88 protein-coding genes and 2 tRNA genes (1 of these 90 only partly in view) are annotated in these 85,557 nt (G+C 67.5%); 43 read left to right on the plus strand and 47 right to left on the minus strand.

The annotated features are described in order from the left end of the window. Positions 1-1,168: the 5' portion of an L-serine ammonia-lyase gene (locus ACZLZQ_RS18510; RefSeq protein WP_472950608.1), read on the minus strand. The gene continues 203 nt to the left of window position 1, outside the view; the window shows 1,168 of its 1,371 coding nt (coding positions 1-1,168); the start codon lies at positions 1,166-1,168; the stop codon falls past the left edge of the window. A gap of 207 nt (positions 1,169-1,375) precedes the next feature. On the opposite strand from ACZLZQ_RS18510, the gene ppa reads away from it, so the two are divergent. Beyond that, on the plus strand, positions 1,376-1,927 hold the full coding sequence (ppa, locus tag ACZLZQ_RS18515) for an inorganic diphosphatase (RefSeq protein ID WP_472950609.1): 552 nt from the start codon (positions 1,376-1,378) through the stop codon (positions 1,925-1,927). A 356-nt stretch (positions 1,928-2,283) separates the two neighbouring features. Here ppa and ACZLZQ_RS18520 read toward each other — a convergent pair whose 3' ends face one another. Both ACZLZQ_RS18520 and ACZLZQ_RS18525 read right to left on the minus strand, forming a co-directional pair. Then, positions 2,284-2,616 carry a DUF167 family protein gene (locus ACZLZQ_RS18520; RefSeq protein ID WP_472950684.1) on the minus strand — a complete coding sequence of 111 codons (333 nt, stop codon included), beginning with the start codon at positions 2,614-2,616 and terminating at the stop codon, positions 2,284-2,286. Continuing rightward, positions 2,613-2,915, minus strand: coding sequence for a YggT family protein (locus ACZLZQ_RS18525; protein ID WP_472935601.1), 303 nt, complete (start codon positions 2,913-2,915; stop codon positions 2,613-2,615). Before ACZLZQ_RS18525 ends, ACZLZQ_RS18520 begins: the two co-directional genes overlap by 4 nt. A 266-nt stretch (positions 2,916-3,181) precedes the next feature. On the opposite strand from ACZLZQ_RS18525, the gene ACZLZQ_RS18530 reads away from it, so the two are divergent. Next, positions 3,182-3,257, plus strand: a tRNA-Ala gene (locus tag ACZLZQ_RS18530). 222 nt (positions 3,258-3,479) lie between these two features. Beyond that, positions 3,480-4,451, plus strand: coding sequence for a substrate-binding domain-containing protein (locus ACZLZQ_RS18535; protein ID WP_472950610.1), 972 nt, complete (start codon positions 3,480-3,482; stop codon positions 4,449-4,451). 56 nt (positions 4,452-4,507) lie between these two features. On the opposite strand, the gene ACZLZQ_RS18540 is transcribed toward ACZLZQ_RS18535, so the two are convergent. From ACZLZQ_RS18540 to clpS, 8 genes are all read right to left on the minus strand, one after another. Next, complete coding sequence (locus ACZLZQ_RS18540) at positions 4,508-5,773, minus strand: ABC transporter substrate-binding protein (RefSeq protein WP_472950611.1); 1,266 nt, start codon at positions 5,771-5,773, stop codon at positions 4,508-4,510. Between the two features lie 36 nt (positions 5,774-5,809). Beyond that, the gene (locus ACZLZQ_RS18545; RefSeq protein WP_472950612.1) at positions 5,810-6,646 is read right to left on the minus strand and encodes a carbohydrate ABC transporter permease; all 837 of its coding nucleotides are present in this window, start codon (positions 6,644-6,646) and stop codon (positions 5,810-5,812) included. Beyond that, positions 6,643-7,566 (minus strand): carbohydrate ABC transporter permease, encoded by a 924-nt coding sequence (locus ACZLZQ_RS18550; RefSeq protein WP_472950613.1) that lies wholly within the window; start codon positions 7,564-7,566, stop codon positions 6,643-6,645. Before ACZLZQ_RS18550 ends, ACZLZQ_RS18545 begins: the two co-directional genes overlap by 4 nt. Then, complete coding sequence (locus tag ACZLZQ_RS18555) at positions 7,559-8,719, minus strand: ABC transporter ATP-binding protein (protein WP_472950614.1); 1,161 nt, start codon at positions 8,717-8,719, stop codon at positions 7,559-7,561. Before ACZLZQ_RS18555 ends, ACZLZQ_RS18550 begins: the two co-directional genes overlap by 8 nt. After that, a complete protein-coding gene (locus tag ACZLZQ_RS18560; RefSeq protein ID WP_472950615.1) occupies positions 8,716-9,552 on the minus strand; it encodes a metallophosphoesterase family protein in 837 nt (278 codons plus the stop codon). The genes ACZLZQ_RS18555 and ACZLZQ_RS18560 overlap by 4 nt, the downstream gene beginning before the upstream one ends. 211 nt (positions 9,553-9,763) lie before the next feature. Beyond that, entirely contained in the window at positions 9,764-9,952 is a 189-nt protein-coding gene (locus ACZLZQ_RS18565; RefSeq protein ID WP_472935454.1) for an Rmf/CrpP family protein, read from the minus strand. 205 nt (positions 9,953-10,157) lie between these two features. Then, positions 10,158-10,598: a DUF2383 domain-containing protein gene (locus ACZLZQ_RS18570; RefSeq protein ID WP_472950616.1), complete on the minus strand. Its 441-nt coding sequence runs from the start codon at positions 10,596-10,598 to the stop codon at positions 10,158-10,160. A gap of 234 nt (positions 10,599-10,832) precedes the next feature. After that, entirely contained in the window at positions 10,833-11,138 is a 306-nt protein-coding gene (clpS, locus tag ACZLZQ_RS18575; RefSeq protein ID WP_472935452.1) for an ATP-dependent Clp protease adapter ClpS, read from the minus strand. A gap of 263 nt (positions 11,139-11,401) precedes the next feature. On the opposite strand from clpS, the gene ACZLZQ_RS18580 reads away from it, so the two are divergent. Beyond that, complete coding sequence (locus ACZLZQ_RS18580; RefSeq protein ID WP_472950685.1) at positions 11,402-12,658, plus strand: MFS transporter; 1,257 nt, start codon at positions 11,402-11,404, stop codon at positions 12,656-12,658. A gap of 56 nt (positions 12,659-12,714) precedes the next feature. Here the strand turns inward: ACZLZQ_RS18580 and ACZLZQ_RS18585 are convergent, their stop codons facing one another. The 6 genes from ACZLZQ_RS18585 to hemC form a co-directional block, all read right to left on the minus strand. After that, complete coding sequence (locus tag ACZLZQ_RS18585; RefSeq protein ID WP_472950617.1) at positions 12,715-13,506, minus strand: glutamine amidotransferase; 792 nt, start codon at positions 13,504-13,506, stop codon at positions 12,715-12,717. Between the two features lie 4 nt (positions 13,507-13,510). Next, positions 13,511-13,978, minus strand: a complete 468-nt coding sequence (locus tag ACZLZQ_RS18590) for a tellurite resistance TerB family protein (RefSeq protein WP_472950618.1) — start codon at positions 13,976-13,978, stop codon at positions 13,511-13,513. A gap of 100 nt (positions 13,979-14,078) precedes the next feature. Next, complete coding sequence (locus ACZLZQ_RS18595; RefSeq protein ID WP_472950619.1) at positions 14,079-15,671, minus strand: heme biosynthesis protein HemY; 1,593 nt, start codon at positions 15,669-15,671, stop codon at positions 14,079-14,081. 9 nt (positions 15,672-15,680) lie between these two features. Then, a complete protein-coding gene (locus ACZLZQ_RS18600; protein WP_472950620.1) occupies positions 15,681-17,303 on the minus strand; it encodes a COG4223 family protein in 1,623 nt (540 codons plus the stop codon). Between the two features lie 117 nt (positions 17,304-17,420). Next, the gene (locus tag ACZLZQ_RS18605; RefSeq protein ID WP_472950621.1) at positions 17,421-18,119 is read right to left on the minus strand and encodes a uroporphyrinogen-III synthase; all 699 of its coding nucleotides are present in this window, start codon (positions 18,117-18,119) and stop codon (positions 17,421-17,423) included. 3 nt (positions 18,120-18,122) lie between these two features. After that, entirely contained in the window at positions 18,123-19,055 is a 933-nt protein-coding gene (hemC, locus tag ACZLZQ_RS18610) for a hydroxymethylbilane synthase (RefSeq protein WP_472950622.1), read from the minus strand. Between the two features lie 200 nt (positions 19,056-19,255). Here hemC and tsaD point away from each other — a divergent pair, with 200 nt between their 5' ends. From tsaD to ACZLZQ_RS18640, 6 genes are read left to right on the plus strand one after another with little or no spacing between them, the layout of a single operon-like run. Continuing rightward, complete coding sequence (gene tsaD, locus ACZLZQ_RS18615) at positions 19,256-20,347, plus strand: tRNA (adenosine(37)-N6)-threonylcarbamoyltransferase complex transferase subunit TsaD (RefSeq protein ID WP_472950686.1); 1,092 nt, start codon at positions 19,256-19,258, stop codon at positions 20,345-20,347. After that, positions 20,344-21,327, plus strand: coding sequence for an NAD(P)H-dependent glycerol-3-phosphate dehydrogenase (locus ACZLZQ_RS18620; RefSeq protein WP_472950623.1), 984 nt, complete (start codon positions 20,344-20,346; stop codon positions 21,325-21,327). The genes tsaD and ACZLZQ_RS18620 overlap by 4 nt, the downstream gene beginning before the upstream one ends. Before the next feature lie 54 nt (positions 21,328-21,381). Then, positions 21,382-21,669, plus strand: a complete 288-nt coding sequence (locus ACZLZQ_RS18625; RefSeq protein ID WP_472950624.1) for a YciI family protein — start codon at positions 21,382-21,384, stop codon at positions 21,667-21,669. A gap of 3 nt (positions 21,670-21,672) precedes the next feature. Continuing rightward, positions 21,673-22,107, plus strand: coding sequence for an EVE domain-containing protein (locus tag ACZLZQ_RS18630; protein ID WP_472950625.1), 435 nt, complete (start codon positions 21,673-21,675; stop codon positions 22,105-22,107). A gap of 60 nt (positions 22,108-22,167) precedes the next feature. Beyond that, positions 22,168-22,386, plus strand: coding sequence for a DUF3072 domain-containing protein (locus tag ACZLZQ_RS18635; RefSeq protein ID WP_472935442.1), 219 nt, complete (start codon positions 22,168-22,170; stop codon positions 22,384-22,386). A 40-nt stretch (positions 22,387-22,426) separates the two neighbouring features. Next, positions 22,427-23,095: a class I SAM-dependent methyltransferase gene (locus tag ACZLZQ_RS18640; protein WP_472950687.1), complete on the plus strand. Its 669-nt coding sequence runs from the start codon at positions 22,427-22,429 to the stop codon at positions 23,093-23,095. 55 nt (positions 23,096-23,150) lie between these two features. Here ACZLZQ_RS18640 and ACZLZQ_RS18645 read toward each other — a convergent pair whose 3' ends face one another. Together ACZLZQ_RS18645 and ACZLZQ_RS18650 are read right to left on the minus strand one after the other, a co-directional pair. Continuing rightward, positions 23,151-25,478, minus strand: a complete 2,328-nt coding sequence (locus ACZLZQ_RS18645; RefSeq protein ID WP_472950626.1) for an FdhF/YdeP family oxidoreductase — start codon at positions 25,476-25,478, stop codon at positions 23,151-23,153. 80 nt (positions 25,479-25,558) lie between these two features. Next, a complete protein-coding gene (locus ACZLZQ_RS18650) occupies positions 25,559-26,095 on the minus strand; it encodes a L,D-transpeptidase family protein (RefSeq protein WP_472950627.1) in 537 nt (178 codons plus the stop codon). 100 nt (positions 26,096-26,195) lie between these two features. Here ACZLZQ_RS18650 and ACZLZQ_RS18655 point away from each other — a divergent pair, with 100 nt between their 5' ends. Then, complete coding sequence (locus ACZLZQ_RS18655; RefSeq protein ID WP_472935439.1) at positions 26,196-26,879, plus strand: response regulator transcription factor; 684 nt, start codon at positions 26,196-26,198, stop codon at positions 26,877-26,879. A gap of 171 nt (positions 26,880-27,050) precedes the next feature. Next, entirely contained in the window at positions 27,051-27,506 is a 456-nt protein-coding gene (locus ACZLZQ_RS18660) for a Crp/Fnr family transcriptional regulator (protein WP_472950628.1), read from the plus strand. A 120-nt stretch (positions 27,507-27,626) separates the two neighbouring features. Here the strand turns inward: ACZLZQ_RS18660 and ACZLZQ_RS18665 are convergent, their stop codons facing one another. After that, entirely contained in the window at positions 27,627-28,427 is an 801-nt protein-coding gene (locus ACZLZQ_RS18665; RefSeq protein WP_472935437.1) for an exodeoxyribonuclease III, read from the minus strand. 148 nt (positions 28,428-28,575) lie between these two features. On the opposite strand from ACZLZQ_RS18665, the gene ACZLZQ_RS18670 reads away from it, so the two are divergent. After that, positions 28,576-29,034 carry a hypothetical protein gene (locus ACZLZQ_RS18670; RefSeq protein ID WP_472950629.1) on the plus strand — a complete coding sequence of 153 codons (459 nt, stop codon included), beginning with the start codon at positions 28,576-28,578 and terminating at the stop codon, positions 29,032-29,034. Between the two features lie 171 nt (positions 29,035-29,205). Continuing rightward, a complete protein-coding gene (locus tag ACZLZQ_RS18675; protein WP_472950630.1) occupies positions 29,206-30,087 on the plus strand; it encodes an alpha/beta fold hydrolase in 882 nt (293 codons plus the stop codon). 162 nt (positions 30,088-30,249) lie between these two features. On the opposite strand, the gene ACZLZQ_RS18680 is transcribed toward ACZLZQ_RS18675, so the two are convergent. From ACZLZQ_RS18680 to tesB, 5 genes are all read right to left on the minus strand, one after another. Then, complete coding sequence (locus ACZLZQ_RS18680) at positions 30,250-30,903, minus strand: outer-membrane lipoprotein carrier protein LolA (RefSeq protein ID WP_472935434.1); 654 nt, start codon at positions 30,901-30,903, stop codon at positions 30,250-30,252. 164 nt (positions 30,904-31,067) lie between these two features. Next, the gene (locus ACZLZQ_RS18685; RefSeq protein WP_472950631.1) at positions 31,068-34,094 is read right to left on the minus strand and encodes a DNA translocase FtsK; all 3,027 of its coding nucleotides are present in this window, start codon (positions 34,092-34,094) and stop codon (positions 31,068-31,070) included. 234 nt (positions 34,095-34,328) lie between these two features. After that, a complete protein-coding gene (locus ACZLZQ_RS18690; protein WP_472950632.1) occupies positions 34,329-35,693 on the minus strand; it encodes an ammonium transporter in 1,365 nt (454 codons plus the stop codon). Positions 35,694-35,710: 17 nt separating this feature from the next. Beyond that, complete coding sequence (locus ACZLZQ_RS18695) at positions 35,711-36,049, minus strand: P-II family nitrogen regulator (protein ID WP_472935431.1); 339 nt, start codon at positions 36,047-36,049, stop codon at positions 35,711-35,713. 243 nt (positions 36,050-36,292) lie between these two features. Beyond that, positions 36,293-37,171 (minus strand): acyl-CoA thioesterase II, encoded by an 879-nt coding sequence (gene tesB / locus ACZLZQ_RS18700; RefSeq protein ID WP_472950633.1) that lies wholly within the window; start codon positions 37,169-37,171, stop codon positions 36,293-36,295. A 135-nt stretch (positions 37,172-37,306) separates the two neighbouring features. Between tesB and ACZLZQ_RS18705 the strand changes: the two genes are divergently transcribed. The 7 genes from ACZLZQ_RS18705 (at position 37,307) to cysN (ending at position 44,948) form a co-directional block, all read left to right on the plus strand. Then, complete coding sequence (locus ACZLZQ_RS18705; RefSeq protein ID WP_472950634.1) at positions 37,307-38,563, plus strand: ubiquinone biosynthesis hydroxylase; 1,257 nt, start codon at positions 37,307-37,309, stop codon at positions 38,561-38,563. 173 nt (positions 38,564-38,736) lie between these two features. Beyond that, positions 38,737-39,105, plus strand: a complete 369-nt coding sequence (locus tag ACZLZQ_RS18710; RefSeq protein ID WP_472950635.1) for a DUF2849 domain-containing protein — start codon at positions 38,737-38,739, stop codon at positions 39,103-39,105. Between the two features lie 73 nt (positions 39,106-39,178). Further along, the gene (locus tag ACZLZQ_RS18715; protein ID WP_472950636.1) at positions 39,179-40,873 is read left to right on the plus strand and encodes a nitrite/sulfite reductase; all 1,695 of its coding nucleotides are present in this window, start codon (positions 39,179-39,181) and stop codon (positions 40,871-40,873) included. Beyond that, the gene (locus ACZLZQ_RS18720; protein WP_472950637.1) at positions 40,870-41,385 is read left to right on the plus strand and encodes a DUF934 domain-containing protein; all 516 of its coding nucleotides are present in this window, start codon (positions 40,870-40,872) and stop codon (positions 41,383-41,385) included. Before ACZLZQ_RS18715 ends, ACZLZQ_RS18720 begins: the two co-directional genes overlap by 4 nt. Before the next feature lie 184 nt (positions 41,386-41,569). Next, positions 41,570-42,397 (plus strand): phosphoadenylyl-sulfate reductase, encoded by an 828-nt coding sequence (locus ACZLZQ_RS18725; protein WP_472950638.1) that lies wholly within the window; start codon positions 41,570-41,572, stop codon positions 42,395-42,397. Between the two features lie 14 nt (positions 42,398-42,411). After that, positions 42,412-43,305: a sulfate adenylyltransferase subunit CysD gene (gene cysD, locus ACZLZQ_RS18730; RefSeq protein ID WP_472950688.1), complete on the plus strand. Its 894-nt coding sequence runs from the start codon at positions 42,412-42,414 to the stop codon at positions 43,303-43,305. Further along, a complete protein-coding gene (gene cysN / locus ACZLZQ_RS18735; RefSeq protein WP_472950639.1) occupies positions 43,305-44,948 on the plus strand; it encodes a sulfate adenylyltransferase subunit CysN in 1,644 nt (547 codons plus the stop codon). Before cysD ends, cysN begins: the two co-directional genes overlap by 1 nt. Positions 44,949-45,345: 397 nt before the next feature. Here cysN and ACZLZQ_RS18740 read toward each other — a convergent pair whose 3' ends face one another. After that, the gene (locus tag ACZLZQ_RS18740) at positions 45,346-46,008 is read right to left on the minus strand and encodes a YiaD family glycine zipper/OmpA-like lipoprotein (protein WP_472935421.1); all 663 of its coding nucleotides are present in this window, start codon (positions 46,006-46,008) and stop codon (positions 45,346-45,348) included. Between the two features lie 205 nt (positions 46,009-46,213). Continuing rightward, positions 46,214-46,618 carry a tautomerase family protein gene (locus ACZLZQ_RS18745; protein ID WP_472950640.1) on the minus strand — a complete coding sequence of 135 codons (405 nt, stop codon included), beginning with the start codon at positions 46,616-46,618 and terminating at the stop codon, positions 46,214-46,216. Positions 46,619-46,712: 94 nt separating this feature from the next. Here ACZLZQ_RS18745 and ACZLZQ_RS18750 point away from each other — a divergent pair, with 94 nt between their 5' ends. Beyond that, positions 46,713-47,555 (plus strand): LysR family transcriptional regulator, encoded by an 843-nt coding sequence (locus tag ACZLZQ_RS18750; RefSeq protein WP_472950641.1) that lies wholly within the window; start codon positions 46,713-46,715, stop codon positions 47,553-47,555. Positions 47,556-47,632: 77 nt separating this feature from the next. Here ACZLZQ_RS18750 and ACZLZQ_RS18755 read toward each other — a convergent pair whose 3' ends face one another. Continuing rightward, complete coding sequence (locus ACZLZQ_RS18755; RefSeq protein ID WP_472935420.1) at positions 47,633-48,664, minus strand: aspartate-semialdehyde dehydrogenase; 1,032 nt, start codon at positions 48,662-48,664, stop codon at positions 47,633-47,635. A 725-nt stretch (positions 48,665-49,389) separates the two neighbouring features. Here ACZLZQ_RS18755 and ACZLZQ_RS18760 point away from each other — a divergent pair. Then, positions 49,390-51,105, plus strand: coding sequence for an MFS transporter (locus ACZLZQ_RS18760; RefSeq protein WP_472950642.1), 1,716 nt, complete (start codon positions 49,390-49,392; stop codon positions 51,103-51,105). Positions 51,106-51,301: 196 nt separating this feature from the next. Here ACZLZQ_RS18760 and ACZLZQ_RS18765 read toward each other — a convergent pair whose 3' ends face one another. Beyond that, positions 51,302-51,688: a hypothetical protein gene (locus ACZLZQ_RS18765; RefSeq protein ID WP_472950643.1), complete on the minus strand. Its 387-nt coding sequence runs from the start codon at positions 51,686-51,688 to the stop codon at positions 51,302-51,304. A gap of 59 nt (positions 51,689-51,747) precedes the next feature. Next, positions 51,748-52,863, minus strand: coding sequence for a 3-isopropylmalate dehydrogenase (leuB, locus tag ACZLZQ_RS18770; RefSeq protein WP_472950644.1), 1,116 nt, complete (start codon positions 52,861-52,863; stop codon positions 51,748-51,750). A 291-nt stretch (positions 52,864-53,154) separates the two neighbouring features. Between leuB and ACZLZQ_RS18775 the strand changes: the two genes are divergently transcribed. From ACZLZQ_RS18775 to ACZLZQ_RS18785, 3 genes are all read left to right on the plus strand, one after another. Beyond that, positions 53,155-54,054: a mechanosensitive ion channel family protein gene (locus ACZLZQ_RS18775; protein ID WP_472935416.1), complete on the plus strand. Its 900-nt coding sequence runs from the start codon at positions 53,155-53,157 to the stop codon at positions 54,052-54,054. A gap of 65 nt (positions 54,055-54,119) precedes the next feature. Next, on the plus strand, positions 54,120-54,272 hold the full coding sequence (locus ACZLZQ_RS18780) for a hypothetical protein (RefSeq protein WP_472950645.1): 153 nt from the start codon (positions 54,120-54,122) through the stop codon (positions 54,270-54,272). Between the two features lie 208 nt (positions 54,273-54,480). Next, on the plus strand, positions 54,481-55,128 hold the full coding sequence (locus tag ACZLZQ_RS18785; protein WP_472950646.1) for a DsbA family oxidoreductase: 648 nt from the start codon (positions 54,481-54,483) through the stop codon (positions 55,126-55,128). A 55-nt stretch (positions 55,129-55,183) separates the two neighbouring features. On the opposite strand, the gene ACZLZQ_RS18790 is transcribed toward ACZLZQ_RS18785, so the two are convergent. The 5 genes from ACZLZQ_RS18790 to ACZLZQ_RS18810 all read right to left on the minus strand — a co-directional run bounded on the left by ACZLZQ_RS18790 (position 55,184) and on the right by ACZLZQ_RS18810 (position 59,702). Continuing rightward, positions 55,184-56,755 carry a GMC family oxidoreductase gene (locus ACZLZQ_RS18790; protein ID WP_472950647.1) on the minus strand — a complete coding sequence of 524 codons (1,572 nt, stop codon included), beginning with the start codon at positions 56,753-56,755 and terminating at the stop codon, positions 55,184-55,186. 140 nt (positions 56,756-56,895) lie between these two features. Further along, on the minus strand, positions 56,896-57,423 hold the full coding sequence (locus ACZLZQ_RS18795) for a gluconate 2-dehydrogenase subunit 3 family protein (protein ID WP_472950648.1): 528 nt from the start codon (positions 57,421-57,423) through the stop codon (positions 56,896-56,898). Positions 57,424-57,506: 83 nt separating this feature from the next. After that, entirely contained in the window at positions 57,507-57,902 is a 396-nt protein-coding gene (locus tag ACZLZQ_RS18800) for a VOC family protein (RefSeq protein ID WP_472950649.1), read from the minus strand. A gap of 302 nt (positions 57,903-58,204) precedes the next feature. Then, complete coding sequence (locus ACZLZQ_RS18805) at positions 58,205-58,525, minus strand: ribbon-helix-helix domain-containing protein (RefSeq protein WP_472935410.1); 321 nt, start codon at positions 58,523-58,525, stop codon at positions 58,205-58,207. A 151-nt stretch (positions 58,526-58,676) separates the two neighbouring features. After that, complete coding sequence (locus ACZLZQ_RS18810) at positions 58,677-59,702, minus strand: zinc-binding alcohol dehydrogenase family protein (RefSeq protein WP_472950650.1); 1,026 nt, start codon at positions 59,700-59,702, stop codon at positions 58,677-58,679. Between the two features lie 97 nt (positions 59,703-59,799). On the opposite strand from ACZLZQ_RS18810, the gene ACZLZQ_RS18815 reads away from it, so the two are divergent. Next, positions 59,800-60,162: a winged helix-turn-helix transcriptional regulator gene (locus ACZLZQ_RS18815; protein ID WP_472950651.1), complete on the plus strand. Its 363-nt coding sequence runs from the start codon at positions 59,800-59,802 to the stop codon at positions 60,160-60,162. A gap of 49 nt (positions 60,163-60,211) precedes the next feature. On the opposite strand, the gene leuD is transcribed toward ACZLZQ_RS18815, so the two are convergent. Beyond that, the gene (gene leuD / locus ACZLZQ_RS18820) at positions 60,212-60,817 is read right to left on the minus strand and encodes a 3-isopropylmalate dehydratase small subunit (RefSeq protein ID WP_472950652.1); all 606 of its coding nucleotides are present in this window, start codon (positions 60,815-60,817) and stop codon (positions 60,212-60,214) included. Positions 60,818-60,886: 69 nt separating this feature from the next. On the opposite strand from leuD, the gene ACZLZQ_RS18825 reads away from it, so the two are divergent. The 4 genes from ACZLZQ_RS18825 (at position 60,887) to ACZLZQ_RS18840 (ending at position 63,165) form a co-directional block, all read left to right on the plus strand. Continuing rightward, positions 60,887-61,783: an HpcH/HpaI aldolase/citrate lyase family protein gene (locus ACZLZQ_RS18825; RefSeq protein ID WP_472950653.1), complete on the plus strand. Its 897-nt coding sequence runs from the start codon at positions 60,887-60,889 to the stop codon at positions 61,781-61,783. Continuing rightward, on the plus strand, positions 61,780-61,986 hold the full coding sequence (locus ACZLZQ_RS18830; protein WP_472935405.1) for a DUF1737 domain-containing protein: 207 nt from the start codon (positions 61,780-61,782) through the stop codon (positions 61,984-61,986). Before ACZLZQ_RS18825 ends, ACZLZQ_RS18830 begins: the two co-directional genes overlap by 4 nt. Then, entirely contained in the window at positions 61,973-62,719 is a 747-nt protein-coding gene (locus ACZLZQ_RS18835) for a TIGR02117 family protein (protein ID WP_472950654.1), read from the plus strand. The genes ACZLZQ_RS18830 and ACZLZQ_RS18835 overlap by 14 nt, the downstream gene beginning before the upstream one ends. Positions 62,720-62,865: 146 nt before the next feature. After that, complete coding sequence (locus ACZLZQ_RS18840; protein WP_472950655.1) at positions 62,866-63,165, plus strand: addiction module antidote protein; 300 nt, start codon at positions 62,866-62,868, stop codon at positions 63,163-63,165. Between the two features lie 9 nt (positions 63,166-63,174). Here ACZLZQ_RS18840 and ACZLZQ_RS18845 read toward each other — a convergent pair whose 3' ends face one another. After that, positions 63,175-63,597, minus strand: a complete 423-nt coding sequence (locus ACZLZQ_RS18845; RefSeq protein ID WP_472935402.1) for a metallopeptidase family protein — start codon at positions 63,595-63,597, stop codon at positions 63,175-63,177. 376 nt (positions 63,598-63,973) lie between these two features. On the opposite strand from ACZLZQ_RS18845, the gene ACZLZQ_RS18850 reads away from it, so the two are divergent. Genes ACZLZQ_RS18850 through ACZLZQ_RS18860 form a run of 3 tightly spaced genes read left to right on the plus strand, consistent with a single transcriptional unit; the run spans position 63,974 to position 70,276 of the window. Continuing rightward, positions 63,974-64,948, plus strand: coding sequence for an ImuA family protein (locus tag ACZLZQ_RS18850; protein ID WP_472950656.1), 975 nt, complete (start codon positions 63,974-63,976; stop codon positions 64,946-64,948). Beyond that, a complete protein-coding gene (locus ACZLZQ_RS18855) occupies positions 64,884-66,764 on the plus strand; it encodes a Y-family DNA polymerase (RefSeq protein ID WP_472950689.1) in 1,881 nt (626 codons plus the stop codon). Before ACZLZQ_RS18850 ends, ACZLZQ_RS18855 begins: the two co-directional genes overlap by 65 nt. Next, positions 66,764-70,276 (plus strand): error-prone DNA polymerase, encoded by a 3,513-nt coding sequence (locus ACZLZQ_RS18860; protein WP_472950657.1) that lies wholly within the window; start codon positions 66,764-66,766, stop codon positions 70,274-70,276. Before ACZLZQ_RS18855 ends, ACZLZQ_RS18860 begins: the two co-directional genes overlap by 1 nt. A 118-nt stretch (positions 70,277-70,394) precedes the next feature. On the opposite strand, the gene ACZLZQ_RS18865 is transcribed toward ACZLZQ_RS18860, so the two are convergent. The 4 genes from ACZLZQ_RS18865 to ACZLZQ_RS18880 all read right to left on the minus strand — a co-directional run bounded on the left by ACZLZQ_RS18865 (position 70,395) and on the right by ACZLZQ_RS18880 (position 73,332). After that, the gene (locus tag ACZLZQ_RS18865; RefSeq protein WP_472950658.1) at positions 70,395-70,679 is read right to left on the minus strand and encodes a GNAT family N-acetyltransferase; all 285 of its coding nucleotides are present in this window, start codon (positions 70,677-70,679) and stop codon (positions 70,395-70,397) included. After that, on the minus strand, positions 70,676-71,314 hold the full coding sequence (locus tag ACZLZQ_RS18870; RefSeq protein WP_472950659.1) for an alpha/beta hydrolase: 639 nt from the start codon (positions 71,312-71,314) through the stop codon (positions 70,676-70,678). Before ACZLZQ_RS18870 ends, ACZLZQ_RS18865 begins: the two co-directional genes overlap by 4 nt. Positions 71,315-71,411: 97 nt before the next feature. Further along, complete coding sequence (locus tag ACZLZQ_RS18875; RefSeq protein ID WP_472950660.1) at positions 71,412-72,344, minus strand: ring-cleaving dioxygenase; 933 nt, start codon at positions 72,342-72,344, stop codon at positions 71,412-71,414. Between the two features lie 208 nt (positions 72,345-72,552). Next, complete coding sequence (locus ACZLZQ_RS18880; protein ID WP_472950661.1) at positions 72,553-73,332, minus strand: SH3 domain-containing protein; 780 nt, start codon at positions 73,330-73,332, stop codon at positions 72,553-72,555. Between the two features lie 250 nt (positions 73,333-73,582). On the opposite strand from ACZLZQ_RS18880, the gene ACZLZQ_RS18885 reads away from it, so the two are divergent. Then, a complete protein-coding gene (locus ACZLZQ_RS18885) occupies positions 73,583-74,368 on the plus strand; it encodes a polyphosphate kinase 2 family protein (RefSeq protein ID WP_472950662.1) in 786 nt (261 codons plus the stop codon). Positions 74,369-74,525: 157 nt separating this feature from the next. Beyond that, complete coding sequence (locus ACZLZQ_RS18890; protein WP_472935394.1) at positions 74,526-75,842, plus strand: dicarboxylate/amino acid:cation symporter; 1,317 nt, start codon at positions 74,526-74,528, stop codon at positions 75,840-75,842. A gap of 175 nt (positions 75,843-76,017) precedes the next feature. On the opposite strand, the gene ACZLZQ_RS18895 is transcribed toward ACZLZQ_RS18890, so the two are convergent. The 3 genes from ACZLZQ_RS18895 to ACZLZQ_RS18905 form a co-directional block, all read right to left on the minus strand. After that, positions 76,018-76,230 carry a hypothetical protein gene (locus tag ACZLZQ_RS18895; protein ID WP_472950663.1) on the minus strand — a complete coding sequence of 71 codons (213 nt, stop codon included), beginning with the start codon at positions 76,228-76,230 and terminating at the stop codon, positions 76,018-76,020. A 145-nt stretch (positions 76,231-76,375) separates the two neighbouring features. Further along, positions 76,376-76,936 carry a hypothetical protein gene (locus ACZLZQ_RS18900; RefSeq protein ID WP_472950664.1) on the minus strand — a complete coding sequence of 187 codons (561 nt, stop codon included), beginning with the start codon at positions 76,934-76,936 and terminating at the stop codon, positions 76,376-76,378. A 330-nt stretch (positions 76,937-77,266) separates the two neighbouring features. Next, positions 77,267-77,410, minus strand: a complete 144-nt coding sequence (locus ACZLZQ_RS18905; protein WP_472935391.1) for a hypothetical protein — start codon at positions 77,408-77,410, stop codon at positions 77,267-77,269. 679 nt (positions 77,411-78,089) lie between these two features. Here ACZLZQ_RS18905 and ACZLZQ_RS18910 point away from each other — a divergent pair. Beyond that, on the plus strand, positions 78,090-78,668 hold the full coding sequence (locus ACZLZQ_RS18910) for a hypothetical protein (RefSeq protein WP_472950665.1): 579 nt from the start codon (positions 78,090-78,092) through the stop codon (positions 78,666-78,668). Between the two features lie 94 nt (positions 78,669-78,762). Then, complete coding sequence (locus ACZLZQ_RS18915) at positions 78,763-80,121, plus strand: putative bifunctional diguanylate cyclase/phosphodiesterase (protein WP_472950666.1); 1,359 nt, start codon at positions 78,763-78,765, stop codon at positions 80,119-80,121. 741 nt (positions 80,122-80,862) lie between these two features. On the opposite strand, the gene ACZLZQ_RS18920 is transcribed toward ACZLZQ_RS18915, so the two are convergent. From ACZLZQ_RS18920 to ACZLZQ_RS18930, 3 genes are all read right to left on the minus strand, one after another. Continuing rightward, complete coding sequence (locus ACZLZQ_RS18920) at positions 80,863-81,006, minus strand: hypothetical protein (protein WP_472935386.1); 144 nt, start codon at positions 81,004-81,006, stop codon at positions 80,863-80,865. Next, a complete protein-coding gene (locus ACZLZQ_RS18925; RefSeq protein WP_472950667.1) occupies positions 81,003-81,719 on the minus strand; it encodes an SOS response-associated peptidase in 717 nt (238 codons plus the stop codon). Before ACZLZQ_RS18925 ends, ACZLZQ_RS18920 begins: the two co-directional genes overlap by 4 nt. A gap of 137 nt (positions 81,720-81,856) precedes the next feature. Continuing rightward, positions 81,857-81,931: transfer RNA gene (locus ACZLZQ_RS18930), tRNA-Gly, on the minus strand. A gap of 226 nt (positions 81,932-82,157) precedes the next feature. Here ACZLZQ_RS18930 and ACZLZQ_RS18935 point away from each other — a divergent pair. The 5 genes from ACZLZQ_RS18935 to ACZLZQ_RS18955 all read left to right on the plus strand — a co-directional run bounded on the left by ACZLZQ_RS18935 (position 82,158) and on the right by ACZLZQ_RS18955 (position 85,464). Next, a complete protein-coding gene (locus tag ACZLZQ_RS18935) occupies positions 82,158-82,694 on the plus strand; it encodes a prolyl-tRNA synthetase associated domain-containing protein (RefSeq protein WP_472950668.1) in 537 nt (178 codons plus the stop codon). 1 nt (position 82,695) lies between these two features. After that, positions 82,696-83,688, plus strand: coding sequence for a tetratricopeptide repeat protein (locus tag ACZLZQ_RS18940; protein ID WP_472950669.1), 993 nt, complete (start codon positions 82,696-82,698; stop codon positions 83,686-83,688). A 165-nt stretch (positions 83,689-83,853) separates the two neighbouring features. Next, the gene (locus tag ACZLZQ_RS18945; RefSeq protein ID WP_472950670.1) at positions 83,854-84,534 is read left to right on the plus strand and encodes an LON peptidase substrate-binding domain-containing protein; all 681 of its coding nucleotides are present in this window, start codon (positions 83,854-83,856) and stop codon (positions 84,532-84,534) included. 188 nt (positions 84,535-84,722) lie between these two features. After that, on the plus strand, positions 84,723-84,908 hold the full coding sequence (locus tag ACZLZQ_RS18950; protein WP_472935381.1) for a Trm112 family protein: 186 nt from the start codon (positions 84,723-84,725) through the stop codon (positions 84,906-84,908). Between the two features lie 232 nt (positions 84,909-85,140). Beyond that, positions 85,141-85,464, plus strand: coding sequence for a hypothetical protein (locus ACZLZQ_RS18955; protein WP_472950671.1), 324 nt, complete (start codon positions 85,141-85,143; stop codon positions 85,462-85,464). Positions 85,465-85,557 lie beyond the last annotated feature (93 nt).

An 85,557-nucleotide genomic window follows, 5' to 3' on the forward strand; every position in this document is an offset into this window, starting at 1 on the left:
CGAGGCCGCCGATCGGGTCGCAGGTGAGGCCAAGATGGTGCTCCATGCCGATCTCGGCGGCATTCTCGATCTGCGCGATCGTGCCGCCGAGCGCTGCGGCGAGCCCCGCCGCCGCCATCGAGCAGGCGACGCCGACCTCACCCTGGCAGCCGACCTCGGCGCCGGAGATCGAGGCGTTCATCTTGAACAAGCCGCCGACCGCGGTGGCGGTGAGAAGGAAGTCGCGCGCCCCCGCCATCGCCGCGCCCGGGCAGTGCTCGCGGAAATAGCGCAGCACCGCCGGCATGATGCCCGCCGCGCCGTTGGTCGGCGCGGTGACGACGCGCCCGCCCGCGGCATTCTCCTCGTTGACGGCGATGGCGTAGAGGCTGACCCAGTCCATGATCTGATGCGGCGGCCGGTCGTTGGCGGTGCGCTCGGCCTCCAGCTTCTCGCGCAGCGCCGCGGCGCGGCGGCGGACCTGCAGCCCGCCCGGCAGCTCGCCTTTGCGGGTCAGGCCGCGGTCGATGCAGTCCATCATCGCGCGGTGAACCAGCGCGATGTGCGCCTCGACCTCCTCGGCCGGCCGCAGCGCGCACTCGCTGCGGAACACCATCTCGGCGATCGACAGGCCGTGCTCCTCGCCGAGTGCCATCAGCGCGCGGCCGCTGCGAAAGGCGAAGGGCACCGGGCGCTCGTCGGCGGAGAGCTGGCCGACCTCCGACTCCTCGACGATGAAGCCGCCGCCGACCGAGCACCAACGCTGGGCCAAGAGGACGGCGCCGTCCGCATCGAGCGCTGCGAAGGCGAGCGTATTGGGGTGCTGCGGGGTCTCCGAAATGCCGTCGAAGACGATGTCGAGGGCGGGGTCGAAGTCGATCGGGGCCCCGCCGCCGAAAGCGAGTCGCTTCTCCTTCGACAAAGCCGCGACGGTCGCGTCGGCGGCATCGGCATCCACCGTCTCCGGCCGCATGCCGGCAAGGCCGAGGATCACCGCCTTGTCGGTGCCGTGGCCCTTGCCGGTCCAGGCGAGCGAGCCGAAGAGGTCGACCCGCAGCCTGACCGTGCGCCCGACCAGGCCTTGCTGCCGTGCCGCCTCGGCGAACATGAAGGCGGCCTTCATCGGCCCGACCGTGTGCGACGAGGACGGGCCGATGCCGATCTTGAAGAGCTCGAAAATGCTGATCATGCCCGTCTCCAGAATGCGTCCCGGCTGCGGATCCGGGACAGAGCGAGGATAGGCAGGCCGCGTGTCGCCACCGTGTCCATCCGCGACATCGGCGGGGTCGCCGTACGGGTCGCGGTAACCTTGCGCAGCGCCCGAACACGCCGCCGTGTTGCACGGCCGCTCGCTTCCCGGTAAGCAGCGCGCATTATCCGAAGGAAGGTTATTTCCATGCGCATCGACGCCATCCCGCGGGGCAACAACCCGCCCGAAGACATCAACGTCATCATCGAGTGCCCGGTCGGCGGCCACCCCATCAAGTACGAGATGGACAAGGAAGCCGGCGCGCTGTTCGTCGACCGCTTCCTCTATACGCCGATGACCTATCCCGGCAATTACGGCTTCGTGCCGCACACCCTGTCCGACGATGGCGACCCGATCGACGTGCTGGTGTGCAACACCCGTCCGCTGTTCCCAGGCTGCGTCATCAACTGCCGGCCGATCGGCGTGCTGATCATGGAAGACAACAGCGGCCAGGACGAAAAAATCCTCGCCGTGCCGTCGCCAAAACTCACCCGCCGCTACGAGAACGTCACCGAATACAACCAGCTGCCGGAAATCTCGCTGCAGCAGATCGCCCACTTCTTCGAGCACTACAAGGATCTCGAGCCCGGCAAATGGGTGAAGATCGGCGATTGGGGCGACAGCGCCATGGCCAAGAAGCTGATCCTCGAGGCCGTCGACCGCGACGCCGCCTACAAGACCGGCACGCTGCAGAAGTAGGCGCGACCAATTAGCGCCTGACAACGACCGCGTCGGCCCGGCCGGCGCGGTCGTTGTCGTTTTCGGGGCCGGCTATTCCGCACGGGAGGCGCCAGCCGCTTGAAGTTCCGTCATCCTCGCGCGCAGCGCGGGGACCCATGCCGAAGCGGGGAAATCGACACTACGGTGGAGGTAATCTGCCAACTCCTGGGCCGGACAGCGATGCCATAGCAGAGGCATGGGTCCCCGCGCTGCGCGCGAGGATGACGACCGTTGAGGTCAGCTCCCTTAACGCATGATCGTCGAGGTCAGCTCCCTAAGCGCGCGACCGTTGAGGTCAGCTCCCTTCACGCGGGATCGGTGAGGTCGCGCCCTTCCTAATGGCCGCCGGCGAGCAGGCTCTTGAGCCGCGCCAGAGCGTCCGACAGCGCCGCGGAATCACCGTTGGCGACCACCGTCTTAACGCGCCCCTTGCCGCCGCTGGCGAGCGACAGGCTGGATTTCGGCAGCTTCAGGGATTTGGCCAGCAGCGCGATGAGGGCGGCATTGGCCGCCCCGTCCTCGGGCAAGGCCCGCACCCTGGCGATCAGCACGGCGCGGCCGTCCGGCGCGACGCCGATGCCATCGATCCGGTCGGCGGAGGCTTTCGGCGTCAGCCGGATGCGGAGCGAGAGCCCCTCCGGCAGGCGCTCGAAGAAGGCCTCGCTCAGATGCCGGCCCGCACCACGGCCGGCGCGATGTAGAGGACGATCAGCTGCTGCAGGAAGAAGATCGCGAGCAACACCACCAGCGGCGAGAGATCGATGCCGCCGAGATCCGGCAGCACCCGGCGGATCGGCCGGTACAGCGGTTCGGTGGCGCGGTAGAGGAAGCGCCCGACCTGGTCGACGAACTGGTTGCCGGGATTGACGATGTTGAAAGCGTAAAGCCAGGAGACGATCGCCGACAGGATGATCAGCCACCACAGCATATCGAGAACGAGGAGGACGACTTGCAGGACAGCGAGCATGGCAAAGCCTTCGTGGAGATCGGCCTTCATCTAACGACGCTGCCCCTGCCGCGCAAGGCGTTGGCCCCGAGCGATCGCCGGCATCGTTACCGCTCCGGCAAGACGATCAACGGCCGCATCCGGCTGCACTGTCGCCGCAGGCCTTTCGCCTCCCGGCCCGGGTTCGGTGCCGGGCCGCGCCGTCCCGTCGGGCCGTATCGCCGGCACATCATCCCGGCGCTTGACACTCCCCGCCCCCACGCTCTAGATGCAGCCGTCTGGTGGATGGGGCTGTAGCTCAGTTGGGAGAGCGCGTCGTTCGCAATGACGAGGTCAGCGGTTCGATCCCGCTCAGCTCCACCAGGACACTTTCTCCCGTATAACTGCCTTCCACATCTCTGCCACCCGGATGACGGTGCATTGCCGCCATTCGTTTTCGCGGCTTGTCCATGCCATTGGTGCGCCGCATCATGCGCCCGTGCTGCCGTCCCCGTGCCGTGAGCCGTTCCGTCTGCGGAAGCCGGATGATGGATGGTGGCCGGCGAGCCTTGATTTCAGCACGCACCATCGGCAGCAAAGAAGCACATGGCGACCTATGAGGAGATCGCGCGTCGGGCGGCATGTTCCGTCTCGACCGTCGGCCGGGTGCTGAACCGGTCCGGGCCGGTCGGCGCGGAGATGATCCGGCGCGTCCGGCAAGCGGAAAGCGAGCTCGAGGCGAGCCTCTATGTCCGGCGCCATGAGCGGCGCATGATCGGTGTCCTCGTGCCGAGCGTGACCAATCCGGTGTTCGCGCAGTCGCTGTCGAGCATCCAGGAGCGGATGCGCGGGGCCGGCCACGGCGTCCTCATCGCGCAGTCGAACTACGATCCCGAGCAGGAAGTGGAAGCGGTCGCAGCGCTGCTGGCCGAGCGGCCGCGCGGGCTGATCCTGACGGTGTGCTCGGCCGCCGACAGTGCAGCCTTGCGGGGCGCCTTGCCGCCAACCGTGCTGCTGCACAATGCGGCGACGCCGGATCATCCGGCGGCGGTGACGGTCGACAACCACCGGGCGGCAGAGCGGCTGACGGCGCATCTCGTTCACCTCGGGCACCGCCGCATCCTCTTCGTCTCCGGCGAGTTCACCGCCTCCGACCGGGCGGCGCGGCGTCACCAGGGGTACCGTGCGGCGATGATGGCGGCGGGGCTCGCCCCGCTGCAGCCGGTCGAGGTGTCGTTCATCGACGACTACGCCATGCTCGATCTCACCGGCGCGCTCGCCGAACACCGGCCGAGTGCGATCATCGCCTCGAACGACCTCTTGGCGCTCGGCGTCCTCCACGCGCTGCGCAGCCATGGCGTCGCCGTGCCCGCGGACGTCTCGGTCGCCGGCTTCGACGGCATGGCGATCGGCCGGATGATCGCGCCGACCCTCTCGACAGTCGACATTCCGAACGCGGCGATGGGCGCCGTCGCCGCCTCGCTCCTCCTCGACATGCTCGACAACGCCGCGCCGGCCCGGAGCATGATGATGGATGTCCAGCTCTATCCCGGCGGCACCGTCCGCGACCTCCGGTAACGCCGAAAGGGCGGACCGTTGCCGGCCCGCCCTTTCCGTCCGTCCCGAGGGTCGGTTTACTTCCGCGGCAGCAGCTTCTGCACCTCGCCGGCGGCATCCGCGAGTGCCTCCTCGGGCGTTGCCGACTGCTCGACGATGCGCGACAGGTTGTCGACGATGGTCTGCGTCACCCGTACGCCGTTCGAGCCGGGGAAGGCGTACCAGGGCACCATCTTCGGCATCTGGTTCAGGCCGGGACGGAACAGCGGATTCTTCTCGTAGAAATCGGCGAGGTATTCCTTGGAGGTCGCGGCGAGTTCGTTGTTCGGGACGTAGCCGGTGCCCGGCACGACGACCGAGGCGCCGTAAGGGCCGGCGGCGAAGGTGGCGAAGCGCCAGGCGGCGTCGAGCTTGGCTTCGTCGCGGGTGAGGATGACGACGGCATTGCCGCCGGTCGGCAGATGGCCCTTGGCGGGGTCGATCATCGGGATCGGGCCGGTGCGCAGGTCGAACTTCTCGCCGACATTGTTGATGGTGTTGCGAAGCGCGCCCGTGGTCTGGAAGGCGAAGCCGACCTTGCCGGCGACGAAGGCCTGCTCGCCGGCCTGCTTGGTGAGGACGGGCAGACCGCCCTCCTTGACCATGCGACCCAGCACGGTCATCGCCGCGAGGCCCTCGGGGCCGCCGAAGGCGACCTTCTTCATGTCAGCATCGAGCATGTGGCCGCCGGCGCCGAAGAGCAGCGCCGAGAACATCCAGTCGTCGCCCTGCCAGCGGAAATCGATGCCCTCATTGCCGTCGCCGAGCGCCTTGATCTTGCCGCCAAGCGCGATGACCTCGTCCCAGGTGGTGGGCGGAACGTCGGGGTTGCCGCCGGCCGCGCGGACGAGATCGGCATTGTAGTACATGATCGGGTTCGACGTCGCGAAGGCGAGGCCGACCTGCTTGCCGTCGACCTGGGCGAGCTTCAGGATGTTGTCCGAAAAGCCCTTAGTGGACATGTCGCCCTCCTTGGCCATCAGCGGCGCGAGGTCGAGCGGAATGTCGCGCTCGTTGACCATGCGCAGCCGGTTCAGGCCGATGAAGGTGATGTCCGGCGCCTCGGCGGTGCCGAACTGGCGCAGGATCGTCTGGACGCCCTCCTCATAGGTCGCCGAGGGGCTGGCGAAGCTGATTTTGACGTCGGGATTTTCCTCCATGAACTTCTTGGAGATCTTGTCCATCACGTCCTTGAAGAAGCCGGGCATCGGATAGTGCACGGTCAGCGTCGTGTCGGCGAAGGCAGGCGCGCAGAGGCTCGAGGCAATCGCAGCGGCTGCGAGCGCCCGTTTGATGATGTTCATGCTGGTTCTCCTGGGGAGGTGCCTGGGGGTGGCCGGTCAGCCCTTCAGACCGGTCATGGTGATGCCTTCGACGAAGCGCTTCTGCGCGAGCAGGAAAGCGACCACGAGCGGAAGCGTGATGATGAGCGTGGCGGCCATCAGCGCGCCGTAGTCGTCGCCGGCCTCGGCCGAGCGGAAGAACAGGAGGCCGAGCGGCGGGGTCGCGTAGCGGCCGTCGGTGACGACGATCAGCGGCCAGAACAGGTCGTTCCAGTGCGCGACGACCGAGAAGATCGCAAAGGCGGTCACCGCCGGCCAGGCATTGGGCACGACGACGCGCAGGAGGATCGAGATCTCCGACATGCCGTCAAGGCGCGCAGCGTCGATCAAATCGTCGGGCAGCGCCCGGAAGAACTGCAGGAACAGGAAGATCGCAAACACCGAGATGGTGAAGGGCGCGACCAGCGCCGTGTAGCTGTTCAGCATCGAGAGCTCGCCGAAAGCGAGGTAGATCGGCAGCGCGGTGGCATGGATCGGCACGAGGAGGCCGAGCATCACCAGCGCCATCATCGGCTTCAGCCCGCGAAAGCGGAGCTTCGCCATGGCGTAGGCGCAGGGCAGCGCCACCACGACCTGGAAGAACAGGATGAGGCCGCAGACGAGGACGCCGTTGAACAGCAGCGTTCCCATCGGCACCCGGCCAAGCGCCTTGGCGATGTTGGCGCCGTAGGACCAGGTCTCCGGGATGAGGTTCAGCGAGGAGGAGAAGATCTCCGCCCGCGACTTGCCGGCGACGGAGACCATCCAGATGTAGGGCGCGAGCATGACGATCGCGCCGAGCGACAGCAGCGACAGGCGCAAGGCCCGGCCGGCGGAGAGCGAGCGGGCGATCATGTGTAGTGCACCCGGCGGTCGAGGACGCGGTACTGGATCATCATCAGGACGACCAGGATGGCGAGGAAGATCACCGTCATCGCCGAGGCGTAGCCGACGCGGAGATAGACGAAGCCCTCCTGGTAGATGGTGAAGAGCAGCACCTCGGAGGCCTTGTTCGGCCCGCCCTCGGTCAGTGTCTTCACCGTCTCGAACACCTTGACCGAGTTGATGACGCTGATGGTCGCGACGAACAGCGTCGTCGGCCCGAGCATCGGCCAAGTGACAAGCCGGAACCGCTCCCAGGCGGTGCGGGCGCCGTCGACTTCGGCCGCGGCATAGAGGTCGCGCGGGATGGCGGTGAGACCGGCGAGGAACAGCACCATGTTGAAGCCGATGGTCTGCCAGATGCCGATGAGAGCAAGGCTCACCAGCACCGTGCTGCTCGACCCCAGCCAGTTCGGCCCGGCGATCCCGATGGTCGCGAGCATCGCGTTGACCGGGCCGATGGTCGGATGCAGCAGGTACTGCCAGACCGTCGCCATGGCGACGAGCAGCGAGGCGACGGGGAGGAAGTAGACGGTGCGGAAGAAGGCCTTGCCGCGGGTCTCCGCCTCGATCAGCAAGGCGACGCCGAGGCCGAGCGCGATCGAGACCGGGGTGACGATGAGCGAATAGACCACGGTGTTCGAGAGCGAAGTGCGGAAGGTGCGGTCGCCCCAGAGCTCGGCATAGTTCTCGAAGCCGACGAAGCGGAAGCTGCCATAGCCGAGCTCGAAATCGGTGAGGCTGAGAACCACCACCGCGATCGTCGGCAGGATGACGAAGAGGCCGAGGAGGATCAGCGCGGGCGAGGCCAGGAGCAGCGCCTTGCGCTCGTCGCTGGCGGCCTTGCGGACTGGCCGGACGGCGGCGGGGTTGAAGACCAGCGCCTCAGACATGCGCCGCCTCCGGGCGGCGCGCGGCCGCGGTCTGGCGGATGCGCTGGCCGTCGGGGGCGAAGATCAGCACGTTGGCGGGCTCAAAGCCAAGCGCGACGCGCTGGCCGGGCGCGATGCCCGCAGCCTCCAGCGGGCTCAGCTTGGCGACGCAGGCTTCCGATGCGCCATCCGGGCGGGCGAAGACGAGAACCTCCGAGCCCAAGAACTCCAGCCGCTCGACCACGGCGTCGAGGGTGTTCGTGCCCGGCGTTCCGAGCCGCAGAAATTCCGGGCGGATGCCGAGGGTGATGGCGGTGCCCGGCAGCATGCCGCGCACGCCGATCAGCGCGACGTCGCCGCTGCGGGCGAAGCCGCCGGTATCGACGGTGGCGGGAATGAGGTTGATGCGCGGCGAGCCGACGAAGCGGGCGACGTCGAGATGCGCCGGATCCTCGTAGATCGCCTGCGGTGAGGCGAGCTGCAACAGGTGGCCGCCGATCATTACCGCGACGCGGTCGGCCATCGACAGCGCCTCGGCCTGATCGTGGGTGACGTAGATGGTCGGCACCCCGGCGCGGCGGTGGAGATCGACGATCTCGCCGCGGGCGTGGACGCGAAGGTTGGCGTCGAGGTTGGACAGCGGCTCGTCCATCAGGAACACCGCCGGTCGCCGAACCAGAGCGCGGGCAAGCGCCACGCGCTGGCGCTGGCCGCCGGACATCTGGCCGGGCTTGCGGTCGAGGAGATGCTCGATCTGCAGCGTCACCGCCGTCTCGCGCACGCGGCTTAGGATGTCGGCCGCAATTTTCCGCGTGCCGGGCAGCAGGCGGCCAAGCACCGGCAGGCGCTGGCGGGTGTTGAGGTCGCGCATTGCCAGCGGCACGGCGATGTTCTCGCCGGCGGTGAGGTGCGGATAGAGCGCGTAGGACTGGAACACCATGGCGACGTTGCGGTCGGCAGGTCCCGCCTCGGTAACGTCGCGGCCGCCAATCGAGATCTGCCCGGTATCGGCCTGGTCGAGCCCGGCGATGATGCGCAACAAGGTCGACTTGCCACAGCCGGACGGGCCGACGAGGGCGATGAACTCGCCGGGCTCGGCGGTGATGGAAATGTCCTTCAGGATGGCGTTGCCGCCGAAGGACTTGCAGATATTGCGGATGGCGAAGGCGGTCATTGCGCCGCCTCGGGAACGTCTTTCGGCTGCGCCCAGGGATAGACCTCGTGGATGACGTCGTCGATCGCGTAGCGGGTGAGGCCGGGCACCGCAACGACCTCGCTGACGAGATTTTCCCCCAGCGTGTGGACGACGGCACCGAGCATGCGCTCGCCCGGCATCTCGCGCTCCAGCCCGTCGACGACGAAGGCCGAGGACGGCGCCCAGACCAGCGCCATGTCGCCGAGCGTGCCAGCCCAGCTCCAGTGGATGTGGCCGCTGGCGAAGAGCGCGACGTCGTGTCCCGCAAACAGATCGAGCAGTCGCTGGCGGCTGGCGGGATCGATGCCCCAATAGCCGGTATCGCCTTCGCCCGGCCGGTCGATGAACAGCGGCTTGTGCGAGAACACCGCGACGCGGCGGCCGGCACGGCTGGCCAGCGTCTCGGCCAGCCAGTCGAAATGCGCGGCTTCCTCCCGGCTGCCATGGCCGAACAGGAGGGCGTCGAGACCGATGAGGCGCCAATCGCCATGGTCCTCGGCGAAATGATCGGGGCCGACGCACTCCTTCCAGCGGGCGAGGCGCTCGGCATCGACAGGCTGGCGCGAACCGGCGAGATGGCCGACGTCATGGTTGCCCGGCAGGACCAGAACCGGCGCGGAGAGCTGGCGCATCAGGTTCATCGAGAAGGTGAGGTCGGCCGCGTGGTCCGCGCCGTCGACCGAGAGATCCCCCGTGTGGATGACGAGATCGGGCTGGACGGACTGGATCCACTCCGCCAGCGGCGCCCAGTTCCGGTTGAAATGCGGCTTGGACGGGCTGAGATGGGTGTCGGTGATCTGGACGATTTTCATGATGGCCGGGCGCTTTCAGTCGGTCGGACGGACCGGCCTGCCCAATGGCAAGAGAAGTCGCCGATCCCTGCGGCCTGTTAGCAAAACGCGATGTCACTTTGACAACGGACCCACTCAGCCGGCGCTCAGTTTCGTCATGGAAGTTTCATGTGGCGCAGCGCTTTGTCCGGCCTTGGCCGGAAGGGCAGCCCGAGGCACTGCGGCAGCGGGCCTAGCCGGCTCGGGCGAACCTCACCGCGCTGCGCTCGTATTCCAGCCGCAGCTGGAACTCCGCCTTCTGCTGCTTCCAGCCTTCGACCCAGCTGCGAAAGGCAGGGGTCCCCGGCGCATGCGGACACTGGTCGCGCTCCATGCCGCGGTTGAAGGCCCTCGCCCCTTCCCGTCTGCGATTGTCGTCCATCACCACCTCCCGCAACGTCAGGCCCACATGCTGGGCCTGCCAACCTGCGCGAAGCTTTCCTGACGATTCCGGACGACACCGACCACCCGACGCGGCGTCACGTATGGTCAAGGGCGATCGACGTCCCCTTCCGCTATCTCAGTAGCCAACCAGACACACGAATGCCTCGCGAGCAGGGCTCGCGGGGCTTATCGAATGCAAGCGGTCAGGCGTTGGCGTCCATCCAGTCCTTGTGGCGGGACTCGTCGGCAAAAGCCTTGCGAAAATAGGTCTGCGCCTCGATCGAGGCGACAGCGTTTTTCGACGCGTGATCATAGGCCATCTTGGTCTCGATCTCGTTCGTCGACATGGCCTTCAGGATGGCCCCATCGCCGATAATGGCGGCGAGCGCCACCTTGCCGGTCGTCAGGTATCCTTTCAGGTCGCCTTCCGTTGGCGCGGCCACGCCAAGGCTCGCGGCCATCCTCGTGAGCTCGGCGACATGCTCGTCATGATCGCGCTTGAACTCGGCGATCTTGGTCTTGGCGACCTCGCTGTCGAGCCGTGAAAGCGTGCTCTCATAGGCTGCGATCGCGTCATGCTCGAGGATCAGGAGGTTCTGCACGAGCTTCTCGAAGCTGTCTTCGGTACCGACTGTGGTGACCATCTCATTCTCCCTTCCGGTTAGGCAGAAGGAAGATCGCCACAGATGATCGGTTTCACCTCAGGTTGTTGGCCGGCTCCGGAATTCCCGCGTCAATACCAATATGGCGATGGAACGCCGCGCATACTTCAGGAACGCCGTGCCAGAAAGGCATCACGGCAGGGGCTTCAGAGACAATCAGTCTTAAGGACATTACGCTTTGCACGGCATCGTACAAATGCTGCACTCTCGTTGCCGCTACTCCTCCGGCTCGGCGAGGAACATCAGCGGAAAGCCAGCGGCCTTTCCGGCCTCGCTGGCCTGCGAGGCCTTCGTCTCGGCGACGTCCTGCGGATAGACCGAGACGACGCAGCTGCCCTTCTGGTGGGCGGTGATCATCACCTTGCTCGCTTCGTCGTCGCTGAGCCGGAACTCGCCCTTGAGGACGCGGACGACGAACTCGCGCGGCGTGTAGTCGTCGTTGAGGAGAATGACCTTGTAGAGGCGCGGGCGCTCGACCTTTTCCTTGGTGACGGTACGAGGTTTCAGGTCGTTGTCGGGCATTTCGGGACTCCGGATCTTTCGCGGCCCATGACGGCTGACGCTATCGGGCGAGGATGCTCCGATGCAGGGCGAAGGTCGCAGGCAGGTATTTAGGGAAAGCCGGCGGAACAGCCAGTGCACCGCCGCTGCCTGCGGTCTGCCCCGACACGGCAAGGCTGCAGCATTACCAGACGCAAACGCACAGTGGCAGAGCTGCACTGGTATCCCAGTGCGAACCCGGCTAGGGCTCGGCGTCCGCAATAAATGGCATCAGCACAGTGATCATCGAAGACGAGACGCCCCTGGCCGAAACCGTTCGGGTGGCGGAGGACAGGTTCGGCGCTTTCCGCAACGGGCAATATCTGCGCTACTGGCTGTCCCGGCTCGCCGCATCCTTCGCGGTGCAGATCGTCGCCGTCTCGGTCGGCTGGCAGATCTACGATCTCACCCGCAACCCGCTGGATCTCGGCCTCGTCGGGCTCTGTCAGTTCCTGCCGGCGCTGCTTCTCGTGCTCGTCACCGGCGCGGTGGCCGATCGCTACAGCCGGCGGATGATCATGGGCCTTGCGATCGGCGTCGAGGCGCTCGGCGCGCTCGCCCTGCTTGCGATGACCTATGAGGGCCTTTCCTCGCCACTGCCGGTGTTCGCGGTGCTCGTCGTCTTCGGCATCGCCCGGGCGTTCTTCGGGCCGTCCAGCCAGGCGCTGGTGGTCAACATCGTCTCGCGCGCCGAACTGCCGAGCGCCATCGCCTGGAATTCCTCGGCCTGGCAGATCGCCTCGATCGTCGGGCCCGTCGCCGGCGGCCTGCTCTACGGCTTCTCGCCGCATGTGGCCTACAGCGTGGCGCTGGTACTGTTTCTCCTCGCCAGCGGGCTCGTCCTGTCGATGCGGCGCCTGGCGGCACGCCCCGCGAGCGAACCGGCGACGCTCTCGACCATCGTCGCCGGCTTTCGCTACATCTGGCACGAGAAGGTGGTGCTCGGCGCGATCTCCCTCGATCTCTTCGCCGTGCTGCTCGGCGGCGCGGTGGCGCTGATGCCGATCTATGCCCGCGACGTGCTCGAGGTCGGCCCCTGGGGCCTCGGCATGCTGCGCGCCGCGCCCGGTATCGGTGCGATCCTCACCGTGCTCTACCTCACGCGCCATCCCGTCCGGGACAATGCGGGCGTCGTGATGTTCGTCTTCGTCGCGCTTTTCGGCGTCTTCACCATGCTGTTCGGCCTGTCGACCGCCCCTTGGCTGTCGATCCTGGCGCTGGCGCTGATGGGCTCGGCCGACATGATCAGCGTCTACATCCGCGAGACCTTGCTGCAGCTCTGGACGCCGGACGAGGTGCGCGGGCGGGTGAGCGCCGTCAACATGGTGTTCGTCGGTGCCTCGAACGAACTCGGCGAATTCCGCGCCGGCCTGATGGCCTTCTGGATCGGCGCGGTGCCGGCGGTGGTGCTGGGCGGCGCGGCGACGGTCGGCGTGGCGGCCGTCTGGGCGGCACTGTTTCCCGGCCTGCGCAAGGCGAAAGATTTGCAGGAACGCGTCTGAACGATACCCGCGGGCAAAGCGGAACGCATGCATCGCCGGTGCCCAGGCAGCGCCCGTCAGTCCTTCGCCGGCACTCCAAAAATGCAACCGAGGAACTGTTCGAGCCAGCGCTTCACCGGCGCATCGTAGATCGCCCGCCCGTCGAAATGCGCGCGCCGCAGCTGCGCGCCGGGCAGAAGCGTGCGCTCGTGCCCGTGCGTCGTCCAGCGGTAGAGCATGGCGAGCGTCAGCTCGGCGTGGAACTGGACGCCATAGGCATGGTCGCCATAGCGGAAGGCCTGGTTGCGGAAGCGCTCGCCGGTGGCGAGCAGCGTCGCCGAACGTGGCAGGTCGAACCCCTCGCGGTGCCACTGGTAGACCATGTCCGGCCAGTGCGGCAGCAGCATGCGGCCTTCGGTGGTCGACTGGAGGGGGTAGTAGCCGACCTCGACCAGGCCGTCGGGATGCGGCGCGACGGTGCCGCCGAGATGCTTCGACAGCATCTGTGCGCCGAGGCAGATGCCGAGGAAGGGCCGGTTCTCGCGCAGCGGCACGTCGATCCAGTCGATCTCCTGGCGCAAATGCGGCTCGGCGTCGTTGGCGCTCGGCGGCCCGCCGAACACGATGGCGCCGCGGTGGTCGTCGAGGCTCTCCGGTAGACGGTCGCCGATCACCGGGCGGCGGATGTCGAGGCGGATGCCGTGCGCGGTCAAAACCTGCCCGACACGGCCGGGCGTCGACGTCTCCTGATGCAGCACCACCAGCACCGGCCGCTCGTCCGCGGCGCCGTCCAGGCGGTAGCGGCGGGGCTCCCTCGCCGCATCGCTGCCGCCCGAGGTCTCGGTATCGCGCATCAAAAACTCGGCCATGCCGTCAGTCCGCAACCCCGCTGTGCGCCGCCGCCTGGCGCTTCATCAGCATGCGGTCGCGGGTCGAGACGCCGAGGAGCTCCGCCACACGCCAGATCGTATTGTCCTCGAGCTCATGCACCTCGCCGTCGGCATAGGTGATCTCCCAGAGCAGCTCGATGAAGTGAACCCGCCGCGCCTCGTCCAAGGTCTTCATCAGGACATTGGTGAAACGGAAGAGATCGACGGCATCCTGGTCCGCCTCGCGGCCGGCTTCCAGCACACGCAGCGTCTCGTTCTCATCGAGGCCAAACTCAGCGGCAAGCAACTCCTTCAGCCGCGACAGCTCTGCCTCCGTGATGGTGCCGTCGGATTCGCCGACGTGAAAGAGAAGCGCTGCCGCCGCGACCCGCGGATCATCGCCGGCCATGCCGCCGACGCCACCGTGGTCGCTTCCGATCGACTTCAGAAAGTCGCGAAACGCCTCGAACATTCCCGTATCCTCATCACCGGCCGGAGGCCGCCTGTCGCAAGGCCATCCCTCACCTGTCTACAGCGGCGCGGCGCTTCTACCAGCGCCAAGTTTGCATGGCTCAGAACAGCTTGAACTTCTGCTCGGCCGGCGTCTCGTCGGGCGCACGGTTGGCGTTGGCAGCGTCCGAGGCCGGCAAGGCCTCGTCCACCCCATGTTCCGACGACGCACCTGGCACCGTCGTGCCGACGGGCGTGATGCCGGTGCTTGGCTGGGTGCTGCTCATCGGCGGCATCTCGGTCGCCGCGGTCCGGTCGGCGAGCATCGACGATGCCGGACCTTGCGCCGGCGCCTCGTCGAGCAGCATGGGCTCTGCGTCGGTCTCGATTACCGCGCCGTCCTGGCCGATGCGCTGGGCCGGCACCTTCCAGCGGAAGGCATCGAGCCGCCCGGTGACTGGCGAGACCGGTGCCCAGTGTTCGGAGACGAAGCCATCGGCCGTCCAGGCAGGATCACGCGGCGCGCGGATCGCGCGGCCGAGCCATTCCCGCACGCGGCCTTCCGATCCGGTCTCGGCCTCCTCGATATCGGCGAGAAGGAGATAGACGCCTTCGCGCTGAACCATGCGGCTGGCCGCCATCGCCTCTTCGCGCGCCAGCGTGAAGTCGCGGCAGTCGAGCGCCGCCTGGGCGACGACGAGCGAGGACTCGACGTGGTTGGGGCGCAACTGCTGCAGCGTCTTCGCCCGCTTCAGACGGTCGGTGACGCTGTCGCCGGGACGGGCCTGGACGTAGGCGACGGCGATGTCGGGATGCGGCTCCTCGGTCCACGCCTTTTCCAGGACCTTGCTGCCGCGCTTGACGTCGCCGAGGCGGAACAGCGCCCGCGCCGCGGTGATCGCCGCCGGCGTCAGGTCGGGCGCGAGCTTCTGCGCCTCGAGCGCCGCAAGCTTCGAGCCGGCGGGGTCGCGGTCGGCGATCGCCATCGCCTGGGCGGTGAGCAGGACAGCGCGCAGACGCGTCGATTCCTTGCGCTCGATCAGTCGGGCGTTCTTCTGCGCCTCGAGGATCGCCAGCGCGCCCTCGAAATCGCCCTCGATGGATTTCGCCTCGAGCACGGCGCCGCCGGCCCAAGGGACGTGCGGCGCGATGCGCACGGCGCGTTCGGCATAGCCGCGCGCCGCGGCGTCGTCGCCGAGGCGCTCGGCCTCGAGGAACAGGCCGCGCAAGGCCAGCAGCCGGGTCTCCGGCTCTTTCTCCATGGTCTCGAAGGCCGAACGGGCACGGGCGTGGTCGCCTTCGATCATCGCCGTCTGCGCATCGAGGAAGCGCACCAGCGGCTCGCGGCGGTTGGCCAGGAACTTCTCGCTGCGCTTGGTCATCCGCCGTGCCAGCACGGCGTCGCCGGCACCGGCGGCGACGATGCCGGCCGACAGGGCGCTGTAGCCCTTGTCGCGGCGCCGCGTGCCGAAGAACCGCCCGAGACGCTTCGGTGCCTTGAGGAAGCCGGTCAGGAGCCAAAGCACCAGGCAGACCAGCGCGATCAGCACCAGCTCGATGACGATGAAGGTGGTGACACCGAGCGAGACGTTGTCGCGTCCGGCCGGCAGCACGCCCGGCCAGATCAGCGAGATTTCGCCGGGATGGTCCTGCAGCCAGCCGAAGCCGAGTGCCAGCGCGAGAACGAGAAGGAGAAAGGCGAGAATGCGCAGCATGTCAGTTCCTCACCCGGCCGTTCCAGCGGGCGTAGCCGCCTTGACTGCATTTCCCAAGGTCTCGCCGACGATCGCTTCCGTCTGCGCCCGCGCCAAGACGCGCGTCTGATAATCCCGGCTGACGTCCTTGGCCGCCTGCGGCAGCGTTTCCCAAGCGTCGATCCAGGTCTGGAACTTGCCGTTGGCGACGGCGTCCGCCATCCGCGCGACGGTCGCCTCCGGGCCGGTCGCGCCCGCCGACGGCGCACCGCTCGGCCGTGCCGTGATCAGACCGCCAAGGCCGGACAGCAGCTGGTCGCTGACGGAGGCATCGGGATCTGCCGGGTTGAGGGCGTCCATCAGCTGGGACTCGACGTCCGGCCAGGCGACGGCCAGCGACTGCGCCGACGGCACGCCCTCGGCCGCGAAGCCGCGCAGCGTCTCGATGGCCGGCTGCGCGCCGGCAGCACCGGCGAAGGCCTCGAGCTCACTCATGAAAGGCCCGCCGCGGTCGATCGCGGCCTTCAGGCTGGCGGCTGCGATGGCGACGGCGGCTTGCTTGTTGCCCGACTCGATCGCCGCGAGGCGCTTATCGAAGGCGTTGATGCTCTCGGTGCCGGTATTGGCGCTGCTCTGGGCAGCGCTGGCGGCCTGCTGAGCGGTCGCTGCCGCCTGCTGAGCCGTCTGGGCGGCCAGCTGCGCGGTCTCGGCGATCTGGCGGGCGCCTTCCGCGGTGGTCTTCGACTCGCCGGCGACCTCGCTCGCCTGCTGGGCAGCCTGGCGCACCGCTTCCGCGGCCGCCTTGGCGGCTTCCGCCGCTTCCCTTGCGCCATCGGCGGTCTGCTGGGCTGCCGAAGCGGCCTCGCCGTTGACGGTGGAGGTGGCCGCACGGGCCTCGCCACGCTGTTCGATCGCGGTCACCCTGTCGGTCAGCGCGACGAGGTCGGACTGCGACGCACCGGCGCCGGTGCCGCCGGCGGCCTGCGCTGAGCGAAGCTGCTCGACCTCGGCCTTGATGGCGGTGACGTCGGTCGTCACCTGCTGCACGTCGCCGGTACGGGCGTACTGGCCGGTATTGGGATCGACCGGCGTCTGGCCGACGCTCGGCAGCACGCCGGCATATTGCAGGAGGCCCGCACCGGCGAGCGCCAGCGCGGCGCCGAGCAGCGCGGAACCGAAGGACGAGCCAACGCTGCCCTTGGACTCCGGCAGCGACGAGGTCTTGGTATAATCATGCGACGGCGGCGGCGGGCCGACCGGCGGCTCCGTACCGTCGGCATGGTTGACGAAGTCGGGCTCGGCCGCAGCGAGAATGGTCTCGTCGAACTCCGTCCGGTGCGGCGTGCCGCGAAGGCTTTCCTCCTCGGCAAAGCTTTCGGCCGCAGACTTTTCCGACACGGCCGGGGTGGTGCCATCGGCGGTTTCGCCGCCATCGCCGAGAACGGCAAGGTTCTCAGTCATCGCGTCGCCGTCGGTGGGCGCCGCAGCGGACGCTTCGGGCGCCACGCCCCCGTCGTCATAGGTCGTAGCGCCGTCAGGGGCGGTGTCCGCCGAGACCGGGCCGGGATAGCCGACCGCCGGCAGGACCCTCGCCTCGAGATCGATCGTCTGGGCCGGCTTCTTCGGCCGCGCACGGCGCGGAGGATTGCTCATCGAAAGAGACTCCGTTTTCCAATCTAGGCAGGCAACTGGCGGACGAGCGGAGCAAAAGCTCCAGGTTCATTCGTTGGCCAGTTCCCGCCCCGGCGCAAGCACCGATGGCAAGTTAGGTTAGAGATCACGTTCGAACAGCGCCGGAAGGCTCGACGTGGCAGAAATCTCCGCGGTGCCTTGCAGTTCCACCGGCAGCGCACGCGCGATCCGGGCGGAAAGGCAGAGCAGCCGCGGCGGCGGCCGAAAGCACTCCGGCTGGTCGCGGACGAGCCCAGCATAGCCCTCCGCCTGACCGACCGACAGCACGAGGACGATGTCCGGCGCTTTTCCCGCAAGGACCGTTGCGATCTCATTAAGGTCCGGATGCAGCGGCTTTGTGTCATAGGTCTCGACCACCAGAAAGGACATGCCGAGCGCGGTCAAGCGGTCTTCGAGGCCGGACGTGCGAACCCTTCCGGCAGCATAGAGCAGCGGCAGGCCGGCGCGCGCCGCCAGCGGCCGGGCGGCATCGGCCAGCGCCGCGCCGTCGCCATCGCCGACGGTGACATCGGCAAAGCCCGCTCCGCTCAGCGCCGCGCCGGTCCGCGCCCCTACCGCCAGCACCGGCAGCGCTTTCAGCTGCGGCTGGCGCTGAAGCGCCGGCACCGCATTGGCGCTGGTCACCAGCAGCGCGGCAAAGCGGCCGTCCGGCAGCGGCGTCTCCAGCGTCTCGATCGCCTGCAGCGGCAGCAGCAGCGGCACGTGACCGCGCGCGGCGAGCGCCGCGCTGGTCGACGCAGCTTCCGCGGCGGCCCGCAGCACCAGCACCCGCGCCATGGCCTAGACGCCCGCGCCCCAGCCGTCGAAGAAGCCGGGGCCTGCGGCGTCGAGGAGCCGGCGGGCCAGCGCCTTTCCGAGCGCCGCCGCCTCGCCAGGCATGCCGTCGGTCTTGCCCTCGTGCATCTGCCCGCCATCCGGCGTGAGGATCATGCCGTGCAAGGCCAGCCGTCCCGCGGACACCGTCGCATGGGCGGCGATCGGCGTGCGGCAGGAACCGTCGAGCTCGGCGAGGAAAGCGCGCTCGGCGGTCAGCGCGAGGGTGGTGTCGGGGTCGCCGATTGCCTGGACCAGCCGGTCGACCTCGCTATCGCCGATCCGGCTCTCGATGCAGATCGCGCCTTGACCGGGCGCGGGTGGAAAGGCGGTGGCGTCGAGCAGTTCGGTGACGGCCCCGCCCATGCCCATGCGGTTGAGGCCGGCGAGCGCCAGCAGCGTTGCGTCGACCTCGCCGGCCTCGAGCTTGCGCAGCCGGGTCTGCACGTTGCCGCGCAGGATGACCACCGAGAGATCCGGCCGCAGCCGCTTCAGGAGTGCCTGCCGGCGGAGCGAGGCCGAGCCGACGACGGCGCCCTCGGGCAGTTCCGCGATGGTCGGCGCGGTGCGGCCGATGAAGGCGTCGCGCACATCCTCGCGCGGCAGAAAGGCGGAAATGTAGAGGCCGGCGGGGATGGCGGTGGCCATGTCCTTGGAGGAATGCACCGCGAGATCGATCCGGCCGTCCAGCAGCGCCTCCTCGATCTCCTTGGTGAACAAGCCCTTGCCGCCGACCTCCGACAGCGGCCGGTCGAGGATGCGGTCGCCGGAGGTCGAGATCACCGAGATTTCGAAATCCTCCTCGGCGAGCCCGTGCGCCACCATCAGCCGCGCCCGCACTTCGCTTGCCTGGGCCAACGCCAGCTGGCTGCCGCGCGTGCCGATCCGGACTTTGCTCATCTCGTTCCCCTGTCTCGTCCGATCTGACCGTCCAACTGTCATAAGGGATCGCCGGCCCCGGGGGCAACGCGCCGTGGTTTTTCTGCCGCCACCTTTGACATTTCGATGCGGTCGGGGCGATGGAAGGCGCGAGCCGCCGCCTTCGTGAACAAAGGGATGGCGCACCCCGCTCTGGCGGGAGGACCGGAGACGACGTGCCCTTGCGACCGACATCCCTCATCCTCGGCATCGAGACCAGCTGCGACGAGACCGCCGCGAGCGTCGTCGGCCGCGATGCGGCGGGCGCGCCCGTCATCCTGTCGAACGTCGTCTTGAGCCAGGTCGAGGAGCACGCGGCCTTCGGCGGCGTGGTGCCGGAGATCGCCGCCCGCGCCCATGTCGAGGCGATCGACGGCATCGTCGCAGCTGCCCTTGCCGACGCCGATGTCGCGCTGGCGGACATTTCCGCCGTCGCCGCGACGCTCGGCCCCGGCCTGATCGGCGGGCTGATCGTCGGCGCGATGACCGGCAAGGCGCTCGCCGCCGCCAGCGGCCACGCCTTCATCGGCGTCAACCACCTCGAAGGCCACGCGCTGACGCCGCGGCTGACCGACGGCGTCGCCTATCCCTATCTGATGCTGCTGGTCTCCGGCGGCCACACGCAGATCCTCCTGGTGCGCGGCCTCGGCGACTACGCGCGCTGGGGCACGACGATCGACGATGCGCTGGGCGAGGCCTTCGACAAGACGGCGAAACTGCTCGGCTTGCCCAATCCTGGCGGCCCGCATGTCGAGACGATGGCCGCACGAGGCGACCCGAAGCGCTTCGCCTTGCCGCGGCCGATGCGCGGCGAGAAGCGGCTCGACTTTTCCTTCTCCGGCCTGAAGACCGCCGTCCGCCAGGCCGCTCAAGCCGCGATGCCGCTCGCCGAACAGGATGTCGCCGACCTCTGTGCCGGTTTCCAGCGCGCCGCCGCCGAGAGCGTCGCCGACCGCGTCGGCCGTGCCCTTGCCCGCTTCCGCGATGAGTTTCCGGCGCTCGCCGATCCGGTCCTTGCCGTCGCCGGCGGTGTCGCGGCCAACGCCGAAATCCGCGCGACGCTGGAGCGCACTGCCGAGAAGGCGGGCGTGCGCCTCGTCGCGCCGCCGCTGAAGCTCTGCGGCGACAATGCCGCAATGATCGCCTATGCCGGGCTCGAGCGCTTCGAGGCCGGCCTTCTCGACGACATGGCGGCCCCCGTGCGCTCGCGCTGGCCGCTCGACGGCGAGGCGGTGCCGCTGATCGGCTTCGGCCGCCGCGGAGCCAAGGCGTGAGCCCGCGGATCGCCGTCCTCGGCGGTGGCGCTTGGGGCACGGCGCTCGCCGCCCTCGAGGCCCGCGCCGGCCGGCCGACCGTGCTCTACGCCCGCGACCTCGCCACCGTCGCGGAGATCCGCAAGACCCGGCGCAACGAGGCCTACCTCCCCGGCATCGCGCTGCCCGAAACCCTTGCCGTCACCGCCGATCTCGGCGAGGCGCTGGGAAGCGCCGACCTCGTGCTCGTCGTCGTCCCCGCCCAGAACCTCGGCGCAATCGGGCCGGACCTTGCGCGCCATGTCGTCCCCGGCACGCCGGTGGTGCTCTGCGCGAAGGGTATCGAGCGGGCGACCGGCGCGTTCGCCTCCTCCGTCCTCGCGCGTCACCTGCCGGCCGAGACCCTCGGCGTCCTGTCAGGGCCGAGCTTTGCCGCCGACGTCGCCCGCGGCCTGCCGACCGCCGTCACCATCGCCGCCACCGACCCGGCGCTCGCCGACGACCTCGCGCGCCGCCTCTCGACCGAGACGTTCCGCGGCTATGCCGCGACCGACGTGCTCGGTGTCGAGGCCGGCGGCGCCTTGAAGAACATCCTCGCCATCGCCGCCGGCATGGTGGCCGGCAACGGGCTCGGCGCCTCGGCGGGTGCGGCCATCGTCACCCGCGGCTTCGTCGAGCTGCGCCGGCTCGGCGAGGCGCTCGGCGCCCGGCCGGAGACGCTGATGGGCCTTTCCGGCCTCGGCGACCTCGTCCTCACCTGCTCTGGCAGCCAGTCCAGAAACTTCGCCTATGGCGCGGCGCTCGGCCGCGGCGACGACCTCACGGGCCTGAAGCTCGCCGAGGGCGTCCACTCCGCCGGGATCGCCGCCCGCCTCGCCGAGGAGCGCGGCATCGACGCGCCGATCATCTTTACCGTCGCCGCCATCCTCAATGGGTCGATGACGGTGGAGGATGCCGTGCGCGATCTCCTCGCCCGGCCGCTGAAGCGCGAAGTGGGTTGATTCCGCCCGGCCGCCGGCTAGTTTGCCGCCACCATCCGCCCTGAAAGGATTTCCATGCTGTTCGCCATCTTCTGCGAGGACAAGCCCGGCGCGCTGCCGCTGCGCCTCGAAAACCGCCCCGCGCATCTCGAATTCCTCACCGGCCTTGGCGACACGCTGAAGCTCGCCGGTCCCTTCCTCGGCGAGGACGACAAGCCGGTCGGCTCGATGCTGGTGGTCGATGCCGAGAATGCCGAGGGCGCCCGGACGATCGCCGCAGGCGACCCCTATGCCAAGGCCGGCGTCTTCGCGTCGACCACGGTCCGCCGCTGGAACTGGACCGTCAAGAACCCGGAAGCCTGAGCCGTGGCATTCTGGCTGTTCAAGTCCGAGCCGGTGAAATGGTCCTGGGACATGCAGAAGAAGGCCGGCGCCAAAGGCCAGGAATGGGACGGCGTGCGCAACTACCAGGCGCGCAACTTCATGCGGACGATGAAGAAAGGCGAGCGCGGCTTCTTCTACCATTCCAATGACGGGAAGGAGATCGTCGGCATCGTCGCGGTGCTCAACGAGATCCATGTCGATTCCACCGCCGACAACCCGACCTGGGAATGCGTCGACCTCGTCGCCGTGACCGATGTGCCGAAGCCGGTCGGGCTCGACGTGATCAAGGCCGATCCGCGGCTGAAGGACATGGTGCTCGCCACCAACTCCCGCCTCTCGGTGCAGCCAGTGACGGAGGAGGAGTTCAGGACCCTCTGCGAGATGGGCGGCGTCGATCTTGAAAAGGCGCTTCGCTGAGCATGGAACCCACGGGTCGGTCGGAACATTGCAAGAACACACAACCCATGGAGTGTTCCTATGAGCGATGCCAAGACCGATACCGGCCAGTCCAATACCGAGAAGGACCCGGACGACTGGACCACCGGCGACGAGCCGATGACCGGCGCCCAAGGCTCCTACCTCAAGACCCTCTGCGAAGAGACCGGCGAGACCTTCAACGACAAGCTCACCAAGGGCGACGCGTCGAAAATGATCGACGAGCTGCAGGGACGCAGCAAGCGCCTCAAGGAAGGCTGACCCCGGCAGGGCCGGCGTGACGCCGCCCGCCGCCAGGCCGATGCCCGGGCGCCTGACGCCCGGGCGGGCCCGCGCCTTCATCCTCGATAATACCGACATCGTCCGTCCGCCGCACGTGCCCGAAATCGCCCTTCTCCTTGCAACGGAGGCGCACGATCTTTGGCTGCGGACGGAGAGTGAACTGGAAGCAATCGGCTTGCCGCCGCCCTATTGGGCCTTTGCGTGGGCGGGCGGCCAGGCCCTCGCCCGCTACGTGCTCGATCATCCCGAAGAGATCCGCGGCCGGACCGTGCTGGATTTCGCGTCCGGCTCGGGCCTCGTCGCCATCGCCGCCGCGAAGGCGGGTGCTGCCCATGTGACGGCCGCCGACATCGACCCGTTCTGCCGCGAGGCCATCCTGCTCAATGCCAACCTGAACAAGGTGGATCTCGCCGTCGTCATCGACGATCTCGTCGACACCGTCGTGGAAGCGGACGTGCTGCTCGCCGGCGACGTCTTCTTCGACAGGGCGATGGCGGACGCGATCATTCCCTGGTTCGACGCGCTCGCGGCCGCCGGCAAGACCGTCCTCGTCGGCGATCCTGGGAGAGCTTACCTCCCAGTCGAGAAATTGACCCGATTGGCGACCTACGAGGTCCCGGTCACCAGGGCGCTCGAAGACGCCGAGGTAAAGCGCAGCACCGTCTGGCGGTGGCAGCCGAAAGGCTGACCTTCCGCCAACGCGGCACCGCGCGCTGCATCGGCCTTACGAATCCCTCGCTGCCTCACGCCGCCGCAACAAAACTGCCGCGCTTGATGATCTCGACCGGAATCGATTTCGCCGCCGGCACATGGGCTTCTTCCGCATGGTGCCAGAGCGGCAGCAGCGGGTTGAGCTCGGGGTAATAGCCGGCGATCGCGCCCTTCGGCACGGCGAAGGCATGCACGCGCAGATCCAGAACGCGGCGGTCGACGCCGTCGTCGGCATGCGTCGCGCAGTCGACGCGGTCGTCGTCCTTCAATCCCAGCCGCTGCATGTCCTCGGCGTTCATCAACAGGACCATGCGGGTGCCGCTGATGCCGCGCAGCCGGTCGTCATAGCCGTAGACCGTGGTGTTGAACTGGTCGTTGGAGCGGACGGTCATCAGGCTGAGGATGGTCTTGCCGTCGACATGGATGTCCGGGTTCACATCGAGGCCGTTCGGGACGAGGAAGTTCGCCTTCTTGGTCTCGGTTTTCCACACCCGGTTGCAGGCCTCGATGTCGCGGTGGAACCCGCCGGGCTGCAGGAAGCGGGCGTTGAAGCCGGTGAAATCCTTCGGATAGGTCTTCTCGATGGCGTCGCGGATCTTGGAATAGTCGCCGACCCACTCGTCCCACGGCACGCTGGAGCGGCCGCCGACGGTCGCCTTGGCGATCTCGGCGACGATCTTCGGTTCCGACAGGAGCTCGGGCGAGGCCGGCGCGCTCCAGCCGATGGATCCGTGGATGCAGGCGGTGGAATCCTCGACCGAGACGTGCTGCTCGCCGGATGCCTGCACGTCCTTCTCCAGCCGCCCGAGGCACGGCAGGATGTAGGTCACCTCGCCAGGCAGAAGATGGTTGCGGTTGAGCTTGGTCGAGATTTGCACCGACAGCCGCAGCTTGCGCCAGCCGTCCTCGAGCAGCACCGTCTCCGGCGCCGCGCGGGAGAAATTGCCGCCGAGCGCGACGAAGCCGCGCACGCTGCCGTCGAGAATTCCCTTGCATGAGGCGACGGTATCCAGCCCCTTCGTGCGCGGCGGCTCGAAATGGTAGAGCTCGGCGAGCTTGTCGAGCGGCACCAGCTCCGGCTTCTCAGAGATGCCGACGGTGCGCTGTCCCTGCACGTTGGAATGGCCGCGGATCGGCGAGATGCCGGCGCCGGGCTTGCCGATATTGCCACGCATCAAGAGGAGGTTGCAGAGCATCTGCACGTTCTCGGTGCCGTGCCGGTGCTGGGTCAGCCCCATGCCGTAATTGGCGATGACAGCCTTTGCCGTAGAGTACTGGCGCGCGACGTGCTCCAGCTCTTCCTGCGGGATGCCGGAGCAGCGGACGATCTCGTCCCACCCGGTGGCGCGGACAAAAGCCTCGAACTCAGCAAAGCCGTGGCCGTGCTCCTCGATGAACTCGACGTCGAGGACGCGCGGCTTGCCCGCGCTCTGCGCCGCGTCGTCGAGCGCCAGGACGCCCTTGGCGATGCCGGTCATCGCCGCCATGTCGCCGCCCGGCCGCACCTGGTAGTAGTCGCTCGACATCTTCACGCCCTCGCCGCCCGACAGCATTTCCGTCGGCGACTGCGGATCCTTGAAGCGCATCAGGCCGCGCTCGTGCAGCGGGTTAAAGGTCACCACCGGCACGCCGCGCTGGCGGGCGTCGTGCACCTGGTGGAGAAGCCGCGGCGCGTTAGTGCCGGTGTTGTGGCCGAAGAAGAACATCATGTCGCAGAGCTCGAAGTCCTCGAGCTGCACCGTACCGACCGGAGAGCCGATCGACTTCGGCAGGCCGACCGACGTCGATTCATGGCACATGTTGGAGGAGTCCGGCAGGTTGGAAGTGCCGTAAATGCGGGCCATCAGCTGCCACATGTACGATGTCTCGAGCGAGGCCCGACCCGAGGCGTAGAAGACGACGCTGTCCGGCTCCATCTGCTGCAGCTCGGCGCCGATCTCGCGGAAGGCGTCGGCCCACTTCACCGGGATGTACTGGTCGAGCGAGGCGTCGTATCGCATCGGCGTCGTCAGGCGGCCTTGCTTCTCGAGGTCATGGTCGGTCCAGTTGCGCAGCTCGCTGACGCGGTGCTTGGCGAAGAAGGCGCGGTCGCAGCGCTTCGACGTCACCTCCCAGACCGTCGCCTTGGCGCCGTTCTCGCAGAACTCGGCCAAATGCGGCTTCTCGGGCTTGGCCCAGGAACAGGAGACGCAGGCGAACCCGTCCGCCTTGTTCTGCTTTCGCAGCATCTCCGTCATCGTGCCGATCGACAGCCCCTCGGCATGGGTCTTTTCGAGCACCGACTTCAGCGAGCCCCAGCCGCCCGAGGGCTTGTCGTAGGCGGAAATGACCGGATTGTTGGTGATTTCGGCGCGTTCCATCAAAACATCTCCGCAAGGGCGGGCATGGCCGCCGGCATTGGCAAACCAACGGGCTCTGTTTGGAGCCGTTCCATTGGCGGTCAGCGCAAAACCGTCAGCCGGACCCCGCGGCGCAGGAACGGCGCCAGGCGCCGCATGTCGGCCGGAGACACAGCGACGCACCCTTCCGTCGGCGCGTAGCCCGCGCGGGCGATGTGCAGGAAGATCGCGCTGCCCTTGCCGCGCTGGCGCCGGGTGATGTTCCAGTCCAGCACGACGACGAGATCGTAGAGCCTGTCGGCGCGCTGGAGCGTCTCGGTGCTCGCGGGAAACGGCAAGCGAACCGGCCGGTTATAGGCCGTATGCGTCGGAGCGTCGCACCAGCCGCTGTCGGGGCGGCTGCGGAGCGTCGGCAGAGCCGGGCGGACGCCGGAGAGCCGGCCGGAGCGGACATAGCAGTTGAGCAGCGCCATCGCCGCGACGGGGGTCGCACCATCGCCCTCGCGCTTGAACACCGTCGTTCCCGAGCGGCCAAGTGCACAGGGGAGCCGCAACGGCCCGGCCGCGAGGATGCCCCGGCGTGGGTCGAGCGGCGAGCGGCGGACGCGGATATCGGTGCAACCGGTGTTTTTTTGCATGACGTCGCCGAGTTGAACCCTATCTGATGTCACGAATTGTTACCGTCACGATGCGGTCACCCGCAACAGGACGGAAACCGAAACCGAGCGAAGGCCATTCATGACCGCACGCAGCATCCTGATCGTCGACGACGACGACGACCTGAGGCAGACCCTCGCCGAGCAGCTGTCGCTGCACGAGGAGTTCACCGTCCTGCAGGAACCGACCGCCGCCAAGGGGATCGCCGCCGCCCGCGCGGGGTTGATCGACCTCGTCTGCATGGATGTCGGCCTGCCCGACATGGACGGCCGCGAGGCGGTGAAGGTGCTGCGCAAGTCCGGCTTCAAGGCGCCGATCATCATCCTCACCGGCCAGGATACCGATTCCGATACCATCCTTGGCCTTGAGGCGGGCGCCAACGACTACGTCACCAAGCCCTTCCGCTTTGCAGTGCTGCTCGCCCGCATCCGCGCCCAGCTGCGCCAGCACGAGCAGAGCGAGGATGCGACCTTCCAGGTCGGCCCCTACATCTTCAAGCCGAGCCAGAAAGTGCTGCTCGATGATCGCGGCGGCAAGATTCGGCTGACCGAGAAGGAGACGGCGATCATCCGCTATCTCTACCGCGCCGACCGCAAGGTCATCACCCGCGACATCCTGCTCGAGGAAGTCTGGGGCTATAATTCCGGCGTCACTACCCACACGCTGGAGACGCATGTCTACCGGCTGCGGCAGAAGATCGAGCCGGATCCGTCGAACGCCCGTCTGATCGTCACGGAATCGGGCGGCTACAAGCTGATGCCGTAAACCGGCTGCTCGGTAGTTTCGGTGTTTCGTCGCCGCGCCGCCTTGCGCCCGCATGTTGTGTTGATGAGCTGGGAACGCAGTTTTCCTAAGCAATTTGCATCGTTATAGAGTGAGGTTGTCAGAGGCCGCGCCGGGCGTGGTGGCAGGTGGGACGGGAGTGATCAGCGCCGGATGAGCCTTGAAAGCGACATCGCGGTGCTGAGGCAAGTCCCGCTGTTTGCCGATCTGACGGCAGATCAGCTGCGGCTGCTGGCCTTCGGGGCGGAACATCGGCGGCTGAAGTCCGGCGAGACGCTTTTCCGCGTGGCCGCGCGGGCCGACGAAGGTTTCGTGATAGTCAGCGGCGAAATCACGCTGAAGGCCGGACCGCCGGGCGCGGAAGTGCCGGTGGCTGGCTTCGGTCCCGGCGCTCTACTCGGCGAACTCGCTCTGATCACTGAGACCCGCCGCGCCGCCACGGCCTTTGCGGATGGCACCTGCGACCTCATCCGCATCCCGCGCACGCTGTTCCGGCGGATGCTCGAAGAATATCCTGACCTCGCTCTGGTCCTGCACGAGCGGATCGCCGACCAGCTCGCGCGAATGATGCACGACATTACCGCGCTGGAGCACCGCTTCACCGACTGACCGGCGCGCTCGGCACCGCATCGCGCGCCTGCGTTCCGGAGACGTTCGCGTCCTAACGCACTCGGCCTTCTGCAAACCTTTACGGCGTTTCGGACCAGTGCCCGGACGGCACTCGGTGCCTCAGAGGTCGAGGCTGACGACCACCGGCACATGGTCCGACGGCCTATCCCAGCCGCGGGCATCCTTGAGGATCTCGAGGCCTTTCAGGAGCGGCGCGAGGTCGGCCGAGCCCCAGACGTGGTCGAGGCGCCGGCCGCGGTCGGCCGCCAGCCAGTCCTTCGCGCGGTAGCTCCACCAGGTGTAGAGCTTCTCCTCGATCGGCACCTGCGCCCGCATCAGGTCGACCCAATGGCCATCGGTCATCACCCGCAGCAGGCCTTCCGTTTCGACCGGCGTGTGCGAGACGATCTTCAACAGCTGCTTGTGCGACCAGACGTCGGTCTCGAACGGCGCGATGTTGAGATCGCCGACGAGGATCGACGAGACGCCCGGCTCGGCCATGGCGCTGGTGCGGCGCATTTCGTCGATGAAGTCGAGCTTGTGGCCGAACTTCGGGTTGACCGTCCGGTCAGGCTCGTCGCCGCCGGCCGGGACGTAAAAATTGTGCACCCTGAGCTGCCGACCGCCAACGTCCATGCGCACCGACAGGTGCCGGGCGTCGCCGATGGCGCAGAAATCCTGGCGGGTCACGTCGACCAGCGGCCGCAGCGAGAGCGTCGCCACGCCGTGATAGCCCTTCTGGCCGTGCATCGCGATGTGCTCATAGCCGAGCGCCTGCAGCGCCGTCAGCGGGAACTGGTCCTCCTGGCACTTGATCTCCTGCAGGCAGAGCACGTCGGGCCGGTGCGAGCCGAGGAAGCGCTCGACCAGCGGCAGCCGCAGGCGAACGGAATTGATGTTCCAGGTGGCGATCGAAAACATGCGGGGCTTCCAGCGGCAGGAGGGTCGCGCCCTTATGCGAGCGGGCAGCGGGGCGTGCAAGCCTCGATGGCGGTGCCGGAGGACAGGTTCCGGGCAGCCTCGCGGGTTAAGGAAGTCTGAATCGCCATGGATGAGATCGGAGGATCCGATGGAAAAGACCTACCTGCGTGCCGTCGAAGTGGACCAGTGGCAGACCCGGCAAGACATCACCGTCACCATTCCCGACAGCTTCGACCGGGAGGTCATGGCCTCTCTGCCCAGCCTGCCGGACGAGCCTGAAAAGGCGGTGGAATGGTCGGGCATGCTGGAGATGATCGGCAATGCGAGCGGCGTGCTCTGGCAGAAGGATGCCGAGGTCGAATCCCTGAAGACCCAGATCGAGATCCAGAAGAAGGCGATGCTCGACGAATGCCAGGGGCTGCAGGCCGAGCTGAAGGAAGCCCGCGACGAGACGCATCGCGCCAATGCCGCGGCGGCCCTCGCCACCAACCGGGCGATCAAGGCGGAGGCCTGGCTCCAGCAGGTGAAGGAAGCCCTGGCCTCGGGCTTTGCCCCGCATCTCGGCCGCGCGCCGGTCGAGCGGCCTTCGGCCCTCCTCGCCCGCTAACGCAAGGCGCCCGCGGAATTTCAATCGACGCAAGGAAGGTCCGGCGCCGGAATGCGGAGCCGGGCCTTTGGCTGTCTTTGCAACGGCCTGCCCGCTGCCCTAGATCTCGGCTCTCATTCCGTTCAACAGGGATCGCCATCCGACGCGGACGGCCTTCCGGAGGGAAAGCCGATGTTCGACCGCTTCGAGACCCGCCTCGTCCCCGGTGCCGGCGCCGACATCTGCGTGCACATCCGGGGGACCGGCGCGCCGCTGCTGCTGCTGCACGGCTACCCGCAGACCTCGGCGATGTGGGCCGGCATCGCGGAGGAACTCGCGGAGCACTTCACGGTCGTCGCCGCGGACCTGCGCGGCTACGGGCAATCCTCGGTGCCGGAAAGCCAGGGCGGCAAGGCCTATGCCAAGCGGGTGATGGCGGCCGACATGGCGGCGGTGATGACGGCCCTTGGCCACACGCAATTTCACGTCGCCGGGCATGATCGCGGCGGGCGCGTCGCCTACCGGCTGGCGCTCGACCACCCGGACAGGGTGGTGCGGCTTGCCGTCATCGACATCGTCCCGACCATCGAGGTCTGGGAGGCGATGGACGCCGGCGCCGCGATGAAGACCTATCACTGGCCCTTCCTCGCACAGCCCTACCCGATGCCGGAAACCCTGATCGCCGCAGATCCCAATGCCTATCTCGGCCACACCATGGCGAGCTGGACGGCCTCGGGGACGCTGGAGGCGTTCACGCCCGCAGCGCTCGACTTGTACCGCGCCTCGTTCCGCCAGCCGGCCCGCACCCACGCCGCCTGCGAGGACTGTCGGGCAGGCTGGGCGATCGACCGGCTGCACGACGCCGAGGACCGCGCCGCGGGGCAGCGGATCCTGGCGCCGACGCTCGCCCTTTGGGGCAGCCATGGCATTCCCGCCGCCGGCGAGACGCCGCTCGGCGTCTGGAAGCGCTGGTGCGCCAGTGTCGAAGGCCGGCCGATCGACGGCGGCCATTTCCTCGTCGAGGAGGCCCCCGCCGAGACGCTTGCCGCGCTGCTCGGCTTCTTCAGGCGATAGCGCGGCCGCCAGCTGCCGAGGTTTTCCGGGCCGGAACGAGCTGACCTGGCACCGACCTATCCACCGGGCATCAAAATGAGAAACGCCGCGCGCCCCATCGGACGCACGGCGCTCACACAGTCGGACGACCGCAACTACTGGCGGTCTAGCCGGTCAGAGTGGCTACTTGTTGCCGGTCTGGCCGGTCGAGATCGCGGTGTAGGGGATCTTGAACATGGTCTGGTCGAGCTTCACACCGCTGCGGACGTTGTAGACCATCACGGTGGTGTCCTTGCCCTGGTTGTCGCGGATGGTCCACTGGCGAAGGTCGAAATTGGCGGGGTCGAACATCATGGTGATCCGGCTGCTGCCGAACACCGACTTGTCGCCCATCACGATGGTGGTGAGGTCCGGCTCTTCCTTGACGGCCTGGATGTTGGCCGCCGACAGGTCGATGCGCTGGTTGAGCAGGAGCTTCAGCGGCGTCTTCGACAGGGGGTAGAGGTCCCAGGTGTTGAGCTTGCGGTTGTTGATCGCCACCTGCTCGCCATCGGCGATCACCCGCAGCGGCGTGCCGCTGTAGTCGAAGCGCAGCTTGCCCGGCCGCTCGATGTAGAACTTGCCCTCGCTCTGCTTGCCGTTCGGATCGAACTGCATGAAGTCGCCGGTCATCGCGCCGACGCTGGAGAAGTGATCCGCGACGGCTTGCGCGGCAGCGCTCGCCTGCGCCTTGGCGGGCATCGCCGACAGACCGAGCGGCAGGACCAGCGCCACGCCCATCAGCGCACGGCGCAGCAGCCGGGAGAAGGCGCCGCGGGTATTGCCTCGATCGAACATCGTCATCCTTTTTGTGTCTTCTGGCTGCGCCGCCGGTGGGCGGCACGCCGTCTTTTCCGCCATGCCGGCGGAAGCATTCTCATGTTGGCATCTGATGCCACGGCGCTGCGGCTTCAATAGGGCGGAGGCGCCGGCACCGGCGGTCTTCCGGCAAATGTGATGCCCTACCGCTCCTCGTCCGTCGGCACCAAAATCTCGCGCTTGCCGGCATGGTTGGCGGGGCCGACAATGCCCTCGCGTTCCATCCGCTCGATGATCGACGCCGCCCGGTTGTAGCCGATCTGCAGCCGCCGTTGGACGTAGGAGGTCGAGGCTTTGCCGTCGCGCAGCACCACGGCCACCGCCTGGTCGTAGAGGTCGGCGGATTCGTCCGTGCTGCCTTCTTCGCCGCCGCCCTTGCCGCCCTTGGCGGGCTCGTCGGCGCCATCGTCCTCTTCTTCGAGGATGGCGTCGAGATAGTCGGGCGTGCCTTGCGCCTTCAGATGCTTGACGATGTCCTCGACCTCGGCGTCATCGACGAACGGTCCGTGGACGCGCTGGATGCGGCCGCCGCCAGCCATGAACAGCATGTCACCCATGCCCAGCAGCTGCTCGGCGCCTTGCTCCTGCAGAATGGTGCGGCTGTCGATCTTCGAGGTCACCTGGAAGGAGATGCGGGTCGGGAAGTTCGCCTTGATCGTGCCGGTGATGACGTCGACCGAGGGCCGCTGCGTCGCCATGATGACGTGAATGCCGGCAGCGCGCGCCATCTGCGCCAGCCGCTGGACAGTGCCTTCGATGTCCTTGCCGGCGACCATCATCAGGTCGGCCATCTCGTCGATGATGACGACGATGTAGGGCAGCGGCTGGAGGTCGAATTCCTCGGACTCGAAGATCGGCTCGCCGGTCTCGCGGTCGAAGCCGGTCTGCACGGTGCGCGAGATCGACTCGCCCTTCTCGATCGCCGAGGCGACGCGGGCGTTAAAGCCGTCGATGTTGCGCACGCCGACCTTCGACATCTTGCGGTAGCGATCCTCCATCTCGCGGACCGTCCACTTCAAGGCGACGACCGCCTTCTTCGGATCGGTCACGACCGGGGAGAGGAGATGCGGGATGCCGTCGTAGATCGACAGTTCCAGCATCTTCGGGTCGATCATGATCATCCGGCACTCCGCTGGGGTCATCCGGAACAGGAGCGACAGGATCATGGTGTTGATCGACACCGACTTGCCCGAGCCGGTGGTACCGGCGACGAGGAGATGCGGCATCTTGGCGAGATCGGCGATCACCGGCTCGCCGCCGATGGTCTTGCCGAGCGCCAGCGCAAGCTTGCTCTTGCTCTGCAGGAAGGTTTCCGACGCGATCATCTCGCGGAAGTAGACGGTCTCGCGGCGCTGGTTCGGCAGCTCGATGCCGATGGCGTTCTTGCCGGGAATGACCGCGACGCGGGCGGCGATCGCCGACATCGAGCGGGCGATGTCGTCGGCAAGGCCGATGACGCGGGAGGACTTGATGCCGGGCGCCGGCTCCAGCTCGTAGAGCGTCACGACCGGGCCGGGCCGCACCTCGATGATCTCGCCCTTCACGCCGAAATCGTCGAGCACGCCTTCGAGCAGCCGAGCGTTCTCCTGGAGAATCTCCGGCGACAACATGGAGTCGCGGCTCCGCGGCTTCGGCGGCGACAGGAGCTCGATCGGCGGCAGCTCGAACGGCAGCGCGATCGCGTTGCGCTGGACGGCGAGCGCCCCGCCGCGCTGCGGACGGCCGCGGGCCGGCACGGGCGCCGGGGCTGCGGCGACGACACGGGCGGCAGGGGCTTCCGGCGCGCGGGGCGCAGCGATGCCACGCGGCTCGGGGCGCGCGGCCGGCGGGTCGCGGCGCTCGCTCTCATTGGCAGCGTCGGGCTTGCGGCGCTTGCCGGGGAAGGCGACGATGTTGGCGGCGATGCCGCGCCAGCCGCTCGGCTCCTCGGCGACGACCGGGCGCTCGATCAGCGGCTCGGCCGGGGCGATGCGGACATCGTCTTCCAGCGGCGGCTCCCAGCCGCCTTCCTCGTCGAGATCGACCGGGGCGAACTCGCGGTGGTGGCCGTCGTGATCGCCATATCCAGCCTCGTCCTCGTACGCGTCCTCGTCGACGTCCGCCTCGGCGACGACCGGTGCGTTCCGGCGCCGTGCCTCGGCAGCGGCGTCGACGTCGAACTGGAAGGGCTCGGGATTGTCCTTGCGCGGCACGCCGACGTCCTCATCGTCCATCGGGTCGATGTAGCCGCCGCTCTCATAGGGCGCGGTGACGCGGATCTGCCGCGGCGCGACCTCGCGCGGGGCGGCTTCGCGGGGCGCCGGCTCCACATAGTCGCCGTCCTCGGTCTCCCAGGTATCGAAACGGTCGGCGAACTCGCCGGGCTCCTGGCGGGCCTCCTGGCGTTCGCTGCGGCGGCGGTCGAAGGCTGCTTTGGCGGAGTAGGCGGTGTGGGCGATGGCGCCGAACAGGAGGGCGAAGCGGCCCTCGCTCTCCTCTTCGTCCTCGTCGCGCTCCTCGGCCTTGACCGGGCGGCCGCGCGCATCCTGGCGAAGGGCGGCGGCGACCGGGCGGCGGGTGTCCATCGGGTCGGGCGTCGCGCGGTCGATCACGGCGGCGCCGTTGAGGAACAGCCAGCCGGCCGGCAGCGCGATCATCGCCGCCAGCACCATGGCGAGCGTGCCCTCGGGATAGGCGCCGGTGGCGAGCGCCGGGAACTTGAGAACGAGGTCGCCGGCGACGCCGCCAAGGCCGATCGGCAGCGGCCAGCCGGCGGGCGCCGACAGGCAGCCGAGCGCGGCGGAGGCGAGCACGATGCCGGCGAGCGCGAACCAGGCGCGGCGCCAGATCCGGTCGACCGGCTTGCCCGCGGCGAGGATGACGCCCCAGATCGCCGGCAGCACGGCCAGCAGCACCGCGCCGAGGCCGAAGATCTGCATGGCGATGTCGGACACGACGGCGCCCGTCGCGCCGGCATAGTTGACGACGGCATTGTGGTTGGACTGGCTGAACGAGGGATCGGTGACGGTCCAGCTGGCAAGCGCCAGGCTGAGGAAGCCCGCCAGCCCGATCAGGCCGATGCCGCCGGCAATCTCCGCCTGACGCTTGAAGAAGCTCACCGGCTCGGCCGGTGCCGCTGCTGTCGCCCGCGCCCGCGCGTCGGGCCGGGTTCCCACTGTCGTCGATGCCATGTCTGCCGCCCGTCTGTCTGGTCGTACCCGGGCGCGATCGAGCCCGGGTATCGTTGCCGCGAGAGTAGGACGGTCTGGTTAATGCCTCTTTAACCCTAAGAGAGTGTTTGCAATTTTCCCGAGACGCCTTGGTTCCAGGGCGGCCGGCGGCACGAAAAAGGGGCCCGCCTTGCGGCGCGCCCCTTCGGTTCTGGCAGGTGTTCGAAAGGGGCCGGCCGAGCGCCGGCGCCGTTCTCAGGAGTGGTAGGCCGCCTCGCCGTGATAGCTGAGGTCGAGGCCTTCGCGCTCGGCCTCGACGGTCGGCCGGAGGCCAACGATCAGGTCGACGATCTTGTAGAGGATCGCCGAGCCGATGCCGGACCAGACGAGCGTGACGAGGACCGCGTAGATCTGCGTCATCGTCTGGCCGCCCATGGTGACGCCGGCGGCATAGCCGGTGCCGCCGAGCGAGGTCGAGGTAAAGATGCCGGTGCCGACGGCGCCGATGATGCCGCCGACGCCGTGCACGCCGAAGACGTCCAGGCTGTCGTCATAGCCGAACTTGTTCTTCACCACCGAGACGAAGAAGTAACAGACGACCGACGCGAAGGCGCCGAGCGCGATGGCGCCGACCGGGCCGATGGTGCCGCAGGCCGGGGTGATGGCGACGAGACCGGCGACCATGCCGGACGCGGCACCCAGCATCGAGGCCTTGCCGCGGGCGAAGGTCTCGACCAGCGACCAGGCGACGATGGCGCCGGCGGTGGCGACGAAGGTGTTCATCATGGCGAGCGCCGCGCCGCCATTGGCCTCGAGGTTGGAGCCGGCGTTGAAGCCGAACCAGCCGACCCAGAGCATCGATGCGCCGACCATGGTCAGCGTCATCGAGTGCGGGGCCATCATGTCCCGGCCGAGACCCGTCCGCTTGCCGACGAAGATGCAGCCGACGAGGGCGGCGATGCCGGCATTGATGTGAACGACCGTGCCGCCGGCAAAATCGATCGCGCCCCAGCCGAAGATCATGCCGTTGGCGTCCCACACCATGTGCGCGATGGGGAAGTAGATGAAGGTGACCCAGAGCACGGTGAACAGGATCACCGCCGAGAACTTGATGCGCTCGGCGAAGGCGCCGACGATTAGCGCCGGGGTGATGGCGGCAAAGGTCATCTGGAAGCAGATGAACACGTATTCCGGCAGGACCACGCCCTTGGTGAAGGTTGTCGCCGTGGTTTCCTTGCTGACGCCGGCGAGGAAGACCTTGGCGAGGCCACCCCAATACGGGCTGGTCGAGCCGCCGAAGGCGAAGGAGTAGCCGTAGACGACCCAGATGATCATCACCACGGCGACGATCATGGTGCACTGCATGAGGACCGAGAGCATGTTCTTGGCGCGAACGAGGCCGCCGTAGAACAGCGCGAGACCCGGAACGGCCATGAACAGCACCAGGAGCGACGAGGTCATCATCCAGGCGGTGTCGCCCTTGTCCATGACGTCGGCGACGGGAGGGGTGACGGCGGCGGCGGCGTCCACCGCAGGCGCGGCCGCGTCCTGGGCGAAGGCCGCGGTCGCGGCCAAGCCGGCGAGGACCGCGGCGGAAAGGAGGGTTCTACCGAAACGCATATGAAGGAGTTCCTTTCTCAGAGCGCGTTGGAATCGACTTCGCCGGTGCGGATGCGCACGGCGGAATCGATGCCGAAGACGAAAATCTTGCCGTCGCCGATCTGGCCGGTCTTGGCGGCGGTGGTGATCGCCTCGACCGCGCGCTCGACCATGTCGGACGCCACGGCGACCTCGATCTTGAGCTTGGGGAGGAAGCTCACGGCGTATTCGGTGCCGCGGTAGATTTCCGTATGGCCCTTCTGCCGGCCGTAGCCCTTCACTTCCGTGACGGTGAGACCCTGGATACCGACAGCTGTCAGCGCTTCGCGCACCTCGTCCAGCTTGAACGGCTTGATGATGGCCATCACGATCTTCATGTGCACCTCGAAAACTGGAGCGGCGGCGAAACGGAAATCGTCCGCGAAAGCCGAGCCACTGCCCTCCGGACCGCATGTCCGCGAGGGTGACTGGTCTCCGTTATTCAAGCCGCGTGCCAATTGCCGGACATGCCGCGATTTAGCCGCATTTTCCCACCGCAGCCGCACACGCCGACGCTGCAATGCATCATTTGGATGCGCTCAAAACTCGCGCATTTGCCTGAATGGTAAGCATGTGATGCTTTAGGAGGCGACGGGCGCGCCCCTGCGAGGTCGGATGAGCCCCTCTTGCGCTACCGAGGCGATCAGGGTTCCGTCCTGGCCAAACAGCGCGCCCCGCGTCAGTCCGCGGCCGCCGGACGAGTTGGGGCTGTCCTGCGAATAGAGCATCCAGTCGGACACCCGGACGGGGCGATGAAACCACATGGAATGGTCGAGGCTCGCCGCCTGGATGCCGGGATCGAACACCGAGCTGCCATGCGCGAACAGCGAGGTGTCGAGGAGGGTCATGTCGGAGAGATAGGCGAGCACCGCCGCGTTCAGCGCCGGGTCGTCGCCGACGTCGGAGATCGCCCGGACCCAGATCTGCTGCACCGGCTCAAGCTTCTCGGTCGTCAGGTAGTGGTCGAAAGAGACCGGCCGGAACTCGATCGGGCGCGGCCGGCGCCAGTAGCGCTGCACCGGCTCGGGCGCCTTCTCCAAGAGCATCGCTTTCAACTCGTCGCCGTGCGGCAGTTCGTCCGGCCCCGGCACGAGTGGCATGGTCGCCTGGTGTTCCAGCCCCGCCTCGTGGCGCTGGAACGAGGCGGCGAGCGTGAAGATCGCCTGGCCGTGCTGGATCGCCGAGACCAGCCGCGTAGCGAACGAGCCGCCGTCGCGGATCCGGTTGACGTCGTAGACGATCGGCACCTTCGGATCGCCCGGCCGCATGAAATAGCCGTGCAGCGAGTGCACCGGCCGGTCGGCGGGGACGGTGCGCTGTGCCGCGACCAGCGCCTGCGCGATCACCTGGCCGCCGAAGACCCGCTGCCAGCCGCCTTCCGGCGAGACCCCACGGTAGAGATTTTCCTCGATCCGCTCGAGATCCAGCGTCTCCAGCAGCTTGCGCACACCCTCGTCCATCCTGGTCCCCCTGCTCTTGTCTTCCCGGTATGGCGCAACCCTTGGCGAGACAAAAGGCTGCGGCACCACGGCATCGGTTGTCCGATCCCGGTGAACCCACTAGATCAAGGAGAACAGCCTATCCGAGGAGCCGTGATGTCTGAGACCCCCGAGCGCTATGACATCGTCGTGGCCGGTGCCGGCTATGTCGGCCTCGCCACCGCCGTCGCCATCGCCGACGCTGCCCCTGGCCTCCGGCTGCTGGTGGTGGACGCGGCGCCCGACGGTGCCTGGCGCCGCGATGGCCGCGCCTCGGCAATCGCGGCCGCCGCGATCCGCATGCTGGACCGCCTCGGAGTCTGGGACGGCATCGCCCATGAGGCCCAGCCGATCACCGAGATGATCGTCACCGACTCCAAGACCGCGGACGTGGTGCGGCCGGTGTTCCTGACCTTCGGCGGCGAGGCGACGCCGGGCGAGCCCTTCGCCCACATGATGCCGAACGTCGCGCTGAACGGCGCCTTGCGGGCCCGCGCCGAGGCGTTCGGCGTCGCGATCCGCGGCGGCACGACCGTCACCGGCTACGACGAGGGCCCCGCCTCGATCGAGATTCATCTCGCCGGCAGCGGCGTCGGGCATCTGGCGAACGGCGAAAGCGTGGAGGCCCGCCTCCTCATCGCGTGCGACGGCGTGCGCTCGAAGATCCGCGACATGGCCGGCATCCGCACCGTGCACACCGATTACGGCCAGTCCGGCATCGTCTGCACGGTCGCACACGAGCGGCCGCACAACGGCCGCGCCGAGGAACACTTCCTGCCGTCCGGCCCGTTCGCTATCCTGCCGCTGAAGGGCAACCGCTCGTCGCTGGTCTGGACCGAACCGACGCGCGAGGCCGAGCGCCTGGTCTCCGGCGACGATCTGGTGTTCGAGCTCGAGCTCGAGCAGCGTTTCGGCCACAAGCTCGGAAAATTGACCGTCGAGGGCGGCAAGCGCGCCTTCCCGCTCGGCCTCACCATCGCCCGCGACTTCGTCAAGCCGCGCGTGGCGCTGGCGGGCGACGCCGCGCACGGCATTCACCCGATCGCCGGCCAGGGCCTGAACCTCGGCTTCAAGGATGCGGCAGCGCTCGCCGAGGTCGTGGTCGACGCGAGCCGTCTCGGCCTCGACATCGGCGCGCTCGACGTGCTCGAGACCTATCAGCGCTGGCGCCGTTTCGACACGGTGCAGATGGGCGTCACTACCGACGTGCTCAACCGGCTGTTCTCGAACGATAATCCGCTCCTGCGCGCCGCCCGCAGTTTCGGCCTGTCGTTGGTCGACCGCGCGCCGGCCGTGAAGCGTGCCTTCATCGCCCAAGCGGCGGGCACCGGCAGTCGCGCCAGCCCGAAACTCCTGCAAGGCGAGGCGATCTAGGCCCGCCTGAACCATCCCGCCTCATTCTCGGCGCCCAGCAGCAAATTCTTCCCCTTCCTGCACCGTTTAGGGAATTGCCGCCGCCGCAGTTTCGGCGGAGAACGCGTAGTTAGAACCATGACAAGCGCCGCCTGCCGGCGATGATGGCATGGCGGCGAACGAAAGGCATCTCGATGGCGAATGAAGCGAAGGCCGGACCCAAAGCCTCCCCGAAGTCGAAGGGGCCGCAGCTTCCCGTCGTCCTCAGCGCCAATAATCTCCTGGAAGGCGACGTCGTCTTCCTCGTCCCCGGCGGCTGGACGCGCAATCCGGCCGAGGCCGAGGTGGCGAACGACACGGCCGCTGCCGAAGACATGCAGGCCCGTGCCGCCGCCGCGGTGAAGGCCAACCTCGTCGTCGATCCCTATCTGGTGCCGGTGGTGATCGACGCCGGCGGCATGCCGGTCGCCCGCCACTTTCGCGAGCTGATCCGCCAGAAAGGGCCGTCGACGCATCCCGATTTCGGCAAGGAAGCCGCCTTCCGCAACACCTACGCCGGCTGACGCTCAGCCCCGCCGCGGAAACTTCTCCCGGTGGAAATTGCTCCGTCACCGTCCCGTCCGAAAGGAAGCCGCGATGTACCGTTACGACGAATTCGACGAGCGCTTCGTGCGCGACCGCGTCGCCCAGTTCCGCGACCAGGTCGCCCGCCGTCTCGACGGCTCCCTGTCGGACGACGAGTTCAAGCCGCTGCGGCTGAAGAACGGCCTCTATCTCCAGCTGCACGCCTACATGCTGCGCGTTGCCGTGCCCTACGGCACGATCAGCTCGAAGCAGCTGCGCCAGCTCGCCCACATCGCCGAAAAATTCGACAAGGGCTACGGCCACTTCACCACGCGCCAGAACATCCAGTTCAACTGGCCTGCGCTGAAGGACGTGCCGGAGATCATGGACCTTCTTGCCGACGTCGAGATGCACTGCATCCAGACCTCCGGCAACTGCATCCGCAACGTCACCGCCGACCAGTTCGCCGGCATCGGCAAGGACGAGGTCGAGGATCCCCGCCCGACCGGCGAGCTGATCCGGCAGTGGTCGAGCCTCCACCCGGAATTCGCCTGGCTGCCGCGCAAGTTCAAGATCGCCGTCACCGGCGCCGAGCACGACCGCGCGGCCATCAAGGTGCACGACATCGGCCTGCGCATCCTGCGCCATCCCGAGACCAACGAGGTCGGCTACCAGGTCATCGTTGGCGGCGGCCTCGGCCGCACCCCGATGATCGGCAAGGTGATCCGCGAATTCCTGCCGAAGGGCGAGCTCCTCGCCTATCTCGAGGCGGTGATGCGCGTCTATAATTCCGAAGGCCGCCGCGACAACAAGTACAAGGCGCGGGTCAAGATCCTGGTGCACGAGACCGGCCCGGAGGAGTTCATCCGCCAGGTCGAGGCCGAATATGCTCAGCTCAATGGCCCGACGATCAATGCCCCGGCCGAGGAAGTCGAGCGGATCGCCGCCTACTTCGCCAATCCGGAGTTCGAAAGGCTGCCCGAGACCTCGGCGCTGCTCGCCGCCGCGCGCCAGATCGATCCCGGCCTCGACCGTTTCGTCGCCCAGAACGGTTTTCCGCACCGCGCGCCCGGCTATATCGCCCTCACCGTCTCGCTGAAGCCGATCGGCGGCGTGCCGGGCGACATGTCGCACGAGCAGATGCGCGCCTTCGCCGATATCGCCGAGCGCTACTCCTTCGACGAGCTGCGCGTCACCCACTCGCAGAACCTTGTCCTACCGAGCGTGCGCCAGGACGACGTGCCGGAGGTCTACGCCGCGCTGAAGGCGGCGGGGCTCGCCACCGCCAATGCCGGCCTCGTCACTGACATCATCGCCTGCCCCGGCCTCGACTACTGCGCGCTCGCCACCGCGCGCTCTATCCCGATCGCGCAGGACATCGCCGAGGTCTTCCGCGACGACATCCGCGCCCAGAACATCGGGCCGCTACAGATCAAGATCTCCGGCTGCATCAATGCCTGCGGCCATCACCATGTCGGCCATATCGGCATTCTCGGGCTGGAGAAGTCCGGCAAGGAGAACTACCAGATCACCCTCGGCGGCGATGCTTCCGAGCATGCCGCGCTCGGCGAGCGGCTCGGCCCCGGCATCGACGGCGACCATGTGCCCGGCGCCATCGAGGCGATCGTCGCGGTCTACCTGAAGGAGCGCGCGGCCGGCGAGGAGTTCATTGCCACCGTCCGCCGCTCCGGTCTCGATCCGTTCAAGGCCGGCTTCACCGCCTATGTCGCCGAGAAGACCGGCGCGACCGTCGAGGAACTCGCATGACCTTGCTTGTCGGCAATGAGGGCGAGCGCGCCGAAGAGTTCACCGAGGTGAACGAGGTCGCCGAGCTGTCGCTGGTCCAGGGCCCGATCCTGGTGCCGCTGGAGGTCATCGACACCGCGATCGAGGACCGGCGCAACCAGCGCCTTGGCCTCGTGATAGCCAATGACGCCGAGATCTCGGCGGTCGAGCCCTATCTCGGCGCGCTCGATCTCATCAGCGTCGTCTTCCCGTCCTTCTCGGACGGTCGCGGCCTGTCGCTCGCCAAGAAGCTCCGCCGCGCCGGCTTCACCGGGACGCTTCGCGCCTCGGGCCCGCTGATCGCCGACCAGTTCGCCGAGGCGCTGGCCTGCGGCTTCGACGAGGTGAAGCTGCCCGACGCGATGGCCGCCCGCCAGCCGCTGCAGCAGTGGATGCACGCCAAGGGCATCGTCGTGAACCACTACCAGAGCGGCTATGGCGAAGGCGAAAGCATCCTGCAGAAGCGCCTCGCCGCCCGCCGCACGGCCGACTGAACGAACCACGGCAGGCACTGCGCGCACAGCGTGCGACGCTCCGGTCTGCCAGCCATCTCCCCGGCCTCGCGGGAGATCAGACACACCGTCAGCCGCCGGCCGGTCTTCCTTCCCGGGAGATGCCGGCAGACGGGCGCCGACGATGCCGTGCGCCAATGCCGGCCCCAACCTTCGAGGCTCATCCATGAGCAATGATTCACGTGAGACACTGGCGGCCGAGCTGAACGCGGCCTTCCCCGCGCTGAGCCCGCTGAAGCGTCTGCAGCTGCTCGTCGAGCGGGTGCCGGGCCGTCCCGTCTTCACCACCAGCCTCGGGATCGAAGACCAGATGCTGACGCATCTGATCTTCCAGAACGCGCTGAAGATCGACGTGAAGACGCTGGATACCGGCCGGCTCTTCCCCGAGAGCTACACCCTCTGGCGCACGACCGAGGAAAAATACGGCCGCCGCATCAAGGCAATGTACCCACAGGCCGAGCCGCTGGAGGAACTCGTCAACGACCAGGGCATCGACGGCTTCTACTACGCACCGGAGTTCCGCAAGGCCTGCTGCGGCGTGCGCAAGGTCGAGCCGCTCGGCCGGGCACTGGCGGGGGCTGCCGGCTGGATCACCGGCCTACGCCGCGACCAGTCGCTGAACCGCGAGAGCATGGAGTTCGTCGGCTATGACGGCGCCCGCGACCTGATCAAGGCCAACCCGCTGTTCGACTGGACGCGCGAGCGCATCCGGCTCTTCACCGAAGAGCAAGGCGTGCCGGTCAACCCGCTGCACGCCCAAAACTTCCTCTCCATCGGCTGCGCGCCTTGCACCCGGGCGCTGAAGCCCGGCGAACCCGAGCGCGCCGGGCGCTGGTGGTGGGAGGAGGAGACGATGCGCGAGTGCGGCCTGCACATCGAGGCCGACGGCCGGGTGGTGCGGACCAAGGATCTCGTCCCCGGCCACCAGCATGGCGACGCCGCCTTCGAGCGGCTCGGCGCCGACGACACGATTGCAAAAGGACCTGCCGCTTGACCCAGACGACGCGCATGACCCACCTCCAGCGGCTCGAAGCCGAGTCGATCTTCATCATCCGCGAGGTCGCCGCCACCGCGGAAAACCCGGTGATGCTCTATTCCATCGGCAAGGATTCGGCTGTCATGCTGCATCTGGCGCTGAAGGCCTTTGCGCCGGGCAAGCTGCCGTTCCCGCTGATGCATGTCGACACCAAGTGGAAGTTCCGCGAGATGATCGAGTTTCGCGATCGTCTCGCCGAGCGGCTGGGGCTGAACCTCATCGTCTACACCAACCAGGCGGGCGTCGAGGCCGGCATCAACCCCTTCGCCTCCGGTTCGCGCGTCCATACCGACGTGATGAAGACCGAGGCGCTGAAGCAGGCGCTCGACATTCACAAGTTCGACGCGGCCTTCGGCGGCGCGCGCCGCGACGAGGAGAAGAGCCGCGCCAAGGAGCGCATCTTCTCGCTGCGCTCGGCCGAACACCGCTGGGACGCCAAGAACCAGCGGCCCGAGCCCTGGCGCCTGTTCAACACCCGCAAGCGGAGCGGCGAGAGTTTCCGCGTGTTCCCGCTGTCGAATTGGACCGAGGCCGACGTCTGGGACTACATCGCGCTCGAGAACATCGACGTCGTGCCGCTCTATTTCGCCAAGCCGCGGCCGGTGGTCGAGCGCGACGGCATGCTGATCATGCGCGACGACGAGCGCATGCAGCTGCTGCCCGGCGAGGTAGTGCAAGACCGTGTGGTCCGCTTCCGCACCCTCGGCGACTATCCTTTGACCGGCGCGGTGGAATCGTCCGCGGCGACCCTTCCCGAGATCATCGCCGAAATGCGCGGCAGCCGCTCGTCCGAGCGCGAGGGCCGGATGATCGACAAGGACGGTGGCGCCTCGATGGAAGAGAAGAAGCAGGAAGGCTATTTCTGATGAGCGCCGTCAACGCCCGCATTCTGGACGCCGAGTTCGCCGGCCCTGCCGCCGACACCGCTGCGGTCCCCGCCCCCGCCCCGTCGCTCTTGCGCTTCATCACCTGCGGCTCGGTCGACGACGGCAAATCGACGCTGATCGGCCGCTTGCTCTATGATTCCAAGGCAGTCTTCGACGACCAGCTGGAAGCGCTGAAGCGCGACTCGAAGAAGTTCGGCACCACCGGCGACGATCTCGACTTCGCCCTCCTCGTCGACGGCCTCTCGGCCGAGCGCGAGCAAGGCATCACCATCGACGTCGCCTACCGCTATTTCTCGACGCCGAAGCGCGCCTTCATCATCGCCGACACGCCGGGCCATGAGCAGTACACCCGCAACATGGCGACCGGCGCGAGCTCGGCGGAGCTTGCGGTCATCCTCGTCGACGCGCGCAAGGGCATCCTGCCGCAGACCCGCCGCCACTCCTTCATCACCTCGATGCTCGGCGTGAAGAGCGTCATCATCGCGGTCAACAAGATGGACCTCGTCGGCTACGACCAGGGCGTCTTCGATGCCATCGTCGCGGGCTACAGGGAGATCCTCCCCTCCCTCGGCTTCACCGACATCGCCTACATCCCGCTCTCGGCGAAGAACGGCGACAACGTCACCGCCCGCTCGCCGCACCTGCCTTGGTACACCGGCGAGACCTTGCTCGAGCGCCTCGAGATCGCCGCGCCCGAGACCTTCGAGGAGGAAGGCGCGCCTTTCCGGATGCCGGTGCAATGGGTCAACCGCCCGAACCTCGACTTCCGCGGCTATTGCGGCACCATCGCCGGCGGCCGCGTCTCGCGCGGCGACGAGGTGGTGGCGCTGCCGAACAACGGCACCACCCGCATCAAGGCGATCTACGGCCCGTCCGGCGAAGTCGCCAGCGCCGGCGCCGGCGAAGCCGTCACGCTGACGCTCGCCGACGAGGTGGACCTGTCGCGCGGCGACGTGCTGGTGCGCCGGGGCGACACGATCGCCGCGCACAAGACGGTGAAGGCCGAAATCCTCTGGATGGTCGAGCGGCCGCTGGTCTCGGGCGGGCGCTTCATCGCCCGCATCGGCTCGGCGCAGACGCCGGCGAGCGTGCGCAGCCTCGACAAGTCGATCGACATCCACACCTACCAGCCGCGCGACGCCAATGCGCTGTTGATGAACGAGATCGGCCGCGTCACCATTGCCTTCGACCGGCCGCCGGTGACGGTGCCCTATGGCGAGAGCCGCGACCTCGGCGCCTTCATCCTGATCGACCAACTGACCAACGAGACCGTGGCGCTCGGCCTCGTCCGCGAGGTCGGCGCCAATGCGCCCGCCCCCGAAGGCGCCGCACTGCCAGCAGCCGCCGCCCTCACCCCGCTGGAGAAGGCGCAGCGCGCCTGGCTCGGCGCCGACGTCGCGCTGCACCCGTCGCGGCGCAAGGGCGCCATCCGCTTCCGCGCGCTGGCGGCCGTCGCCATCGCGCTGCTGTCGCTGCTGCTCGGTCTGCATCTTCTTGCCGCCGTGGTGCTCGGCGTCGCCGACTTCCTGGTCCGCCCGTTCCTGCGCGGCCTCGTCGACCGCACCGAGCGCAAGCCGGCGCGGATCGATCCGACGACGGTCGTCGACGGCGCGGGCATTTGACCCACGGTCACCGCGCGCCCTTTGCACTCTGCGCCAGTTCCCAATCGTCGAGACGGCGCTGCTTCTGCTCTCCGTCGGCGCATGCCTTGCGCTGACGGCGGGGCTGATCGGATAAGTCTTTCGGTAAAGCACGTGGGCTGAACGGCCAATGGCCGGCAAAGCGGCAGCTCGCCCCCCTCTGTCCTGCCGGACATCTCCCCCTCAAGGGGGGAGATCGGCAGTTGCGGCGTCGGCGGTAATAGTTCTCCCCCTTGAGGGGGAGATGCCCGGCAGGGCAGAGGGGGGTGGCCGTCAGGCTCCACCTTCGAAAACCTTGCCCTCGCGCAGTCGCCGTCAGGCTCGGGCCTTCGAAACCTTACCCTTGCGAACTGACCGTCAGGCGCCGCGCTCTCGAGCCTTACCCCTGCGAATACGGCGAGATCGACACTTCCACGCGGCGGTTCTGCGCGCGGCCGTAATCAGTGTCGTTCGGGGCGACCGGGCGGCTCTCGCCAAAACCCTGGACGTTGAGGCGGCGGGCGCTGACGCGCTGGCTGGCGAGGTAGTCGGCGACGCTTTCCGCGCGGCGGCGCGACAGGTCGAGATTGTAGCTGTCGGAACCCTGGCTGTCTGTGTGGCCGTCGACGTCGACGTCGGAGCGGTCGTACTTGGCGAGCACGATCGCGACCGAGTTCAACACGGGGTAGAATTCCGAGCGGATGGAGTCGCCATCCGAGGGGAAGGTGATGTTGGAGGGCATGTTGAGGATGATCCGGTCGCCCTGGCGGGTGACGGAGACGCCGGTGCCTTGCAGCTGGCGGCGCAGGTCAGCCTCCTGGTTGTCCATGTAGGCGCCGATGCCACCGCCGCCGATGGCGCCGATGCCCGCACCAATCAGCGCCGCATTGCCGGAATTGGTGCCGGTCGCCTTGCCGACGAGGAAGCCGCCGAGCGCGCCGACGCCGGCGCCGATGCCCGCGCCGCCGACGGTGTTGGAGAGTTTCTGCTCGCCGGTATAGGGATCGGTGGTGCAGCCGGTCAGCACGATCGTGGCGCAGGCGAAGGCGATGATGGGCTTCATGGGGAACCTCGTCGGACGGCGCAGAGGCGCGCAAACGGACACCGCGCCCGTGTTGGATCGACGCCGGACATCTTGCCGAAAAATGGCGAAATCCGGTTGATTTTTAGTTAAATTGCCGACGATCGCCGAAAGCCGCGGGGTGAGGCGCCGAGGTCACAGCCCCGCGCGCGCTCACGGTCTCTGCCGCCTGCCGCAGCTCCCCGCCTCAGCCCGGATGGGCCGCGGCCCAGCGGCCGTTTTGCGTGCGACCGCCATAGCCGTAGGCATCGCCATCGGCGGCATGGATAAGGACGTAGCTCTCCGCGTGCAGGGGCCCGAGGAGATCGCCCATGTCGGCAAAGGCCGCCGCCACGAAGGCCGTCGTCTCCGCCTTCACATTCGTCCCGACGGTAATCTTGACGTCGAGCCAGAAGGCGGCGAGCCCCGCATCCGTCGGATGGCTGCCGGCGATGAACCAGCTGTCGGGCGCGGCCTCCTCGACCAGCACCGCGGTGACACCCGGATCCTTGCCGAGGTGGTCCGCCGCCAGCCGGGCGGCGGCCGCGGCGATCTCTCGGCGCAGGTCCGGTCCTGGTCGTGGCGTCACGTAGCGAACGGTGATCATCGGCATGTCTTCTCTCCCTTTGCTGGAGACCCACCTTGACGCGGCCAGTAGGAAAGCGGAACGCTATGATGCACACGCCTCATCATAGTGGATCACGATCATGCTCGATCTGAAGTCGGTTCGCCTGTTCGTCCATGCCGCCGATTTCGGCAGTCTGACGCGTGCGGCCGAGGCGGCGGGAACGGTGCAGCCGGTGGTGAGCCAGCGGTTGCGGGCGCTGGAGCTGACGCTCGGGCGAAAGCTGCTGGAGCGCACGCCCCGCTTCGTTCGTCCGACCGCGGATGGCGTGGCCTTCCTCGAACGGGCACGGGCCCTCCTCGCCGCCCATGACGACGCCATCCTCTTCGCCGATGCGCCCGCGGTGCGCTGTGCCATCGGCATCAGCGACCACGCGCTGGGTCTCGGCCTCGAGGCGGTCCTGCGCACGGTGCGGGCGGCACTGCCGGCCGGCGCGACGCTGGAGGTGCGCAGCGGCATGTCGCAGGACATGCGCCAGCTGTTCGACGAAGGACGGCTGGACGCGGCGGTCGTCCGCCGCGAAGGCGGTGGCGCCGAGGGCGAGGTGCTCGGGCAGGATCCGCTGGGCTGGCGGGCGGCCGAGGGCTGGTCCTTGCCCAAGGGCATGCCGATCCCGCTGGCGACCTTGCCCTCGCCTTGCGGTGTCCGGGCCGTCGCGTTGCGGGCGCTCGATGGTGCCGAGATACCCTGGCGGGAGAGTTTCGTCGGCGGAAGCTGCGCAGCGCTTCTCGCCGGCGTGCGGGCCGGCCTCGGCATTGCGCCGATGGGCCGGGCGGCCTCCGGCCATGCCGTCGACCTCGGACCGATGCTGCAGCTGCCTTCGCTCCCCGCCTCGGACATCGTGCTGTTCGCGCGGGCGGGTTCGCCGGCGCTCGCGTCGGCGCTGCGGGCGCTGGCCGGCGCCGTCCGGTCCAGCCTCGCCTGAGGAGAAAAGTCACGAAAACGCCGCCGGCACGGGTGCCGGCGGCGTTTGTCATGCTGGAAGCCTAGAGTTAAGCCGGCTCAGGCCGCCTTCTTCGCCTTGATCAGGCCGCGGTTGACCAGGAGCTCGGCGATCTGCACGGCGTTGAGGGCGGCGCCCTTGCGCAGGTTGTCGGCGACGACCCAGATGTTCAGGCCGTTCTCCAGCGTCTGGTCCTCGCGGATGCGGCTGATGTAGGTCGCGTCCTCGCCGGTCGCCTCGTAGGGGGTGATGTAGCCACCGTTCTCCTGCTTGTCGATGACGAGGCAGCCCGGCGCCTCGCGCAGGATCGCCCGCGCCTCGACGGCGGTGATCGGGTTCTCGAACTCGATGTTCACGGCCTCGGAATGGCCGATGAACACCGGCACGCGCACGGCGGTGCAGGTGACCTTGATCTTCGGGTCGAGGATCTTCTTGGTCTCGGCCATCACCTTCCACTCTTCCTTGGTAGAGCCGTCTTCCATGAAGACGTCGATGTGCGGGATGACGTTGAAGGCGATGCGCTTGGTGAAAGTGTTCACCTCGACGCCATCGGCGACGAAGACCGCGCGGCTCTGCTTGAACAGCTCGTCCATGCCGGCCTTGCCGGCGCCGGAGACCGACTGGTAGGTCGAGACGACGATGCGCTTGATCTTGGCGAAATCGTGCAGCGGCTTCAGCGCGACGACGAGCTGGGCGGTCGAGCAGTTGGGATTGGCGATGATGTTCTTGCGCGAGAACATCGCGACGGCGTCGGCGTTCACCTCCGGCACCACCAGCGGCACGTCCTGGTCGTAGCGGAAGGCCGAGGAGTTATCGATGACGACGCAGCCGGCAGCGCCGATCTTCGGCGACCACTGCTTCGACACCTCGCCGCCGGCCGACATCAGGCAGATGTCGGTGTCCGAGAAGTCATAGGTGTCGAGGAACTGCGTCTTGAGGATCTTGTCGCCATAGGTCACCTCGGTGCCCTGGCTGCGGCGCGAGGCCAGCGCCACGACCTCGTCGGCGGGAAAGCCGCGCTCGTCCAGGATGTTGAGGATTTCGCGCCCGACATTGCCGGTGGCGCCCACGATTGCCAGCTTGAAACCCATCGGTTTCTCCCACTCTCCCCGGTGAAATCTTACGCGCCCCCGATCCCCCCGGGGGAGAGCGCGGGGAGGCAGGCGTCAGATAATCCGGGTTTTGGTGGTGCGCGCGATCATGCCGGGCGATATGCGCGGCAGAGGGCGAAAAGTCAATCGGCAGGGAATTTCGCGGGCGTCAGGGCCTGGAAAGACATCTCGATCGGCAAATAGAAACGGCGGGATCATGGATCCCGCCGAAGAACTGGCTGACCGAGCCGTGACGCGGTCCTGCTGGAATAACCGGCGACCTTAGTCGGGCCGGCGCTGCGGGGCGGCGTTGCCGCGCGTCATGCGCTTGGTAATCCAGGCAAGAATGACGGCTTTGAGAATACCACGGATCATCGGTTCGTCCTTGATGAGAGCAAAGCAGGGGAATGCAGCGGCGGCGGAACGGTTGCGCTGCTCGTAAACTGCGATTCACGTGAAACGTTCGGGCGCGCAGCGCTCCGCCGGCAGCCGGCGAAGGATAGGCCGCTGCAAAGACGCGCCTTTTCTTTCATTACGACTAAGGACGCAATTTTACTCTTTCCGCTTTCGCGCTACTAAAGAGGTTCAACATCGCGTGACCGGACCGGGCACGACGATGGATCAACGGTACGGGCAGGACGCAGACCGTCTCGCCAAAAGATACCGCAGACGGATCTGGAACCTGTCGCCGGCGCATCCGACGACGGCCCTTGGGGAGGGAACACATGACGACGATCGGCACGGATGTCGCGGAGGCCAAACGGCCAATGAACCGCGAGGAGCGGAAGGTGATCCTCGCCTCCTCGCTCGGCACCATTTTCGAATGGTACGACTTCTATCTCTACGGAACGCTCGCCGTCATCATCGGCAAGCAGTTCTTCTCGGCCTTCCCGCCGGCGACGCAGGCGATCTTCGCACTGCTCGCCTTCGCGGCCGGCTTCCTCGTCCGCCCTTTCGGCGCGCTGGTCTTCGGCCGGCTCGGCGATCTCGTTGGGCGTAAATACACCTTCCTCGTCACCATCGTGATCATGGGCCTGTCGACCTTCTGCGTCGGGCTGCTGCCGAGCTATGACCAGATCGGCTGGGCCGCGCCGATCCTCCTCATCGCGCTGCGCATGCTGCAGGGCCTGGCGCTCGGCGGCGAATATGGCGGCGCGGCGGTCTATGTCGCCGAGCACGCGCCACGGGGCCGCCGCGGCTTCTACACCGCCTGGATCCAGACCACCGCGACGCTCGGCCTCCTGCTCTCGCTCGCCGTCATCGTGACGCTGCGCGTCAACATGGGCGAAGAGGCTTTTGCCACCAACTATCCCGTCCTGTTCGGCCTCACGGGCGGCTGGCGCATTCCGTTCCTCGCCTCGGCGCTGCTCCTCGCGGTCTCCATCTACATCCGCCTGCAGATGAACGAGTCGCCGGTCTTCCAGAAGATGAAGGAAGAAGGCACCCGCTCGAAGGCGCCGCTGACGGAGGCCTTCGGCACCTGGAAGAACGGCAAGATCGTGCTGATCGCGCTGTTCGGCCTCGTCGTCGGCCAGGCCGTGGTCTGGTACACCGGCCAGTTCTACGCGCTGTTCTTCCTGCAGAGCATCCTGAAGGTCGACCTCCTCACGGCGAACGTCCTGATCGCCTGGTCGCTGATCCTCGGCACGCCCTTCTTCCTCGTCTTCGGCGCGCTGTCGGACCGGATCGGGCGCAAATGGGTGATCCTCGCGGGCTGCGCGCTGGCTGCGGCGACCTATTTCCCGCTGTTCCATGCGCTGACCAACACCGCCAACCCGACCTATGCCGCCGCCATCGAGAACGTCGACATCCAGGTCTCGGCGGACCCGGCAACCTGCGGATCGCTGTTCGACCCGGTCGGCATCCGCACCTTCACCGAGCCCTGCGACATCGCGCGCCGCACGCTCTCGCAGCAGGCCTTCACCTATACGCTGGTGCCGGCGGCCGCCGGTTCGCCGACGACGGTCAGCGTCGCCGGCACCGACGTCCCGGTCGCCCCGGCGACGCTTGCCGACGGCAAGACCGAGACCTTTGCCCAGCGCCTCGGCCCCGCCACCGTGGCCGCCGGCTATCCCGCCGCCGCCGATCCCGCCAAGGTCAAGGTCGACGGCTTCTTCTCGGTGTTCGGCAATGCGCAGGCCCTGAAGGTGATCGCCATCCTCTGGGTGATGGTGGTCTACGTCACCATCGTCTACGGCCCGATCGCCGCGGCGCTGGTGGAGTTCTTCCCCACCCGCATCCGCTACACCGCGATGTCGCTGCCCTACCACATCGGCAATGGCTGGTTCGGCGGGCTCCTGCCGGCGACCTCCTTCGCCATCGTCGCCTCGACCGGCGACATCTATGCCGGCCTCTGGTACCCCGTCGGCTTCGCGATCCTGACGATCATCATCGGCGTGATCTTCGTGAAAGACCGCCGCAACATCGACCTCAACGACTGACAAGGTCGGCATTTATGAAGAAGGCCCCGGCAATGATGCCGGGGCCTTTTTGTTGGCGTGCTGTCGAAGCGATCCGCAGGCGAAGAGACCGCCGACCTTGGTCGGCAAGGCCGCACGCCATCAGCGCTGCGGCTGATCAAGATCAGCCTCCCGGCCGTATTGAGACCAACGCTGTCCGCAGAGAACGCGCTCCAGCCTAGCGGGATGTCCCTGGCCATCGCGTGCGGAAATGCGCGCCACCTGGAAGGGTGACCTCCGTCCAGGCGCTCTTACTCTCCACCGGAATGATGCTCACAGCCCGATCAAAGATCCTGCGCGCCTCCCCCGGACCTTTCGTCGTGATGCAGAGATCGAACTCGCCCTCGCGTGCTTGTGGCGATGGACGCTCGGTGAATTCGCGAACATCGGGGCTCTGCTGTAGATACCCGACGATGCGTTCATGGCTCTGAAGATCTGTTCCGCAGCAGTAGCTTCCAAAGTGGATGGTGACGTCACAGGCCTCGGCTGCGACCGATGGTGACGCAAGGGCCAGCGCGCTGAGCATCAGCGCGCTGAACGAGCGGCTGCATCCGATGACGACCATGAGACGCTCCGAAAATCAGCCAGGGTAGAGAGAGCCGGCATGTGCGCCGGCCCGCTCCCTTAGGCGGCCAGCTTATCCCGGAACGCCGCCAGAATCGCATCGCCCATTTCCGCCGTCCCGACCTTCGTCGCGCCCGCCGCCATAATGTCGGCGGTGCGGATGCCGCGGCCAAGGACGTCGGCGATCGCCGCCTCCAGCGCGTCGGCCTCCGTGATCATCTGGAAGGAATAGCGCAGGCACATCGCGAAGGAGGCGATCATCGCGATCGGGTTGGCAGCGCCGGTGCCGGCGATGTCCGGCGCCGAGCCGTGCACCGGCTCGTAAAGCGCCTTGCGCTTGCCGGTGACCGCGTCCTCGGCGCCGAGCGAGGCCGAGGGCAGCATGCCGAGCGAGCCGGTCAGCATCGCCGCGATATCCGACAGCATGTCGCCGAACAGGTTGTCGGTGACGATCACGTCGAACTGCTTCGGCGCCCGCACCAGCTGCATGCCGCCGGCGTCCGCCAGCATGTGCTCGAGCTGCATGTCGGCGAACTCCTCGCGGTGCACGCGCGTCAGCACCTCGTTCCAGAGGACGCCCGACTTCATGACGTTGCGCTTTTCCATCGACGTCACCTTGCCGCGGCGGGTGCGCGCCAGCACGAAAGCAGCTCGCGCGATGCGCTCGATCTCGTAGGTGTCGTAGACCTGCGTATCTATGCCGCGCTTCTGGCCGTTGCCGAGGTCGATGATCTCCTTCGGCTCGCCGAAATAGACGCCGCCGGTCAGCTCGCGCAGGATCAGGATGTCGAGACCCTCGATGATCTCCGGCTTCAGCGAGGAGGAATCGGCGAGCGCGGGATAGCAGATCGCCGGCCGAAGGTTGGCGAAGAGTTTCAGGTCCTTGCGCAGCCGCAACAGGCCGGCCTCGGGCCGCACGTCGTAGGGCACGGCATCCCATTTCGGACCGCCGACGGCACCGAACAGCACGGCGTCGGCGGACAGCGCCTTGGCCATGGTCTCCTCGCTGACCGCCGCGCCGCAGGCGTCATAAGCGATGCCTCCAACGAGACCCGTCTCGGTGACGAAGCCGGCGCCCGTCGCCTCGTTCATAAAGGCGATCAGCTTCTCGACCTCGGCCATGGCCTCGGGGCCGATGCCGTCGCCGGGCAGCAACAGGAGCGTGCGGGTGGTCATGTCAAATCCTCCTCCAAGTTCCCGTCTCTGCTAGCGCCGCGGGCGGGATGCCGCAAGGGATCGGCGTTCGCACGGCCTGGCAAGGCTTCCAGTCACTGGAGTTAACCAATTCACTTCAAAGGCAAAACGCCCCGACATCGCCCTGAATCGACCGCAATTTCTCAACCTTCGCTTAACCCTGCTGGCGGATAACCAAGCCATACGAACGAAAGCCGGTGCGGCTCGAACGGCACGCCTTGCGGGGGACCTCTCCCGGGCGGTGGCCGGGCTATGCCGTGGGGAAGAGACGACATGCCCGATTTCATCAGTGAGAAGGCCGCGGACAACCTCGCGATCAGCCTCTGCATTCTCCTCGCCATCCTCGCTTGCCGCTGGGCGGCCGAGTTCTGGATCACCCGCACGACCGACGGCATCGCCGCCCGCCAGCGCCGCTTCACGGTGCGCGCGGTGACCAACATGCTGCTGGCCGTCTGCCTCCTCGGCGTCTGGCTGTCGGAGATCCAGAACCTCGTCTTCTCGCTCGCCGCCGTCATGGTCGCCTTGGTCATCGCGACCAAGGAACTTTTGATGTGCGTCGCCGGCGCGCTGCTGCGCTTCGGCGGGCATCTCTTCAAGGTCGGCGACCGCATCGAGATGAACGGCATCCACGGCGAGGTCATCGACCACGGCCTGTTCTCGACGACGATCATGGAGACGCCGCCGAACGGGCTCGGCCATGCCGGCACCGGCCGCCGCCTGACCTTGCCGAACAGCCTGTTCCTCGCTTGCCCGGTCCGCGTCGAGGCGCAGCCGCGCCAGTTCGCGCCGCACCGCTTCACCGTGACCCTGGAGCACCCGGCACCGATCGCCTTCGCCCTGGCGCGGCTGGAGGCGGCTGCCGAGACGGCGCTCGCCGAGGACCGGGAGCGCGCCAGCCGTTTCCACCGCCTCAGCGTCGCCAAGACCGGCGTCGAGATCGCCGGCCCCGGCTTCGAGGTGACGCTCGCCACCTCCGACATCGGCAAGCTGCAGTTTCACGTGATGCTCTACTGCCTCGCCAAGGATGCGCGCGCCCTGCAGCAGGACGTCACCATCGGCTTCCTCACCGATCTCGCCAGCGTCGGCGACCAGCAGCCCGCCAAATCCAAGGTCACGGACGGCTGGAGCGATCTCGCCCGCAAGCTGCGCGAGCCCCGCACCAACGCCGCCTGATCGATACCGCCTCACCCGCCGACCAGCGCCTTCCCTCCCCGTTCAGCCGACCCAGGATCTTGACCATGCCGACCCGCTCCACCGACCGCCGCCCTTCCGGCATCGCCCGCTTCGATCCCGTCCGCATCGATCCCGCCGCCGTCCTGCGCCAGATCGGCGGCACGCGCCTTGCCGATGTCCGGCAGCCGTCGAAGACCGCCCGCCGCGCCGGCCTCTGAGGTCATCGCAGGTTGAAGGAACGGCACGGATCCAAGCCTCGATTATGGGGCTTTGCTCCAACGGCAAGGGCCGCCGGACCGTCACACGTGAAGACACCCCCTTGCGCGGCCTTGTCGACAGCATAGCTGGAGTGGCAAAGCGCGCCCGCGCGCAGCGGAGCGCCAGCACCGGATGAAAGCCCGGTCGCCGTTCGCAAGGGAAAGTGCCATGTCCAAGCCGATGAAGATCGATTTCGTCTCCGACGTCTCCTGTCCCTGGTGCATCATCGGCCTCAGAGGGCTGGAGACGGCGCTGGAGCGGGTCGGCGACCTCGTGACGCCTGAGATCCACTTCCAGCCGTTCGAGCTCAATCCCGCGATGCCGGAAGGCGGCCAGGACATGGCCGAGCATCTCCAGGAGAAATACGGCTCGACGCCCGAGCAGTCGGCGGCGAATGGCGAGATGATCAGGGAGCGGGCGGCCGGCGTCGGCTTCACCATGGCCTCGCGGCAGGGCAGCCGGATTTACAACACCTTCGACGCGCACCGCCTGCTGCACTGGGCCGGGCTCGAAGGCCGCCAGCAGGAGCTGAAGCACCAGCTCTTCACCGCCTATTTCACCGACGGACAGGATCCCGGCGACACGGAAGTCCTGATCGACGCCGCGGGCAAGGCCGGCCTCGACCGGGCGGAGGCGGCGCAGGTGCTGGCGTCAGGACGCTATGCCGACGACGTCCGCGCCGCCGAGCGCGACTGGCAGGCGAAGGGCATCACCTCGGTACCGGCGGTGATCGTCAACGACCGCTACCTCATCTCCGGCGGCCAGCCGCCGGAGGCTTTCGAGCAGGCAATCCGGACCATCGCCGCAGAGGCCTGAGGCGTCCAAAGCTCTGGTATTGGAGGGCGCCCGCCAGCGCCCTCCAATGGATCGTTTACAGTTCGCCCTTCGCCATCCGGCCGGCGATGTGGTCGGCCTGGCGCAGCGCCAAGGCGACGATCGTCAGCGTCGGGTTCTCGGCAGCGCCCGTGGTGAACTGCGAGCCATCGGAGACGAAGAGGTTGGTGATGTCGTGCGTCTGGCCGAAGCGGTTGACGACGCCGTCCTTGGCCTTCTCGCTCATCCGGTTGGTGCCGAGATTGTGGGTCGAGGGATAGGGCGGGGTCTCCACCACGCGCTTGGCGCCGACCGCGTCGTAGATCGCCTTGCCCTGCTGGTAGGCATGGTTGCGCATCGCCGTATCGTTCTCGTGATCGTCGAAATGGACGCTGGCGACCGGCATGCCGAACTTGTCCTTCTCGGTGCCGTCGAGGATGATCCGGTTCTCCTCGCGCGGCATGTCCTCGCCGACGATCCAGAGGCCGGCCATGTTCTTGTACTCGTCCATGTCGCCGGCGAACTGCTTGCCCCAGCCACCGGGATCGAGGAAGGCGGCCATGAAGGGGATGCCGAGCGACAGCGTCTCGAACTCGTAGCCGCCGACAAAGCCGCGGGACGTGTCGTGCCGTGCCTCGTCCCGGATGATGCCGGCCATGGTGGTGCCGCGGTACATGTGCACCGGCTTGTCGAAGATCGCGTAGACCGAGCCGGTGGTATGGCGCATGTAATTCTTGCCGACCTGGCCGGAGGAATTGGCGAGACCATCTGGAAACTGCGCTGAATGCGAGTTGAGCAGCAGGCGTGGGCTCTCGATCGAATTGCCGGCGACGGCGACGCCGCGGGCCTTCTGGCGCTGCTCCTTGCCCTCTTTGTCGGCGTAGACGACGCCGGTGACCTTGCCGGACGCATTGTGCTCGATGCGCAGGACCTGGCAGTCCGGCCGCACCTCGAGCTTGCCGGTCGCCTCCCCTTTCGGAATCTCGGCCACCAGCGTCGACCATTTGGCGCCGGATTTGCAGCCCTGGAAGCAGAAGCCCATCTGCAGGCAGGAGGCTCGCTCGTCGCGCGGCTCGGAGTTGATGGCCATGCGGCCGGTCGAGACCTCCTTGTAGCCGATCTTCTTGGCGCCGGCCTCCATCACCTTGTAGTTGTTGTTGCCGGGAAGGCCGGGAATGCCGTTGGTCGTGGTCACGCCCATCCGGTCCTCGGCCATGGCATACCAGGGCTCCATCTCGGCGAGTGTCACCGGCCAGTCCAGGAGGTTGGCGCCCGCCACCTCGCCGTAATGGGTCTTGGTGCGGAACTCATGGTCCTGGAAGCGCAGCGAGGCGCCCGCCCAGTGCGTGGTCGAGCCGCCGACCGCCTTGACGATCCAGGCCGGCAGGTTCGGAAAGTCCTTTGAGACCCGCCAGTCGCCGGTGGTCATCCGCTTGTCGGTCCAGGCGAGCTGCGAGAAGCTGTCCCATTCGTCTTGGATGAAGTCCCAGGTCTCGTGCCGTCCGCCGGCCTCGAGGATCACGGTGTCGATGCCCTTCAGGGCGAGCTGAGTGCCGAGCGTGCCCCCGCCGGCGCCGGAGCCGACGATGACGAAGACGCTGCTGTCGTCGAGGCTGTAGGGTGCTGCCATGCTGTCCTCCCGTGTGGCGGATCCCGCCGTTCCCGGCCGGTCCACGCATCATTGTTTTGATCCTGGTCGATGGCCTCGCCATGCTGCGGAGCGGCGCCGGCCGTGCTGGTTCCCCGGCGCTGGCGGTGTCCGCCTGCGCCTCAGGCGAGCCAGTCGATGTCGTTGAAGCCGTGCTCGATATAGCCGCCGCGCGAGGCGACCTCGCCCTCGTAGCCGAAGATCGGCCAGAGCTCCTTCTGGTTGTAGAGGCCGACCACAAGGTTGCCGCGCACCTTCTGGAAGAACGGGTCGGTGGCGATACCCTCGAGAAGTTTCGTGCGGGCCGCCTCGTCCTTCACTGCGGCGTAGCCGCCGGCGCCGGCCGACGTATCGAGACTGGCGACGCCCTTCTCGAGGCCCGCCAGCACGTCGGCGTCACCGGCGGCGGCCTTGTCGAGGATCTCGACCGCGGCGGCATAGTACTTGTCCGCAATCTCCGCATGGGGATACGTATCGCGCGACATCTGCACGAGGGTGGCGAAGCTTTCGGGCTTCAGCGCCGTCGGCGTCGCCGCCCAGGCCTTGCCGACGAGGCTGCCGCCCGGAAGGATCTGCAAGGCGAGCAGCCCGCCGCCACCGGCCTTCAGGAAGTTGCGCCGCGACATCTGCGGCATCGAGATCTCGTTCATGCTGTCCTCCCGTGATCCCCGCCGGCGCTCTCTGGCGCCTGGCGGGCCTTCTGGCATCTGCGCGTGCCGTCGCCGCGTCGCTGTTACTGGTATCGGCCGTGCCGCTGGAGCACCTCGATCTTGTAGCCGTCGGGGTCCTCGACGAAGAAGAAGCGGGCGATCACCGTGCCGCCCGGCGCGAAATCCTTGAGGTCCTTGGGGGCGAGCCCTTCCGCCTTAAAGCGCGCGTGCTCGGCATCGAGATCATCGACGGAGAAGGCGAGATGGCCGTAGCCGTCGCCGAGGTCGTAGGGGCTTATCCGGTCCTTGTTAACCGTAAGCTCCAGTTCAAAACCGGTCTCGGCATTGCTGAGATAGACGAGGGTAAAGGTCTCGAAATCCAGCCGGTCGGCGATCTCGAGCCCAAAAGCGCGGCGGTAGAAATCGAGCGAGCGCTGTTCGTCGAGCACCCGGATCATGCTGTGGATGGCTTTGGCCACGTCTTTCCCTCTGTCAGGGCCGCCGCGGCGGCCGAACTCACGGGAAGAGGGCATGCAGAGGCGTTCGCACCTCGATGCGTCGGCATTCCCCTCCTCCCGCGGCGCTGTTCCCGAAGGTGCGCCGTTCTGGGGAGGAGATTAGTGGCCGCCTAAAAGCGGGAGGTAGTATCCTGATACGACAGTGAGATTCTCTCCGGCGGTCAAAGGCGAAAGCGCCCTGCGTCCGCGGAAACGCAGCCAGCGCCCTCTATCTCAGTGATAGCCGAGCCTCGATCTTCGATAGGGTTCTATTGGGGGATGGCCTACCGCACGAGGCTGAGCTGCGGCGCGGCCCGGCGCGGTTCCGGGTGGGGTGTCGAGCCGAGCACCCGCTCGAGGTGCAGGAGGCAGGCGCAGCGCAGCAGGGAGGCGAAGTTGCGCACCTCGCCGTGCAGGTCGAGGACCTCGCCGTAAAGCTTGGTGAGGAAGCGCGCGAGCGACATGTTCTCGGCTTTCGCAAGTTCCTCCAGAAGGTGCCAGAAGGCCATTTCCAGCCGGATCGACGTGGCGTGTCCGCCCAGCCGCAGCGAGCGGGTCTCGCTCTCGTAGTTTTCCGGCGGTATTCCGGCAAACATCCTGCACATGCCCGCATCCTCCCGCGACTGCCCGACGACGGCTACCTTCGAATCATTCCAATAAAGCGCGAAGTGGGGGCGCCCGCAAGGAAGTGATGCAGATGGCGGCAGCCGTCGGACTGGCCCGGCCGACGGGCCAGTCCTAGAGGCGGCGAGGCGATCAGCCGGCCGGCGGGAAGCCCTCGAGCACCAGCTTGCCGCGGGCGCTGCCGGCCTCGATCATCGCGTGGACGCGTCGAAGGGTCGCGGCATCGATGGGCGAGAACCGCTCCGTCATCGTGGTGCGGAGCTTTCCCGCGTCGACCATCCCCGCGACCTCGTTCAGGAGCACACCTTGCTCTGCCATGTCGGCGGTCTCGTAGATCGAGCGGGTGTACATCAGCTCCCAGTGAACCGAGACCGACTTGCGCTTGAAGACGCCGATATCAAGCACCTTCGGATCGTCGATCAAAGCGAGGCGTCCCTGCGGGGCGATCAGCTCGGCAATCTCGGCGAGATGCTGGTCGGTATGGTTGGTGGAGAAGACGAAAGCGGGCGCGCCGAGGCCGAGCGCTGCAACCTGCTCGGCCAGCGGCCGGCTGTGGTCGACGACGTGGTGGGCGCCCATCTCGCGGACCCATGCCTCGGTCTCCGGCCGCGAGGCGGTGGCGATGACGGTGAGGCCGGTCAGCGCCCGGGCGATCTGGATGGCGATCGAGGCGACGCCGCCGCCACCGCCGATGACGAGGATCGCCGGCGCCGCGCCCGGCACGGGACGGCCGACGTCCAGCCGCTCGAACAGCGTCTCCCAGGCGGTGATCGCGGTCAGCGGCAAAGCGGCGGCTTCGGCCCAGTCGAGCGTCTCGGGCTTGCGGCCGACGATCCGCTCGTCGACCAGATGCAGCGCGGCGTTGGTACCGGACCGGCCGAGCGCGCCGGCATAGTACACGGCATCGCCCGGCTTGAAGGCGGTCACGTCGGGCCCGACGGCCGTGACGGTGCCGCTCGCATCCCAGCCCAGCACCTTCCAGTCGCCCTCGGCCGGCTGGCTCGACTTGCGCATCTTGATGTCGATCGGGTTGACCGAGACCGCCCGCACCTCGACGAGAATATCGCGTCCCGTCGCCGCAGGGACCGGCAGGTCGATGTCGACGAGGGAATCGGCGCGGTCGAGGGCGCCGGCTTGCTGGTAACCGATGGCACGCATGGGAAAGGCTCCTGTGGATCGAAGCCTGGAGATAGTCGCACTAGATAAGATGGACAGTACGCACAAGCACCGCCCCTAGTACCCAAAAGGATACCGCATGGCCAAGTCACGGCATTCGCGTTTCGACTGCCACCCCGGCTGCTCGGTCGAGGCCGCCATCAGCCTCATCGACGGCAAGTGGAAATGTGTGATCCTGTTTCATCTCGAGGAGGGAACGCTGCGCTTCAACGAGATCCGGCGGCGGATCCCCGGCGTCACCCAGCGCATGCTGACCAACCAGCTGCGCGAGCTGGAAGCCGACGGTCTCGTCCACCGGAAGATCTATGCCGAGGTGCCGCCGAAGGTCGAATACAGCCTGTCGCCGCTCGGCCGCAGCCTGTCCCCGGTGCTCGGTGCGCTGAAACACTGGGGCGACGCGCACATCGACCTGTTTGCGGTGAAAGCCGACGAGGCGGCCTGAGCCGAGGCTCACGCCGCGCCGGTCCGCCTGCCGCCCGCCGGCCGCCGCTTCAGGCCCAGGGACGCTGTTCGGCGTTGCGGGCCTCGAAGCCGGTGATGCTGGCTTCCTTCTCCATGGTCAGGCCGATGTCGTCGAGGCCGTTGATCAGGCAGTGCTTGCGGAACGGGTCGATGTCGAAATGGATGGTGCCGCCGTCGGGACCGCGGATCTCCTGGGCTTCGAGGTCAATCGAGACGCGCGCATTGGCGCCGCGCTCGGCATCGTCGAGCAGCATTTCCAGCTGCTCGGGGGTGACGCGGATCGGCAGCACGCCGTTCTTGAAGCAGTTGTTGTAGAAGATGTCGCCGAAGGCGGTCGAGATCACGCAGCGAATGCCGAAGTCGAGCAGCGCCCAAGGGGCATGCTCGCGGCTCGAGCCGCAGCCGAAATTGTCGCCGGCGACGAGGATCTCCGCCTGCCGGTAGGCCGGCGTGTTCAGGACGAAATCGGGGTTCTCGCTGCCGTCGCGGTGATAGCGAAGGTCCGCGAACAGGCCCTTGCCGAGCCCGGTGCGCTGGATCGTCTTCAGATAATCCTTCGGGATGATCATGTCGGTGTCGATGTTGACGATCGCCATCGGCGCCGCGACGCCCGTCAGTTTGTCGAATTTCTGCATGGCCGGCTCCTTCGCTATGGGCCTTGGTTATCACTTTCGCCTTGCCTTTCAAACTGGCATGCAAGGGGCATGCAGCAACCGCGACGCTCCCTCCTCTTCGTTCCCGCCGCCAACCCGCGGGCCCTGGCAAAATCCGCCGGCCTTGCCGTCGACACGCTGATCTTCGACCTCGAGGATTCCGTCGCGCCAGCGGAGCGGACGGCCTCGCGGGAGCGGCTGCGGGCGCATCTTTCGGCGCTCGGCAGCGCGCCCGGCCGGCCCGAGATCGTGGTGCGCATCAACCGGCTGGAGACGCCGGAGGGCGCCGAGGACCTGTTCATGGCGCGCGGCGCCTGGGTGCAGGCGGGCGCGCGCCCGGCGGTCGACGCGATCCTCCTGCCGAAGGTCGAGGATCCCGCCGAGATCGCCGCTGTCGCCGAGATCCTCGACGCCACCGACGCCCCGGAAAGCCTGCGGCTCTGGGCGATGATCGAGACGCCGCGCGGGCTTCTCGAGGCCGGGCGGATCGCTTCCGCCGGCGGCCGGCTGCAGGCGCTCGTCGCCGGGCCGAACGACATCGTCGCGGCGACCGGCATAAGGCTGTCGCCCGGCCGTCCAGAACTCCTGCCCTATCTCGCGATGATCCTCCTGGCGGCGCGGGCGAATGGCCTTGCCGCCCTCGACGGCGTCTACAACGACATCGCGGACACTGCAGGCCTTGCCGCCGAATGCGCCGCCGGCCGCGCCATGGGCTTCGACGGCAAGACGCTGATCCATCCCGCCCAGATCGCCGCCGCAGACCTTGCTTTCGGGCCCTCGGCCGACGATATCCGGGAAGCGGAGGCGATCGTCGCCGCCTTCGCCAGACCCGACCATGCGGGCGCCGGCGTCATCCGCCTCGACGGGCGCATGGTCGAACGCCTCCACCTCCACGCGGCCGAGCGGCTGCTGGCGCACCGCGACGCGATCGCAAGGAAAGCTCGATGAAACTCTACCGCCTGCTGACCGGCCCCGACGATGCCAGCTTCTGCCACAAGGTCTCGGCCGCGCTGGACAAGGGCTGGGAGCTGCATGGCAGCCCGAGCTACGCCTTCGACCAAGCGGCCAACGGCATGCGCTGCGGCCAGGCGGTGGTGAAGGAGCTCTACGGCCAGAGCTATGATCCCGCGATGAAGCTTGGCGACCACTAAGCCGGCAAACCTCCTGCGGCGGGCCGCGGCCTTCGGGGCCGGCGGCCTGCTGACGCTCCTGGGCGCCGGCGTGCTGGCCCTCGCCCTCGGCGTGCTCGTGCCCGTCGCGGGAACGCCGCCGTCCGACGCAGGATCGACCGGCCGCCACACCGTGTTGGTCCTGTCGAACCCGATCCACACCGACATCGCGCTCCCTGCGGAACCAGCGGTGCGCGCCCGCTTCGGCTTCCTCGCCGAGCCGCTTGGGCCGCCCGACCCCGATTATCCCGCCGATGCCGGACTGCCGCTGGCGCGTGCCGATGTCGGCAGCATCGTCGTCGGCTGGGGCGGCCGCAGCTTCTACACGGCGACGCCGACCTGGGCCGACCTGAAGCCCGGCCCGGTCCTGCGCTCCTTCACCGGCGACGCCTCGGTGCTGCATCTCGAGCTCGCCGGGACGATCGATCCCGGGGCGGAAAGCGTGCGCGCCTACACGCTGGACGACGCGGCCTTCGAGCGTCTGCTGGACTACATCGAGGCGAGCTTTCGCCGCGATGACGCAGGGCAGCCGATCGCCCTCCCCGGCACCGCCTACGGCGCCTTCGACCGCTTCTTCGAGGCGGAAGGCCGCTTCACCGCCTTTGCCGGCTGCAACGCCTGGACCGCCCGCGCCTTGCGCGCCGCCGGCATCACCACCGGCCTCTGGACCCCGCTGCCGCAGACGCTGGCCTGGTCGCTGGACCTGCATGGGTGAACTGGATGGCTTGACCGGCGGGTCAGGCTACCCCGTCTATTAGCTTCAAAGGGGCAACCGCTTGGTGGTTCTGCTCTGTGGTGGTGACAAATCGAGCCAAGCCGCGGACATTCGTAAGGCGCTCGCGCTGGCAGAGAGGCTTTGACATGACCGACAAGATCGACCTCGGCGCCCTGCCACGCTTCGACGCGGCCGACTATCTGACGACGCCGGAGCGGCAGGCGGACTATCTGTCGCAAGCCCTGGAAGACGGCGACGACGCGGAAATCCGCCGCGCTTTGGGCGCCATCGCGCGCGCCCGCGGCATGACAGGCTTGGCGGAGGCGACAGCCATGAACCGCCAGAGCCTCTACGTCGCCCTCAGCGATCAAGGAAACCCGGCCTTCTCGACCGTGACGAAACTCGTCCGCGCCATGGGCCTGAAGCTGACGGTTCAGCCGCAGTAGCTACAGTCGCTACCCCGCCTTCGCCTCGAGGCTCTCCATGTCGTCGTCGGACAGGCCGAAATGGTGGCCGATCTCGTGGATCAGCACGTGCGCGACGAGGGTGCCGAGGCTTTCCTCGTGCTCGGACCAGTAGTCGAGAATCGGCCGGCGGTAGAGGAGGATGCGGTTCGGCATCATGCCGGTGCCGCCGAGGTCGAAATCGGCGACCGGCCGCCCCTCGAACAGGCCGAGAATGTCGAAGGCGCTTTCGAGCCCCATCTCCTCCACCACTGCGTCCTCGGGAAAATCGGCGACGTAGAACTGGATCTCGCCCGATAGCTTGCGGAACTCGGCCGGCAGGTTGGCATAGGCCTCCAGCGCCAGGGCCTCGATCTCGTCGAGACTCGGCGCCATCCGCCGTCCCCAGTCGCCCGTCTGATCCAGCTTGGCCATTCCGATTCCTTTGTCTGTCCCGGCAGAGATAGGTCACGTTCCGGTGGTGTGCGAGGGTTTTCGCGATGCGGCCGCCCGGCGGCAGGATTGACAGGCGGAAGGGCGGTTTTGCGGGCTCCGGAGCCGCTCCTTGGGCCCTCGACCGGCCAAACCGCCTATAGGACGAATATCCTTAATATTCAGGATATCCAACGGTTTGTGGCGCAGACTGAATCACATCAAGGAAGATAGTCCACAAAAAGACTCCGCTTGACTCTCAAGGGGCCCTCTGGAATCCATAGGAACATACAGGGAACAACGTCCCTTGTGAGGGAACGGATGCTCTCCGGGAGAGAGCGGGAACGACCAGGCTTGCGTCTGGCCGAGGGAGATTGTCATGCCGAAAACCCCGCTTCTTCCCGGCCGGACCGCCACGGCCGCGACGCTGGCTGACCTGCAGGAGCGCATCGCGCGGATCGAGGGACGCCCGGTGCACCGGCTGGTGCCGGCGACGGGGCCTGAGCGGCCGGCCGGGCTGCGCGACGGACCATCCGCACAGGTCCCCAGTCCGGCAGCGGTCTTCGACGCCGCGGCGTGGGCGCGGCCGGCCGGATTGGCTGCGCCTCTGGCGGCACAGGACGAGGCCGCCGGGCCCGGCTTTGCGGGCCTCGCCGCCAGCCTGCGCCTGCCCGGACTGACCGAGATCCATGTCGACGACACCCGCGGCAGCGGCAGCGGCGCCGGTTTCGTGCTGGCGCTGGCCGTGCTGTTCGGCGCGCGGGCCAGCCGTCCGGCGCTGTGGATCGGCGCCAATCTCGGCTTTTCCGAGGGCGGGATGCCGTATCTTCCCGGCCTTTCAGGCCACGGGCTCACGGCCGGCGCTCTGCTTCTGGTGCGCACCCGCCGGCTGGAGGAGGCGATCTGGGCCGGCGAGGAGGCCGCTCGTTCGGCCGCCGCCGCGCTGACCATCCTCGAGGTCCGCGGCAATCCCGGCCGGCTCGGGCTTGAGGGAACGCGCCGCCTGCACGTGCGGGCGCGCGACGCCGGCACGCCGCTTCTCCTTCTGCGCCAGAGCGGCCGGGCCGAGGCCACCGCCGCGCCGCTCCGGCTGCGCATCGCGCCCGCGCCTGCCGCCGATGTCACCGGGATCGGCGACGGCACCAAACTCATCGGCCACCCCGTCTTTGCCATCACCGTCGAGAAATCCCGCGACGGCCGCCCGTACCACCTGCTCCTGGAATGGAACCCGCATGAACGCCGTTTTCAAGCACCCGCCGAGCCGCATTCTCGCGATCGCGCTGCCCTTCCTGTCGACCGACCGGATCCGGCGCGACCGGCTGGGACGCTCTTGGCGCTCCGACGCGCGTCCTGAGGCCGGTGGTCCCGGCCCGCGGACGGGCAGCCCCGAGCGGCCGGGTGCCGGAACGCCGGCGGACGCGGCTGACGGACCGGCGCCGCTGGTGCTCTACGAGCGCCTTGCCCAGGCCGACCGCATCTCGGCGCTCTGCGAACAGGCGACGGCACTCGGCCTGCAGCGCGGGCTTGGCCTTGCCGAAGCGCGCGCCCGGTTTCCAGGCCTCGACATCCAGCCCGCCGACCCCGCCGCCGACCGGCGCCTGCTCGCCGCCATCGCCGACTGGTGCGACCGCTACACGCCGCTGGTGGCGCTCGATGCGCCGCGCGGCCTGCTGCTCGACATTTCCGGTTGCGCGCATCTCTTCGGCGGCGAGACGGCGCTGCGCGACGACCTCGCCGGCCGCCTGACGCGCCAGGGATTTGCCGCCGCCACCGCGATCGCCCAGCAGGCCGGCACCGCTCTGGCGCTGGTCGACGGTGCGCCCGGCAGCCAGCTCGACCAGGGCGGCGAGGCCGAAGCGCTCGCCCCCCTGTCGATCCGCACGCTGCGGCTCGCTGGCGATCTCGCCGCGATGCTGGAGCGGCTCGGCCTGAAGACCATCGGGGACATCGCGGCGCTGCCCCGCGCCAGCCTCACCCGCCGCTTCGGCGCCGAGCTTCTGGAGCGGCTGGATGCCGCCATGGGCACGGCGCGCCGGCCGATCAGCCCGCGCCTCGCCATCCCCGCCCTCATCGCCGAGCGGCGCTTTGCCGAGCCGATCAGCCAGGTCGAGGACATCCAGCGGATCATCCTGCTCCTCGCCGACCGGCTGGCGGCCCTTTTGGAAAAGCGCGGCGAAGGCGCCCGCCAGCTGGAACTGGCGCTGTTCCGGGTCGACGGCGCGGTGGAGCGGCTCGCCGTCTCGGCCTCGGCGCCGATCCGCGCGTCGGGACGCATCGGCGTTCTCTTCCGCGAGCGGCTGAAGGGGTTCGGCGACGAGCGCGACATCGGCTTCGGCTACGACCTCGTCCGCCTCTCGGTGGTGAAGGCGGAGGCGATGGCCGAATGCCAGGCGGACCTCGCGCCGCCGAGCGCGGCGACCGGCGACCTGCAAGGCTTGATCGACCGCATCGGTGCCCGGCTCGGCGAGAGCGCCGTGCTCGGCATGGAGCCGGTCGACAGCCATTGGCCGGAGCGCGCCATGCGCCTTGCCCCGGTCATCCCCGGCGCTGCGCCAGCAGCGCCCGGCGCTGCGTCCGCGGTGGCGGGCACTAGGTCAGCTGTGGCGGGCGCTGCGTCCGCGGTGCCGCGCGCTGCCGCAGCCGCGCCTGGCATGGCGTCCACGGCGCTGGCCCCTGCTTCGGCGAATGCGGCGGGCGCGGTACCGGAAACGGCCTCTGGTACTGTTTCATCCGCGGCCGCGGAGAGTCGCGCCGAAACCTTGCCGGATGACAAAAAGTCCGCCGCCTTGCAGAGCCCCGTGCGCAAGGGACGCGCTGCGCCGCGGCCGGAGACGGCGATCGTCCTGCACCCGTTCGACGGGCTGCGGCCGGTGCGGCTGTTGCCGGTGCCCGAGCCGGTGGAGGCAACCTTCGCCGTCCCCGACGGCGTGCCTCTGAACTTTCGCTGGCGCCGGGCGCTGCATGTCGTGCGCAAGTTCGAGGGGCCGGAGCGGATAGCGCCGGAATGGTGGCGCGGCGAAGCCGAGCGGACGCGCGACTATTTCCGCATCGAGGATGCCGACGGCCGTCGCTACTGGCTGTTCCGCAAGGGTTTTCACGGCGAGGTGGTGGATCCCGCGATCCCCGTGCCGCCGGTCGCGGCCTGGTACCTGCATGGGATCTTTGCGTGATGTCGGGCCTTCAAGGCTTCGCCGAGATCGGCGTCGCCAGCAACTTCTCCTTCCTGCGCGGCGCCTCGCAGCCGCCGGAGATGGTGCTGGCGGCGCAAGGCCGGGGCCTTGCCGGCATCGGCCTTGCCGACCGCAATACGGTCGCCGGCGTGGTGCGCGGCTACCAGGCGGCGCGCGAGGCGGGGTTTCGCTTCGCGCCGGGGGCAAGGCTGGTGTTTGCCGACGGCACGCCCGATATCCTCGCCTATCCCCGCGACCGCGCCGGCTGGGGCCGGCTCTGCCGCTTGCTGACCACCGGCAACCTGCGGGCCGACAAGGGCAGCTGCGATCTCTTTCTTGCCGACCTCTTGGAATGGGGCGAGGGACTGAACCTTGCCGTGCTCGCGCCCGCGGGCCTCGGCGATCTCGACAGCATGGCGGCCGAGGCAGCAGTGCAAGGGGCGCGCGGCGTGCTCTCGCCGCTGGCCAACGCCTTTGGCAAAGCGGTGCGGCTCGCCGTCGCGCCTTGCCATGACGGCACCGACCAGCGCCGCTTCGCCCGGGCCGCAAGCCTTGCGCGCACCTGCAAAACCCCGCTCGTCGCCACCAATGACGTGTTCTACCACGCGCCGGAGCGGCAGCGGATGCAGGATGTGCTGACCGCAATCCGCCTGCACGTGCCCCTCGCCGAAGCCGGGCTGCAGCTCGCCCGGAACGCCGAGCGGCACATCAAGTCGGCGGCCGAGATGGCGGCGCTGTTCCGCGACCACCCCGGCGCTGTGACAGAGAGCCTGCGCTTCTTTGGCGAGCTGCAGTTCGACCTGAAGAGCCTGAAATACGAATATCCCGACGAGGCGCTGAAGCTCGCCCGCACCCCGGCCGAGGAACTGAGCCACCTCGCCGCCATCGGCGCGCGCTGGCGCTATCCCCGCGGCGTGCCGCAGAAGGTCCTCGACCAGATCGAGCACGAGCTGGCGATCATCCGGACGCTGCAATACGAGCCCTATTTCCTCACCGTCCACCGCATCGTCCTGGCGGCGCGCAAGATGCGGATCCTCTGCCAGGGGCGCGGCTCGGCGGCCAACTCCACCGTCTGCTACTGCCTCGGCATCACCGAGGTGGACCCGGAGATCACCGGCCTCCTGTTCGAGCGCTTCATCTCGCCCGAGCGCGACGAGCCGCCGGACATCGACATCGATTTCGAGCACGAGCGGCGCGACGAGATCATCAACTGGATCTACCAGGAGTACGGCCGCGACAATGCCGCGATCGCCGCGACCGTCATCACCTACCGCGCCCGTTCGGCGGCGCGCGAGGTGGGCAAGGCCTTTGGCCTTTCGGACGACGCGGTCTCCGCCCTGTCCGGCTCGGTCTGGGGCTATTCCTCCAGCGATCTCGGCGAGCGGGAGGCCGCGGCCGCCGGTCTTGCCGCCACCGATGCGACCACCGCCAACGTCCTCTCCTTCGCCTCGGAGCTGATGGGGTTTCCGCGCCATCTCTCGCAGCATGTCGGCGGCTTCGTGCTGACGCGCGGGCGGATCGACGAGACGGTGCCGATCCTCAACACCGGCGCCAAGGGCCGGACCATCGTCGAATGGGACAAGGACGACCTCGACGAGCTGAAGATCCTCAAGATCGACATTCTGGCGCTCGGCATGCTGTCGTGCCTGCGCCGCGGCTTCGACCTCATCAAGAAGCACTACGGCGAAGCCTACACTCTGGCGACCTTGCCAAAGGAGCCGCCGGACGGGCCGACCTGGAAAATGACGCACCGGGCCGACACGCTCGGCGTGTTCCAGATCGAATCGCGCGCCCAGATGACCATGCTGCCGAAGCTGAAGCCCAATGCCTTCTACGACCTCGTCATCGAGGTCGCGATCGTGCGGCCGGGGCCGATCCAGGGCGACATGGTGCACCCCTATCTGAAGCGCCGGATGGGGCTGGAGAAGCCGGTCTACGAGAGCCCGGCGCTCTACGAGGTGCTGAAGCGCACGCTCGGCGTGCCGCTGTTCCAGGAACAGGCGATGCAGATCGCCATCGTCGCCGCCGGCTTCACGCCCGGCGAGGCCGACCAGCTGCGCCGGGCGATGGCGACGTTCAAGCGCTCCGGCAAGCTTTCGACCTTCCGCCAGAAGATGATCGACGGCATGGTCGCCCGGGATTACACACGGGAGTTCGCCGAGCGCTGCTTCCGGCAGATCGAGGGGTTCGGAGAATACGGCTTTCCCGAGAGCCACGCCGCCTCCTTCGCGCTCCTGGTCTACGCCTCCTGCTGGATGAAGTGCCATTATCCCGACGTCTTCGCCGCCGCGCTGATCAACGCCCAGCCGATGGGCTTCTACGCCCCCGCGCAGATCGTCCGCGACGTCCGCGATCACGGCATCGCTGTGCGCGCCGTCGACGTCAACCGCTCGGACTGGGACTGCACGCTCGAGGAAGCCCCCTTCGACCCTGCGCAGCTGCAGCGCCGGCACCGGGAGATGCAGGATGCGATCCGCTCGAAGCATGCCGTGCGGCTCGGCTTCCGGCAGGTGAAGGGGCTGTCGGAGGCGGAGATGGCACGGCTGGTGGCGATCCGGGCGGAGACCGGCGCCTATGATTCCGTGCGCGACCTCTGGCTGCGCTCAGGCCTCGACCGCGGGGCGATGGAGCGACTGGCGGATGCCGACGCCTTTGCCGGGCTCGGCCTGTCGCGGCGCGACGCGCTCTGGGCGGCGCAGGCGCTCGACCCGAAAGGCGCTGCCGAGCGGCTGCCGCTGTTCGAGAGCGCTGCGGCGCAGGACCTGCAGAAGGAGCCGGACGCGGCGCTGCCGCCGATGCCGATGGGCGAGGAGGTGATCAACGACTACCGCTTCGTCTCGCTGTCGCTGAAGGCGCACCCCGTCTTCTTTGTCCGCGAGACCTTGCGGCGGCAGAGGGTGCTGACCAACCAGACGCTGGAAACGCTGCCCTCGGGGCGGCGCGTCACCGTCTCCGGCCTCGTCCTGGTGCGGCAGCGGCCGGGCTCGGCCAAGGGCGTGATCTTCATGACCATCGAGGACGAGACCGGGGTGGCCAACATCATCGTCTGGCCGAAAGTGTTCGAGCGGCTGCGGCCGATCGTGCTCGGCGCCCGCTTCGTCAAGGTGACCGGCCGGATGCAGTCCGACCGCGGCGTCATCCATGTCGTCGCCGACGAGATCGAAGACCTCACCGGCCTCCTGATGCACATCGCGACCGGCGGGCTCGACACCGCCAGCCATATGGCGCCGGCCGACCATGTCCGCAGCCCGCTGCGGCCCGGCCCGGTCAAGCGGCGGGATGGCGGCAGCATCCCGCCCAGTCCCGAGAACACGCTCGGCGGCCTCCTGTCGCGCGCCGACGAGGTCCGCCGGCCGATCGACGAGGGCCGGCTGCACCGGCGGCGTCTCGACGAACTCCGCAAGGCGGTGTGGCGGGAGTCGGGCGAGCCGGCCTTGCCGGCCGACTATGCGCACGTCGCCCCCGACCGGACAGCGCGCGCGGTGCTGCCGCGAGGCCGGAACTTCCAGTGACGGCGTCAGGCCCCCGGCCGGATCCGCACCGGGTCCGGCAGCGGGATGAACTCGGCGTCGTCGCCGGGCGGCAGGTCGAAACGACCCTTGGAGAAGTCCGCCTCGCGCCAGGGGCCGGCTATTTCAGGACGTCGGCCCATTCCGGGTGGCGCTGGAACTGCGCCGCGGCAAACGGGCAGAGCGGGATGATCTTCAGCCCCGCGGCGCGGGCGTCCTCGACCGCACGGGCGACGAGCGATACGCCGACGCCTTGGCCGCGAAACGCGTCGGGGACCTCGGTGCTGTCGATGATGATCATCGTCGCGCCGGCCTTGGAGAAGGTCAGCCTGGCCACCGCGCCGCCAAGCCCACTGAGGGAATAGCTGCCCTTGTCCTCCGAGTCCTGCCGTTCGATCCCGCTCATGCGGCTTGACCTTGCGCCTCTCCGGCGTCGCGCAGGAAGGCGGCGGCCGCCTGAATCTCGGCATCGCGGATCTCATGGCCGCCGGGGTGCCAGACCGTCTCGACCAAGGCGCCGGCGGCCGAAAGGCTCTCCGCCAGCCGCTCGGTCAGCGCCGGCGGACAGATCGGGTCCTGCCGTCCGGCGGTGATCAGCACGCGCCTGCCGGCCATCCCCGACGCGATCTCCGGCTCGAACGGAATGAGCGGGTGCATCAGCACCACGGCATCGAACAGAGCGGGGTCGGCGAAGAGCGTGGCGGCCAGGATGTTGGCGCCGTTGGAATAGCCGAGGCCGAGCGTCTTCGGCAGCGGTGCGGTCGCGGAAGCGGCCGGACGCTTGCTGGCGACGAAGCCACGCATCTTCGCCGTCGCGCGGGCGAGGTCGTCCATGTCGTAGCGGCCCTCGGCGAGGCGGCGGAAGAAGCGCGCCGCCCCCATCTCCAGCACGTCGCCGCGCGGCGAGACGAGCCCGGCCTCGGGCAGGATCTGCCGGGCAAGGCCAAGGAACTGCGTCTCGTCGCCCCCGGTCCCGTGGAACAGGAAGAGCGTTGGCGAGCCCGGCGTCGCGGCAGGCTGGTGGTGATGGCGGTAGTCCATGGGAAACCTCCTTTGGCCGTCGCCCGGCGTGTGAACGCCCGGGCTTCGGCACTGCATCAGACGAACTTCCCGGCGGTCGCCCGCCGGGAAGTTCTGGTCAGGCCGCGTCGCCGAGCGGCGGCAGGTGCGCCTCGATGGCGGCGCGCGAGGGCTCGTAGCGGGTCGGCAGCATCAGCCTCTCGCCGAGATGGGCTAGCGGCTCGTCGCGGTCGAAGCCCGGCTCGTTGGTGGCCACCTCGAACAGCACCCCGCCGGGGGTGCGGAAGTAGATCGCCCAGAAATAGTCGCGGTCGATCACCGGGGTGACCTGGTAGCCGGTATCCAGCAGCGCCTGGCGCACCGCGAGCTGTGCAGCCCTGTTCTCGACGGCGAAGGCGACGTGGTGCACGGAGCCCGCCCCTTGCCGCGCCCTCGGCGCACCCGGCAGCGTCTCGATGTCGATGATCCCGGCGGTCCCGCCGGGCACCTGCAGCCGGGTGACGGCACCGGACCGGTCGACCTCCTCATAGCCCATGAACTTCAGCAGCTCTTCGGTGGCGCCGCCGTCGCGCAGCCGTAGCTGGACGGAATGGAAACCACGCACCGCCGCATCGGCATCGACGCCACCACCGAGGAAGGGCGCGCGATCGTCGTCGCCCTCGATCAGCGAGAACCCCTCGCCATCGGGACCTGCAAAATGCATCCGCTCGGCGCCGAAGGCGGTGTCGCGCGAGAGCCCGGCGACGCCCGCGGACGAGAGCCGAGTCTCCCAGAGGCCGAGCGCGCCTTTCGGAACGGCGAAGGCGGTGGTGGCGACCTCACCCGCACCGGGCGTGCCGCGCGCCGCATCCGGGAACGGGAAATAGGTCATCACCGAGCCGGGGCTGCCGGTCTCGTCGCCGTAATAGAGGTGATAGACGTCCGGCGAGTCGAAATTCACCGTCTTCTTCACCCGGCGGAGGCCCAGCGTGTCGGTGAAGAAGGCGTTGTTCTCGCGGGCATTGGCGGCCATCGAGGTGACGTGGTGGAGGCCCTTGATCTGGTCGAGCATGTCGAAATCCCTTCGAGGCTGGTGTGCCCTCCATCTGGCCCTCCGGCGGGCTCTCACAAAGCTGGGCGCGAGGGGGTAGTTGTCAACGCTGCGTTGACAATCGGCACGCATCGCCGCCGGGCCAAGGTTCGTCGGTTCTGTCGCAGCCGGGCCTGCTGACCCGGCTGCTTGCCTTCCTCAAGACGATTCGTTCGCCAATGCTGAACGATCAGAAATCCTGTTGCTCGATGGGGACGCGGCGGCCCCGGCGATCGTCGCCATCTGGCCCGCGGCGGCCGTCGCGGAAATCGCCGTCATCCGACCGGGAGCCGAAGCGATCACCGTCGCGGCCCTCTGGACCCCGGCGCGGATCGAAGCGATCATTGTCGAAGCGGTCGTTATCGCCGCGCTCGAAGTTTTCGCCGCGCCGCCCGAAACGCTCGTCGCCGCGGTCGCGGCGGTCGTCGCGCCCCTCATCGAACCGGTCATCCCGGCGATCGTCGCGCCGATCAAAGCGCCCGCCGTCTCGTCCATCATAACGCCCGTCATAGCGTCCCTCGTAGCGATCGTCGCGCGGCGGGCCGCGGAAGTCCCGCCGGCCGGGGCCGCGGCGCGGGCCGTCGAGATAGCGGTCATGGTACCAGGACCGGCCGGTGTAATAGCGGCGGTGATAGTCGTAGGGGTCGAAGCCAAGGACGGGCACGCCGACATAGACGCCGACGCTCGAGAGCGGCCGCCGGTAATACTGCCGCCCGAGCGTCAGCAGGTAATTGCCGGAGACCCAGCCGCGGCCGCCCGCCCAGTCGATGTCGCACCAGTTGTAGCCGGCAAGGCAGCCATAGACCGTAACCTCGTCGCCGGCCGGGATGGTGCCATAGCGCTGGTAGCCGGGCCCGGGCCCGGTGCGCACGTTGAGGTCGCCGGTGACGACGGCGCTGGAGGCGGCCATCGCGGCGCCGGGAATAAGGAGCCCGAGGCCGAGGATAAGAGCCTTGAGGGAGGTGCGCATGCTGTGATCCTTGAGCGACCAGACGGGGGTGGCGAATATGCCTTTCCCGGCGAAAGGAATGGCGAATTTCTGAGTCGAAATCTGGGCCTCGCCGGCTGAATGCGCGCTGAACACACAAGGCGGTGTTCGCTTCCCTATCGCCGGACGATCGCAGCTGCGCCGCGCTTTGACATGACCTGCTCAGGTAGGCGCACGGCTTGCGCTTGCGGACAGCTGCAGCGATGATCGCGTCAACTGAGGGAGAGGGCGCATGGCCAAGAAGCACCGACTGGCTGATCTCGACATGAGCACCAGCATGGCCAAGGGCCATTACGAAACCAGGCTCAGCGACCTTCAGCTGACCCTGGTGCGGATCCAGCAGGCCTATCTGCATTCCGGCCGCAGCGCGGTGATCGTGCTCGAGGGCTGGGATGCCGCCGGCAAGGGCGGCGCCATCCGCCGCATGTCGAACGTCCTCGATCCCCGTGGCTTCCGCGTCTGGCCGATCGCCGCCCCGACCCCGTCCGAGGCCAAACACCATTACCTCAAGCGCTTCTGGGAGCGGCTTCCGGGGAAGGGCGAGATCGCGGTGTTCGATCGCTCCTGGTATGGCCGCGTGCTGGTCGAGCGCGTCGAGGGCTTCGCCACGGAAGCAGAATGGCGGCGGGCCTATGCGGAGATCAACGATTTCGAGAAGCAGCTCGCCGACAACGGCACCTGCATCGTCAAGATCTTCCTCGCCATCACCAAGGACGAGCAGCTGCAACGCTTCCTGAAGCGGATGGACGATCCGTTGAAGCGCTGGAAGCTCAGCGTCGAGGATTTTCGCAACCGCTCGAAGTGGGACGCCTATGTCGAGGCGGCCGAGACCATGCTCGACAAGACCTCGACCGAGGTTGCGCCCTGGAAGCTGATCGCCGCCAACCACAAGAAGTATACCCGCGTCACCGCCCTGCAGGAGGTGGTCGACCGGCTCGCCGATGGCGTCGACCTCAGCCCGCGGCCGCTCGAGCCGGGCGTGGCGGAGGAAGCGGCAGAGCTGCGCGGCGAGCGTTAGGGCGACCCCGCCACCCCCTTCCGGCACCGCCGGAAGGCCCTCACATCTCGGTCAAAGGGTCGACAGGGCGGCACGCATGGCGTATCGCGCGCTGCAGGCCGGGCGGCAGACCTTGCGGGGTCAGGCTGCCCGCGACGCTGTCGAGGAGAGACGTTTCATGGAAATCGATTTGAGCAAGACCGGCGAGCCGGTGGCCCGCAAGCCCTTGTACCGGCAACTTTATGTCCAGGTATTGACCGCGATCGCCCTCGGCATTCTGCTCGGCCACTTCTACCCTTCCCTCGGCGAAAGCCTGAAGCCGCTGGGTGACGCCTTCATCAAACTGGTGAAGATGATCATCGCCCCGGTGATCTTCCTGACGGTGACCACTGGCATCGCCGCGATGAGCGATCTGAAGAAGGTCGGCCGCGTCGTCGGCAAGGCCATGGCCTACTTCCTCACCTTCTCGACCCTTGCGCTGGTCGTCGGCCTTATCGTCGCGAACCTTGTGCAGCCGGGTGCCGGGCTGAACATCGATCCGAACTCGCTCGATGCCAGCGCCGTCGCCGACTACTCCTCGAAGGCGCACGACCAGTCGATCGTCGGCTTCCTGATGAACATCATCCCGAACACCATCGTCGGGGCGTTCGCCACCGGCGACATCCTGCAGGTGTTGTTTTTCGCCGTGCTGTTCGGCATCTCGCTTGCCATGGTCGGCGAGAAGGGTGCGCCGGTCCTGTCCTTCCTGCAGGCGCTCTCGGCGCCGTTCTTCCGCCTGGTCGCGATCCTGATGAAGGCCGCCCCGATCGGCGCCTTCGGCGCCATGGCCTTCACCATCGGCAAATACGGCATCGGCTCGGTCGCCAACCTCGCGATGCTGGTCGGCACCTTCTACCTCACCTCCTTGCTGTTCGTGGTGCTGATCCTCGGCGCCGTCTGCCGCTACAACGGCTTCTCGATCTTCAAGCTCCTCAGCTACATCAAGGAAGAGCTGCTGCTCGTCCTCGGCACCTCGTCCTCCGAGGCGGCGCTGCCGACCCTCATGGAGAAGATGGAGAATGCCGGCGCCAAGAAGTCGGTCGTTGGCCTGGTCATCCCGACCGGCTATTCCTTCAACCTCGACGGCACCAACATCTACATGACGCTGGCCGCCCTGTTCATCGCCCAGGCGACGAACATCGAGCTGTCGCTCTGGGATCAGGTCCTGCTGCTGCTGGTCGCCATGCTGTCGTCGAAGGGCGCTGCCGGCATCACCGGCGCTGGCTTCATCACGCTGGCGGCGACGCTCTCCGTCGTGCCCTCGGTGCCGGTCGCCGGCATGGCGCTGATCCTCGGCGTCGACCGCTTCATGTCGGAATGCCGCGCCCTTACCAACCTCGTCGGCAATGCCGTGGCGACGCTCGTCGTTGCCCGCTGGGAAGGCGAGCTCGACGAGGAGCGGCTGCATGCAGTGCTCGGCAGCGAACGCCAGCTCGCCGTCAAGGCTGCGGAGTAACATTCATCAAAGGGATGACGGTCGAAGGGCGCGGCGCAGGCTGCGCCCATTTTCATGTCCGCAGGTTCATGCACCTTGTCGCTTGCCCGGCGAAAACAAGGTTCATGGCGATGAGCGAAAGAGGGCGAGGGTCGAAGGGATATCCGACCGTCCGACGTTCTCCAGAGACAATGATCTAGCGATCCGTGCGAATGGCTTTGGTGCTGGAGGATTTCGCTTGCTCCTCGGCAACCGCCTCGACCTGCGCGGGCGCGTAGCCGAATGTCGCCGCGATCTCGGACTTTTCCGTGCCAATGTCGATCATCGCCTCGATGATCTCACGATCAGTCTCGGACAGTGCAGCCTGGGCGCCGAGGATGACGGCAACCTCGTCGAGGAAGGAACTCATGCTGCACTCCACTGAGCTATTCAGGTGAGTACGCCGTGACCGCCTCAAGGTTTCTTCAACTAAAAGTGAGCGGAAGATTCCCGTTTCCGACAGAACCGACGAAAGGCGCCGATCCCCATGCAAAGCCGCTGGCCGCCGGCAACGCTCAAGGAAGAAGGTTTCCGAAAGCCTTCGTCACAATGCCCCCGGCCAGCATGCCGAGCAGAAAGAGGCCAGCCGCCAGCGCCTTGCGGGTGCTGGCCTTGATCCAGCTGTCGGGCCAGTCCGCACGCGGAAACACCGGTTTTCCGCCGGCATAGCCGAGCATGGCCTCGCGCGCGGTGACCTCGATGTGTTTCTGGACGTTTTGCGCGGCGCGGTTGGCTGCGGTCTTGATCTGGCGGGCGTCGCCACCTGCCTCCTGCCGCTCGCGGCCGTAGTCGACGAGCGCGCGGCAGAGATAGCGCAGCGACGTCGCGGCCTGCGGCACGAGGTCGGCCGGGCGGATCTGGCGGGAACGGCAGATGTCGAGGACGTAGGACCAGATGTGGTCGACGATCGCCGCCGACGTGCCGCTGATCTCGCGGAAATCTACGGCCGGACCTTCCACACGCTCGCGCTTGGCTTGCCTGAGGGCCGCCTCGCGCCGGATCTTCAGCCAGGTCTGCTCGATGCGGTAGTCGATATCGGCAATGACCTCGGGAAACTCGTCTGGTGTCGTCTTCATCGTCCATCCCTCCGGCGTCCTGCAGCCACGCGGGATGCTTTCCCGCCGGTGCGCGGTCTGCGCTTGGCGGCCGAGATGCCATGACGAGGCTGCGTGGGGATGGATTTGCCGGCCGTCCACGTCCGGAAAGTTGGGGGCGGGCGACGGACCGTCAGAGCGAGGGGTAAAAGAAGCGCTTGCGGTCTGCGGCCACGGCCGAAACGAGGGCCCGGGCGGCTTCTCGCGGGCCCGAGACCCGGCGCCCTCAGGCGCCAGGCTGGCGCCATCGGGTGCCTGGCTTATTCAACAGACGTCAGCCGGGGCCCTAGGCGTCGTCGGCCGACGCCGCCGTCACTCTTCGGTGTCGGCCGGGGCGTCTTCGGGCTGGCCCTCTTCCTTCTTCGCCGTACGGGCGTCGAGCTTGGCAGCCTTCTTGGCGGCCTTGGCCTTGTCGCGCTCCTGGCGCTCGAAGTCGAAATTCGGTTTTCTCGCCATATCGGTCTCTCCTCGGCGGGCCGCAGGTTCCGTGAGGGGAACGGCACGGCCGGGTTGATTACATCTCCATGACGGGACATAGCCGCTTCAAAGGCTTTACGCAGCCCCAAACCGCAGAAAGCCGGCCCGCCGCCGCCGAATCCGGCGCCCCGGCCCCAGCCGCACAGCGGGCACTCCGCTTTCCGTACCTGATCATCAGATCTGCCGCAGCCCAGGGGTTGCAGGCTCTGGGGTATGCAAGCAGTAAAGCCAGGTTCCAAAACGTCAATTTTTGGTACTAACTTGCCGTTAATCCTAGCCCTTCGTTCTCCGGAACGTTGCAGGCTAATAATCGCTTGGGTTGTCAGTGCAATTTACGCACTGGGAGAATAAAGCGATGCAAAACCGTATGTTACGTGTGACTGCAGCTATCCTGGCGTGCAGCATTGTTACTCTTTCAAGCCCTTCGCAAGCTGAGTTCGCTGGCGGTGGTTCAAGCCGCGGCGGCGCAGGCGGCGGTGGCCTTGGTGGACTCGGCGGAGCCGTCGGCGGCGTGGGGAACGCTGTGGGTGGTGCGGTCGGTGGCCTCGGTAACGCCGTCGGTGGTTCCGGCGGCCTGGGCGTCGGCGCCGGCGTATCGGCCGGCGGAAGCCGCGGTGTCAACGCTGGTGTTGGTGCTTCGCTTGGCGGATCAGACGGAGTGAACGCCGGTTTGGGAGCGTCTGTCGGCGGTTCGAGCGGTATCAACGCCGGTGCCGGAGCCTCGATCGGCGGTGGCGACGGTGTGAATGCCGGCGGCGGCGCCTCCATCGGCGGATCTCAGGGCGTCAATGCCGGCCTTGGGGCCTCCGTTGGTGGCGGGCAAGGCGTCAACGCCGGCGTTGGTGCTAGCGTTGGCGGAAACTCCGGTATCGGCGTCGGCGCTACCCTTGGCGGCAGCACCCGCAGCACCTCCACCAATTCCAGTTCGGGCGGTGGCAGTGGCGCTGGCACTCTTAATAACGCGTCAGGCGGCGCAGCCAATGGCTCCGGCACGCCAAACGGCCTGGGCGTTGGAAAGGCCAATCCCGTGCCGGGGGCAAGCACTGGCATCCTCACCGGCAACCGCGGAATTCGCGGGATCGGCAAGCCCACCGCGGTCGTGGCACGGGGACTGCAACGCTACAGTGAGATGAGCAGCAGAGAACAGCGGGCCATGAAGCGTCAGTGTCGCGGTGTTCTCGGCGACCCGAACGGCTTCGAGTTCAGTCTGGTTCAACTCTGCAAGCTCCTTCAGTAGCGGCCATCGGGGCCACTGGCGGCTTGCGCCGCTGGTGGCCTCAATTCGCACAGATCCAGCGACGCATTCGCCCTTGTCCTTGAGAAGGTTGCAGATGAGCATGCTCGAGAGTTTCGAACCGAACGTTTCATCGTTTGTCAGCCAGGAGCTTGCGGATAGCCGGCAGCGTTCACACCGTCTCGCCTTCTATGATGAGATGACGGCGCTTCCAAACCGGCGGTCTTTTACCCAGATGCTTGAACGCCTTGCACAAGCTAAAGGGTCGGGCTTTGGGCTCCTCCTGCTCGATATCGATCACCTCAAGCGAACGAACGACACAAAAGGCCACGCAGCCGGCGATCAGGTGATCTGCGAGGTCGCGGCCCGCCTCCAAGCGCTGTCGGCCGGGGACTGCGTCTTTCGGCTGAGCAGCGACGAGTTTGCCATTATCTGCCTTGGCTGCTCGAGCCATTTCGATCTTCAGTCGATTGCCTTCGATGTTCTGGCGAGCATGACGATGCCAGGATTTGGTGGCGGGAAGCCGCAGGTATCCGTTGGCGGCGCCCTGTTTGGTGCCGACGGGGATAACGGTTGCACCCTTCGTCAGAATGCCGGGCTGGCTCTGCAGCAGGCAAAGGCGAACCATCGTGGCGGCTACGCGCCCTTTGATTCCGCATTCCGTTCCGCCTTGATACGAACGGCGAACGTCGTCGAAACGATGGCGTGCGCCTTGGATGAAGGCCGCGTAGCGACCTTCTACCAGCCACTGGTCAGGCTCGACACCGAGGAGGTGGTCGGCCTTGAGGCGCTTTCCAGGGTCATCACAAACGACGGCGCGATGTTGGCCGCAGGATGCTTTCAGGAGGTTTTCTCAGAGCCCTTGCTTGCCAGCCGGCTGACGCGCCAAATGCTTGCTCAGGTAGCCCATGACCTTAGTTACTGGATCGACAGCGGCCTTAAGTTCCAGCATGTCGGCATCAATCTTTCGGCCGTGGACTTTGCGCGGGGTGACTTGGAGCAATTGTTTTCCGAAGCCTTCGACAGCAAACGGGTACCTCTGAAACACATCGTCCTCGAGGTAACGGAAGCCGTCTTCATGGACGGTCTAACGAGCGGTATCATCGAGGCAATCGAACGGTTACGGCAGCGGGGCCTGCTGGTCGCGCTCGACGACTTCGGAACGGGATTTGCGTCCCTAACGCATTTAAGGACATTCCCCGTCGACATCATCAAGATCGACAAGTCGTTTGTTGATCGCCTGGATAACGATCTGCCTAGCGAGGTCATCGTCGAGGCACTGATACGGATCGGTCGTCGACTGGATATCCGCGTTGTTGCAGAAGGCATCGAGACAAAAAACCAGGCAACCCGCCTTCAGGAAATGGGGTGCGTCCTCGGTCAAGGCTTTATGTTCGGTCGTCCCGCGGATGCAGCCTCAACCAGCAGGATACTCGCAGCTCGGGCTCAGCGCTGATAAGGCGAGTATCGGACACCGTCGACGTTGGTATCTTCTTCCAGCTGGGAATCACACGGTCGTCGCATGTGATAACCCACCTGTCTGTCCGCCTTTGACGAACGGCCTGACAAACCCTGGAAAGGGTTGCCCAAGCCACATGCCGCCTGCCCTCGACCCCGACTATCCTGCCGCTGAGTGATGCGTCAGCAGTGGATGGCGCGATCCGGATGCCCGGCGGGTTTAGGGATGCGGCGGTGTCCATGGCGACGACATCGTATTTTGTTCCAAATCGCCCGGTTCGGCCGGGCTAGAGCGGGCGCCGGAGCAGCTCGGCAACAGAGTTATCCTAAAAACTCGGCAAGTTTGGAACGGACGGAACCGACGCTGGCGAACCTTGTTTGGTGGCTGACTATGTCATGTTCGGACGGAAGAAACTTATGCATTTCATCGCTGTAGCCATGGCGGGCACTGCTACTTTGATCCTCAGTGCAATGCCTTCCTTGGCGCATGAGCATGCGAAAGTCAGCAGGCTTGGTGCCCCAGAGCAGGCCATCCTCGTGGCAGGGACCGAAGGCTCGCGTGCCGGGACTCCTCAGCCAGAGGCTCGTCAGCCAGCCGTCGACGACACGAAAACCGAGCCTGCTGTCCGTCGTACGGAAAGCGGTATCAGGATCGTCGGTGCGCCATTCCTCCCGGAAAAGTAAGCGACACTACCCTTACAGGCAGGCTTCCGCGCTAGCCTGCTCCCAAGCCGCAGACCTAGCCGATCATTCCGAGGGTCCAGGCCGCCAGAGCAGCAATGGTGGCGAGGCCCAGCAGTGGCCAGATGGACGTCATGAACCGGTAGAGCTGGGGCCTCTCCCGTTCAACGCGGTCGATGTACTCGGCAATGCGGTAGATCATTCGGTCGGATCCTTTCTGTTGCCGCGCGCGACGATCTCGAGAACGCCATCCGGCAGCGGCCTCTGCAATTCCTTCGCCTCCGACCATTCTGCCCGCATCCAGACGTCCATCTCCTCGGCCGTCGTCAGTATCACCGGCATCGCCTTCGGGTGAACGGCGCCAACGGTCGGGTTGGGTTCGGTCGTAAGGAAGCCGAAGAGGTCGGTGGTGATCTCGCCCTCCTTGACCTTCCTGACCGATGTCCAAGTCGTCCAGATGCCGGCGAACACCATCAGAGGCCGGCTCTCGTTCCCGGCGAACCAGATCGGGACCTTGGTGACGGCGTCGTATTCGCTAAAAGAGGTGAACGGCACCAGACAGCGGTTCTGGGGCCCAAGCCAGCGCAGCCAGTGCTTCGATGCGGTGTTGCGGACATTGGTGGTGCCGCCATCGGGCTCAGCTTTCAAGAGGGCGTGGAAGTCGACGGGCTTGCCCTTCGCCTCGAGCTTCTCGGCCCGCAGCTTCGCCTTCCGGAACAGTTCCTGCGACGACGTCGGCATGCCCCACCGCACCAGCGACAGCTCGCGCTCGCCCTCGACCGTGCGAACGATCGGGGCCGGCTGATCAGGGAAGATGCCGGGCATGGGCGGGAGGTTGCCGGTGCGGTCGCGCATCGCCCGGGTGAACTCGAGGATGGCCGCCTGGCCCTTGGTAATGCTGTAGAGGTTGCACATGCCGCATCATGTGCCAGGCAAAGGCCATGCGTCCAGTTCCGGAGACATCAGCATTCCAAGAGCATCAAGCCAAACAGCAAAAAGGCCCGCCTGCGCGAGCCCTGAAGCACTGTAAAGAAGATGTTTGGGAAGAAAATTGGAGCGGGCGAAGGGATTCGAACCCTCGACCCCAACCTTGGCAAGGTTGTGCTCTACCCCTGAGCTACGCCCGCCCGCTCCCCGCGGCGGTCTCTGCCGCGGACTGGCGCTGTATGACGGAATGACCGGGTGAATGCAACAGGGGGGAGCGACTTTCTGGCGGATTTTCCGCAAGGCGCCTGCACTTTTCTTTGGCGCCCCTTGCTGGGGATGCCCCAAGGCCCCGCCCTGCCCTTGATCCGCCGCGCCTCTGCCGCTACCTCGGTCACACTGCCCGTGCGGCGCCGGATGCGAGTTTCCATGAGCCTCTCCCGCGAGAACCTCTTCGCCTTCCTCGACCGGCAGGGCATCGCCACAACGACGGTGGACCATGAAGCCTTGCACACGGTCGAGGAAAGCCAGGCACTGCGCGGGGCGATCCCCGGCGGCCATACCAAGAACCTCTTCCTGAAGGATAAGAAGGGCACAATCTTCCTCGTTGTCGCCGAAGAGAACCGCACGGTCAATCTGAAGACGCTGCACAAGACGATTGGCGCGCAGGGGCGGCTGTCCTTTGCCGGTGCCGACCAGATGCAGGCGCTGCTGGGCGTGTCGCCGGGCTCAGTCACCGCTTTTGGCGTCGTCAACGATACCGGCCACCAAGTGCAGGTGGTGCTCGATGCCGGCCTCCTCGCGCATGAGAGGCTCAACTGCCATCCGCTGGTCAACACCGCGACGACGACGATCGCCCGCGACGACCTCCTCGCCTTCCTGGCGGCCACCGGCCATGCGCCGTTGGTCGTCTCCCTCGACGAGACCCCGATCCGACCGGCCGAACCGGCAAGCGAAGGAAACTGAGATGAGCCAAAATCCCTACGGTTCGAGCTATGGCACGCAGACCGCCGGCCTTAGCGGGGCGGCCCCGCGGGCGGCGCCTGCCGCAACCCCGCCCGGCTCAACCGGCGCTGCTGCCGGCGGACCGCTGATCAAGGACACGACGACGGCCGGTTTTGGCGCCGACGTCGTCGCCGCTTCCCGCGAGCAGCCGGTGCTGGTCGATTTCTGGGCGCCCTGGTGCGGTCCCTGCAAGCAGCTGACGCCGATCCTCGAGCGGGCGGTCACCGCTGCCGGCGGCCGCGTCAAGCTGGTGAAAATGAACATCGACGAACATCCCTCGATTGCCGGCCAGCTCGGCGTGCAGTCGATCCCGGCCGTGTTCGCCTTCGTCGACGGACAGCCGGTCGACGGCTTCATGGGGGCCTTGCCGGAAAGCGAGGTGACGGCTTTCATCGACCGCGTGGCGGGCCCCGCGGGACCGGCCGAGGATCCGCTCGCCGCGGCCCTCGTCGAAGCCCAGGCGCTGCTGGCGGCCGGCGACGCCGGCAATGCCGCTGAGATCTTCGCCGCCATCCTGCAGCACGCGCCCGGGGATCTCGCGGCGGCCGCAGGTCTTGCGGAATGTTATCTCTCAGCCGGCGATGCCGTCCACGCTCGGCTGGTCCTCGACCAGGTCCCGGCCGACAAGGCCGCCGATCCGATCCTCGCGACCGTGCGGACCAAGCTTAAGCTTCAGGAGGAAATCTCGGCGCTCGGCGACAGCGCGGCCCTCGATGCGGCCCTCACCGCCGATCCCGACGACCATCAGGCCCGCTTCGACCTCGCGCTGATCGCACAGGCCAAGGGCGAGCGCGCTGAGGCTGCACGCCAGCTGCTCGAAATCGTCCGCCGCGACCGGACCTGGACCGACGACGGCGCGCGCAAAAAGCTGCTTGAATTCTTCGAGGCCTGGGGTGGCGCCGATCCCGCCACCCGCGACGCGCGCAAGCGACTGTCGACGCTGCTGTTCGCTTGAGATGGTGAGGGGCGTGCCACAGCGCCCCTGCACGCCTGCCCACACCCGGCCCGACTCTTTCCGGTGGCGCCAAAGAGGTCCCCGCGCTACGGCATCTGTGATCGGCCCGTCCCTTGAGTTTGCCGCCGCCTGCGCCACATCGATGGTTGGAGATGGAGGCCCCCTTTGGTTCACGCTGGCAATACCAACTACACCCGCGAGTCCGACCTGCCCGAGGTGGTGCCGGTCTTCCCGCTGACCGGGTCGCTGCTGCTGCCCGGCGGTCAGATGCCCCTCAATATCTTCGAGCCGCGCTACCTCGCAATGGTCGACGAGGCGCTGAAGGATCAACGCGTCATCGGCATGATCCAGCCGCGCCTCGATGGCGCCCGTCGAGAGAATGGCGAACCGGAACTCGCCAAGGTCGGGTGCCTCGGCCGCATCACCTCGATCACCGAGAGCGGCGACGGACGCTACATTATTAACCTGCATGGCATCGCCAGGTTCCGCGTGCTCGAGGAGTTGGAGACAGGCGTGCCTTACCGCGTCTGCCGGCTGGCTGCCTTTATCGGCGATCTCGACCTTGGCCATGGCGCCGGCGACGTGGACCGCGACGGGTTGCTGAAAGCCTTCCGTCTCTACCTCGACGCCAATCAACTCGAAGCCGACTGGGAGAGCGTCACCAAGGCGTCGAACGAGACCTTGGTCAACGCGCTGTGCATGATGTCGCCGTATGGTGCCGCCGAAAAGCAGGCGCTGCTCGAGGCGCCCGATCTGAAAACGCGCGCCGAGACCTTGATCGCGCTGACCGAGATCGCCATCGCCCGCGAGAACTCCGAAGACGGCGGCGGCCAGACGCTTCAATAGCGGCATGGATCAATCCTCTCCGCCACAAGACTCACGTTTGCCGATTGGTCTTGGATAAGACCGCTGTTGTGTTCAAGCCGTCAGGGGCTTAGCCCGCGCTGGTGCGCTCCCTGATGCGCCGGCTTCCTCCACTCACATGCGTGCATAGATCCGCTTTTGTGGAACACCGAGGTGGGTTAGAAGAGGGCATGAGCGATCTTGCCCGACGTCCCGACCCGAAGCTCCTCGAACTCCTCGTCTGCCCGCTGACGAAGGCGCAGCTGACCTACGATGCCGCGCGCAACGAGCTGGTCTCCCGCGCCGCACGTCTCGCTTATCCCATCCGTGACGGCATCCCGATCATGCTCGCCTCCGAGGCGCGCGCTCTCGACTGAGACTGTTCGTGCCGCCCTCCTGCGGGTACAGCAAGCAGGTGCTCTCCGCAGTTACAAAGAGCCGGAGAGCCGGAGAGCATGGCGAATGGCACGGCTCTGCGCTATCCCAGCATGGCCCTTGGCGGTGTGACGGCGGTGGCCGAAGACCCCCCCCTCGGTAACGACTTTCGTCCGCACCGAGACGAGCCGGCGGACCGGTTTTCAACCGGATTTGCGTGAGACGGAGAACGACATGGCCAAGCAGCTGACCGCCCGCAACATCGCCGTCGATTTCGGCGGGACGTCCCGCGAGTGGACGAAGAAGGCCGAAGCCGGCCTGATCCCTGGCGCGTCGCGTCCGAGCGGCAAGGCGCCGTGGCTTTTCGACGTTGCGGTGTTCCGGGCCTGGCACGAAGCGGGCCAGCCGGCGATCCCGCGTCCCGTTGCACCGGCGGCGCCGAAGGCGTCGAAGTCCCCCCCTCCCCGTTCCGATTCTGAGACGAAGCGTCGCTTGAAGTCTGCTGAGATTGATGCCGGGATTGCGGCATTGGTACGGGGCGCGTTGAAGGGCCGTTGATCTCGGCCTGAGAGCGCCGGCCGCTGGGGGCTCCGCCGTGTCATTGCCTCTGGACTGACTTGCGTGTTGACGCTGGGATCGCGTCTTTAGTTT

Source organism: Mesocryomonas lacus (assembly GCF_055730105.2).

What these genes read in the sequence shown, in the direction of transcription:
- ACZLZQ_RS18825 (WP_472950653.1), top strand. Translation starts at nt 60,887, where the DNA reads ATGCAGCAACCGCGACGCTCCCTCCTCTTCGTTCCCGCCGCCAACCCG.
- ACZLZQ_RS18565 (WP_472935454.1), bottom strand. Translation starts at nt 9,952, where the DNA reads ATGGACGACAATCGCAGACGGGAAGGGGCGAGGGCCTTCAACCGCGGC.
- ACZLZQ_RS18795 (WP_472950648.1), bottom strand. Translation starts at nt 57,423, where the DNA reads ATGAACGAGATCTCGATGCCGCAGATGTCGCGGCGCAACTTCCTGAAG.
- ACZLZQ_RS18920 (WP_472935386.1), bottom strand. Translation starts at nt 81,006, where the DNA reads ATGATCTACCGCATTGCCGAGTACATCGACCGCGTTGAACGGGAGAGG.
- ACZLZQ_RS18785 (WP_472950646.1), top strand. Translation starts at nt 54,481, where the DNA reads ATGTCCAAGCCGATGAAGATCGATTTCGTCTCCGACGTCTCCTGTCCC.
- ACZLZQ_RS18845 (WP_472935402.1), bottom strand. Translation starts at nt 63,597, where the DNA reads ATGGCCAAGCTGGATCAGACGGGCGACTGGGGACGGCGGATGGCGCCG.
- ACZLZQ_RS18840 (WP_472950655.1), top strand. Translation starts at nt 62,866, where the DNA reads ATGACCGACAAGATCGACCTCGGCGCCCTGCCACGCTTCGACGCGGCC.
- ACZLZQ_RS18585 (WP_472950617.1), bottom strand. Translation starts at nt 13,506, where the DNA reads ATGGCCGAGTTTTTGATGCGCGATACCGAGACCTCGGGCGGCAGCGAT.
- ACZLZQ_RS18810 (WP_472950650.1), bottom strand. Translation starts at nt 59,702, where the DNA reads ATGCGTGCCATCGGTTACCAGCAAGCCGGCGCCCTCGACCGCGCCGAT.
- ACZLZQ_RS18535 (WP_472950610.1), top strand. Translation starts at nt 3,480, where the DNA reads ATGGCGACCTATGAGGAGATCGCGCGTCGGGCGGCATGTTCCGTCTCG.
- ACZLZQ_RS18645 (WP_472950626.1), bottom strand. Translation starts at nt 25,478, where the DNA reads ATGGAACGCGCCGAAATCACCAACAATCCGGTCATTTCCGCCTACGAC.
- ACZLZQ_RS18940 (WP_472950669.1), top strand. Translation starts at nt 82,696, where the DNA reads ATGAGCCAAAATCCCTACGGTTCGAGCTATGGCACGCAGACCGCCGGC.
- ACZLZQ_RS18685 (WP_472950631.1), bottom strand. Translation starts at nt 34,094, where the DNA reads ATGGCATCGACGACAGTGGGAACCCGGCCCGACGCGCGGGCGCGGGCG.
- ACZLZQ_RS18720 (WP_472950637.1), top strand. Translation starts at nt 40,870, where the DNA reads ATGACCTTGCTTGTCGGCAATGAGGGCGAGCGCGCCGAAGAGTTCACC.
- ACZLZQ_RS18760 (WP_472950642.1), top strand. Translation starts at nt 49,390, where the DNA reads ATGACGACGATCGGCACGGATGTCGCGGAGGCCAAACGGCCAATGAAC.
- ACZLZQ_RS18640 (WP_472950687.1), top strand. Translation starts at nt 22,427, where the DNA reads ATGCCCGGGCGCCTGACGCCCGGGCGGGCCCGCGCCTTCATCCTCGAT.
- ACZLZQ_RS18605 (WP_472950621.1), bottom strand. Translation starts at nt 18,119, where the DNA reads ATGGCGCGGGTGCTGGTGCTGCGGGCCGCCGCGGAAGCTGCGTCGACC.
- ACZLZQ_RS18550 (WP_472950613.1), bottom strand. Translation starts at nt 7,566, where the DNA reads ATGTCTGAGGCGCTGGTCTTCAACCCCGCCGCCGTCCGGCCAGTCCGC.
- ACZLZQ_RS18695 (WP_472935431.1), bottom strand. Translation starts at nt 36,049, where the DNA reads ATGAAGATCGTGATGGCCATCATCAAGCCGTTCAAGCTGGACGAGGTG.
- ACZLZQ_RS18935 (WP_472950668.1), top strand. Translation starts at nt 82,158, where the DNA reads ATGAGCCTCTCCCGCGAGAACCTCTTCGCCTTCCTCGACCGGCAGGGC.
- ACZLZQ_RS18780 (WP_472950645.1), top strand. Translation starts at nt 54,120, where the DNA reads ATGCCGACCCGCTCCACCGACCGCCGCCCTTCCGGCATCGCCCGCTTC.
- ACZLZQ_RS18905 (WP_472935391.1), bottom strand. Translation starts at nt 77,410, where the DNA reads ATGGCGAGAAAACCGAATTTCGACTTCGAGCGCCAGGAGCGCGACAAG.
- ACZLZQ_RS18740 (WP_472935421.1), bottom strand. Translation starts at nt 46,008, where the DNA reads ATGAAGCCCATCATCGCCTTCGCCTGCGCCACGATCGTGCTGACCGGC.
- ACZLZQ_RS18870 (WP_472950659.1), bottom strand. Translation starts at nt 71,314, where the DNA reads ATGGACTACCGCCATCACCACCAGCCTGCCGCGACGCCGGGCTCGCCA.
- ACZLZQ_RS18885 (WP_472950662.1), top strand. Translation starts at nt 73,583, where the DNA reads ATGGCCAAGAAGCACCGACTGGCTGATCTCGACATGAGCACCAGCATG.
- ACZLZQ_RS18865 (WP_472950658.1), bottom strand. Translation starts at nt 70,679, where the DNA reads ATGAGCGGGATCGAACGGCAGGACTCGGAGGACAAGGGCAGCTATTCC.
- ACZLZQ_RS18560 (WP_472950615.1), bottom strand. Translation starts at nt 9,552, where the DNA reads ATGAAAATCGTCCAGATCACCGACACCCATCTCAGCCCGTCCAAGCCG.
- ACZLZQ_RS18570 (WP_472950616.1), bottom strand. Translation starts at nt 10,598, where the DNA reads ATGGTCACCACAGTCGGTACCGAAGACAGCTTCGAGAAGCTCGTGCAG.
- ACZLZQ_RS18875 (WP_472950660.1), bottom strand. Translation starts at nt 72,344, where the DNA reads ATGCTCGACCAGATCAAGGGCCTCCACCACGTCACCTCGATGGCCGCC.
- ACZLZQ_RS18850 (WP_472950656.1), top strand. Translation starts at nt 63,974, where the DNA reads ATGCCGAAAACCCCGCTTCTTCCCGGCCGGACCGCCACGGCCGCGACG.
- ACZLZQ_RS18710 (WP_472950635.1), top strand. Translation starts at nt 38,737, where the DNA reads ATGGCGAATGAAGCGAAGGCCGGACCCAAAGCCTCCCCGAAGTCGAAG.
- ACZLZQ_RS18830 (WP_472935405.1), top strand. Translation starts at nt 61,780, where the DNA reads ATGAAACTCTACCGCCTGCTGACCGGCCCCGACGATGCCAGCTTCTGC.
- ACZLZQ_RS18750 (WP_472950641.1), top strand. Translation starts at nt 46,713, where the DNA reads ATGCTCGATCTGAAGTCGGTTCGCCTGTTCGTCCATGCCGCCGATTTC.
- ACZLZQ_RS18650 (WP_472950627.1), bottom strand. Translation starts at nt 26,095, where the DNA reads ATGCAAAAAAACACCGGTTGCACCGATATCCGCGTCCGCCGCTCGCCG.
- ACZLZQ_RS18590 (WP_472950618.1), bottom strand. Translation starts at nt 13,978, where the DNA reads ATGTTCGAGGCGTTTCGCGACTTTCTGAAGTCGATCGGAAGCGACCAC.
- ACZLZQ_RS18755 (WP_472935420.1), bottom strand. Translation starts at nt 48,664, where the DNA reads ATGGGTTTCAAGCTGGCAATCGTGGGCGCCACCGGCAATGTCGGGCGC.
- ppa (WP_472950609.1), top strand. Translation starts at nt 1,376, where the DNA reads ATGCGCATCGACGCCATCCCGCGGGGCAACAACCCGCCCGAAGACATC.
- leuB (WP_472950644.1), bottom strand. Translation starts at nt 52,863, where the DNA reads ATGACCACCCGCACGCTCCTGTTGCTGCCCGGCGACGGCATCGGCCCC.
- ACZLZQ_RS18660 (WP_472950628.1), top strand. Translation starts at nt 27,051, where the DNA reads ATGAGCCTTGAAAGCGACATCGCGGTGCTGAGGCAAGTCCCGCTGTTT.
- ACZLZQ_RS18545 (WP_472950612.1), bottom strand. Translation starts at nt 6,646, where the DNA reads ATGATCGCCCGCTCGCTCTCCGCCGGCCGGGCCTTGCGCCTGTCGCTG.
- ACZLZQ_RS18595 (WP_472950619.1), bottom strand. Translation starts at nt 15,671, where the DNA reads ATGCTGCGCATTCTCGCCTTTCTCCTTCTCGTTCTCGCGCTGGCACTC.
- ACZLZQ_RS18525 (WP_472935601.1), bottom strand. Translation starts at nt 2,915, where the DNA reads ATGCTCGCTGTCCTGCAAGTCGTCCTCCTCGTTCTCGATATGCTGTGG.
- ACZLZQ_RS18675 (WP_472950630.1), top strand. Translation starts at nt 29,206, where the DNA reads ATGTTCGACCGCTTCGAGACCCGCCTCGTCCCCGGTGCCGGCGCCGAC.
- ACZLZQ_RS18915 (WP_472950666.1), top strand. Translation starts at nt 78,763, where the DNA reads ATGAGCATGCTCGAGAGTTTCGAACCGAACGTTTCATCGTTTGTCAGC.
- ACZLZQ_RS18670 (WP_472950629.1), top strand. Translation starts at nt 28,576, where the DNA reads ATGGAAAAGACCTACCTGCGTGCCGTCGAAGTGGACCAGTGGCAGACC.
- ACZLZQ_RS18705 (WP_472950634.1), top strand. Translation starts at nt 37,307, where the DNA reads ATGTCTGAGACCCCCGAGCGCTATGACATCGTCGTGGCCGGTGCCGGC.
- ACZLZQ_RS18805 (WP_472935410.1), bottom strand. Translation starts at nt 58,525, where the DNA reads ATGTGCAGGATGTTTGCCGGAATACCGCCGGAAAACTACGAGAGCGAG.
- ACZLZQ_RS18655 (WP_472935439.1), top strand. Translation starts at nt 26,196, where the DNA reads ATGACCGCACGCAGCATCCTGATCGTCGACGACGACGACGACCTGAGG.
- ACZLZQ_RS18745 (WP_472950640.1), bottom strand. Translation starts at nt 46,618, where the DNA reads ATGCCGATGATCACCGTTCGCTACGTGACGCCACGACCAGGACCGGAC.
- ACZLZQ_RS18725 (WP_472950638.1), top strand. Translation starts at nt 41,570, where the DNA reads ATGAGCAATGATTCACGTGAGACACTGGCGGCCGAGCTGAACGCGGCC.
- ACZLZQ_RS18895 (WP_472950663.1), bottom strand. Translation starts at nt 76,230, where the DNA reads ATGAGTTCCTTCCTCGACGAGGTTGCCGTCATCCTCGGCGCCCAGGCT.
- hemC (WP_472950622.1), bottom strand. Translation starts at nt 19,055, where the DNA reads ATGAGCAAAGTCCGGATCGGCACGCGCGGCAGCCAGCTGGCGTTGGCC.
- ACZLZQ_RS18765 (WP_472950643.1), bottom strand. Translation starts at nt 51,688, where the DNA reads ATGGTCGTCATCGGATGCAGCCGCTCGTTCAGCGCGCTGATGCTCAGC.
- ACZLZQ_RS18890 (WP_472935394.1), top strand. Translation starts at nt 74,526, where the DNA reads ATGGAAATCGATTTGAGCAAGACCGGCGAGCCGGTGGCCCGCAAGCCC.
- ACZLZQ_RS18690 (WP_472950632.1), bottom strand. Translation starts at nt 35,693, where the DNA reads ATGCGTTTCGGTAGAACCCTCCTTTCCGCCGCGGTCCTCGCCGGCTTG.
- leuD (WP_472950652.1), bottom strand. Translation starts at nt 60,817, where the DNA reads ATGCAGAAATTCGACAAACTGACGGGCGTCGCGGCGCCGATGGCGATC.
- ACZLZQ_RS18715 (WP_472950636.1), top strand. Translation starts at nt 39,179, where the DNA reads ATGTACCGTTACGACGAATTCGACGAGCGCTTCGTGCGCGACCGCGTC.
- cysD (WP_472950688.1), top strand. Translation starts at nt 42,412, where the DNA reads ATGACCCACCTCCAGCGGCTCGAAGCCGAGTCGATCTTCATCATCCGC.
- ACZLZQ_RS18600 (WP_472950620.1), bottom strand. Translation starts at nt 17,303, where the DNA reads ATGAGCAATCCTCCGCGCCGTGCGCGGCCGAAGAAGCCGGCCCAGACG.
- ACZLZQ_RS18880 (WP_472950661.1), bottom strand. Translation starts at nt 73,332, where the DNA reads ATGCGCACCTCCCTCAAGGCTCTTATCCTCGGCCTCGGGCTCCTTATT.
- ACZLZQ_RS18680 (WP_472935434.1), bottom strand. Translation starts at nt 30,903, where the DNA reads ATGTTCGATCGAGGCAATACCCGCGGCGCCTTCTCCCGGCTGCTGCGC.
- ACZLZQ_RS18925 (WP_472950667.1), bottom strand. Translation starts at nt 81,719, where the DNA reads ATGTGCAACCTCTACAGCATTACCAAGGGCCAGGCGGCCATCCTCGAG.
- ACZLZQ_RS18635 (WP_472935442.1), top strand. Translation starts at nt 22,168, where the DNA reads ATGAGCGATGCCAAGACCGATACCGGCCAGTCCAATACCGAGAAGGAC.
- ACZLZQ_RS18665 (WP_472935437.1), bottom strand. Translation starts at nt 28,427, where the DNA reads ATGTTTTCGATCGCCACCTGGAACATCAATTCCGTTCGCCTGCGGCTG.
- ACZLZQ_RS18775 (WP_472935416.1), top strand. Translation starts at nt 53,155, where the DNA reads ATGCCCGATTTCATCAGTGAGAAGGCCGCGGACAACCTCGCGATCAGC.
- ACZLZQ_RS18555 (WP_472950614.1), bottom strand. Translation starts at nt 8,719, where the DNA reads ATGACCGCCTTCGCCATCCGCAATATCTGCAAGTCCTTCGGCGGCAAC.
- cysN (WP_472950639.1), top strand. Translation starts at nt 43,305, where the DNA reads ATGAGCGCCGTCAACGCCCGCATTCTGGACGCCGAGTTCGCCGGCCCT.
- ACZLZQ_RS18790 (WP_472950647.1), bottom strand. Translation starts at nt 56,755, where the DNA reads ATGGCAGCACCCTACAGCCTCGACGACAGCAGCGTCTTCGTCATCGTC.
- ACZLZQ_RS18900 (WP_472950664.1), bottom strand. Translation starts at nt 76,936, where the DNA reads ATGAAGACGACACCAGACGAGTTTCCCGAGGTCATTGCCGATATCGAC.
- ACZLZQ_RS18955 (WP_472950671.1), top strand. Translation starts at nt 85,141, where the DNA reads ATGGCCAAGCAGCTGACCGCCCGCAACATCGCCGTCGATTTCGGCGGG.
- clpS (WP_472935452.1), bottom strand. Translation starts at nt 11,138, where the DNA reads ATGCCCGACAACGACCTGAAACCTCGTACCGTCACCAAGGAAAAGGTC.
- ACZLZQ_RS18815 (WP_472950651.1), top strand. Translation starts at nt 59,800, where the DNA reads ATGGCCAAGTCACGGCATTCGCGTTTCGACTGCCACCCCGGCTGCTCG.
- ACZLZQ_RS18540 (WP_472950611.1), bottom strand. Translation starts at nt 5,773, where the DNA reads ATGAACATCATCAAACGGGCGCTCGCAGCCGCTGCGATTGCCTCGAGC.
- ACZLZQ_RS18625 (WP_472950624.1), top strand. Translation starts at nt 21,382, where the DNA reads ATGCTGTTCGCCATCTTCTGCGAGGACAAGCCCGGCGCGCTGCCGCTG.
- ACZLZQ_RS18950 (WP_472935381.1), top strand. Translation starts at nt 84,723, where the DNA reads ATGAGCGATCTTGCCCGACGTCCCGACCCGAAGCTCCTCGAACTCCTC.
- ACZLZQ_RS18860 (WP_472950657.1), top strand. Translation starts at nt 66,764, where the DNA reads ATGTCGGGCCTTCAAGGCTTCGCCGAGATCGGCGTCGCCAGCAACTTC.
- tesB (WP_472950633.1), bottom strand. Translation starts at nt 37,171, where the DNA reads ATGGACGAGGGTGTGCGCAAGCTGCTGGAGACGCTGGATCTCGAGCGG.